Raw genomic sequence first — 112275 nt, forward strand, 5'->3', positions numbered from 1 at the left:
GGCGGACGGGCTATCTAGGCTGTTTGCCTTGCGCCGTCAACTCCCCATTCAATCTTTTTTTGCGACCACCCCACTGGGCAGCCCCTATTCAAATATGGTCGGGGAATCTTCGTCCAAACGGAAAAATTCAGCTTTCACAGAACCGCCGCCTCTCCTTACGGAGACTTGGCCCACCTCGTGGCGGACGAGCTATCTATGCCCTCTTGCCCTCACCGTCAAGCCCGCATGGAATCTTTTTTCCACCAGACCGACGGGCGTGATCGCCAACCCACCGGAAGCTTTGCTTCCCTGACGCGGGTCGACCGCGGGACAAGAAGCCCTTGTGCTTCAACCGTCAGAGCGAACGTGGTTTCTATGCCTTTCGATCATACCCGTCAATCACAGTTTTTCCTTCATTCTCTCGACAATGAGCACGATGGTGCCGTACGGGCGCTAGCAGCAATTTCATCACATCTGCAGAGCAACTGGGCTTTGCAAACACGGCTTCACCACCACGGAGATTATTGTTCACGCGCCTGAAAGCTAACATTTGCTGGTGGACATCTTTACCTTTATTTAATCTTTCGTTTTTAATTTAAGGGCTTACAAGAGAAGCATGTTTTCCTGTACACGATCACTTCTAATTCGAAATATATTGTGATATTATTAAGTTAATTATCAAACCATAAGGTCATATATTTTGTTAAAGGAGCTCGGCTCATGCCCAAAGCATTGAGTTTCAATACTAAGCTACTGTTAAGCACCATCGGCGTTGTCATCGTCTCCATTATCATACTCACCTCGGTCAACCTCTGGCAGTCCAACCAGTCATTGACCAACCTGGGCCTTTCCACAATAGGCGCCGTTGGAGACACTCTTTACCGAGATATTGAAATCCAACATCAATTGACTCAAGAAAAAGTTCATGCCGACCTCGCAACACTCGAACGTGAACTGAGCAATATTGGCCTGCTTTTCCTCAACAAGCGCCAAGCGCAGACCATGACCATCGTCAATCAGGTCACGCAGGCTCAGGAAACAGCCGAGGTCCCGTCCATGTTCGTCGGCGGCAACCGCATCGACGACCACCATCTCGTGGATCGCGTGCAGCAAATGGCGGGGGGCACCGCCACCGTATTCCAGGTCCTACCCGGCAAGCTGTTGCGCATATCCACCAATGTGCGCAAGACCAACGGCGATCGGGCCGTGGGCACCTACATTCCTGAATCGAGCCCTGTCTACCAGGCTGTCATGCGCGGGGAAACCTACCTTGGACGGGCTTTTGTGGTGAACGCCTGGTACGTCACCGCCTACAAACCCATCAAGGACATCCAGGGCGAAATCGCCGCGGTGCTCTACGTGGGCCGCCCCATAATGAATCCCCAGAACCGCAAGCTCATCATCGAGGCCAGCATGGGCGGGAAGGGTCAAGCTTTCGTCTATAACACCCAAGGCGAGATTCTCCTGCACCCCGACGAGAGCATGGTTGGTAAGCGCATTGAGGATCAGTCCTTTGGCGACAGGCTTCTTTCGGTCACCAACGGCTATGTCGATTATGATTCCGAAGGCCAGCACACTCTGGCCTATGCTCGCTATTTCGAGCCCTGGGATTGGAACATAGTAGTAGGCATCACTGATGATGACTTGCTCAGCAAAGCCAGGCAGCGCATTTACATTGTCAGCGCCGTGGCTGCAACGGCCCTGCTCGGCCTGGCCGCGCTGCTGGCCATGGGCGTGGTGCGCACCGTGGCCAAGCCGCTGCACCGTCTGGAAGCCTATACGCGCGAAGTGGCCACAGGCAATTTCAATGCGACCATCGACTATTCCGGCCGGGATGCCATTGGCGAAACCATCGAGGCCGTGCGTACGATGGTGGCCGAAATGAAGCACAAGCTTGGCTACGCCCGCGGCATTCTCGACGGCATGACCACGCCCTGTCTTGTGGTGGATACGAGCGAGCGCATTACGTTTATCAACAAAGAATGTCTCGCCATGCTCCAGCTCGATGGTCCGCCGGAACGTCACCACGGCGAGCTTATGTCTCAAGTCTTTTATAACGATCCCACGCGCCAGACAGTAGTGGGCAAAAGCATGAAAACCGGCGAGATTACACGTAATCTGGACGTTCAGATCAAGGGCCACAAGGGTGGGCTCGTGCATGTGCTGGCCAACATCGCACCTCTGGCGGACCTGGACGGTAAAATCATCGGCGGCTTCTGTATCTACGTGGATCTGACCACCATCAAAGAGCATGAAACGCAAATCCATCAACAGAACGAACGCATCGCCCAGGTGGCTCGCGAAGCCGACCACATCTCCGAAATCGTCTCCTCTGCCGCCGAAGAGCTTTCAGCTCAGGTGGAGCAGGCCAGCCGAGGCTCCGAAATCCAGAGCAGTCGCGCCGGAGAAACCGCCACGGCCATGGAGCAGATGAACGCCTCGGTGCTTGAGGTCGCCAAGAGCGCTTCCAATGCTGCCGAAAGCGCGGACCAGGCCAAGGAGAAAGCCGCGGCAGGCGAGGCCAAGGTGCGTCAGGTCATCGCGGCCATCTCCGAAGTCGACCGGCAGGCCGCCACTCTGCAGCAGTACATGAGCGAACTCGGTCAGCGGGCCGATGGCATCGGCCAGATCATCACGGTCATCGAGGACATTGCTGACCAGACCAACCTGCTGGCGCTCAACGCGGCCATTGAGGCCGCCCGCGCCGGTGACGCGGGAAGAGGCTTCGCGGTCGTGGCTGACGAAGTGCGCAAACTGGCCGAGAAGACCATGAACGCCACGAAAGAGGTGGCCTCGGCCATTGCCTCCATTCAACAGGGAGCTTCGAAATCCATCGAAGCCACGCGCTCGGCGACCGAGGCGGTAGGACGATCCACTCGCCTGGCCGAGGAATCGGGCCAAGCCATGCACGAGATCGTACGCATCGCCGATGCGACGGCCGGGCAGGTGCAATCCATCGCCACGGCCAGCGAGGAGCAATCCGCGGCCAGCGAAGAAATCAACCATGCCGTGGAAGAGATCAACCGCATATCCTCCGAGACAGCCGACGGCATGTCCCAGTCCGCCAAGGCCGTATCCGACTTGGCTAAACAGGCCTTGGAGCTCAAGCGACTAATCGAGGGGTTGAACGAATAAGGCGGGATGGGTAGTGCGGAAATGAACGTATAATTTGTAATAATTAGAGGGCCGGGCGAGGTTGAATCCTCTCCCGGCCCTTATTGCTTAAGATGCCAGCGAACCCGCGTCAGTCAAGAAAACCAGGCTCGGCCACTGCCATGGTCAGCCGCCCCAGGGTCTTGTAAGTCACTGTCTTCGCGGTGTTCAAGAGCTGTTCGCCATACTCCCTGGCCCATGTGGCGATGTGCTCGCCGTGGAAAGCGCGAGCCGTGGCCAGCAGGCTTTCCCGTTCGGCATCCGGCAGTTCGGCGCTACGCAGGAGCACGCTAAGGAAAGCCAGCTCAAAGCCCAGGTGGTCAGGGGCGGACATGAGTTTCCAATGCGCCTCACACTCCAATTCAGCGGGATCGAAGCCCTCGCGTTCAAAGACTTCGCGCACCTGAGCGCTGCATTCGCCCTGCATGCGCCGCTCGCGGAGGAGTGATTCATAAGGAGGAATGTACGCACCCGATTCAGAGCCAATGAACAAATCATGATATTCAAGGCGCACCCTGTCGATCACGTCGCTAGACTCGTCATCCCCGCCCAGGCCAGACATGACCTTGACCGCATCCTCGCTGGGATTCGTGAGGTAAAGGACCGCCATGACATCGAGAAGGCGATCCGCGGGGACCTCGTGGATGAGCGAATTCCAATCTTTTGCCTTCATGGATGATTACCTAACCTGAGTGCAACCATCTGTCGAGCGACGCAGCCAGCTTGGGTCTAGAGCAGATTGCTTTTAAGACGCCCGCTCCGGCGTTGACGGCGCAAGTGAATTGCGCCTGCGCCGAAGCTAGCGGCAAGCCATGCCGACGCATGGCTTGCAGAGCATTTTCAAAAGCAAAATGCTCTAAAGGCGACGAACCTGGCCGGTCGGACAGCTTTTCAAGAAAACGAACTCCACGACTTGGCGCGTTGTGGGTGTATTCGCAAACCCGCCAGAGAAGTAGGCCTGGCCTCAAAAATTCCAGTAGCTGCGGGGTCCGATAGGTGTCCCTAGCGGGAGAAGCTGGAGGAGTGCAGTATCCTTTTCCGGGACTTTGAAGACAGCTCCTACAATGCCGGATCCAGCAGCATGTTGTCGCGGTGCACGACCTCGGGGTACAGGCCGGGGCCGAGCAATTCCTCGATCGAGCCCGTGCGGCGGCCCATGATTTTCTTGAGGTCCTGGGCCGCGTAGTTGGTCACGCCTACGCCGATGGTCTGGCCTTGCCAATCGAGGATGCGCACGTGGGCACCCTTGCCGAAGCGGCCCTCCACGCGACTGATGCCCGCCGGCAGCAAACTCTTGCCTTTCTCGCGCAGGGCGCGGGCCGCGCCCTCGTCCACCCAGATCTCGCCCATGGGCTTGGAGTGATAGGCCAGCCAGAACTTGCGGCTAGGGATGGCCTGCGCCTCGGGCATGATCCAAGTGCCCATGTCCTCGCCGGCCATGGCCTTCTCCAACGCATAGCGCTCCTTGCCTGAAACGATGAGCGTGGGAACGGCCAGTTGCGCCGCGCGCTTGGCGGCCAGCAGCTTGGAGTACATGCCGCCGCTGCCGACCGTGGTCTTGCCATGACACATGGCTTCGACGTCAAGGTGCGCGATCTCCTGGATGCACTCCAGTCGGCAAGCCTTGGGATTCTCGGATGGGTTGGCCTCGAACACGCCGGTGGCCGAGGTCAGGTTGACGAACAGATCCGCATCCACCAGCCCGAGGACCATGCTGGCCAGGGCGTCGTTGTCACCAAAGGCCAACTCGGCCACGGCCACGGAATCGTTCTCGTTGATGATGGGGATGACCCGCCACTCCAGGAGGGTGGTCAAGGTATTGCGAGCGTTGAGGAAACGCTGGCGACTCTGAAAGTCGTCGCGGGTAAGCAGGATCTGGGCAGTGGTCTTGCCGCAGCGAGCGAAGGCCTCATCATATTCGTGCATGAGCCGGCTCTGGCCGATGGAGGCCGCGGCCTGCTTGGCCGGTAGCCCAAAAATGTCCTTGCCGCAGGGGGGACAAGCCAGCAAAGCCTGCCGGCCGGCGGCAACCGCGCCCGAGGTGACCAGGATGACGTCCTGCCCCCGGTCGTGCAGCGAGGCGATCTGGTCCGTCAGGCGGTTGACCACCCGCAGGTTCAGGCCGTGCTCATCCGTGAGCACCGCGCTGCCCACTTTCACAAGCACTCGTTTCGCATTCTCCAACACAGTACGCTTGTGCTCGCGCCAATCCTGCATGTTCCGATTTTCCACCCGTTGAAAGATGTAGTTTGTCCGCCCAGCGTTGCTTCGCACTAACCGCTAACGTCCGTTTGCGCAAGCACGCGGGAAGGTTGTTCCTTCAAGATTCCCTGGATGACTTGAGGTAGGCGCGGCCCTCCTCAAACTACTCCCGCCAGAGGGACCCTACTTGGCCGTTTAGTTCGGGACAGGCTTCCTCGAAGGAAGCCGGAGTGCTTCACACATCGGTTCGGAGTGCAGGCCTAACGCTACGACACGTCCGATCCACGATCTTCCTCCTGGCCCGCACGCTCTTCAGCTTCTTCGCCCTCTTCATCAGACAGGTCGCCGCAGCAGTCCTGGCCATCTTCACCAGGTTCGGCCGGGCACTCCACCCAGGGTAATTCCTCGCGCTCGTCTTCCCCGGTGGATTCCTCGCCGGACGCGGCAGCGCGCCACGCAGGCTGCACCAGGGGAGCCGGACGCTCGGCGGCGCGCGCCCACTCGGCCTGAGCCCTGCGCCAGATTTCGTCCAGCAGTTCCTCCAGCCCGTCACCGCGCAGGGCCGAAACAAGGAAGACCTGCTCGCCTCGGGCCTTGGTTGCCTGCTTAAGGGCTAGCAACTGCTCTTCGGACCACAAGTCGATCTTGTTCAGCACCCGAACCTGCGGCTTGCGACCCAGCTCGGGATCGTATGCCGCCAGTTCCTCGTCCAGCAGTTCGAAGCCCACCAGAGGATTTTCGTCCTCCAGGTGGACTTCCTCCACGCTCAGGATGTGAACCAGGAAGCGCGTACGCTCCACGTGTTTAAGAAATCTGTGGCCCAGGCCCTGCCCCTCGCTAGCGCCCTCGATAAGGCCGGGGATGTCGGCGATGACCAGTTGCCGGCCCTTGTCGTCCTCGATGACGCCCAGGTTGGGCGAGAGCGTGGTGAACGGGTACGGCGCTATTTTGGGCCTGGCCGCCGAGACGGCGGCGATGAACGTGGACTTGCCGGCATTGGGCAAACCAAGCAGACCTACGTCGGCCAGGATCTTCAGCTCCATGCGCAGGGTCCGCTCCTCTCCCTCCTCGCCCGGCTGAGCGAAGCGTGGAGCGCGCATGGTCGAGGACTTGAAGTGCAGGTTGCCCTTGCCGCCACGGCCGCCCTTGGCCACGACATGCTCCTGACCAGGCTCGGACAGATCGGCCAGCAGGCGCTCGCTGCCGTCCTTCTGCAGCTCGAACAGTAGCGTGCCCACGGGCACATCAACATAAAGGTCATCGGCGGCTTTTCCGTAACGCTGCGAGCCCATGCCGTGCTGGCCTCTCTTGGCCTCGTACATCCGCTTGAGACGGAAATCGTAGAGCGTGAGCAATCGAGGCTCGGCGCGAAAGATGACATCACCGCCACTGCCGCCGTCACCGCCGTCCGGCCCGCCCCTCGGCACATACTTCTCGCGCCGGAAGGAGACACATCCCCGTCCGCCGTCGCCTGCCTTAACCGATATTCTTGCTTCATCGATAAAACGCATGATTCTGTTCTACCCTTTGGGGAAAAGCCTGGCCACGATCTGGCGCGCTTCGTCTAGCCAAGTCTCGCGCTGCTCCCGCGTGGACACGCAGACAACGCCGAAAGTACGCCGGTGCACGTCCGTCACACCGCACAGCCTGAACACGCAGTCCTTCCAGATGCGTTCCAGCGGGTCGCCGAAAACAGCCCGCTCGCGCTCCTCGAAGGTATTGGAAGTATTAAAGACCACCGCCCGCCTAGCCTTGAGCAGCCCACGCGGCACACCCTCGCCGCCATCGCCCTCCACGAACTCATAACATACGCCAGGCCGTATGACCCGGTCCACCCAGCCCGTAAGTATGGCCGGCGGCATGCCCCACCAGTTTGGATGCACAACGACGATGCCATCGGCCTCGACAATTTCGCGGCAGTGCTCGTCCACCAGCGTGGGCAGGGCTGCTTCGCGCGGAATCTCACCTGCCGGCAGCAGCGGATCGAAACCCTCGGCGTACAGATCGCGCAGGCGGACCTTATGCCCCATGCCGCGCAACGTCTCGGCTGCCGTCTGAGCGATGCCGTGGTTCAGACTACCCGGATTGGGATGGGCGAGAATGATTGAGACGCGCACGACCTAGCTCCTGTCGGATTATGAAAAGGGCAAATAGAAAAAGGGCGGAAGATCGCTCTTCCACCCTAAAAATCGACTCCGAAAAAAAACTTCTAGGCCTCGGCCGGGACGATGGTGACCCTAGTCTTGACCTTGTTCTTGCGGGTGTACTTCTCGTACTTGACCACGCCGTCCACCATGGCGAACAGGGTATAATCCCTGCCCATGCCGACATTGATGCCGGGATGAATGGTGGTGCCGACCTGACGCACGAGGATATTGCCCGCCAGGACCTGCTGGCCGCCGTAGCGCTTGACGCCGCGGCGTTGGCCCTGCGAGTCGCGGCCGTTGCGTGAACTGCCGCCTGCTTTTTTGTGAGCCATGGCTTGCTCCTTGCCTTAAGCGGAAATAGTTTTGACTTTCAGCTTGGTGAAGTCTTGCCGATGGCCCTGGGTCTTCTTGGAGTCCTTGCGGCGGCGCTTCTTGAAGACGATGATCTTCTCGCCGCGGCCGTGCTCGACCACTTCGACAGTGACCTTGGCGCTCTGCACGTAGGGCTGGCCAAACGTCATATCAGCGCCGCTGCCCACGGCCAGGACCTTGTCCAGGACGACCTCGGAGCCGGCTTCGGCCACGAGCTTCTCCACACTGAAAACAAGGCCTTCTTGGACCTTGTACTGCTTTCCGCCGGTTTCGATAATCGCGTACATGCTATTCCTCCGTAAAGCGGGACGAGTGATATAGCCACCTATCACCCTTCAAGTCAAGAGCCGCTTTGCGTTTTTTTGTCGTTCTCAGCGGCCTGCCCGCTCTGATTTCCCATCCGATGTTGCCCGGCATTGATCCCGAGCCCGCTTTTGGAATAGGCTGTGAGTATCGGATTCCTGTCCGCAACGTCAAGCGAGGGTGCGCCATGCCAAGCTTCGACCTGCCACCAGACCACAGGCCATATACCGACACCTACTTTCTGCGCGCCAAGCGCATTCTGGAAGCCGACGACCTGAACCCGCGCGTGACCTATCAGGTCTTCATCCGCAAGGGACCCGGCCTCGTGAGCGGCATGGACGAGGCAGTGGCCATCCTGGCCAAGTATGCGCACATCCATGGCCACGACCAAGGCACTCACGTTTACGCCCTGCCCGAAGGCAACGAGTTCCAACCCGGCGACAGCCTCATGCACATCGAAGCGCCCATCCAGCAGATCGTTGAGCTGGAAACCATGTACCTGGGCGTCATCTCCGCAGCCACGACCATGAACAACGCCCACGGCTTGGACCTGCAGGCCGTGCGTGATCGCGGCCGGGCCATCCGCGATCTGTGCCCCGACAAGCAGCTCATCTACTTCGGCGCGCGCCATTGGCACTGGTCCATGGACCCGGAGATCAGCCGCATCCTGGTGGAAGAGTGCGGGTGGAATGCCTGTTCCACCGACGCCGGAGCCCACGGCGCAGGCCTGGACAAGGGCGTCGGCACCATCCCGCATGCCCTGGTGCTGACCTATGCCCATAGCCATGGCGTAGCGCGGGCCACGGTCGAGGCTACCCTGGCTTTTGACCGGCACATGGAGCCCGAGGCCAAACGCATTGCCCTGGTGGATACCTTCAACAGGGAGATCGACGATACCCTGGCCACGGCTCGGGCCATGCCCGGCCGACTGCACGGCGTGCGCCTGGACACGGCCGGAGAGCTGGTAGCTCAGGGCAGCCCGGCCCAAGGCGAGCGCTACTGGGCCGGCAAGGGCGTGACAGTGGAAGGCACGGCCGCCGTGCGCAGCGCCCTGGACGAGGCAGGATTCGAAAAGGTGAATATCACCCTGTCCAGCGGCTTCGGCAAATTAGACAAGCTGCGCGCCTTCGTGGAAGGCGAGCGCAAACATGGCCGGCTGTTCGAGGCCCTGGGCATCGGCGGCGTATTCGATTCCTGGCATGCCACCTCGGACATAGTACGTATCGAGGGCCGCGAAATGTCCAAGACCGGACGCGGCTACCTGCCCAACCCGAATATGCGCCGAGTGCTGTAAAACCAGCCGCGCGGCCAATTACGCTGCGGCACAAGCCAAGAGGACACCATGAAGCCAGCCCTGCTCATCATCGACATGCTCGTGGACTTCGTACACGAGGACGGCGCGTTGCATGTCCCAGGCGCACAAGAAGCCATTCCGGTCATTCGCAAGGTACACGACACACTGCGCGAACGCGGAGTGCCTATCCTGTATCTCTGCGACGCGCATTCGCTGGATGATCCGGAAATGGCCGATTGGCCGCCCCACGCCATCCAAGGCACCAAGGGGGCCGAGATCATTTCCAGCCTGGAGCCGGCCCCGGACGACCTCGTCATCCAGAAGACACACATCCGCGGTTTCGACGAGCCCGAGGTGGCCGAGAAAATCGAGGAGTTGGAGGCCGATTATCTCATCATTACCGGTGTGGCCACGGAATACTGCGTCAAGGAAACGGCCTTGCAGGCCCGCGAGCACGGCCTTGCCGTCACCATCGTCACCGACGGCGTAGCCGGAGTGGAGCGCAATACCGGCGACATCGAGCGGGCCGTGGAGGAACTGCGCTTGGCCGGGGCTCAATTCCTGAGCAGCAAGGAACTGCTCGGCGACCTGGAAGGACGGGTGCACGCGGCGTAGAGCATTTGCTTTTGAAAATGCTCTGCAAGCCATGCGCGGCATGGCTTGCCGCCGTGTAGGCGTAGGCGCAATTCACTTGCGCCGTTAACGCCGGAGCGGGTGTCTTAAAAGCAATCTGTCTAGTAGGACACTCACGCCCGCGCCAGCACCAGCACGTCAACCACGCTTGCGCCCGCCGCTTTGAGCACCAGGGCGCACTGCTCGATGGTCGCACCAGTGGTCATGATGTCGTCCACCAGCAGCACGCGGCGGCCCTCGACCTGGGCCTCGTCCGCGCGGAAGGCTCCTAGCAGGTTGATGCGCCTGGTTCTGGCGTCCAGCCGGGCCTGGGGCGGCGTGTGCCGGATGCGCATGAGCGCCGAGTGACACAGGGGCCGGTCAAGCGCATGGGCCAGGTCGCGGGCCAGCTCCAAAGATTGATTGTAGCCGCGCCAGGCCAAGCGGCGTGGATGCAAGGGCACGGGAGCCAGCAGGTCTGGCAGACCCGAGCCGCCGCGAAGGAAGAAGGCCTCGGCAGCCAATGCTTGCAAGAGTCTTGCATGGCCAAGCCCCTGGCGGAACTTGAAGGCCAGCAGGATGTCCTTGAGCAGCCCGGCATACGGGCCATGGAAGAAGAAGGAATCCCAAGGCTTGGGCGTGCGCAGACACTCCGCGCACAGATGCGGCGGATCGTCCGCCTGGGCGTACAGCTCGCCGCAACTGGGGCAGTAGCCGGCCAGGCGCGGGGCCAGTTCGCGGGCGCAGGCAGCACAGAGCACGACATCGCAGACGGGCGAATCGGTCGCGCGCAGATCATAACAGGCAAGGCAGCGCTCTTTGAATAGCGCCACGCCGGCGGCCAGCCTCAGAACCCGCATTGCGGCTCGACCGAAGGCCGCAGGCATGACTTGTCCAGACATGCGCAGCAGGGTCGCAAGCCTGCCAGCCAGGTTCAGGCGCGCCAGACCGAACCACTCTTTTCCCAGCCTGCTCATCGCCGATTCGAGCCGTCCTGGGGCGAGCTCAAGCCGGATGATCCAAGGACCGCCAAGCAGCCGCTCCGCTTTCGCGCAGCAGGGCGCAGGCGGCCTCATCGGCAGCCAAGTCGTCCGGTCCATCCTTGCCGCGCAAGGTCAGCGGCTCGGACAAGGCGTATTTGAAATTGACTAGGAAGTACTTGAGGGTCAGCAGGCTGCCCTCGAACAGACGTTCGCCCGTGGGCCGCCCGGCGACCAGCATCACGTGGGCCGTGCGCCGGGGCAAGCCGGTGATGGACGGGTCCAGGGCCATGCCCTTCTCGTAGTAGGACTGGCTGCGGTCGATGAAGGCCTTGAAGTGCGCGGGCAGATGGTAAAAATAGATGGGCGAGGCGAACAATACGAAGGGCGCTGTGAGCAGGAGGCCGAACAGCTCCTCGGCCTGGTCCCTGTCGGCCAGCACGCAACGCCGGCCTGGTGAACGGCGGCAGGCCCCGCAGCCGAGGCAAGGCTCGATGGCATAGTCGGCAAGGCGCACTTCGCGCGCATCGCCGCCCGCCTGGCGCAATCCCGCCAGGAACATTCGCGCCGCCATGTCGCTGTTGCCGCCCTGGCGCGGGCTGCAGCGGAAGATTACGGGCGGCGCTGTCACGGCAATACCCTCAGGCCGTCCGCGTCAGGCGCACCAGCATGTGGCCTTCGCGCGGCTCGGAAGTCAGGTTCCAGCCCATGTCCGGAGCCAGATGCGCCTGGATCTGGCGCACGGCCTTGTCCTGGACCAAGGCTTCCACCACGTCGACCCGACCGAAACGGAGATACCAACCTATCTCCAGTCCGACCCCTCAACACTTCTCGCGCAGGTCGAGGAATATGCTCCCGGCCATGGCGCTCTCCTTGTGTTCCGATTTTCACAAGGATTCTGACCGACTTCCGTGCGCAGGTCAATCGGCGAAGGCGGACAAAAAAGGGTTGTTCAACTCCTCATCCCCCACGCTCGTCTCCGGGCCGTGGCCCGAATAGACCACGGTCTCCTTGGGCAGGCTGAATATCTTGTCGCGCACCGAGCGCTTGAGGGCCTCCAGGCTTCCGCCCGGAAAGTCCGTGCGGCCGACGGAGCGGTAGAACAGCAGATCGCCCACGAATACGGAACGTCCCTGGGGGAAATGGAAAGACAGGCTGCCGGGCGTGTGGCCGGGAGTGGCCAACACATGGCAGGCCAGGCCGATGAACTCCGCGGGGCCTTCCTCCAGAGGAGTGAACTCGAAGTCTGGAACCTTGGGAAAGCCCATGAACCCGCCGCCGCCCACTGGCGTGTCCAGCAAAAACTCGTCGGCTCGGCTGGCCATGATCGGCGCGCCCGTGGCCTTGGCCAGAACCGAGTTGCCGAAGATGTGATCAAAGTGCAGATGCGTGGCCAGGATGGTTTCCAGGCTCAGCTTCTCGTCGCGCAGGAAGTCGAGGATCTCCCGCGGGTCGCCGCCCGGATCGATAGCCAGGGCGCGGCCTGCGTTGTCCACGACATAGGCGTTGGTTTCCAGCGGTCCGAGAGCGAAGGACGTCACACGCATGCTATAATTCCTCCAAAAGCAGTTCTGCCAATTCCTTTCGCGAGGACACGCCAGGATGCGCCGGCCGTCCCAGGGCGATGACCGCCTGCAACTCCAAAAGCCGCGAATCCAGAGACAGCGCGTCCATGACTTGCGGCGAGTGGTTGATGATCTCTCCGAGCCACACCCCGCCCAAGTCCAGGGCATGCGCGGCCAGCAACATGTTCTGGATGCACGCGCCCGCGCTCTGATGGTCCTTGGCCTCGTGGTACATGGCCTCGCGGTCCAGGAATACACAGATCAAGGCCGAGGCGGAGCGCAGGATGGGCGCATACTTGCTGCATGAGGCCAAAGCTTCCTGGCGGGCGTCGCCGGCCTGGATCACCAGAAAGCGCCAAGGCTGATTATTTAGCCCGCTGGGCGCCCAACGGCCGGCTTCGAGTATGCGCAGAAGCTCCTCGCGCGTCACCGGATCGCCCGTGTACCTGCGCACGCTGCGACGTTCGCGGATGGCGGTAAGGACAGGATTTTGCCGTTCCATGCGCTCCTCCTTCGCTTCGAAATGATTCATATAGGTTAACCTGGAGTCAACGGGCGCGGCAACACCTTTCCGTATCTGGCGATCCCATTCGGGACGCTTGTGTAAACACACCTGACACTGTAAGTGATCTGGCTCATGAGAACCGACATGAATCTGCTCCGGGCGGATAAAGTAAGGCTGACCAAGCGCGATCTCGTGCGCTGGGAGCACTTCATCAAGGACGAACTCTCCGAGTTCGTTGCTTTCACTTCCTATAGCCTATACTTCCCCCACTCGGGATCACAGGCCGAAGCAGCTTGGAAGAGCCGTTCCTTCGATCCAGCGCGGGGCGAGGCCCTGTACCTGCCGGACGAACAACGCCTGTTCCTGCCCCTGTCCTCGGGCGGCGACGTGCTCGGCGTCTTCGTGGCCAAGGGCGTGGCCCTGCCCGCGCCTCAAGTCCTGCCGCACCTGCTGACCCAGATCGGCGAACTGGTGCTGGACAAGCTCCTGCTTTACAGAGCCGGCATCTCCGACCCCCTGACCGGCCTGTTCAACTCCTCGGCCTTCCTGCACGCTCTGGAACGCGAGATCGAGCTCATCCAGAACTGCATGTTGCCCGAAGAGGACGTTGGACCCGATACGGCGCTTACGCCCTTCAGCGGCCGCTGCGGCCTGCTGGTGATGGACGTGGATCATTTCCAGCGCATCAATGACGCCTGCGGCTACACCTTCGGCGAGCAGTGCTTGGCCGAACTGGGCAAGCTGCTCAAGGAGCTGTGCCCGGACCCGAGCATCGCCGGGCGCATCGGCGAGGACCAGTTCGCCCTGCTCTGCCCCGACGCCTCGCCCTCAGCCTGCCAGCGCCTCGCCGAACGCATCCAGCGGGCCGTAGCCGGCAAAATTTTCGAGGATCCCCTCACGGGCGAGCAGCTCGCGCTCACGGTGAGCATCGGCAGCGCCAACTACCCTGCCGACCTGCGCGGCAGCCAGCTGCGCCAAGCCGTGCCCGAGCGCGCGCGCATCCTGCTGCGCAAGGCGCGCAAGGCCTTGGCCACGGCCAAGGCCCACGGCCGCAGCCGCAGCTTTGCCTTCGAGCGCATTCTGGCCGATGGCGGCAACGTGCTGGAGATCCTGCCGCTCAACCGCCTGAGCGTAAGCCTGGGTCGGCGCGTGGACGCGCAGGAGGGCATGCGCTTCCTGGTGGCCAGCCGCGAGTGGGACCGCGAAGCCGAGGTCACCTCCGGCGACGGCGAACGGCTCACGGGCCGCTATCCGGCCATGTACAAGGGCGAGGTCATGCTCGTGGAAGTCCAGGAGGACATGGCCTTCGCCGACGTGCTGCACATGAGCGACGCGGCTTGGCCAATCGCTCCGGGCGACCGGCTGACGCTGGTGCCCAAGGCCGACACGCTGCCCGGCGATGGCGCTACGGCTTCCGGCGCAGCCAGCCCGGACTTGCTCACGGGCCTGCACGCCTATCGGGGATTCATGGAGTCCTTTGCCCAGGCTCGCCTGGACGCGGAGAGCTTCACCTTGGCCCTGGTGCGCATCACGGCCGGCGAGCAACGCAGCCTGCAACCTTCCGCCTTCCTCAAGGAAGTCGACACGCACGTGCGCGAGGTGGCCGAACTGAGCCGGGACCTTTTCGGCGCCGATGTGCTGGCCGGCCGCTACAGCCTGAACAGCATCTGCTATTATCTGCCTGGCCAGCCTCCGAAAGCGCACGTGGAGCGCTTCACCGAGCTGGTCACAGCCGCCCAGGAACGCCTGGGGCTGATCCTCGCCGCGGGCTTGGCCAGCTACCCGTTCCTGGCCTACACCAAGGCCGAGATAGTCGAGAACTGCCGCAAGGCGTTGGACCACGCGCTCATGCTGCCCCAGCCCATGGTGGCCATGTTCGACAGCATATCGCTCAACGTGAGCGCCGACCGTCATTTCGCCCAGGGCGATCTGTACGCGGCCGTGGAGGAGTACAAGCGTTCGCTGCTGGCCGACCAGGAGAACCACCTCGCGGCCAACTCCCTGGGCATTTGCTACGCCCGGCTGGGCCGGCCCGAGCAGGCCCTGACACTGTTCGAAAGCGTTGCTGCCAAGCATCCCGAGGACCTCATGGCCGCATACAACCTGGGCACGACCTCCCTGCGCCTGGGCGAGTTCGAGCGGGCGCGCGCGGCCTTCGAGCGCTGCCTGAAGCTCAAGCCCGGCCATGTTTACAGCCTCATCCGCCTGGGCCAACTGGCCGAGCGCGACAACGATCTGCCCACGGCCGGCGAGTACTACCTGCGGGCATCCGAGACCAAAATCGGCCGCATACTGACCATGCGCCACCTGGCCAGACTCGACCTGGCCGAGGGCCGCTTCGAGGAAGCGCGCGAGAACCTGCACCAGGCGCTCATCCTCAACCCCTATGACGCCATGGCCGTGCACCTCATGGCCAAGCTCTACCTGGAGGCCGGCGAAGACCCGGAAATCGCCGAGACCCTGGCTCGCCAAAGCGTGACCCTCAAGCCGGACAAAGCCCAGTATTGGAGGCTTCTGGCCCAGGCCCTGGAAGCATGCGGAAAGCCCGACGAGGCCCGCAAGGCCATGGAACGCGCCGAGAGCCTGTAATCCGGGCTAATCCAGCATAACGCAATGGGCGCCGCCGTATCGCCGAGGGCTGGCGCATCCTCTGCCAAGGCTCACCAGCCGAGGTCACTGTAATGAGTGAAACAGGAGTGAACGATGCAAGATGACAAGGGGCTTTTCTACTACCCCTTTCCGCAAAATAAGCATGTGCGCATGTACGTGAAGGAAGAGGAAGGGACCTTGTGGTTCCGCATGTGGAACGCCAACGATGCCCAGCTGTGGGAAGACCACGGCTGGGTTCCATACGGGGCGGTGAAGCGGGCCAAGGAACTCTTCAAAAAGAAAGGCCCGTCCCAGGGCGGTCCCCAGGCGTTTGACCCGGACAAGGCCTACGACCCCGAAGTGGCCCGGCTCATCATCAAGGAAGGCAAATAGCTCCGGCTCAGGCCACTTTTTGCACTGCTTCGGCCAGGCCTTGCACCAAGTGCAGCTTGGACACGAAAGCGTTCATTTCCGCGTTCCCACCCACCGGCCGCAGATCGCAAAGGTCCGCGGCCGAAACGCCGATGATGGGCACGCTGCCAAGCCGTTTGCTTCTGCCCCGGATGATGCGGATGATTTCCAGTCCCCGTGGGCGGCCGTGCAGATGCATGTCCACCACGATGAGCGCTGGATCGATACGCGGCAAGAGGCTCATGGCCTCCTTCTCGCTATGCGCCGCGACTGTTTGGTAGTTCATCTTCTCCAAGACCTCCGTGATGATCGCCACATAGATGGGCTCGTCTTCGATGACGAAGCACACTGGCTTGTCTGACACGGCGCTCGTCCTCCCTGTAGGCGGAAGGGAACGGTGCGGCAGAATGCCTATTATACTTGCCACACCTTTGGTCCACCAAACTACGCCGCACAATACGCATTGCGAAGTATCTGTCAATAATAACGAGTAATTTTATCCGTTATTATTCTTGAACAGCTTTCCTCCAATCGTTGTATTCCGACAGAGAATTCTGCATGCGGTTTCGTGTACGGGTTCTAAACTGACCGGTGTTCTCTTGCCCACGAAACAACGTCAGGGGAAGCGGTCCGCCGCCTCCCCTGACGTGATGTATTCTCGTAGCGAGAGTTCTCTGGCAGTAGCTAAGGCTGTACGATCACGAGATACGAGTCATCCATGCGCAGGTACTTGCGGGCAAGGCTGCGGATGTCCTCGGGCGTAAGCTGCTGCGCCTTGCCGATGAGCTCGTGGTTGTAATCGAGATCCAGGCTCTTGACCTTGAGGCCGGCGGCCTCACGGCTGCGGGCCAGCAGGCTCTGGTGGTCGCGGTAGTAATCGCCCCACAGGAGGTTCTTGGCCCGCGCCAGCTCCTCCTGCGGCAAGGGCTGCTTCTGCAGGTTGGCGATAGCCTGGTCGAAGCCGGCCAAGGCCTGCTCTCTCTTGGCTGGATCGGTGCCGATGTAGAAAGCCATGAAGCCCACGTTGGGAGCCTGCCAGGTGAAAGCGGTCACTGTGTAGCCCAGGCCCTGCTTGTCGCGCAGATCGCGGAACAGGATGCCGCTCTGACCGGCCAGCGCCGCGCGCATGAGTTCCAGCCCGGCCGAGTCGGCATGGCCCTCACCGGGGATGGGGAACACGCGCAGGATGTGCAATTGGTTGCGGCCCGGCAGCTTGAGATCCAGGGTGCGATCGCTGTTCCATTGCGGCGCGGCGTAGCTGAAAGCGGTTTCCGGAGCTTTCAGGGATTTCTGCAAGCTCTTGGCGAGATCCACGATGCGCTGGCGATCGAATGTTCCGCACACGGCCAGCACAAAGGGCTGGCGAGCCTGCTCCTGCCAATAGGCGCGAATGTCCTGCCGTTTCAACGCGGCCAGTGTTTCGGGCGTGCCCTGATGAAAGATGCCGTAGCCCTGACCCGTGAACAGGAAGGGGAACATGTGCCGGAAAGCCAACCCCGTGGGCTGGTCCTCGCGCTGTTTGATCTCGGCCAGGATCTCGTCCCTGGCCCGCTCAAGCTCGTCCTGGGACATGGCCGGCGCGGTGAGCACGTCCTTGATGAGCTTAAGCATGTCCGCCTCGAAGCGGCTCGGATACTTGGCCGACAAGGAGAACGTCTCCCGTCCGGCCGCGGCCGCCATGGATGCCGCCCGATCCGACAGGTACTCCTGAATCTCTGGTGCCGAAAGATCCTTGGTTCCGCGGGTGAGCACCTTGGAGGTCAATTCCGTGAGACCGGCCCGCTCGGGCGTGATGAGCCCGTCGCCGCCGGGCCAGGACAGGCTGAAGGCCGTGTAGGGCAGGGTCGCGTCGGGCAGGAGCACCAACGCGTGCGGGCCCACCTGGATGACTTCGGCTTCGGCCGCCAAGGTTTCCATGAGCTTGGCTTTCTGGGTCTCGGCGCGCGGCCAGCTTTCCGCCACGGTCTTTTCCATTGCCTTGGCATCGACCTGCGCGCCAGCGGGCGTGAGCAGCACGGACGCGAGCTTGTCGGGCTGGAAATAGGCGTCCAGCAAGCCCTGGATCTGCGGTTTGTTCACGTTGCGCAGGCTGTAGAGATAGTTCTCCTCGGCCTCCACCACGCTGCCCTCGAAGAACTGGAAGTAGCCCACTTTCGACGCCAGGCCCGAGATGGTCTCCTTGGCCTGGAATAGGCTGTCCTCCAGATTGAGCTGAGCCCTGGCCAGTTCCGTGTCGCTGAAGTCGGCGGCATCCAGTTTCGCGAAGGTATCCACGAGTTCGCGCCAGAAGGTGGCGACCTTGTCCACGTCCAGGGTGGCCGAGACGTACAGCAGTCCTCCGCGCTCGAGCGTCATGGAGAAGGCGGATATCTCGTCCACCAGGCGCTTGTCGTACTTGAAGCGCTTGTACAGGAGAGAAGTCCGGTCGCCGCCCAGCATCTGCGCGAAGACGTCCAAGCCCACGGTTTCATCCGAGTGCAGGCCGGGAATGGGGAACGCGATGGACAGATAGGCCTTGTTCCATTCGCCGGGCATGACCTTGACCTGCGGCCCAGGACCCTTGGCCTGCAACGGGAAAGGCTGGGGCGGGGTCACCGGGCGGTCGTTGGTCAGGCCGCCGTAGACGCGCTTGGCTTCGGCCAACACATCCTTGGCATCCACCTTGCCTACCACCACGAGCAGCATGGATTGCGGCTGGTAGCGGTCGTGTATGTAGTCCTTGATGCCCTGGCGAGTGAGCGAAGACACGCTCTCGCGCGTGCCGATGATGGGCCAGCCGTAGGTGGAGCCGTCCCAGACCATGCCCTGCACGGTCTTGAACAGAAGCTGGCTCGGATTGTCCTCGCCACGCACCAGCTCGGACAGGACCACGTTCTTCTCCTGCTCCAACTCGGTCGGATCGACTTGCGCGCCGAAGGTCATGTCCTGGATCACATCCAGGCCCAGACGCCACTGATCCGAGGGCACGTCCACGTAGTAGACCGTGTAGTCGAAACTGGTGGCCGCGTTCAGGTAGCCGCCCACCCCCTCGATGGTCGCGGCGATCTCGCCGGGCTTGCGCTTGGCCGTGCCCTTGAAGACCATGTGCTCCAGCACGTGGCTGATGCCGGCTTGGGCCGGGTCCTCATAGGCCGAGCCCGTGCGCACGTAGAGCCGCACCGAAGCCAGCGGGAAACGCTCATCCTCCAAAACGAGCACGGTCAGCCCATTTTCGAGCACCGCGATCCGGGGTTCGGCGGCCGCCCCGGTTTCTGGCAGCGGCGTTACCTGTTTGCCTCCTTGGGCCTGGACACTACCCACGGTTGCCATGGTCAGCACCACAAGCAGAGAAACGATTGCTAGTATTTTCATGAGCCACTCTATCCTCCTTAGAATAAGACTAATGCTGTACTACCCACACGAAGGGAGCTGTCAATGATTGCCCGGCCCATGCCGGACCGGTGGACGCTTGGCAAAAAAAAGCGAGGGGGCTGTTCCCCCTCGCTTTGACCGGCTGTTCGCGCGGCTATTGGCAGGACTTGTCGCCTCGCAGGCAGTAGGCTTCCACGAAGCGCGACAGTTGCGTATTTAGATAGACGCACTTGGTGCCGCTCAGGCAATCCTCGGCGTCCTGGGATTCGATGTGCGTTTCCAAGGTGTTGCCGCCCTTGGCAAGCCGGATCATCCAGGCTTTGGTCACGTCGTCCCAGTGGCTGCTCATGTCGATGCCGTATTGGTCGATCTCCGGGTAGAGCTGCTTGATCTTGCCTTCCAGGGCCTTGGGATCCACGCTCATGTGCGCCTCCTTGACTGTGCTGTGCGAAACGGGAAGTCGGCGATTCTCCGCGGGGCTCCTCATGCCGCGCCGACAGACGATCCACCCCGAGGAATGCACGGGTATCCCGTCATAGCAGGCCCGGAAACTTGTGGCAAGGCTGCTCCAGGATAAAGCCGGTTCCCCTGCGTTGTCACTGCCGCGCAGCAGTCGCGCAAGCTTCATTCCGCAGGAGTCCGCATTCCTGGACGTAACCCGCCGAGGATGCGCCCTGACCGGCTCATCAAACATCCGCATGCGCACCCTGGTCGGATTCCCCGAAATGCTGGGCAGTCTTGGTCACGCGCCACTGCGTGGGCGGCAAGCCCGACAGCACCTCGCGCACGGCGAACAAAGGGCTCACGTAGCGTTCGCTCCAGTCGCAGGACAAGCGCGCCCATCCCTCGCCCACGTCAAGCACGCTGACGACCTTGCGCAGGTCCATGGAGCTGTGTCCCCGCTTGGTCTCGCGCACCACGGGGAAGCTCTCGGCCGCTGCAAAGGCCTCCCAGGCCCGGCGGAACTCGTCGGCGCGCTCCCCTGGCCCGGTATAGATGACCTCGTATTCCTCGATCACTGCTTGGGGCTGCTTGCGGCCCATGGACAGCCGCTCCACGCGGGTCAGGCTCAAGCCCTCGGGCAGGGCCGGCCCAAGCAGCCGTTCCAGTTGCTCGGGTTCATAGGGCTTGCTGGTAAACAGGTTGATCCACTCCACCCGGCTCTCCACGCCCACGGGCAAGGCCCTGCCAAAGGAGACGAGCGGCAGCGGGTGGAAGCCCTGGGAAAAGGACGGCTTGATGCCGGCACGGCGCAGGCAGCGCTCGAACACTGCCTGCAGCTCAAGGGTTGACAGCCAAGCCGCCGGGCCGGTCTTGGCGAACCAGATGCGGAAGTGGCCAGCGCGGCGGGTGAGGTCCTCGGCCACAATTGGCGGTTTGGGCCTGACCCAAGGCTTGGAGCCCTGGCCGGAGGCAGCGGGCGTCGATGTCGCATCGGCGTCTACGGCGGCCGGTTCGGAAGCTCCGCAAACTTCAGGGACTTCGTCCGGCATGGGGACATCATGGCCCTCGGGTGCCTGGTCACGCTCCGGGAATACGAGTAGGGGCCGTAGCTCCGCGTCCTTGATCTGGGCCAGGGACGATGTGCGGCCCTGAAAGGCGCAAACGCCGCAATTGCGGCAGGCGTCATAGCGGCAGTCGGGCGTGATCTTGGCTTCCCCTGCCCTCTTACGCTCGGTCAGCAAAAATTTCTTCGTCACGCCGGGATTGAGGTGGTCCCAGGGCAGGGGCTCGTCCTCGCCGCGTTCACGCAGGAAGTCCCCGGCCGTAAGGCCCTCCTCCTCCAGCGTCTCCAGCCATTTGTCCAGATCCAGATGATCTACCCAGCTCGTGAACAACGCGCCCTTGCGGTAGGCGCGCTCCACCACGGGCGCAAGCTCGCGGCCCGCGCGCGAGAACACGCCTTCCAAAAGGCTCATGTCCGGCTCGTGCCAGCGCAGCTTGATGCGCTTGTAGGGCCGCATGATCTCCCTGAGCAAGGCGATCTTGCCCTGGATCTCCTTGAGCGAGGCTTGGCGTTCCCACTGGAAGGGAGTGTGCGGCTTGGGCACGAAGGGCGAAACGGCGGCCGTGACCTGCAGCCGTTTGGTGCCCCTGCCCTGCGCTTCGACCTTGCGGCACAGATCCAGGATGGCCCGAATGTCCTCCTCGGTCTCCGTGGGCAGGCCGATCATGAAGTACAGTTTGACCTGCTGCCAGCCGTTCTCGAACAGCCGGCGCACGTGGTCCATCAAATCCTGTTCGCTCACGCCCTTGTTGATGACGTCGCGCAACCGCTGGCTGCCGGCCTCAGGGGCGAGCGTCACGCCCGTGCGCCGGATGCGCGACATGAGCCCCATGAGCCGCCCCGAGATGGAGCCCACGCGCAACGAGGGCAGCGAGATGGATACCTGCTCGCTCATGCAGCGCTCGAAACTCTGCTCGAAGAGGCCGTCCAGGGCTGAGTAGTCGCCTGTGGACAAGGACAGGAAGGAGATTTCCTCGTAACCCGTGCCGGCCAGACTGGTGCCGATGATTTCGTCCAGCCGGTCCAGGCCGCGCTCGCGCACGGGACGGTAGACCATGCCTGCGTGGCAGAAACGGCAGCCGCGTGTGCAACCGCGCGCGATCTCCACGGTCAGCCGGTCGTGTACGGCCTGGCCCAGGGCCATGATGGGCTGCAACGGGAATTCGGCCTGGTTCAGGTCGGACATAACGGCCTTGTCCACGCGTTCATAGCCGGCTATCAGCGGCTTGAGCGGCTTGCCCGGACCCTGAAATTCGAAAAAGGCGGGCACGTACACGCCCGGCAAGTCCTTGAGCCGCAGGAGCAGCTCGCGCTTGGCCAACCCTTCGCGCTTGGCCGTGGCGATGACTTCCAGTATCTCGCACAACACGGCCTCGCCGTCGCCCAGGACCAGGACATCCATGAACGGAGCCAGGGGCTCGGCGTTGAAGGCACAGCCGCCGCCGGCCATGACCAGCGGGTGGCGTTCGTCTCGCTCCTCGGCCCGCAACGGGATGCCTGCCAGGTCAAGCATGAACAGCACGTTTGTGTAGCAGAGCTCGTGCGTGACGTGGAAGGCCACGGCGTCGAGCTGCGCCAGCGGCGTGTCCGACTCCAGCGTGGCCAGGGGAACCTTATGCTCACGCAGCACGGCCGCGGCCTCGGCGTCCGGGCTGTACACGCGCTCGGCCCAGAACTCGGTCCGATTGTTGACCAGGGAATACAGGATCTTCTGCCCGAGGTAGGACATGCCCACTTCGTACAGGTCCGGGAAAGCCAGGGCCAGGCGGGCGGTGACCTGGGACGGGTCCTTGCGCACCGAGCCCCACTCGGTGCCTATGTAGCGGCTAGGCCGCTGCAGGAGCGGAAGGAGTTCGCGCATTATATATCCGGGTTTGTGTGGTATGAAGCAGGGCGCTGCCCCGCACCTCGCCGGGGGAACTCGTCCCCCCGGACCTCCCGCATGGCGGCCCGGGGCGCTGCACCGGCAGGCCTTTATCACGCCTCGGGGAAGCGGGCGCAGGCGCTCGAAATGTGCGGCCCTTAAGCCTCCATGCCTTGGGGCTCTAAGGCGGACCAAGCCATTGGCTTTGTTTCGTCAAAAGAGGCGGACACGCGGCGCGCATCCCCTCGCGCCGAACCGCGCCTTGAACAAATACTATACCAAATTATCGCCCTTGGCCCAAGGACACTTTGCGAGCGGTCCCCCGCGGCCGGCCGGAGCATGGCTCAAGCCTGCGCGGGCCTCGGCCGAGCCGAATGATGGGTCCAAGGGTCCCATTCGGATAAGTCCCTTGGCGATCAGGGGCTGGGAGGGAGCGAGCCGCTCTGGCAAGCGGCCCTCTCCCAGTTCCCTTAAAACGAAAAAAGGGTGGCGCGCCACCCTGCGACATTTCGTACGGCCGGGCGCGATGCGCGCTCGCCGCCTGATGCTACTTCTTGAGGAACTGCGAGGCGAAGTCGCTCGCGGGTCCGCGGCCGGCCTGGGCCATGCGCTCCAGGTTGCGCAACTCGCCGCCCGAGGCCAGAGTCAGGTTGCTGATCGCCTCAAGGTACTTGGTCTTGAGCTCCTCGGGGAACTTCTTGAACACGTACATGACGTGCTGGCCGTCGATTTCGCCGGTGATCTCGGCCTCGAAGGGGTAGCCGAAGGGCAGGAGCATCATCTGCGCGCCCTGGGCCGTGGGTATGGTCTGAATGACGGCCACGTCCTTGAGCTTCTTGCCCTGCTCGTCCCACTTGCCAAGGACCGTATCGCCGTTGATGAGCTTAACGAGTCTGACATCATGTGCCATGTTATTGGTCTCCTTGGTCGAATTTGCAATCAAGGCAAGCTAGGGCCTTGATATGCGGCTGTCAAGGAGTGCCCGAGTTTTGCATGCACCGATACGCTGTAAAGTCAGCAGGATCAGGAAGCACGCGACTTGCCCCTTGCCCGCGCGCGGCGGCCGAGGTATTCAGGGCCGTCACCAACAAGTCCACTCCACGAAGCAATGTGGCTTGATTGACCAGGATGGATCGGACGTGGGTCCAACGCCCACAACTCCGGATCGACACAAATAGCATTCACACGGAAAGAGGCATGGCACAGCAGCACGAGCCCAAGGAGCCGATCCAGACCGGCAAGGAAGCCGCACCGGCCTGGAACAGTCCCGCCGCCAAGGCTGCGCACGAAATAACCAGCGGCGTATTCCGCTTCGCGGACCTCAGCCATCCGGCCGTGGCGATGCTCTTCACGCTGGGGCAATCCTCCCGGCGCACGCGTCTGGAGAGCCGTCGACGCAGCCCCGTGCTCGAAAAGGAGCGCCGCTTCTTCGCCCAGCTCCCGGCGGACCGCCCTGACGAAAACGACCGGCAACCCGGCGTCGAGCCTGACCTGATGGCCTTGGCCGACCTGGAGCTGCCTTCCCCGCCGCATGTCTATCTCGCCCTGCAGACCGCCCTTGCCGATCGGCACAAGACGACCGGAGACATCGCGGACATCGTCAGCGCCGACCCCAGCCTGGCCACACGGGTGCTCAAGCTGGTCAACAGCCCCTTGTATGCGTCCGGCCGCAAGGTCGACTCCATTCTGCGGGCCGTATCACTGGTGGGCACCGAACAGATCACCCTGCTGGCTGCGGCCATGTCGGTCATGACCCACTTCCGGGATATCCCACAAGAACTCCTGGATATGTCTGCCTTCTGGCAGCATTCCCTGTCCACGGGCGTGCTGGCCCGCCTGCTGGCCGAGCGGGCCGGCGTTCGCGACAAGGAATACCATTTCCTGGGCGGGCTGCTGCACGACATCGGCCGGCTTGTGCTCTTCCAGGCCATGCCCGAGCTATCGCGCAAGGCCCTGCTCAAGGCAAAATCCAAACAGATGTACTTGTACTATGCCGAGCAGGACGAGATCGGCTACGACCACTCCACCATCGGCAGCGTGCTCTTCCGCAAGTGGGAGTTGCCCCCGGCCCTGCGGCTGACCGTGCTCTACCACCACATCCCGGAAATCTCCGAGCAGGTGCGCGAGAACGCGGTCGTGCACCTGGCCGACATCATGAGCCATGCCTTGGGCCTGGGTCTGTCGGGCGAATTTTTCCTGCCGCCCCTTTCGGAGCAGGCCTGGGACAGCCTGGGCCTCAAGCCTTCCGATCTGGTGGCCGTGGCCGACGCGGCCGAGGCTTCCCTGCCGTCGCTGTTCGATTCGCTCTGCTAGCAGCTTGCATTAAATAGAGGGTCCAGGGGAATCATTTCCCTGGTGGGAGGGGTCTGGGGAGGGCAAAGCCCTTCCCAGCTCTTGCACGAAGGGCCCTAGGCGCCCCTAATGTGCGCAAGGATCTTTTGGAATACGCCTTCCACGTCAAGACTGGACGTATCCACGATGACCGCATCGGCGGCAGGCTTGAGAGGCGCCACTGCCCGGTTGCGGTCCTGGTCGTCGCGGGCCTTGATCTGGCCTAGAATCTCATCGAAATCGGCGGGCTGGCCGCTCTGGCGAAGCTGGAGCATGCGGCGGTCGGCGCGCACCTCGGGCGCGGCGTCGAGGAAAAATTTGCAGGGAGCGTCCGGGAAGACCACGGTGCCCATGTCCCGGCCCTCGACCACAAGCGACGTGCCGCGCCCGATGTCCTGTTGCGCCTGCTTGAGGGCTTGGCGCACCACGGGCAGCCGAGCGACGTTTGAAGCCCAGCGGGCCACCGTCTCGCTGCGAATTTCCTCGCCCACGGGCTCGCCGTCCAGGGCGATGCGCGAATCTCCTCCCTGCCCGACAAGGCTGAACCGCATGGCCGACAAGACCTTGCCCAAGCGCTCCTCGGGCCAGTCCCATGCGCCCTCCCCAAGCTTCCAGGCCACGGCCCGGAACATGGCCCCGGTATCCAGGTAAGCCACGCCCAAGGCCTCGGCCAGGCGCTTGGCCAAGGTGGTCTTGCCCACGCCGGCCGGTCCGTCCAGGGTCACGACAAGTCGTTCGCTCATGCTCCCAACACCTCGCGCAAAGCCGATACAAAGGCCTGGTTCTCGTCCATGCGTCCCACACTGACGCGGATCTTGTCGGCCAGGCCGTAGCTGGCCAGCGGCCGCACGATGATCCCGCGCCGCAGCAGGCCCTCGAAAACGGCCTTGGCTTCCTGGTGCGGAGTGAACATGATGAAGTTGGACTGCGACGGCTGCGGCGCGCAGTTCAGGGCCGCCAGCTCCGACATGAGGTAGGTGCGGCCCTCGCGGGTCACGCGCAGAGTCTCCTCATAAAAGATATGGTCCGACAGGGCGGCGATGCCCGCCTCTTCGGCCAGCAGGTTCACGCTGAAGGGAATCTGCACGCGCAGCATGATGTCGGTCAGCTCGGGCGGCAGCACGCCCAGGCCCAGGCGCAGCCCGGCCAGGCCATAGGCCTTGGAGAAGGTGCGCAGCAGCGCCACATTGGGCAGGCTCGCCAGACGCGGCAACAGGCTTGCGCGCTGCTCGTCGTCCACAAAATGAATATAGGCCTCGTCCACGGCCAACAGCGTGCGCTTGGGCAAGGCGCGGGCCAGGGCTTCCAGGTCGTCGGTTTTGGCGGCCACGCCCGTGGGGTTGTCCGGGCTGGTGACGAAGACCAAAGCCGTGCGCTCGTCCGCCATTTCGGCCAGGCGAGTCAGCGGCAGCGAATAATCGGGGTTCAGGTCTACCTGGCGGAACTCCACGCCGCAGATGAGCGCCTGGGAGCCGTAGACCGAGAAGCATGGCCGGGCGGCCAGGACATGGTCCTGGCCGGGGCGGCACAGGACGCGCACGAGCAGGTCGATGATCTCGTCCGAGCCGTTGCCTGCCACGATGCGCGCGACGTCCACGCCCAGGGCCTCGGCCATGGCTTGGCGCAGGCGCGGATAGCCGCACTGCGGGTAGCGGAAGGCCAGGGCCGCCTTGCTCTCCAGGACCTTGCGCACCACGGGCGATACGCCCAGGGGGTTCTCGTTGCTGGCCAACTTGATGACCTGGGCCAGGCCGTAGCGTTGCTTGATCTCGTCGATGGACAGGCCCGGCGAGTAGGGCTTGAAGCCTTGGGCCTCGGGCCGGACGGAAATCGTTGAAATGGGCGTGCTCATGGGGGCTGCCTGGTCGATGGGTGAACGAAAGGGGGTACTTTGGGCCAGGAGGCTGGCCTTGGTCAAGCCCGTAAAACAAGAAGGATTGCTTCTCAATGAGATGATCTGACCGAGGATGCCCTCTACGGCGGCAAGCCGTGGCAAGCTGCCAATGTAATGCAAGTCCAGGGATCCACGGTCCCTACGGACGAGGGTTCGGGAAGAGTTCGGGAGAGGGGCGAGCCGCTCTGGCGGGCGACGCCCTCTCCCGGTCATCATGCAGCGTTATGCGTACGACGCGCCTGGCCGTACCGTGAGCACCGGGCACTGCGCGTTCTTGACCACGCGCTCGGCCACGGAACCGAACAGGATGCGATCGATGCCTCGGCGTCCATGGGTGCCCATGACGATGAGCTCCACCTTCTCCTCAGCCGCGATATTGAGGATCTCCTCGGCGGCGTAGCCCGTGACAACCTCGCCTCGGGCGTTCACGTCCTTGAACTGCTCGCCCAGGAAGGACTCCATGGACTTGTCAGCGCCGGCCACGATCTCCTTGACGAAGCTCTCGATGGAGCTTGGCGGCACATGGAAGCCCACATACTGACTGAGCGACGGGGCCACGTAAAGCACCAGGATCTCGGCGTTCAGGCCCTTGGCCAGGTAAGCCGCGTAGCTGGCGACTTCCTTGCTCGCTTCCGAGAAATCCACCGCGCACAGAATCTTTTTCATTTGCACCATATCATCCTCCGGTCGGTGGACCCGCCCGCGTTCGGCATTCTGGCCCGGCCTTGCCGTCCGGGCGGCCGGTCGCGAGGGGCCGGTAGTAAACACCTTAAAGACTTGTCTTTTCATAGCAAAGCAGGCGATGCATAGACAAGGCCTTTCTGGCCGCGTAGTCTGAAGTCACCTTATGCGCTTCCCACGGCCCCGATGAAGGGAAAAAAATTCCCCAGATAACAACCAAGCCCCCGAAATATCGTGATTTCCGGCGAGAAAACCCTTGGCAGGAATCTTGCTTGATAGCCAATAGCCATGGATCAGCCAGGAGACAGCCATGAAAATCCGCACTGAACATTTAGAACAGCTCCGCGAGGAGCAACAGCTCCGACGCAAGCAGACTGAATCGGCTGCCACCAGCAAATTCGGTGACCTGCTGGCGAAGGAGGTGGATAAGGCCTCGGGCGCGAACGCCCAGGTTCCAGTCGCCAGGCTTGGAGCCGACCTGCGCTACAGCCCGCAGACATCAGACAGCTCCATGGGCGCTGTCCCGACGGAGGGCAGAATCATGGAGAACATGGACGCGCTGCTCGACCAGTGGGAAATGTATGCCCAGCAACTGGAATCGCCCGCTAAGCGAGCGAATCTGCGCGAGGCGTACTCCGTGCTGGAACAGATCTCCCAGACCGTGAGCGAACTGAAACAGGATGTCCCTAAGCTCGTCGCTACCAACCCCAGCCTCGAATCCATGGTCAACGAGCTGGAGGTCCTCACTGTCACGGAGACGTTCAAGTTCAATCGCGGGGACTACAGCTAGGACCCGCCGCGACCGGAGCCGGCCTGCGATGCCTTGATCTGGCAGAGCGCTTCGTAGGCCGGTCCGCCCGGTCCGAGTTTGCTTTGCCATAGCACGAGCCCTTCCACTCGCACAGCCGGCCACTCCTCCCTATCCGCATCACGCGCCAGCGCCGCCCAGTCGTCGCGCCGAGCCTCCTTGACTCTGGCCAGGGTCAGGTGCGGCCGAAAATCCCGTTCCTCGCGCGCGAAGCCCAGCGGCTCCATGGCATCCTCGATCATGGCCGCCCACTGCGCGCACTCCTCGCCGCCGCGCGCCAGACCTACCCAGAATACCCTCGGCTTCCTGGGATTGGGAAAGAATCCGGCCCCGGCGGCCTGCAGCGTGAATGGCGTCAGGCACAGCCCTGCCAAGGCCTGACCCACGTCGCGGGCAAGCTCTTCATCCACCTCGCCCAGGAACTTGAGCGTCATGTGCCAGTTGCCTTGCCTGGTCCAACCCAGCTTGGAGCGCACGCAGGACCCAAGCCTGTCTCGCAAGCGGGCCAAGCCTTGCTGGTATTCCTCGGGTAGCGGGATGCCTATGAACAGACGCATGCCGCCCCCCGGCCTATGCCAGCACCGTAGAGCGCCCGATGCGCTCGGCCAGGCCCTTTACCGCCTGCTCCACCGTGGCCCTGCGCACGGCCTCCCGGTCGCCGGGAAAGAGATAGCGCACGGCCTGCTCGCCTCCGGGCCAGGCCCAGGCGATCCATACCGTGCCCACCGGCTTGTCGGGAGTGCCGCCCGTGGGCCCGGCCACGCCCGACACGGCCACGGCCACCTGGGCGTCCAGGGCATCCAGCGCGCCGCGGGCCATGGCCAGCACCACGGCCTCGCTCACGGCCCCATGGGTTAGGAGCGTCTCCTGAGGCACGCTTAGAAGCTTGATCTTTACGACGTTGGCGTAGGCGACCACTCCGCCCCGAAACCAGTCCGAGCTGCCCGAAACTTCCGTAAGCGCGCCTGCGATGAGCCCGCCGGTGCACGATTCAGCCGTGGCCAGCATCAGCCCGCGCGCCTTGAGCGCCGAGCCCAGGCCCAGAATGGTTTGTTCGATTTCCAGCATGACCGCCTCCTTGTGCGCGTAAGGATACGCCAGGCAGGCCGGCGATGTCGATGCATGCGGCCCGGCTCGTGACCGGGCCGCATGCCCGAGAGGGATCAGTGCAGGAGCAGGTAGCGCGCAGCCGTGATCTGCCTTGGCGTTTCGACATCGTCCCTGGGTGTGAACGTTATCCGCCACGAGCAATGCGTGCCTTCGGGGTCCACGCCGGACCCGGCTATCATAAGTATATCGTTGCGATCCTCGACAGTGAGGTTCGTGGCGATGGACGTGGCGGCATCCAGGGTCCATCCCGCGAGGTCCGTTTCCAGCCCGAACTCATCGGCCACCAGAGCGCGCAGGTCGCGCATGCCGTACACGCTGTCCCAGACAAAAGCCGTCTCACCCTGATCCGTGTTCGATGAGCCCACGACATACGTACCGGTTTCGTCCACGTCCCTGGCCACGCTTGCGTAGGTGCCCCCGGCCAGGTCGCCCAACCCTTGCATGCCGCCCGACTGAGTCCAGCGGAAGGCCTCCTGGCCCCGAGCCGACGTGCCCACGCCCACCACGGCCTGCAATGCCGAGTTTTCGGGCTTGGCCACTGCACGCGCCGAACTGTAGTACGCGCCGCCGCTCAGATCGCCCAGACCGCTCATGTTTCCGCCCGGAGTCCACAAAAAGGCTTGCGTGCCTTGGGCCGACTGGGCCTCGCCCACGATGGCCTCGTTGTCCTGGGCCACGGACCAGGCCTTGCTTTCCACGGTTCCGCCGTCGAGGTCGCCCAAGTCCACAACGCCTCCATTAGCCGTCCAGTAGTAAGCTTCCAGACCGCGGGAAGTCTGCCTCTGCCCTGCAATCATGGGGCCGGACAGCGACATGCCGTTGGCTTCACTACGCACGCCGTCGAGCCCCGGCAGGGACTGAAAGCCCTCATCGTAAACCCACAAGAAGGCTTGGCCGCCCGAGGAGTTGTTCAGGACGCCGACAACCGCCATCTTGTACACGGTCTGGCCGTTCTCCTGGAACCCTCGCCAGCCCGCGGCTCGGCCCGAGCCCGTGGTGCCGGAGGGCAGGCCGTTCAAAGGATAGACGACCCGCTCGCGCCACGCAAAGGGCACTTCGCCGTCCGCTGTCGCGCCGTGTCCGGTCATGACCCAGCCGTCTTCCGAGTCGCCCACGGTAGTTAATGATGTGAAACCACTCTCCAATGGCGGCCGGATGGGAATAAAGCGAGCTATGTGGCGCCTGGGCGTAAGTTGGGCGAACACCTGGTCCGCCATGGCGTGCACGAATAGGCACATCAGCACTCCCCCCAAGGCCAGCGCGAAAACACGCCGGATCATGCGACCCCTCCGTATGCTTACGTTATTATGCCCGCGCCAATAATAATTCCGCTATCTCCGAATCATTCCCTCTTCGCGCGGACATTGGTTATCCAGGGCGGAGATTCGGCAATGGCGATACCATCCGCCTTCGACAGGGTGCGGACAATGATCAAACCTCGCTAAGATTGTAAGGCCATGCCGCTAGCCAGCCCTCGCCACGCAAGCCGGGGGTTTATTGTCGGCCGGACTTGTTGTAGATGCCAAGGCCAGTCAGCACGACGAAGGAGACACGGATGCTCGATCTAAAATTTCTGCGGGGCAACATGGACTTGGTGCGTCAGGCCTTGGCCAACCGCAACTCCAGCCTGTCCCTGGACCATTTCGAGGAGCTGGACCGCAAGCGCCGCGAACTGCTGCTGGAATCCGAGACGCTCAAGAGCGAGCGCAACAAGGCCTCAGTCGAAGTAGCCCGGCTTAAGCGCGAGGGTCAGGACGCCCAACCACTGCTGGGCGAATTGTCGGCCAAAAGCGAGCGCATCAAGATACTGGACGATCTTCTGAAGGGAGTGGACGATGAGGTACAGGGCTTCCTGCTGACCATCCCCAACATCCCCCATGCCAGCGTGCCCGTTGGCAAAAGCGAAGAAGACAACCAGGTCGTGCGCACCTGGGGTGAGCCCAAAACTTTCGACTTCACGCCCAAGGAACACTGGGAATTGGGAACGGCCCTGGGCGGCCTCGACTTCGAGCGCGCCGCCAAGCTGGCCGGCAGCCGTTTCGTCGTGCTGCGCGGCTGGGCCGCCCGCCTGGAGCGAGCCCTGGCCGCTTTCATGCTCGACGTGCAGACCTGTGAGCACGGCTACACCGAGATCGTCCCGCCTTACATGGTCAACCGCCAGACCATGACCGGCACGGGCCAGCTGCCCAAGTTCGAGGAGGATCTATTCAAGCTGGAGGGCTGCGATTACTACCTCATCCCCACGGCCGAGGTGCCCCTGACCAACCTGCACGCCGACGAAACCCTGGACGAGGACAAGCTTCCGCTGACCTTCTGCGCCTTCACGCCCTGCTTCCGTTCCGAGGCCGGCTCCTACGGCAAGGACACCAGGGGCCTCGTCCGCCTGCATCAGTTCCACAAGGTCGAGCTGGTGCGCATCGCCCACCCGGACCACTCCTATGAAGATCTGGAGCTCATGACCTCCCACGCCGAAACCATCCTCCAGAAGCTCGGCCTGCCCTATCGCGTGCTGGCCCTGTGCACCGGCGACATGGGCTTCTCCGCGACCAAGACCTACGATCTGGAAGTCTGGCTGCCTGGGCAAGGCAAGTACCGCGAGATTTCCAGCTGCTCCAACTGCGAGGACTTCCAGGCCAGACGCGCAGGCATTCGCTGCAAGGAAAAGAGCGCCAAGAAAAGCCGCCTGACGCACACGCTCAACGGCTCCGGGCTGGCCGTGGGCCGGACCATGGTCGCCGTGCTGGAGAACTATCAGCAGGCCGACGGCTCAATTCTGGTGCCCGAAGCGCTGAAATCATACATGGGGGGGCTAGACATCATCCGCCCGGAAGTATAATGAACCTCCTGCGCAAACGCGCATGGACGGGTCCGTTGGATCGAATATCCCGGATTCACTTGACAGGCTGATACGAAACCGTTACCAAGACCCTCCTCGCGCGGGCCGTTAACTCAGCGGTAGAGTATCTGCCTTTTAAGCAGAGAGTCGTTGGTTCGAACCCAACACGGCCCACCAAATAGCGCGTCCCCATCGTCTAGTGGCCTAGGACGTCGGCCTCTCACGCCGATAACACCGGTTCAAACCCGGTTGGGGACGCCAAGAAATTCAAGGTGTTAGACCCAAAAGCACCTTAGCCATACTCCCGGGGTCAAAATCCGGGGTCAAAACGCTCCGAGCTATCACCTCGGAGCGTTTTCATTTTGCCTCCGCTACACGGGCCAGGTGGATAACCTTGCCCCCGCCGAAGGTCCGCTCCAGAGCCTCGCGCGTGGCCGCGAGGTCAACGCCCAGGCTCTCCAAATACCGCTCCGTCGTCGTCGGCCGCTCGTGCCGCAGGATACGCTGGATCGTGCTGATCCTCGCGCCCGACTCGTACAAGTCGATGGCCCCACGGTGCCGGATGCTATGGTGGTCAAAAGCCGGTTTGACCCCGGCCCGCTCGCACCAGCGCTCCATGACATGCTGCCTCGACGTGAACGGATTGCCGTAGTGCGCCTCGCAGAACTTGAACGTGTCCAAGACCAGGAACAGGTTCTGCTTGTCCTTGATCGGCCGCTCCCGGTCCCACAGCAGCATCCTCTCGCGCAGAGGCTGGATCATGGGCACCCACTTGCCCTCCATGTCGCCCGTGCGCGTCTTGCGGCTCCACAGCCGCACCATGCCGCCCACCAGATTCACGTCAGCCGGCGACATCCTGTGTACCTCGCCCTTGCGGGCCATCAGCCAGCGGAACACGCCGAACATGACCCAGTCCTGCACCCGCGCCGGATCGCCCGAGGCGCACTCCCGGCGCAGGTATTCGTCCACGGCCTCCACGTGCTCGCGCGGCGGCACATAGCGCGGCATGCGCACCTCCGGCACCCGCTCCACCAGGCGGAACGGATTCTCGACCATCGGCCAGCCCGGCAAGTGCTTGCGCGCCCAATCCCAGCCGGCGGCCAGGTTCTTGCGCGCCTTGTTCGCCGCGTTGGGCGAGCGACTCTTGGCCTGCTCTTGCAGATAGGCCTCAGCCTCGCCCCGAGCCGCCCCAAACACGTCCGCCGGCACCGAGGAGTAGTTCGCCGCGGCTATGCCCTTCGGCACGGCCCCCAGGAACTTGTGCAGCTCGATGCGCTTCTCCACGTAGGTCTTCTCGGCCTTGTACGTGCTCACGTGGTCCATGTACCTTTCGCCCCATTCATACAGGCTTGGGCAGGCCGTGCTTGCTTGGCTGCACTCCCGCTTGAGCTGCGCCTTGGCCTCGGCTTCCCACGTTGCGGCAGCGCGTTGACTGTCCTTGCTGTCGTCCGTGAACCACTTCTTTCTGCACTGGCCGTCCACCATTACGGACGCGCGCCAGCGTCGCTTGCCTCTCTTCAACACCAGACTCGGCATCCAATCGCTCCAATATTCTTTTTTCAAAGAACTTCTGGCGTCCCGGAGTAACGGCGACACCCCCGTAGAGGTGGGGATAGCGGCGAACGGTACGGACATCAACACCGAACACCTCGGCTACTTGCTTAGGGGTCATCTCCTCACCCAATGCCTCGCGCATGCGCTCAACAACGCTCACGCCTAGCCCCTCCTCCAGAACTTGCGGATCTCTCTCCACAGCAACCAGCAGCCCAGGCCGGCCAGCGCGACATAGAAAAGGATCTCGATGGCGACGCTCATGACGCGGCCCCCGACAGCTTGGCCCTTGCCCGCTCGGCCGCTTCACGCATGACCGGCCCGATGAAGATGGTCAGGAACCACAGGCCGCCGGCGACGGGACTGCCCACGATCACGAGCATGGCCGCGAACCAGACGGCTACAGGCAGCGAAATCCAGCGCGGCCAGGGCTTATTCGTGAACTGCTTGGCCGCCAGTTCCGTGTTGAACATAAGGAGCAGCGACAACCCGAGCAGGATCAACACGAACCAGGCATATGCGGTGGAGAACACCACGACCCACTCCAGCTTCAGCCAGTAACCGGCGTTGATCGCGGCCAGCATGATCAACTGTACGATGGGACCTTTCATTACTTCCTCCGAGTCTTTCATGGCTACACCTCCCGCCCGACCAGTCGGGCCAGTTCGTCCAGCTCCGGCCACTCCTCGTATGCCTGTCCGGGCCGCTTGGGCTCCAGATTATCCAACAGCTTTTTGATTCCCCGGCGCATGGCCGACCATTCATTGAACAGCTTCATCGGCTCGGACTCCAGGGCCAACGTCGCCAACTGGACGCACTCCGGCCGACTACAGTCCGCCTTGATCTGCTCCAGCGCGTCGGCCATGGCACCGGAGCGCATCTTCTCAGCGCCGATCTCGGCGAGAGCCTTGCCGTGCGCCTTGGCCTCGGCTACGCCACCTTCGACGAACCCGCGCACCACCTCAGGCAAGTCGGCTAGGTCGGCGTCCATGGCCCCGGTCGCCTCGCGGATCTGCGCGAGCACGACGAACACGAGGCCCTGCTCGTAAGGACATCTGTCGCAGTCAGGCATCTCGCAACCCTGGAACGCCGGGCAGTCAACGCGATTCTTGGCCATCTAACCTTCCTCCTCGATCACGAGGTCAAATACGTCCCGAGTGACACGCTCCAGCATGAGATTGCGGTCCATCCGCTCTATGTGCTCGCGGGTAACGGCCGTACCCGCCCGCCTGCGCACGCACACTTCCAGGTCGCAGACGATGCGGTGCAGGACAACTCCCGCTGCGTGTTCACGGCCCATGCGCACCCAGCGCATGACGTTCCTGGCGCTCGTGTGCGTGTCGTCCACGACCACGTCCCGGCCGCCGATGAGGTGCGAGCGCACCGAGGCCTCGGCGATGGCCAGGACCATGGTCTCGGTCGCCGGGTTGAACACTTGGCCGAGCGCCAGGCGGATGTCGTCCAGGCACACGACCTGGAGGCCTTTGTAATCCCTGGCCACGACGCGACTCTTGCCGCTGCCAGGCAGGCCCTGCATGATCACCAGCCGCATCAAATCCTCTCCTTGGTCTTCATGCCCAACAGGCACGACAGTTCCTTCTCCAGCCTCCTGACCAGCCCCAGCACTACGACCGGCTCGGGCAGCTGCTCACCGTGGGCCCCGAGCTGCTCGCCAAGCTCGGCGAACAGACTTACGGCCTCGTCCCTGGCTTGCTCTTCTTGGTCCCGGATTGCCCGGGCGCGATTGTCACTCACAGCAAACTCCCTTGCTCGAAGCGGATGGCCCTGGAGGGTGAGCCGGCAGGTACGCGCGTGGGCGACTTGGCCGGCCCTGTGCCGGTTGTCGCCGCGCCGGCTCCCCCTCCGGAGACGTCCGAATCGAGTGATGCTGGCCGCCTGACGAAAGCCACGACCGTGCCCCGCACCGAGGTCTCCAGCGCCTGGCGCGCGGCCAGATCCGGATCTCCAGCGTCCTGGCGGTAGACACAGGCCGTAATCCGCTGGCCGATGCAGTCCACGTATTTGCGGTCGACGAGCACGACCTCGCCCAGGAAGCGGCAGTCGCCAAAACCCTCTCGGAATACCGGCCGAAAACCGCAGCCCACGCAGTCCCCGCGCGCTTTGGCCTGAGCCGTGCTCACGATCTTGCCGCCCTCGATGCGGAACGCGGCCGGGAAGCTGCGCACGGGCTCACCTAGCCGGAACAAATGAGCGCCGACGAAACCGCTCATGCGCACATCTCCAGCAGGCTGCCCTGCACCAGCTTCTGGACCACTTGCGCCTCGCCTGGCTTACTGATGCGGAATAACACCCTCACGGCGGTGAAAAGGGGCAGGCCCCGCAGGTGCGCATTGGCCCGCTCGGGAAGGTATCCGGAGCCGCCAACTCCAAAGCGGGGATTGTCGCCGCCGATGTGGTGCTCCCCGATTAGCCCAGGCCCCGAACTGCCCCCTCCGAGCCCCCACTGGTAGCCGAGCCACTCCCGTATCTGGGCATCGGAAGCCCCTGTCCTCTCCCATCCGCGCAGCGTGGCCCGCGCCGTATCCCAGTTGGCTAGGGCATCTAATAACCTCTCGTAGAACGCCCGCTTGCCCACAGGCTCCACTCCGGCCTTACGCACGGGGTCGGGCAGATCGGCCAGGGCCAGGTCGAGACGCGCCCTGGCCTCCTCGGCTGGGTCGCCGTAATGGGCGTACTGCTCGTCCACTATGGCCCTGCACAGCTCCCGACGGTTCTTTCCCTCGCAGTTAATGCCCCGCGCACGGGCAATCACCAGGATGCGCGCGATCGGATACTCGTGCTCCATGAGCAGGCCATGGTAGACCTTGTCCCGCGACACCGGCTGCGCCTCATCGCCAGGCACATACTCGGCCACACGCCCGTACATCATGTAGGGGTACCCGCGCGAATACACCGGACAGAACCCGCGCGACTCGGCAATGGCCGCGAATTCCTCGCCAGACAACCTGCATAGCTCGTCGCGCGACCAGCGGCGCTCCAGGAGGTCGTGTTGTGAGATCGCGCCTATACTCACGCACACACCCCCAGCAGCGAGCACTGCTCTGCCTTGACCTGGGCCGGCCACGGATTAAACCGCTCGGACACGGCCGCCGAGGGCACGTGCGCGCGGCAGTAGTCGAGCACCTGGAGCATTCCGAGCTTGTGCATGCAGAACTCCCACAGTCGCGGGTGCGTCTCGGCCATGCGCTGGAAGCGCGTTGGCGTCTCGTCCATGTGCAGGCCAAAGCCACAGAAGACGCAGCCTGTATTGCGGACGCCGGTCGTGCTGAGCTGGCCGGATTCGTCCTCGACGATATCTCCATACACATTGGCGATCTGGATCTTGTACTTACGGATGCAGGCGAGCACGTCCTGCTCGGTCCAGAAGCCAAGCGGCGTCGAGCGCGGGTTCTTCAGGTCGTAGGCGTTGCAACCGTGCTGCAAGTAGTTCTTCTCTCGTGCGTCGCTATCGCTGGCCACGATGCCCAGGATCGGCATGCGGCCCGTCTCGCGCTGCCACGGCTTGATCGGGGCCTTCTTCATCAGGTTGCAGCATTCGTCCGAGACGGGAAACGGAGCCGTGACCAGGAAGCGCCATCGGTTCGGCACGCGGAAGCGCGCCACCGGCTCGCCAAAACGGTTGATGCCCTCGTCGTAGAGTCGATAAACATTCGCGTTCGCGCTGGTCGGGTTGCGCAGGATGTTGATGCCGCGCGCCACGCGCTTGGAGATAAGCGGCCAGCCGTAATCCTGAATCACCTTGTGGAACGGCATCTTGGGTCGGAGCATGATCGCGCCTGACTCACGAGCGCGGCGCAGGACCTCGGGATACTCCAGGCCGGTGTTCACGCACACGGCAGGCACGTCCTTGAACACCTGACCCACGAGCCAGCGCACCAGCTCGGAGTCCTTGCCGCCGGAGTAGGACACCGCGACCTTGCCGTCCCAGGCCTCGTACCAGCACGAGATAACCTGCAGGCTCCTCTCGATCTTCGCTTCGAGCGGCAGCTCGCGCAGCATGCGCAACTGCTCCTGCGCCTCTGGCGTGACCGGCTTGCCGCCGTAGTGATGTCCTGCTTTCGTCGCCACTACCTCACCCCTCCAATCGCTTCCCGCCACTTGTCCCCAAGCTTCCCGCCCAAATCCATGGACTCCCGCGCCTCCAGGTCCGGATCGAGCGTCGCGGCGAGCCAGGCCAGCGCGGCCTCCAGCTCGCCCCATTCGGCGTGGCCACGGTTGCCAGGCCGGATCAGCCCGCGTTGGCGGGCGGCAAGGGCCAGGAGCGCGTACACGTAGGCCCGCGCGTCCTTGGCCTGCTCTTGATCGAACCACGCATCGATCTCGTCGCGCAGCTTGCCGAGCCGCTCCATGTAGTCGCCGTACTGGCCAGGCCCGAACACTGCCCGCCGGCCAGGGACGAGCACCCGCTTGACCGCCCGGCGCGTGCGCCCCACATCGGCCAGCGCCAGGCGCACGTCATCGGGAATGCCGCCCAGGTCGGCGTGCCCCTCGCGCATCGCCTTGAAAATCGTGCGCACGAGGTCCAGCGCCGCGAGCTGCTGGCGAACGGAAGCGGAGACGCTCATCGGCTAGGCCTTCCACCGGATCAGCCGCCCCTCGAAGGGCAGCTCGTGGTTGCGCTCGAAAAATTCGCGGAACTCCACCGCATCGTGGAAGCCGTCCGCCTTGGCCAGGCCTTCCAGGTCGTCCACGCGGCTGCCGGCCAGGACAACGACCAAGCGGCCGTCCATGTCTTGGTCCATGTAGATGGGCAGGCTGGAGACGCACACAGGATCAGGCGTCACGAGCTTGCGGCAATACCGCGTGCGCATGCCGGTGTAGAGCTGCACGGCCTCGCCCTGGCGGGCGTGCCGACGCTTGCCCAGCGCGCGGATGGTCTGCCGCTTGCGGCCGGACTCCACGGCCTCGGAGAAGCGGGACTTGAAGCTATACGCGACCATTGGCCACCTCCGGCAGCTGCTCGATGATCTCGCCGTTGAGTGCGTTGCCGGCGACCTTGGTGCCGACGCGCTCGGAATAGTAGGAATCATCGAACCAGTGGCCCTTGGGATCGTCCTTCAGGTAATGTTGGCCGTTGGAGTCGCATACGACCTGATTAGATGCGCGCGCCCCGTTCTGGAGCGTAGCGGCCTCATACAGGCTCTCGGCAGGGCACCACTCACCCCACTGCTTGAACCAGAACGGGACTCGATAGCGTCGGCAATGCTCCGAGAGCTTCCGTGCCCAATCAGGATGCATCGGCCGCGCGCCTGGCCCAGACTCACCGCCGCAAACAACCCAGTCCAAGCCGAACGCACAGTCACACTCCCGGCGAGCATGTGCCCTCCCGTAGTGACAAGTGATCGAGCCTTCCGGCAGCGCTCCGCAGATTGCTTCCAAATTCACCGGCCCCAGCGCCGGCTCGTAGCTCACCCAGCGCACGGCCGCGGGAGTGGCAAGCAGGGGCGGGATGTTGCGCTTGGCCGAGGGTTGATCCCAGATGGATGTGCCGAGCCAGACGTTGCGGAGCGGCCAGCCGTTGATCCATTTCAAGCCCAGGGTCCGCTTCCAGCTCTCTTCGTCGGCAAGCGCCGTCAGGTACTCGTGCATCCGTTGCGGGCGCTTGGTGAGCACCAGGAAAGTATGCTGCGGGCACAGGCTCATGTAGGCAAACACCTGGTGCAGCCATGCGCCTGGCACGTCCTCGTGAAACAGGTCGCCCATGAACGTGACGCCGATCCTGGATGGCTTCTGCAGCTGCATCGGCTCGATCAGCCGGTCAGGATGGAACGTAGCGGAAAAAGGTTTGTCCTTCGGATACCCGACCCGTCCGGCCAACCGCTTGGCCATCTTCTCGGCCCAACAGTTGTCGCAGGCCGGTGAGCACTTGGAGCAGCCGGTGATCGGGTTCCAGGTGTAGTCGAGATATGGGATGCCGGTGCGGTTCATGCTTCCACCTCATCCAGTTCATCCTGCACGCGAGCCCACACAGACGAGGCCTTGATCCTGTCCAGCATCTCGCTGTCCTTGTGCAGTTCGGCAAGGTGGTCACCTGCGCAGAAGTAGAACAGCTTCTTGCCGCACAGCGGACAGGGCTGATCAGCCTCCTCCACTATGTCGGCCAGAGAGTAGGCGTGCCCGCCCTCGCAGATCCCCGCCAAGAGAATACGTTCCACGGCCTACTCCTTCACTCCGGCAAACCGCCGGAACTCAGTATTTCCAACCAACAGGCACTTGCCCCGGCCGCCCTGGACCGGGTAGCTCACGGCCGACACACGTAGGCGCCAGCGCCGCAGCCGCGCGGCGACCTGAACGGCCCTGATCGGCTGCCAGCCGTGCTCCTGGGCGCGGGCGTTGTAACGCTCGGTCAGGTGGCCGATCCTGATCCGGCCACCCTCGGCCTCGGGCGCGATCTGCTTGATCGTGTCGGCCAGCAGGTCATTTAGGGAGGCAAATCGCCGCTCGCGCTGCTTGGGCTGCCGAGGCGTGCGTGGCTTGGCCTGCCGCATCTCCCGGGCGATCTTGCGCTGCTCAGCCTTGGCAGCCTTACGTGCCGGGCAATCCGTGTGCTCGGCCAGGAATGCGCGCAGTTTGGCGGCCAGGTCCCTGGCCAAGATCACCGGCCCAAGGGCGAGCGTCTCGTGACAGCACATACAGCCGTACATCGCGCCGTCACAGGCCTGGACGATGTGGGGAGCGTAGGTCAGGTGCACGGCTAGAGCCTCCCCTCGATGACGGACACAATCCCCAGCAACAGCACCAGGGCCAACAGGCACGCCGCAGCCAGAATCCGTTGCCTAATCATTGGGACACCCCCGCTCGATGCGCGTGGCGCAGCTCTCGCGGCGCTCCACGCGCCGCAGCGTCTGCCGGCCGTGCGAGGTCAACGGGTAGTTGTTACCCAGCCGACCCAGGGTCGACTGCAGCGACCGGAGCAGCAGCCGGTCGGAGTTGCTGGCCTGTGGATGCGCACTCAGCTCCATTACCGAGGCGCGCAATTCCGAAATCTTGTGTCTGTACTTGGCCCGCTCCAACTCGCTCCGATCCTGGCCGGCCTGCTCCAGGTGCTCCTGAGCCTGCGACAGCCTGGCCCGTATCAAATCGCTATTGCCGCTCATGATGCCCTCCTCTCGAAAACGGTGATGATCGCACCGCCCAGCGGGTCGATCACGGCCCGAAATCCCAGCAGCTCACAGACCACGCGCAGGCCGTGACTCTCGTGCGACCAGTACATTTCTCCGTGCCGGAGCACGGCCTGCAGCGTCGGCATCCCGATGCCCCTCTCGTCCATGCGTCGATGCGCGTGTCGCGTCACAAACAACTGCTCTGCCATGTCGGACTGCCTCTTTGGGTAGTAGGGTTTCCACCTACAAGCCTAGGCCGCAAAAAAAGCCGAGCAGCTCGCCCTGATGGGCGTGCCCGGCTAACCGATGGTCTGCGCTCGTCCTGCCGGCAGTCCAATCCGTATGGCTGCTGGCGTTTTACCATTGCTGCGGGCGCGGGACACTGCGACCGTGCAGACTATGCGCGCTACATGTCCCTGCACGGCCTAGCCCTCGCCCCCGGCCAGCCGCACGCCGTAGTTGACCTTGTTGATCGGGCTAACGATCGGGTAGCCGCGGGCGCGCATCCAGCGCCCCCAGGCGTGCATGGTCGCGGGCTGCTGGCCCAGCTCGCGGCAGAAGCCGACGAACGCCGCATAGAGGTCCTTGGCCTGCGTGCGTGCGCGGGGATGGACCTCCAGCCGTTGCGTCCAGGCCGTGAACTCTTCGCTCTCTTCCTCGCTGCCGGGCTGGCTGCCGATCAGGCTGCAGTAGCGCAGGAAGACCTTCTCCACCTGGGCCACGTCCACCGGCTCGCCATTCACACGCACAGCCCGCTCGGCCATGCGCAGCAGGGTCAGCTTCTGTTCGGCGCGCATGGCTATTCCCGCCCCTCGGCCACCAGCTCGCCGATAAGCAGGCGGATGCTGCGCTTGATCTCCAGCGAGTGCGTCACGAGATCTCCGGCCTCTTTGTCCAGGCGCACCAACTCGGACTTGGTCAGGTGCTCCCCGCCCGAACTGTCCTCGGCCGTGTACTCATGGAGCTTGCCAGCCAGGTCGCCGTACTCGCGCGCGACCTCGGCCAGGCGATGGTAGAGGCTCAGCACGTTGACCGGCCTGCGCTTGCTCACGCCGCCAGTGGACAGCAGGTACAACCATCGGCCCACGAGCCAGCGCAGCACGGCATCGGTCTTCATGGCCACGGCCAGCTCGGGCAGCTTGTCGGCGCGAATAAAGTACGGCGCGTCGTCAACGTTGAAAGAAAACGAGCGGTCGAGGGTTGACTTGTCCACCTTGATGGCGTCGGCCAGCTCGGCTCTGGTTGCCTTGGATTCGCGGTCGGCCTGCATCATGGCAGTGGCAAAATCGAGCCGGCCGAAGGCCAGCAAGGCACGCACGTCCATGAGGTGCATCAGCTCGGGCAACACGGCGTCGCCGTCTATGCTCTTGTTCCTGTCTGCCATGGGGAATCTCCTGGTATTTGTTCACCTTGCAGGGGCAAGGCTCTGGACGTATGCGGTCCGGGTCGTTCCTATCTATGCCGCGTCGCCGTGACTTTCCGACTTGGCCTTCGGGCCTGGACGCTTCAACTCGCGCGGATCAGGAAGAATGTGAGCAGGAATCTCCAGCACCTCGGTGCACAGCCTGTGGCGATCCTCGGTCATGCGCTCACCACTGATGACCATGTGGAAGAGCTGCTTTGACATGCCAATCTTCCGTGCGGCCTCGGTTTTGGTGATGCGGTTCAGACGGAACCAGGTCTCAAGCTGTTCTTGACGTGGTGGTTCCGTTCCGTTTACCAGTACACAAAACGTATTGCTCATCTTCTTTCCGATGGTTGCGTAAGGTTTACCGTTCTTTCGTCGTCCATTGACGTGTCCACGGTGCCCATGAGTTGATGGGTAAACGAAAACTAGAAGTCTATCAAGCGGAAACTTAAATTTTGTCTAGCAAATCTTCAAAACTAGAAGTGCGACAATCGCTACTCCCATTTAGCCAGCGTCTACAGCTTGTTATCGACAAGCTTGGGCTTGAGAAGAAGGCCTTCGCGCAAGCTGGTGAAGTTGCTCAACCGACTTTGACCGCATACCTGAACGCTCAAAGTCAGCCTTCTCAAGACGTAATCGCGAAGTGGATTCTAGTTTACGGCATTAATGCCAATTGGCTCTTGACTGGCGATGGTCCGATGTTCCTAGGCGGGAAGGACGTGGCGGCCGGGCCGACCTATCAGATCACAACCTTGGGGCATAACGGCCACGTGCGGCGGGCGGAAGTGGTGCGCGGGACTGGTGAGGTGGATCTCGGCTATCTCATCGACGTGCACGCCGAGGCCGGGGCCGGACCGGCGAGCATGCGCTGGGAGCCGGAAGCCATTGCCTCGGTGTGCATTCCGCCGGACTACTACAAGCCCGGCGTCTTCGGCCTGCGCATCAAGGGCAAATCCATGGAGCCGCTCATCAGCCGCGACGCTTTCGTCGGCGTTGATGCGCAGGACCGGGAACTCGTGAGCGGGGATATCTACGCCGTATTCATCCCGCACGAGGGCTTAAGGGTTAAGCAGCTTTTCCTCGACCCATCCGCCGGCGAGTACGTACTGCACTCCGTCAACCCGACACACCCTGACATGCGACTGTCCATCGCAGATGGCGAGCACCTGATCGTGGGCCGGGTCGTGTGGGTGCTGCAGAAGTTTTGATGCGTCCAGGAGTTGAGTAGCTGCTTACAGAACCGCAACGAAACGGAGGCGCATCATGTTCGGGATCGGCGGCTTCGAAGCTCTTCTCAGCCTAGCCTTTCTCTTGATCATCTTTCTCGTCTGTCGCGAGCTCATCTGCTGGTATTGGAAGCTCAACTCCATCGACACGACCCTGAAGCGCATCGCAGACCGCCTGGATCGAATGGACGGCGCCACTCCGACCAAGGCCAGGAGGCAGGACGTTAGCGAAGATCCGGTCAAGGCGATCTAGTCAACACTGTTCGGCATCGAAGCACAGGAGAGAACGCCATGTCAGGATTGATGAGCGACAACTGGCTCTATGACTCTTCGCCCGGAAAGCTCGGTACATCGAAATCTGGCGGCCCATTCCTGCCCGACACCATCGCCCGGGTCTGGCTCAATGCCAACCGTTCGCCCAATCACGACCCTGAGATGTACCGCCTGGATCCGTGCGGCAAGCTCATCCGGCGGGACCTCTATGGCGACTACTCGGAGATGGGCTGGGAGATCGACCATATCAAACCGGTCTTCCACGGCGGCACAGATGATATTTGGAACCTACAGGCCATGCACTGGCACAACAACCGAGTCAAAAGCGACACCTGGCCTTGGTCGCCTAGCGACTGCTCCAAGTACTAGCAAACATAGGAGAGCCTACACCATGGACGGATGGGTGATGGTTGCACTGACTCTGCCGGATACGGGAACCGCAGAGCGTAATGGCTTTTACAAGTTTCTTGAGGAATGTGGCTGGGATAAATCATCCGCAGAGCAGACGCTCTGGAGAAAGCAGTTCCCAGACATGAAGCTCCACGACATTAGAATGCAGATATTCCGGGATATGAAAAATGCCGCCAAGCTTGCTGATATAAAGCTCTTTTACGTCAGCTTCCAAGTCGGTGATACCCAGGCGGAAAGTCGAAGGTATACCATCAAGGAAGATGGATGGCACTATCGGGACATGTGGTGATCAAGCCGCTTGCACATGCCAGATCCACAATGCGACCTTTGCCATTATGAGCCGGAATGCTGGTCCCCATGGTCTGCACCGATCGGGAGCGCGCATGGCAAGGACGGTGCGGCCGTGGGTATCTGGTGCACAAATCTATCTCCCGCCAGGGCGGCCGGCGCTATACTCCTTAGAGCGGGCGGTGGGGAAGCCGAACGCATGCAGGAACTTTGAAACGCTGATGCCGTTCTGATGAAAAAGGCCTGGACCATCTCCTAGACAGGATCCGATCAGTCATTTTCCTCAAACTCATGCTCCTAGAGTACCTCGACATTGAACCCGCTGCTCCTGATAATGACCCGGTACGTTTGATTCTGGCCATGCTCATCTCCGTTTGGCTTCATTGATGCCTTCCATAGCGACGAATACAGCATGTGCTCAAGAGGTAGTTGCCCTTCTCAATCCTGCGCGCTACACCCCGCCCATGCGATACATCCTTCTGCTTTTTCTTCTCCTCTGGCCAGTCCTCGCCTTCGCCTTCCCCGCCAAGGTCATTAAGATCAGCGACGGCGACACCATCATTGTCCTCACCGAGGATAAGCGCCAGGTGCGCGTCCGTCTCTTCGGCGTGGATACGCCGGAGAAGCGCCAAGCCAGGGGCAGACAAGCCGCCGACTACACCAAAAGCATCGCCGCACTGCAGACCGTCGACGTCCAGGAGATGGACGTGGACCGCTATGGCCGACTCGTTGGTCGCGTCACCCTGGCCGATGGCCGTGTGCTGAATGCCGAGCTCGTCGCCAATGGTTGGGCATGGGTCTATCAGGATTACTGCCGGACGACTGAGTGCCGCGCATGGGAGCAGTTGGAGCAGCAGGCCCGGGCAAAGCGCGTGGGCATATGGCAGGACAAGAACCCACAAGCGCCATGGGAGTGGCGCCGGGAACAGAGAGAGGGCGGAAGGCCAGCGGAGCCGAAGAAGGAGGCTGCGGCATCCTACCGAGGAAACACCAGCAGCCATGTATTCCACGCGCCTGGGTGCAAGCACTACGATTGCAAGAACTGCACGGAGAGCTTCGCCAGCAGGGAGGCGGCTATACGTGCTGGTTACACGCCGTGTGGTGTCTGCAAACCATAAGTAAAAGCCACAACCTGGGAAGCAATATGAAATACAGGCCAGAGATTGATGGATTGCGAGCAATAGCCGTCCTAAGCGTCATTTTTTTTCATCTGAAGCTAATGCCCTTGAAAGGCGGCTATCTTGGTGTCGATATTTTTTTTGTGATCTCTGGGTATCTCATTACATCCATTATACTAAAAGAAATTAATTCTACTGGATCTTTTTCTTTTACCAATTTTTACATAAGAAGAGCAAAACGAATACTACCAGCGCTATTCACTATGCTGGCTACTACCTCAATAATTTCATGTTTTGTTTTGCCCCTTAACTTTTTTTACGATTTTATAAAATCCTCCATAGCTGCAATTGCATCTGTTTCAAACATTACTTTTTATTATCAAAGCGGATACTTCGACGTAGACAGCGAACTTAAGCCACTCCTCCATACATGGTCTCTGGGCATAGAAGAGCAATTCTATATCATCTTACCAATGCTTCTGTTTATATTGGCAGCCAAGTGGAAGCTCTCTTGGTTAAAAACCATCTTAGCTTTAACCGCCTTATCCTTTCTATCATGGCTCTTATGCATTAAGACTAATAATACAAACACAAACTTCTCTTTCTACTTTCTACCAGCACGAGCATGGGAACTGCTATCCGGCTCTCTAGTGGCTCTCATTCTCTCCAGATCTGAAATTTCAATAAAGAAGCCATACCTCCACGCAGTGGAAATATTATCAATAGCTGCAATTGCAACATCCTTCTACATGGCTCCTGGTGGCACTGGAAAATGGAATACCGTCGTAGTGGCATTCTCATCAATTTTAATTTTCACGAGAGGCGGCATAGTAACATCTGTCCTTTCAACCAAGCCGTTCACCTTTATTGGTAAAATCTCATATTCTTTATACTTATGGCATTGGCCTTTATTCGTACTGCTCACATTGAATACACTCCTTGAGTTTAAGACTCCTACACTCACCATGTCTGTGCTCATTGCCATTCTTTGCCTAGTTGTATCCTATTTTTCTTGGAGATACATTGAACAACCTTTCCGTCAGGCGCAAATTAATTTGAATCATTTATCCAAGTTAATTGCCCCAGCCTGCCTAATCATCCTATTCTTTAGCGTATATGGAGTAGCCAGCAACAGGCATTACGTATCTAGATTAGAGCCTAGAGATAGTCTGCATACCGCTTCGGCGGAAAGAACCTCAACAGAAATTGATAACAACGACCTTTTGCATATTGGGAGTAAAGATATTGATTTTTTAATTACCGGAGATAGCCACGCTAGCGTCCTTATCCCTGCCCTAGCGAGTTTGGCAGAAGAATTCAGCCTGGGCGGCATGGTAGCAACGTCAAGCGGAACTCTCATTACGCCAGAATACCAGACAACGGCAAATTTTCAGCAACACTCTGCCTTTGCGAGTAGCGTTCAGGACTATATCAGACGACAAAAGATAAAAAATATCCTGTTTATTTGCAGATGGAACTACTACGCACACAGAACTGGATACGATACAAGCTATGTTCCAATGTCTTACAATGGAACACAAGACAATGATGTCCCAGAAAAAGTCTTCAGCGCAGCATTAACGCATACCCTGAGAGAGCTGCTTAACAACGATGCAGTTGTGTATATTCTTGAGCAAGTTCCTGAACATCCTTACAGAAGCATTGATTACGCCTTGTCTAAAAGCATCTACTCATCACCTCTCTCATACAATACTGCGAGATCTCAAACGCTTCGGAATGTTGTTAATGATATAAACCACCCAAACTTACATCTTATTCCGACGCACATATTGTTCCAAAAGAACGATCAAGCCTTTTTTTCAAATAGCGAGGCAGTTCTCTACCATGACGATGATCACGTTAATTACTACGGAACTCAGTACGTGAAAAAGGCTCTGCGGGTTTTCTTTGAACACGTGGCTTCACAAAAAGAAAGTCATGGAATTAACCTTTTATCTTCCTGACTTGGCATAATCATACCCAACGATCATGCGTTTATAGAAAAAGCGCACAGGTTCAACTGAATCAAAGGCCAGACTCACGCCGGGGCTGGAGGCGGCTTCAAGATCAGGCGCAGGAGGAGAGGGTTTTAAGTTGTGGGCAGAAGAGACGCCGACGGAGACTTGGATGTGGAGAAGGCTTCACAAGCAATAGGTCTCGCGCTATCCCTGCCCTATGCCTGCCTTGCAATGCGACATCTGCGCCTACGAGCCTGAGTTCTGGATTCCGCTCTTTTCTATGGAACAAGAGCGGATATGGTCCGGGGAGTGTCGCAAGAGGCACCGCGTTACCAAGAGCCAGTGGTCTGGCAAGCCGCCGACATACAGCATAACTCGCGAGTGGATCGGCACGGTGGAGTGCAAGGATTTCAAAAGTCTTGTGCCGTTCTGAACCGAACAGGCCCCGACTCACGCCGGGGCCTGTTCGGTTTTCTCTTCCCAGCACGCCCACCCGCACAGCCTCACACCAGCCCACATGATCCAGGCCATCAATGGATGGCCCCGGTCGCGGATGCACTCGCGCATGCGCCGGTCGGCTGCGGATCTGGATATGCTGCCACTACGCCCGTAGTGGTGATCGTGCTCGGCTCATCATTCCCACCAGTCGCCGTCCCACCAGCAAGTGCAGTAGTCGCGGGCGGCCACGCTACACCTCGGGGATGATGTAGCTCTCGGGGGTGTCCGGGATGGCCTCCAGCCCGGCCAGCGTGAGCGCTGCCTTGGCCAGCGTCTCCCTGGCCTGCTGTTGGCCCATGATTGCCGCCGAGATAGTCCTCGCCCGCTCCACGTTGGCCAAGACCTTGTCGCGCAGCTCGGTCTCGGAGATGCCGCGAGCCAGGGCCATGGCGCGAATGAGCGGCGCAGGCGCATCCGGATCGGCTAGGAGCGCCAGGGCGTCGGCGCGCTGCTCGGGCCATGAATCCTGCTCCAGGCGGCTGTAGCCCTCATAGATGACTTGGCCGACAGCGTCGGCGCTGGACAGGATGGCCACCAGCTTGGTCTTGCGCACGTCCTCCAGACTCGGCGGCGGCAGTTCGGCTACAAGCCCCTCGGGCACAGGGCCAAGCTCGGAGATCTTTACGGCCTCGCGCGTGTCGGGCTGATACCAGGTCTCGCCCCTGTGATCCTCGACAACCTCCCAGCCCGTGGACGTCGCGCGGGCCGCATACCTCTCCGGGGCCGCTGGCGGGGCATCCTCGCGGCAGTTGGCCGGCAGGGCGTAGCGGTCGGGCTGCTTGGGGTCGGCATAGGCGCGGGCCGGGCCGAGGTACTCGCGAGTGATTTGGTCGAAGCCGTAGACGGTAATGTATGCGCTCACGACTGGCTCCTAGTATTTGATGAGTGGCAGCTTGGAGGTGTTCTTGCCACGGGTTTCTGCGCCACCAACGCTGGAGGTCTTGTGGCCAACCGTTATGTTACTTGCGGAGAGAGAGGTCTCCTCATCATATCGTGCTGCTGGGGCTCCGGTATCCTCGTGCCCATACCGGCTAAGCCCAGAGCCAGACGAGGCCAACCCGTCCACGTGGTAGTGGGTCTTAGTCGCATCATCCTGCTCCGAACCGACCACATCTCCCACCACAATCCGCAACTCAACACCCGCTGCGCTAGCCGTGGCAGCCGCCGAGATGGTCAATTGCGTGGCCGAGTCGATGTTCACGATGGTCGCGCCGGCAGGGATGCCGGGGCCAGAGACAGCCTGGCCGACGGCGAACGGCACCGTGCCGTTGATGGCCGTGATGACCGCGCTGCCGCTGGCCGTTGTGCAGGTGCGGCGCATGAAGCGGCTGGCCGCATCCGGGTCCATGCCGCGCCCGAGGTCAGTGTAACGGGTCACCTTGCCGCGATCATCGGGCACACAGAAATTGTCGCCCACGCGGCCGTAGCGGTAACCGATTGCCGCGAAGAGATTCGCATAATCCAGCGGTGCGTAGTTGGCCCCGTTGCGCACGAAAAAACCCGTGGGTGGCGTGTCGAGCGACCAATCCACGCACGTTCCTGCCGGCAGCAGATTGTCCTGGACGATCTTCTGGATCGCGGCCAGGAGCTGGCCGTTGTCGGCCTTGTTCAAGGCCGCGCCTCCGCCGTCAACAACGACCTTGACGATCTCCTCCTGGACGGAGTTGAGCCAGTCGTCGGTGACTACCGTTGCCGGCAATGCGGTCTGCGGGTCGCCCTCGGTGAACAGGCCGCCCTGGGCCGTTGCGTGGTCTATGCGATGCATGCTTATCCTCCGTAGGTGTAGATGACGACTGCTTGAGCCGGCTTGGCCCGGTTGATGGCGCACTCCAGCCGCTCGTTACCCCAGATGGCCAGAGGCTCGCTTGCGGCCGACTTCCCGGCGCGAAAATGTGTGATCGTTGCTTCGACCGCGCGCACGGTGAACGTGTGCGCCCAACCTGCGTTGGTCAGGCTGCCGCCGGCCGTGCCTTGGCCCGCCCTAAATGGCCGGTGCTCGATGATCTCGATCTGATAGCCGAACTCCAAGGCCAGCTCCTGCAGGTAGGACAGCGACTGCCCGCCTGTCTCCGTGAGCCTGGCCAGAACGGCGGCCCGGCGCTCCTGGAGCACCTCATACGCGCGCGAGCAAGCGTCCGGCAGGCCACAGGCGCGTTCCCACTCAGGAAGCAGGCGCACGGTTGTCTGCGGGTCGGCCTCGTCGAGCAGGCCCCAGGCCGATGCCTCGACCCTGACCAGCTCCTCACCGAGCGCCGTGCACAGTTTGGACAGGATCGTGCCCGGCTCGCGCGGCCAGGCGCGACCCAGGGGCAGAAGCGCCAGGAGCATGCGGCCGTAATCGCTTGCGCTGCACATGGCTTACAGGTCTCCGAAGGTCAGGACGCCCAGGACAGGGATCTGGCCGGCCCCGGCCACGACGTTGCCAGATGGGCTCACCACGGCGTGATCCACCTCGCCGGCCGCGATGCTCACGGCCTCGCGGATGTGGGAGAGCAGGATCGTCCCGCCCACCTCGGCCGTACGCGCAAAGAGCGCCTGCAGCTCTGCCGTGACCGAGGCGCGCACGCTTACGCTGTTGGGGCTCAGGTTGATGGTCATGTCCACGGCCAGCAGCACCGGCGCAAGCACGTACACCTCGGCCGTTACGGGCCTGCGCTCCTCGATGTAGGCGGACACGGCATCGAGCATAGCCTGCGGCGGAGTGATCGGGCTCGCGTTGTCGTTGACGACATAGACGCTCACCGTGCCAGGCCCGAGCAGGCCGCCGAACACCCAGGCGCGCGTGACGCCGCTTACCTCCAGCGCCCATGCCTCGTAGTCGTGCGCGGCCCCACCGGCCGGAGGCTGGCGCAGCCGGGCCAGGAGCCTGGCGCGCAGCTCCGCGTCGGTCTCCTCGTCCGCGCCGCCCGCGATGCCGCCCGTGGCCACGGTGGCCGAGGACTGCACGCCGGAGACAGGTGACGAGAAGGACAGCGCCACGCCGGCAACAGCATCCCCGGACGCTCCGGGCTCCACAGCTTCGACCTGGGCCGTGGCCGTGCCTGCCGCGATTATCGCGTCGGCCTGGGTCTCGTAGAGTACTCCGTCGGAACGCTGCAGCTCGGTCCCGGCCGGGACCGTCGAGCCGTCAATGCCGGTCATGGTCACGCTCCCGGCCGCGAATGCGCCGGCCTTGCGCGTAAGCCCCCAGATGCGCGCCCAGCGCTCCAGGTGCTCGGCCTCGGCAGTGTCGGGCAGAACCTGGCGCGAAAGCCAGTCCTGGAACCCGTGCAGCGAGTGCGCGGCACCGGCCACGGCACGCGCGAGCACGGCCAGGGCCGAGCGGCGCAAGAGCGCCTGCCCGCCCAGCAGACGGCTGGACAGGTCCGACTCGATGCGGCCGGAGATTTCGGGAAGCGTGGGCCTGGTCCAGGGCATTGCTACACCTCGAAGTCGAAAGTTAACGAGTCGTCGGAGACATGGACCTCCACGGCCAGGCCGAGCACTCCACGCTCAAGCCACGAAGCCGAGACGCTCACCGCTTCGGCGTGGCCATCCTCGACCAGCCAGGCCAGGGCCTCGCGCGTATACTCCTCGGCCTTCTGGCGCACGGCCTCGGTCTGCTTTTCACGGGCGATGAGCCACAGCTTGGAGCCAATGGGACCATCGCTCTCCTCGGCCAAGCCGTCGCCCCACCAGCCGCGCGGATCGCTCTCGCCCTCGGGCAGTTCGTTTGCGTCGGCGCGGCGGTCGGTGAACAGGCTTACGGTCACCGCCGTGCGCAAGCCGTCTTCCGTGGCCAAGTCGCAGCAGGACAGGGCCAGGTCACCGGAAGTCGAAAAACTCAGCAGAAAATCGCGCATGCCGGGCTCCTACATCTGCGACGTGGGCGCGCTGGTCGTCGTGCTGCCCGCCGTGTGTTGGTGCGCATTGAACACTTGGCGCATAGCGTCCATGGTGCCTGTGCCGTCGGCAACAGCACCGCTGGCCGCGAGCGAAGCGCACTGCACATCGCCGGTGAAAACAGCCGTGGGCGAATCCACGGTGACCGATGTGGACGCGACTATCTCGACCTCGGGAGCCGTGACCGTGACCTTGGCCCCGGCCTGGATCTCGACCACGCGGCCGCGGCGAAGTGTGATCCTGTCGCCCTCGTCAGTGTAGAGGCACGTCTCACCGGCCTGCAGGTCGTTCGGCCTGTAGCGCCGGTCGGCCGTGGCCACGACGATGCCGTGCCCACGATGGCCGCCCACGAACATGACCGCCGCCTCGCAGCCTGGAAGCAAAGCACTGGCGAATCCGTACTCCTCGAAGCGCTCCACCTTGTCGCGAGTCTCGCCGGCCAGCAGATCAAGCTGCAGGTATTGGCACTTGCCTTCCTTGGCCAGGCGCACGACGCCGCGCGCGAGCATGAGTTCGATGCGGCGCCACAGCGGCGCGAGCACGCGCGACAGGCCGCTATCCACGGATGTTCTCCTCGGCGATGCCTTCCAGCGGGTCCTTCTCTTTTTTCTTCTCCGGGCCGGGCTGGTAGGCATCTGGCCTGCGCAGGTCCAGCTCCGAAAGCGTTCCGCCGTCCGAAAGCGTGTGCCGCACGCCCGCGATGAGCAGCTCCGTGTCCAGGCGCAAGTAGGGGCTCGTGACGTGAGCGAGCAGCCCAGGCCGCCAAAGCGATCCGTCGCCCTGGGTCCAGCCCTGCACCGTGACCTGCACCGAGCTGCCGCGCGCCGCGCGAATGGTCGCCTCCCACTGGGCGCGCTCGCGTCCCGTAGCCGTGTCCAGGCTCTGCTCGCCCACGATGATCAGCGGCCGGTAGCGCGTGATGCTGGCGTCCTTGCTCTCGGCGCTCGGCTGGGCCACCTCCGGGCCGCTGTCGAAGTCCGTGCCAGGGCGCTGCCCGAGCACGCGGTAGACGGAAAATCGGTCCTTGGTGGTGAAGCGGCCGCGCGCGGACAGGATGTTTTGGCCCTCGACCAGGGCCGTAGCCGCCCGCTCGCTGCCCGTGCGGGTCAGCACGATTCCACCGGCAGCATCCGAGATGCACAGCACCGCGCGCTGCCGGCAGGCCCGCTCCAGGGTCTCCCAGGCGGACTCGCCAGGCTCCACGGCGATCTTGTCAAAGGCCTTGCCCACGTCCGTCTGGACGCTCACGGCCACGCCGAACGGCGCGGCCAGGATGCGCGCCAGGCGGTCGAGGCTGATGTTGGTCCACTCACCCGGCTCGTGCGGGGCCGAGCAGTCCACCAGGTCGCAGGCCCGGTCCCGGCCGGCCACGGTCAGCTCGTGCGAGTTCGCGTCGAAGCTCGGCTCGCAGTCGTCCACGTAGCCGGTCACGACCGTCTGCCCGCCCAGGCGCACCTCGCAGGCCGCGCCAGGAGGCACGGGCAGGGCCTCGGACAGCCCGGCCCAGCGGTCGGTCAAGCGCAAGGAAAACGAGCCGCACAACGTCTCCAGGTGCCGCGACACCGAGACCTCTTCCCAGCCCTCGAAAATTGTTCCGCCCACGAGCAGCTCGCACCTATCAGCCACCGAGCACCTCCAGGGCCGCGCCGGCAGGCAGGAAGCCGGGATGCGCTATGCCGTTGCGGGCGATGATGTCCGCCTCGGCCTCAAGGCTTTCCTGCTCGCGCCAGGCCAGCACGAGCGCGGGCACGGACTGCTGCAGCGTCACGCTTCGCAGGCGCGGGGCCAGCCTGCCGCGCGCGGACAGGTCACGCGCCACGGCCGCGCGCAGATCCGAGAGCGCGGCGAAAAGATCGTCGTCTTCCGTGGTGTCCAAAACCTGATCGATTACGGCGAGCACCAGCTCGCGCAGACGCGCGGCGTCGGCGTCGCTCTCGGGCGTCACGTCCGCCGAGGAGCGGGCGGCCTCGGCAGCGGCCAGGGCTCGCAAAAGGTCGTTTTGGGCGTTCACGTTGCGGGCGCTCTGTTTGGCAGCTGGCGCGGCAGGCTCGGAGCCGTTCTCCGGCGAGTCCTCCACAAGGCCGAGCATCTCCTCCAGCCTGCGGCGGGCTAGATCCGAGTCGCGCAGCCGCACGTCACCCAAGTCGGAGACGAGACCCTCGACCTCCTGGGCCAAATCCAAGGCCGCGAACTCCGCGCCGCTTGCGTCCAGCAGCTGCGACACGCGGCGCGTGAATCTGGCCGCATTAGCCACGACCTTGCGTGTGCCGCTCACCAAGCCGATGATCTTATTCTTTTGCGTCTCTGCGGCTTCCAGCGCCCAGGAGGCCAATTTAGCCAGGGAATAGACTTTGTCGAAGGCCTCGCGCGCAGCGTCCACGGCGCTCCTGGACTTCTCCACGACCTTCTCTGGCGTGGCCTGGGAGGGCATGGGGAATTGCGCCTCGCCTGCCTGCACAAAGGTCAGGTCTACAGCGACGAAGCGCCACTCCTTGAGGGAAACGCCTTCGCTGAATTCGGTGCACACGGCCATGAGCGAGGTGCGCCAGGGCAGCTCCAGCCGCGCCGGGCCTTTCTCCTCACAGGCGGCCAGAAAGGCTTCGGACTGCTCCTTGGCATCCGCGCCCACGAAGTAGGCCCGCACGCTGAAAGTCCTGGCCTTGCGGCCCAGGTCCTCCACGTAGGACTCGTCGCGCTGCGGGTACTCGTGCACTACCGCACGCCGACCGCCCTTGCGCTCGGAGCTGTCGACCAGGAAGCGGACGTTCCGGAAGGATGCTGGTTGGAGATCCTTGGCTTCCATGCGCTATCTCCCGTACATGGTCACGCCGTTGTGCACGGCGAGATCCATGCCCTTGGTGCCCTCGACCCGCGTGCGAGTGCCGGGCTGGCCGCGCACGTCGACGATGACCTTGGCTTCCTGGCGCTGTACGGAGAGGGAGCGGGTCTCCTGGATGGAGCGCTGCTGGCGGTCATACTCCCGCGCCGACTCTATGTTGCCTGCAGCCGTCTGGCCGAGGATCTTGCGCTGGGTATAGAACGCGTTCTTGTCCGATTGAGATTCGTCAACGGACCCGGAAATGTGACCAGAAAGGCCAAGCTTGTCTTTCAGCCAGTCGGGCATCCAACCCGTGAGTGCGACAATGCCTTCCTTGATTCCATTCATGAGGTCGTCCCAGTTCTTCCACAAAGCAACAGCGGCCGCGCCGACGAGCGCCAGCCCGCCGATGATCCAGCCAATGGGCGTGGTCATAATAGCCGCACCCAATGCGTAGACCGCAGGGATGAGCAACGCGATGGAGGCCAGGAGCGGCCCGAAGATCACGGCCGCGATGGTCCCGAGGATGACGTTCATGGGGCCGAGGGCATCAACGATAGGCCCGATGAAGCTCCAGAACTTTTGCAGGGAGGCCCAGGCGGATTTTACGCCTTGCTCCATAGCCTCGAAGGCCGCGACAATCCGCTTGCCAATATCCTCGGCCAACTCCTTGAGGTTGCCGCTCTCGGTCATGGCCTGGATCTGGTCGAGGAGGCCCCGAAGCTTGTTCTGCAGCCAGTCGAACACGCCGGCGTCCATGATCATGTTGCGAAAGTTCGTCCACGAATCCATGAGGTTGGAGACCATGCCGGACCAGCCCTTGGAGCGATCGTCCATGGCCCCGGCAAACTTTTCGTTCCAGATGGATTCGATGGTCCCTTGGATCGCATCCCGGTTGCTGGCGCGAGCCGCTTTCTGGACCTGCTTCCCAACCTTGTTCGTGTAGTTGTAGATGATCCATTCGCCTTGCTTGCTGGCCGTAATGCCGAGTTCCTTGAGGCGCTCGTTTTCCCCCATGACCGCATCGGACATTGCCTCGACGACCTGGTCGATTGGCTTGTTCATGGCCGAGGCCGTATCGCCGAGCGTCTTGAGCATTCCGCTCTTCGGGTCCAGGCCGAAGCTGCGCAGCTTCACAAAGGCGTCCGTCACCTCCGCAAGCTGGTAGGGCGTCTTGGCCGTGAACTCCTGAATCCACTCCATGGACTTGCGGGCCTTGCCCTGATCGCCCTCCAGCGTGGTCAGCACGGCCCGGAAGTTCTGGAACTCGCTGGCCACGTCCACGAGTTGCGTCTTGAACAAGTAGCCAGCGCCGCCAAGGAGCACGCCGAGCTTGGCCCCGGTCGCGGCGACCTGGCCCACGACGTTGCCCATGCGGTTGCCGACTTCGCCCAGCGAGGCCGTAAGCTTGCCAAGGCCTGACTGTACGCCGAGCTGGCCAAGCTCGGCCCGGAGCCTGCGCACCGGACCGAGCGCCGAATCCATGCGCTGGTTGAAGGCCTCGAAAGTCCGGCTGAACTGGTCGAGAGCCGCGATCTTGAACTCGAACTTGGATTCCTTGGCCATGCTTACTTACCCTTCCATGCTTCCTGTCGTTCCAGCGCCCGCTCGGACCAGAACCGGATGTCGTCGGCTTCCATCTCCCACAGCTCGGAAGGCGGGAAGCCGAAGACCTCGGCTAGGATGCCGAACCACTGCTTCCAGCCGGCAGGCCACCGGGCAAAAAACCCTTCACGACCTCCATGCAGGACATGAGGTCCTCGGTGTCCAGCTCGTCGATGACGCTGGGCGGCTGGGCAGAAAGCCGGCCGATGAGCAAGAACATCTCGTCAAAGCCAAGGCTCGTGGGCAGGCCCTTGAAGTCCTTGGCCTTGAGCCGGCGCTCGAACGTCAGCTCCGTGATCGTCTGCGATCCCTGCTGAATGGGATGCTTGAGCGTGATGACCTTGCCCATGCTACTTGACCTCCTCGCCGCTCATGCCTTCAAAGCGCACGGCGATGGCCGCCTCTTCGGTCGTCACGGAGCCGTCGCCAGCGAACCAGGCCTCGCGCAGCACGAACACCTTGCCGTTGAGCATCTCCAGCGTAACGGTCGCGCCGTCGATGGTCACAAACTTCTCCAGATCGAGGCTGGCGCGGTCCGTGATCTCGCCCTCGATAAACGGGGCTTGCTGAGTTTCTTTGAATCCGTGCACGCCGTCCGCGCCGACAATCGCCTCGCGTTTCGGCTGACCGGTATTGTAGGTGAACGAGCCTTTGGCATCATAGAGAGTGCCGTCGACCTTGAAGAACAGTTTGCCCGCGCGTCCGTTGTTAGCCATTGCCATGCCCTCCTACAGCAGGAACTGGATCTGCGCGGCGAAGACGCGGAGCTGGTTGACCAGATCCGGGCTCAGCTTCACATCCAGCCGGTTGGGGTCGGTTACGTTGCGTTCGATGATCAGATCTTCCTTGAACTGGCTCACGCCTTCGACCAAGCCCAGACTCTCCATGGTCCGGAACCAGGCGATTGTCTCGGCCTTGGCCAGCTTCGGCGTCATGACCGCTTGGCCAGCACCGTAGCGCGTGCCGTCATTGGCCAGCTTGTGGCGCGGGTACTTGCGCAGCCACAGGTTGCGGTAGTCGAAACGCAGATAGCTGAGCGTGAGCAGTGTCTCCAGGTCGAGGTAGGCCGTGTCGGTCGCGCCTGCCGCAGACGTGCGATAGGTCGTGATGGCCCGCTCCACGCGCACGACGCCGCTTGCGTCCACGGTCTGCGTGGCGATGCCCGAGTAGAGCAACAGGTCGCGCTCCTCGCGGGTAAAGCGGTCGGACTCGGCCGGGGCCAGGATGCCCGTGAGCGGCAAAGTCTGCAGCGGCCGGGCCGGGTCGATTTGGGCGTAGTAGGCGGCCACGCCGGCCAGGCAGGCGGCGACCTCCCAGGGGGCGGAGGGGTACTTGTTGGCCTCGGCGATGCTCAGGTGCGGATCGTTGGGCGTCTCGCCCAGCGTCGTCAGGTCCGCGAATGCGGCGTTCTTGGCCGCGAAGATGTGGCCGTCCAGAGACACGAGCGGCCCCCAGCGCCTTGCCATTTCGGTTTTGAACAGGGCGCGGTTGGCCGCATCGAGCCAAGGCGCTGCCGCGATGTTGAAGGACCTGTCGGCCATGGCAGCGATCAGCGTGGTCACGTCCGGGTTGCCCGTGCCGCCCGACATGGCCACGACCGTGGCCGTCAGGCCGGCGGGCAGGCGTTCGTCGCTGTAGTAGTTGACCCGCACGTCCAGCTCATTGGCCGCCTCGCCCTTGTTCTTGGCCGTGACGTTGACCTTGGCCGTGTCCGTGCCGTCCACTGCAGCCGTGACGGCCAGGGACGTATCCGCGCCGATGGCTGCAGCCAGGGCCGTGGCGATAGCCGCGGGAGTCTGGGCGCTGGCCACGGAGACACGCACACGCTTGCCGCCGATCCACACGGCGAGCGTTCCGGCAGCAGTGGGCGAACCGCCCAGAGTGATCGAGCCGGTCGCGGCAACGCCGGCCGCATCGTCGGCCATGGCCACGGCCACCATGCGCGTGGTCTTGTTGGCCTGGCGGAAGGCAAGGCACATCTGGGCCAGGACGCTGCCCGCGCCGAAGTAGGTCACGGGGTCCTGGTCATTGGTGATGGACAGGAACTCCAGCGCGCCGGCCGTGCCGGCGGCCGTTTTCTGGCCCATGATCAGGGCCGTGTAATCCTGGACGGACGGACCCTGCTGCGCCCGGTCGGAGTTGAACTCCACATAGGCGCCGGGCGTGCGTAGGATCGGGATGGCATCGAAGCTGATGGCCATTACTTATTCCCCCTGACGGCCTTGGCCTGGACGGCCGAGGGCTGAGCAGTTGCGGTCTCGGGCCTGGGCGCGGTGACCACGTCGCCGCCGGTAAGACGGCGAGTCCAGAACGAATTGCGCGGGACCTCGCGGCCCTCGGGCGACAAGGGCTCCTTGGTGACCGGATCGCGCACGACGAGGCCTGGGCGCGAAGGTTTTACGAACATTGTGTCGGGCATGGCATCCTCCTAATCTTGCGGTAGCGAAATATCGGCGACGGCCTCGGGCGTGCCGTCGGGCAGATCCGCGCTCTCGGGCCCAAGGTCGACCAGGTCGAATTCGGTGTGCACCGTACGCAGATCCGACAGCTCGGACGGGTACGGCTCGGGTAGCTCGGTCTCGTAGGTGATGGTCCAGGACAGCCGGGCCGATCCGCAAAGCTGCTCACCCGCGTCCGAGAATCCCAACTCGGTGTTGGTCAGCTCGATGTCGTGCATGAGGTCCGAGACGCCTTCCGCATCGAGCAGCTCCTCGCGCAGCAGACAGTCCTCGACCTGTGCGGCCAGGGCGTCGAGCGCATCATCCAGATCCTCGTCGAGCCTGGCCAGGCACTCCACGCGCAGGGCAAGCTCGCGCGTGTAGCGCCTGGGCGCGGTTTCCTTATGGCTGGCCGGCTCGTCGTCGGTATAGATGAGCACGCACGGCAGCCGGCCCGGAGGCAGCGGGCTCACGCGACTGCGGAAAACCTTGTTGCCCACCAGGGCGGCCAGGCCTGCATGCGCCAGGAGCAGGGCCTGGACCTGGCGACGGATGAGTGCGCGCGGATGCATCTAGCTGGCCTCCCTGAGCCGAAGCACGACCATGCCCTGGTTGTCCGGCTTGGGCTCCACGACTGTGTAGGCCTGGCCGTTCTTGGCCCGCACCGCGCGCCAGTCGTAGGGCAGCTCGGGCAGGGCCGACTCGGCCACATGCAGCGCCGGGCCGTAGCCCATGACCGAGGCCGAAGACTCCGGATCACTGGGCTGGTAAGCCGCGTCGAAGATGCCGTTGACCATAATCGGCTCGCCCTCGGGCGGGGTCAGTGTCCAGGGCTCGGCAAACTCGTTTACGTTGAGGAACACGGCCGCGAGATCGGCATCGAGCTGCTCTTTGAAATCCATGCTAGTATCCGTCCCTGAGCCGCTGCAGGCCGTGGCGCAGGTTGTTCTCCAGGATGCGCTGAGCCTCCTGCTTGATTAACGCCTGCTTGTCCGTGGACTTGAGAATGCCGAAAATGCCAGGCCCGAACTTCTGATGGATGGGATAGCGCTGCGCACCAGGAGCACGCTGGGCTACCATGAGTCGGCCGGTCTTGCTGCTGCGGGCAACAAAGTGGCTGGTCAGAGCCTTGCGGCCCGTGGCCTTGGTCACCAGCACGGACACGCCCTTCTTGGGCCGGTTCTTGTAGCTGGGCCGAGGATCGCTCGGCCGAGGGCTGAACGCGTAGAGCGGAATCGACGCTTTGCCCCAACCCCAGACCGAGGAATACCAGCTGTTCGGGGCGGCCTTCTTGACCCGCAGGACACGCAGGACCTCGCCATAGGCCACGTTGTGCGTCTCGCGCACGCTGCGCGCGATGTTCGTGCGCACGTTCTGCGCCGTGCGGGTCAAGGCCTGCACGATGTACTTGTTCGCCCGCTTCTTGCTGTAGAGCTGCATCAAGCTCACAAGCTCGGAGGCCGTGGGCGACACGATGCGGATGTTCAGGCCGGACTTGTGGGGACCGCTCACTTAGACCTCGCGACAGTCGGCACCGCGCCGGCCAGCATGACGTCCTTTTCCTTGGAGCCGCGGGAGCTGCCAAACTCAAACCCGTAGACGTCCTTGACGATGGTCACCAGGCCGCCGGCCAGGATGAGCAGCACGTCACGGGCCGGGCCGTCTTCCAACTGCACGAACAACAGCGTGAGGATGAGCGCCACGAGCCCGCCGATAGCCACGAAGGCCAGTACGTCGCCGCGCACGTTGCGGCCTTTGGACATGTCGCGCTTGCGGGCCGAATCACGGTCCTCGATCTCCAGCTCGGCCATCTTCTGCTCGTGCTCGAGCTGCTTGCCGCGCCAGGCCAGGAGCATCTCCTGGTTGCGCAGCTCCAGCTCCTTGAGCTTGAGCAGGGCCTCGGGGTTGGCGGACAGGTGCTTTTCGATTGCCTCGGGCGTGGAATCCACGCCGAAGAAAGAAGCGATCAGCTCGCCGGCCGCGCCGGCTACTGCGCCGATAGGCCCGCCCAGCACGCCGCCCAGCACGGGCGCGGCCTTGGCCACGACCTTGCCGACATCCTTCCAGCTCATGCGATTGTCCTCCGCACGTAGTCGTCGATAGCAAGCACACGATTTAGCCAGCCGCGCATGAAAGCACGCAGGTCCGGCTTGGTCTCGCAGATGGTCAGGTAGTAGCGGCAGCGCTCCACGATGTAGCGGTCGCACAGGCGCGACTCGTCGGACATTTGCAGGCGCAGGCTGTTCATGGCGCGGGCCGTGGCCGGGCCGTACACACCGTCCTCTGCAAGCCCCGCGTCGAAGGCCATGTTGAGCGAGCGCTGCAGGATCTTGACGGCACGGCCGATTCCGGCATTGACCGCCATGTCGAACACGAGGGCCGCCAGCCGGTTGGGCAGAACGTCCCCGCCGATCTTGGCCCAGTAGTCCCGGTGGTAGATCTCGGAGGCCTGCTCGCGAGTAAGCGCCTTGATGTCCATGTCGGGATAGGCCCGCTTGCTGATGCCGAAGTTGGTCTCGCCGCCTGGGTCGCGCGGGTCGTGCACGTAGCCGCCCTCGTGGGCGAGCACGAAGTCGAGCGCGAGAGCGAATGCTTGGGTTCCGGTCATTTCTCACCCCGCTCGTTGAGGATCTGCGCCTTGATGTCATTGGGCATATCGCTATGAGCGACCAGGGCGCGCAGCATGCGGAACATGATGCGGTTGTCTTCCTTGATGGCCCGCATGTCGTCGTCGCGCTCCTCGCGCACTTCCTGGATCTCCACGTTCAAAGAGGCGATGTCCTTGCACGCCGCCGCGTACTTCAGCTGACAATCGCTCATGGGGACGAACTTCTTGAGCTGCTCACTGAATTCCTTGCGCAGCTGCTTGCTCGTCCATTCCCGGCCCAGGATGAACGAGACCAGCGTCAGTACGAGCCCGGCCAGTGAAATCTCGATCGCTGTCATCGCTGCCTTCCATTTTGCTTGCTTGCCGCGAAAGCCTGGGAGGTTCCCAGGCTTTCGCGGGGCCTCGGGGCGGAGCAACCCCGAGGCCTGCGAGTGGGGTGAGGCAGCGAAACTTAGGCGAAGGGCCGGATCACGATGTAGTTGACCTTGTGGTCAGCGGCCGGGTCGCCGGAGAAGATGACGTCGATTTTGCCAGCGCCGGAGTTGACGCTGGAGACGGTGCGCGCCACGGCGCCGGCCGTGTGCAGCTGCACCACGGCCACGTCCGTGGCCACGACGCCGGCCAGGGTGATGGACTCGGTTGCAGCGCCGCCGGCCGTGGTGTGGAGGCCGGCCGCGATGATGAGGCCGGCTCCGAGCATGGGCCCGGCCAACTTGACCTCGGCTTCCGTGCCGGTTTCGGCTTTGGCTTTGGTGCACATGCCGGCGTAGACCGGGCCGGGCACATCGGTGAGCTTGCCGGTTGCGACGTCCCAGTACAGGTCTGCACCCAAGACAAAAGCTGCCGTGTTGATGGCCGGGAGCGTCCAGACCTCGCCGAGAGCAACGGACCCGGACAGGCCATTGGCGATGGCCGCCAGGGCGATGCCGATGATCCGGCCCAACACGACCACGGCGCCGGACGCGATCGCCGCGCCAGTGCCGTTGACCCAGTTGATGACCTTGCCTTCCTGAACATGATTCGTAGCCATGACTTCGTTCTCCTTAGTGAGTTGCTGCGCTTGCGCCTGGGCCTACTGGCCGGGGTTCTTGTAGAAGCCCACGTGGTCCATGACGCCCGCGCCGATGTCGTGGCGAACCTTCATGCCGATGGCGTCGGTCGAGAACTCCTCGTGCTCGGCCATGTAGGGCTGCTCGTTGCCGTCCAGGTAGGCAACCTCGATGGTGTCCACCTGGTTCGGATCGCCGGTCAGATACCAGGCCTTGGTCGAATTGGCGTCCAGACGCGGCTCTGCGATGGGGATCAGGTCCTGCCACGGGTTCATGGTTCCGGCCGGCTGGTTGGCCACGGGCAGGGTCACGGAGCGGATGAGGATTTCGGTCTTGGTCTGCTGGGCCACGGGAACGAGCACATAGCGCGGGTTCACGTCGATGAGCGAGCCGTTGATGCCCTTCTGCTTGCGCATGGCCGCGCGGGCCAGGGACAGCTTGTCCGAGTCGATTTCGCCCTTGCTCGCGGCCTCCAGGTTGCCGTGGTCGGCATGGAAAAGAGCCACGCTGTCGCTCATGGTCGGGTTGGCCAGGAGCAGGTTGTAGACGATGTCGGCTTCCTTGCGCCGGGCGGCCGCGCCGAAGAGCTGCGGGATGCGCGTGAAGGCGCGCAGGTCGTCGTTGACGATCATCTGCCGAGTCAGGCGGACGATCTTGCCGTAGGTGGCCACGGAGTAGGTTTCCTGCCTGTCCTTGAAGTTGCCGGTGCGGTATTCGCCGTTTTCGCCGATGAGCTCCAGGCTCGGGGCCTCGGACAGGGAAACGCCGTAGATGGTCTTGAAGTCGGGAGCCGGGATCACGTTGACCCAGGGGCGCCAGGTGGCCGGGGCTTCCATGTAGGCGGCCTGCAGCTTCTTGCCGGCCACGTCCCGGAAGATGCTGGCGAAGTCTGAGACGGACGTGCCGCCGATGCCGGACAGGGAGAAGACCTTGTCGGCGATCTGGCTCTTGCTCATGGTGAACACGTTGACGCCCTGGCGCGAGAGGATGAAGGCGGCCAGGCCCGAGAGGGTCATGCCGCGGAACTCCTCGTGGCCATCGACCGGCTTGGCGATCTTGACGCCGGACTGCAAGCACAGGCCGTCCACGATGGCCTTGCGCAGCTTGGCCGTGTCGGTCGTGCCCATGCTCACGATGCCGCCAAGCGGGCGGGAGCCGCTTGCCAGGTGCGCCATGATGCGCTCGCGGGCGGTCTCGACGGAGACGCCCTCGGAGAGCAGGGCTGTCTTGAGATCGCCGCACTTGTACGTGTCGCATAGCTGGGTGATGGTCTTGCGCGCTTCGGCATCCTCGGCCCTTAGTTCGGCCAGGGCGACCTTGATTGCCTTGGCCATGGCGTCGCCGGCCTGCTGCGCGGCAGGAGCCTGACCGGGCTGGGAAGTCTCAGCCTTCTCGGCCAGTTTCACTTCCAGGGCGGCTTCGACCTGCTCATCGGTCGCGCCGGCGGCCAAGCCGAGGTGCTTGAGCACATCGGCATCGGAGGTTCCGGCGGCGAGGTTGAGGAGCCGCCGGGCCAACTTGAGGATCTTCATGATGCTTTCCTCGTCTTGAAGGTTGTTAGAGCCCGGCATCGCACTCATGGCGACGGCCGCAGTATCTGGATCGGCTCCGAAAGCCACGAAGCTGACCTCGCCCATTTCGGACTCGGTCCAGATCTCCAGTGGTCCCTCGACGGTCCGACCGTTCACGGTGTAGGTCTCGCCAGCGGCGAGTTCGCGGATTACCTTGGCGCTGATCTGGATGCTCGCCTGCCAGGGGAAGCCCTCGCGGGCGAGGCCAAGGACCTGGGAGGCGTAGTCGGTGACCGAGCTGAACGCGCCCTTGACGTACAGGCCGTTATCGTCGGCGCTGTACTCGTCGGCCGTGCCGACGATCTGATCAACGCGATGCTGCAAAAGCGCAGGAAACTTCGAGTTGGCGCGCACGCCCGAGAGCTGGATCACGAAGCGATACCAGCCGAAGTCGATGATCTTCCCGGTGTTGGCCAGGATCTCGAAGCGGGACGGCTTGTCCTCTCCGCCCTCGGCCAGGGTGATCGTGGCAGGACCAGCCAGGGCGACGACGCCCTTTTCGTTGGCGGCCAGGCCGTAAGTCTTGTTCCAGACGGCCGAGGCCTCGGACATGGTCATGCCGCCAGCCAGGGCGCGCGATAACCAATCCTGCAGGCACTCGCCGAACTTGGGCTTAAGCATCGTCTTCCTCCTTCACTGGCTCGACCGGAGCGGACTTGGCCGGCTCCAGGAGATGCCCCAGGCCCTTGGCGCGCAGCGTCTGCTCTTCCTCGGCCAGCTCATCCACCAGTTCGTCGATGTCATCGCCCTGCTGGGCTGCAATGCGGCGGCGAGTGGTCACGCCCATGGCCAGCCGCTTTTCGTCGGCCGTGGCGTCCTTGGCCGGATCTACCCAGGTCCAGCCCGGCTTTTGCCACTGCACGGCCTCGGCGTATGCTTCCGGGTCGGCCAGGTAGCCGGGCATGGCGATCTCGCCGGCCAGTGCTTCGGCCTCCAGGAACCACTCCCACACGCGGGCCAGAAACTTCTCTTCCAGGAAACCCTGCATGCCCTTGTAGGTCAGGCGCTCTTCCAGCGCGGCCGAGCGGCCGCCGGAGTAGTTCGTCTCGGCATAGTCCTGGGACAGGGAGTGGTAGGCCACGCCGACGCCGGCGGCGATGCCCTTGAGGCTCGACTTGACGTAGGGCTCGAAGGTCGCGCCAGAGCGCGGGTTGGCCACGGCCTCGATCTTGGTTCCAGTGGGCAGCCTGGTGATCTGGCCAGGGTTCACGAACTCCGGCACTTCATCGTAGGTGGTTTTGTTTTCGACCACACCCAGGCCGTTTCCGGACAGGACCTCTGGATACGGGCTGGTCAGGAACAGGCCGAAGGCCGAGGCGAGCCGGTTGGCGATGCGCTCGAAGGCCTGGTACTCGGACAGGTCGCGGGTCTCCATGATGATGGACGCGAACCAGGACACGGCACGGGTCTGGGACACGCGCTCCTTGTCGTAGACGTGGATGATGTCCTCGGCAGATACGCGCACGGATTTGGGCAGCCCGGCCATGAATCCGCCGGGGTGTTCTTCCAGGATGTGGTAGGCCACGGGCCGGTTGTCCGGGCCGAACTCGATGCCGCGCACGGCCTTGTTGCCGTTGGCCAGCTTGCCGTCCACGAGGCTGTCGAGCTGGTCGCACTCGATCAGCTCCAGCCTGAATGGAGCCACGCGCTTGGTATTGACCCACACGCGGCGCACGAGGATCTCGCCGTCCACCCAGACCGCGCGCAGCACGTGGCGCTGCATGGCCCAAAACGAGTCGTGGCCTTCGACGCTGGCGTGCTTGCGCCTGGCCCAGCGCGTGAAGCGCTTTTCCAGGGACTTGCTCAGGGATTCGTCCGGCTTGCCGTCGCCGCGCCTGAGCTGCGACTGCGGCTTGATGCCGGCGCGCACGCAGTTGTCGCAGATCTTGCGGATGGCCCCGCGAATGTAGGAATTGTTCGTGGCCAGGTCGCGGGCGCGAGCAGTGACCAGAGAGGCGTCCCGGCGCAGATCGGCGTCGCCGCTGCGCCTGCTGCCGCGCCAAGCGCGGTTGGGACCGTCGCGCTGAGCGGCCTGGTAGGCGAGGAAAGCCTGGCGCTGGCTCAGGTAGTTGGCCGCAGCCGCCGGGGAGCGGACCGCGAGCACCTGCGCAACGGCGCGGCTGACGAGGTCGTAAACCCTACTGCCCACGCCAGCCCCCGAAGGTTACCGTGCTGGTGCTAATGCCGCCAGACTGGGCGATGGCGATGCGCTGTTCAAGCCCCGCGATAGCCTCGTTGATGTCCCGGAGGTTGGCGCGCGTCAGCTTGCGGCCAGTGACCTCATAGGACTGCCCGAGCAAGGCAGCGTCACGGGCGGCCTTGTATTTGGCTAGATCGGCTTGAAGCTCGGCTAGGGATGCCATCGACGCTCCAGGGTGTGTTTTCCTTCAAATGTTCACCCTGGAGATACGACAGGCGATAAGATGTGCGGAAGGGTGTCGTTGCTAGCGCTAGCAAATTGCTAGAGCTAGCAACGTATGAATTAACGTGCCACCAGCTACGGAACCCGCGTGGATGCTTGCAAAACAACCAAAGAGGACACTGGCACTGGTTCATCTTGACCCATGACAAAAACATACCATTCGCCGTCGAGGCCTTGGAACGAGCGTGTCATGGTGCGCACGGCATATGTCAGGTTGCGCATGGGGTCTGGAGCCTCAACCAAAGCATGTTTTGCCATCGGCTGTGCTGGCATATCAGCAACTGAACAAGTGCTTTCCATTTGCCTTAGCGTGCAAGACTGCACAGTACGTTCAAAAAATTCCTGCACACCTTTCCATGTATAGAACGAATACTTGCCAAGGCTCATCTCCCAGGCCCGACCGACCTTGAGTCTGTACTTTCCTGGCTCCGCCCCTGGCCTGTCATTCCATTGTTCGGCTGGGTAAAGTTCAATTTTTACGGTCTTTGCGTCGCTTTTGACACAAAGCGTCGTAATTTTGCGAGGCCGGATTGGGTCGTTTTCAACGCGGTTTTGGGTCATGCGCTTACAGCCTCCGAATCCCGCTGCGTGCTCTTGATCGTCAGCCCCAGGACGCACACGAGGCACTCCGGGTTGTCGCACTTGTGATCGCGGACACGCACGCCTTTCCGCCAAGGCCAGGTGTGGTAGACTCGCATCTTGGTCCGGCCGCATTCCGGGCACACGGCTCCGAATCGCGACGAATAGTCCACTCCCTGCTCGGCCTTGCGCTTGGCCAGGGCCACGGTCACCAGGACTTCCTTTCTCATCGTCCACCTCCGAATACGCTGATCCCGTTGGTGTAGGGATTGGCTGCCGTCTTCTTCTCGATCTTGGGCGCCGGGTTGCGCGCGGACAGGATGTGCGCGGCGAGCGCGCGCAGGCTCGGAGCCCACTGGAAATGCACCATGGCCAAGTGCAGCACGGCGCAGTCTAGCCAGTGGTTGGCGCGGAAGCGCTTCCATTCCTGCCGGCCGTTCTTGCCCTGGACGAGGCGCTCGGCCGTGATCTCGCGCAGGTAGGCCGCGTCGGTGTCGGCGTGGAACTCGACCGTTTCCTCGAACGGCTGCTTCAGTTGGCCGTCGAGCTGGAGCACGCTCTGCTCCAGGCGGTTGAACCAGATAGCCTTGAACGCATCGACATCGATGTGGTGCAGGCGCAGGCCGTGCTTGAGCTTCTTGCCGCTGGCCGTGGCCTCGATGAGCGACGGCTTGACGTACACGCCGGGCGTCTTGCGGCTCATGCCCTTGGTGCCGGTGATCACGTCATGGCGCTGGTCGAGCAGCCAGTTGTAGGCCTGCATGGTGCGGCTCTCGTCGTCGCCCTCGTGGGTCGTGCCGCCCGTGTCCACGGCCGCGCGCCAGATGTGCAGATCCGTGTCCGTGCCCTGCAGGCGGTAGCTCGATTCGAAGACGAGCCGGCGCAGGGCTTCGAAGTCCGGGGCCGTGCCATAGTCGATGATGGCCAGGCGATCCGGATTCACCCCATGAGCTGCGACCGAGTAGCGCAGATCGCGCATCTGCATGTCCGTCGACAGGGTCAGGGCCACGGTCCAGGCCGGGGCCGTGAGCTGCTCTACGGCTGGCGAGACGAGGCGCGCGATGCGCTGCTCGTTCGTTTCCTGCACCACGACCTTGTAGGGCTTGCTGGCGTGGGCGTTGTCCCAGAGCTGCATCTTGTGGGGGGAGCCGAGCGCGCCGAACCAGTCGGCCATGACTTTGGACAGGCTCACAAGCGGCAGCTCCCAGGAGCGCAGACGGAAGCCGACAACGGCCGGTCGGTCCACTTGCTTGTCCGGTGCCCAGCCGCCCATGGCCAGGGCGCGGTCGCGGATGTGGTCGGTCCAGTGGTAGCCGCAATGCGGGCACTCGTACCAGGCCAGGCGCTCGCCGTAGATCCGGCCCGGATCGCGCTCGCCGTCCGGAACCTTGATGTGCTCGAACTCCATGCGCTGGCGCGTGCGGCAGGACGGGCACTCGGCCTCGTAGTGGTGAATGACCTGGGCTTGGCGGTGCATGTCGCGCCAGATGGTGCCCTCGGCCTTGTCCGCGTCGTCCGATTCCGCGCCGCGCACCTTGCTGAAGCGGAAGATCTTGTGCGTGTGCGGGTAGTCGCCGCAGCGCTCCTCCATGGTGCCCACGGCGATCTTGTCCGCGTAGGCGTCCTCCTCATCGATGAGCAGGTACTCCATGGGCACGGAGGACATGCGCGATTCGCTTCCGGCCCACATGCCGTAGATGGTCGAGCCGTCCTGCCAGCGGACCTCGGTCTTCTGCAGGGCGTAGCGACCGGCGGCGATCTTTTTTCTTAGCCGCGGCGAGGCCTGGATGTGCGGGATGATGGCCGTCTCGAACTTGCGCTCCACGGCGTCCTGGTCGGGCATGCCCACGCCCGCCGGGGCCGGACGGCGATCCATGGCCGCCAGCAGGCAGGAGTAGGCCACGGTGGTCTTGCCCGAGCGGCTGGGCGCGATGAAGAAGATCTTGCGTACCCATGGCGCGTCCCAGGCATCCATTATGCCGCGCGCGTAGGGCAGCACGTCCGGCTGCCAGCGCTGGCCACGGTAGCGTCCGGCGAGAATGTGCATGTGCCGGCTGGCCCATTCGGCGCTGCCCGCGCGCGGGCGACGGCGGAAGACCTCGATCTCCCCGGTATAGAATCCGAATGGCGCGCTACTCGCCACTGTCTGAGCCTGCATCCACTCCTCCGTCGTCTGTCTTCGGTGCGGTCTCCATGACCCTGGCCAGCTCGTCGTCCCACCAGGAGCCCTCGGCATACGGCTCCAGGAACCGCTCCACCTGATCCACCCACATGGCCACCAGCTCCGGCTCGCGCTGCTGCACGCGGCGCACGATCTCGCCGGCCTTGGACTCGTCGCCGCCCACCAGACGCACGATCTCGCGCGCCGTGCGCTCCTCGCCGCCGAACATGGCCGCGATCTCGCCCAGGGCGTCGTGGATGAAGTTTTCCAGGCCGTAGCGGAAAGCCTGGGCGCGCAGGGCCAGGTCGCGCTCGACGATCTCGCGCGGCACGGTCTGGCCGCGCTCGGCATGGAGCTTGAGGCGTTGGCGCTCGGTCGTTACACGCTTGAGTTCGGTTTCGGCCCGCTGGCGCTCCTCGGCCACGGTCGCCTCGTCGAGGTTGCCCTGGACGGACTTGGCCGGCTTGGCCGGGGCGTCCGCCTTGCGCGGCCACTGGGCGCTCGCGTAGTTCTCCACGGCGCGCACGAGCCAGCCTCCGCCTGGAGCCGTCGGCTTGAGCAGGCCCTCGTCGCAATATTTGTAGACCGTACCGCGCGCGACGCCGTAGCCCTGGGTTCGTAGATGATTGAACACCGCAAAGCGGTTTTTGAGCACCTTGATCTCATCGCTCATCCGCGCAGTCTCCCTTCAGGCTGGGCCGCCACGTAGTCGAGGACGGCGTCGTCGTTCATGAGGATCTGAGAGCCGGTCGCGAGGATGTCGCACGTCCCGCGCCTGGGGCAGTCGTCGCAGCCTTCCACGCCGATGTGCTCGTCCGTGGCCACTGCAGCGGCGCGGCGGCACTTGCGCAGGGCGTCAAGGAGAGCACGGACACCTTCGGGCAGTTCCGCCGGCTTGGCCTGCTCGGCCTGGCTAGGCTGGTTGCCTTCGACAGGCGCGGAGGCCGGGACCTGCACCGGGGCCGATGTGCCGGCGTTGCGCAGGGCCTGCTTGCGCACGTGGAAAGGCAGGGCTTCGAGCATGAACTCCTCCACGAGGGCCGCGCTTCCGCCCTTTTCCAGGTCGCCAAGGTCGCCCAGGTCCTTGCCCAGGCGGGCCGGGACAGGCGTGCGCACGGTCTGCGGGTAGTTGGTGTGCCAGAAGTGGCGATTTGTTGCGCCGGCCTTGTCCGTGTCCAGGGCGCAGGCGATGCAGTCGGCGCGGGTCAGGACCCCGTGCGTGCGCGTGTCCGGCCTGGCCGTGGCCGAGCCGGTGGCCACCACGCCGATGCGGTACTTGCGGCCGATCTGCCAGCCGAGCACGCCGTCGCGCTCGGTTTCGACCACGAACCAGATGCGCCAGGCCGGGTTGCCATAGAGGTAGAGCACGGGCATGCCGCCCTCCAGGCCCATGTAGCGCAGGCCAGGCTTTCCGCCTGGGCGCTGCTCCGGATTCGGTCTGCGGATCTTCACGGCCACGACCTTGCCGTCGAGCACGTAAGGCAGCACCAGCCCCTGCGGAATCCAGAAGCGCTTGGGCTTGCCGTCCTTGCGCAGCTCCGTGGGCAGGCCCCAGGACTCCCGCGGCGAGTACTTGTCCGTGGGTAGCCAACCCAGGCGGCACAGTCGCGCCGTGTCCACTTCGATGGACCAGCGAGCGAGCATGGTGCGCAGATCCGGGGACTGCATGAGCCTATCGGAGCAGGTGGACACGAGCTTTTCGGCGCGCTCCAGCCAGGAATCCACGGCAGGCCGGACCATGCGGGGCGTCCACTCCGGACGCGGCGCGGGAACGCGCGGAGCCGCCTGCCGCTGGCCGAGTTCCGCGCTGGGCGCGAAACGGTCGCGGAACTCGCGGAAGCCGTCATCGTCGTCGCCGTCGCGGCCGGCCAAGCGGTTGAAGATGTGGATCAGGTCGCCATGCTCGCCGCAGGAGAAGCAGCTGCCGGAGTCCTTGGCGTAGTCGTAGTGGAACGCGCCGCCGGGAGTGCTCTCGACATGGAACGGGCAGTGCGAGGCGATCAGCGATCCCTTGCACCCGCGCGTGTCCACGCCCTGGAGCATTTGCAGCGCCACCGCGCGGCAGCCATCAGGGCCAAGCCATTCGAGCGCCTTAGCCATGCTCGCCCCTCCTTAAGCCGGAGGCAAAGCCTCGCAGGGTCGAAAGGCGAGGGGACATGGCCGGGCTTAGACCATTGGAATTAGCTGGAACTAATTGTAATGCCTGCATAAAAGTGACCACGGCTAGACCATCTTAGACCGTTGAATTCCAGGCCTTAGACCTTGGAGCCCAACAGTGGCGCGGGTTCTTAGACCAAATCGACCTTGGGTGTCGCCGGGGCAACTCTTTCTATAAGCGTTTATTATTATCTTCATTCTTCTTTTCCTTCTTCTTCTTGTAGAAAGGTCTAAAAGGTCTAAATGGTCTAAGGTGAAGAAGTAAGTTGCCGCCGTTGCTTAGGATTTTTTCGCGCCCTCCCTTAGACCAGCCTTAGAGGGTTGGTCTGGTGGGCTAAGCTAGAACGGGCGTTCGCCCGAAAGCTGTCTCTGCCCCTCGCCCTGAAGCCAGCGCGCGTCCACGGTCACCGCGTAATTGACCACGTTCTTGGGCGGGACCTGCCGCAGGCGGGCCTTGATGTCCGTGCCGAAGGTGCGCTGTTTCGGCACGTGCTCCTCGTCCACGCCCTCCTCCTCCATGCACCAAGCCTTGAACGCAGCGTGCAGGTCCTTCATCTGGGTCTTGCCCTCGCCCACCACGCAAGCCTGCTCCAGGAACGAACCGATCAGGTCCTGCGAAGCCTGGTAGTCCTTGGTCTCCTGGGACACTCGATCCGGGATGGGGAATGGCAGGCCCTGGGCGTGCAGCTCGAAGACACGCCTGGCGCAGCGCGCCACATAGGCCAGGATGCCCGAGCGCTCGGCCCAGAGCAGGTTTTCCATGACCTTGTGCGGCTTGGCCTCGAAGACGAACTCCGGGTTGGCTCCATCGGGCGGCTTGACTCCCTTGAGCACGAAGCAGCCGTCGAAGGGGATCACGCGCAAGCGGGCGTAGAAGGCTGGGTCGTTGCCGCGCGACTTGGGCATTTCGTTGGCGTGCACGACGAGCTTGGCCGTGGCCGGGAACTCAAGCTGGTCCTGGCCGTACATGCCGCGACCGACGATCTTGTCCGAGCCGCCCGAGTACTGCTTGATGGCGCCGATGACGAACTTGGTGCCTTTCTCCGGCTCGGGGAAAACGGCCATGCGCGTGTAACGCATGCGCATGAGGTCCGGCGTGGGGCCGGCTGAGTTGCGCATGCGCCCGTTGTCGAGGAGCATCTCCACCGGCAGCTGCACCGCGTACTCGCCGAGTATCTTGGCCAGGGTGCTGAAGATGACCGACTTGGCGTTGTTGCCCACCTTGCCGTACGCGCAGTAGAAATCCTTGTAGCTGGACAGGCCCGTGGCCATGTAGCCCACGATCAGGTCGAAGTACTCGCGCCAGTCCTTGTCGTAGCAGCTGGCCTTGTCGAGGGTGTCCTCCCACACCGGGGCCACGATGTGCAGGCCGTGGAACTCCACCGGGCTGGCCTTGGTCAGGTACAGATCCGGCCGGCCCTTGAAGGTCTTGCCCGTCTCAAGGTCGATAACGCAGTTCGCGGCCACGAACAGATTCGGATGCTGCTCCCACTCGTCGCCCTTGATGGCGATGGTCGCATCCTGGCCAGGCTCGCCCGAGGCCGCGAAGTCGAAAACCTTGTCGATGTAGCCCGAGTCGCAGAGCTTGGTGGCTTGCTTCTCGTAAAGCTTTTTGCGCGCGAGCATCTTCTTGGCGTCGTTCTTCGCGCCAAGATCCAGGAGATCTTGATACTCCTTGTGCAGGCTGGCCGCCCTTCGGCGGTAGACCTCGGCCAGCTCCGGCACGCGACGGCGATAGCTGAGCGTGCCGTCCTCGATCCAGCGCTGGCAGTTGTAGCGGTAGGGCTTCTTGGTCGTGCGGTCGTAGAGGAGCTTATCTTGGAAGAGCTTGGCCACCAGGCGGGCGTTGCCGAGCTGCTCCAGGCCATTCTCCACGACCTCGTCCACGTCGGCGAAGGTGATCTCCGGCGCGGCCGGCTCCGGCTCGACCTCGGCCTTGGGCGGGTACTGCTCGGCCTCGGCCGCTGCCTGCGCGGCAATCTCGGCGTCGAGCGCTTCCATCTCGTCGATGTAAGGCACGAGTTCATCGTCACCGGGCGGCGGCGGTAGGCGGTCGTTAGACATGCGCGCCCCCACAATGAGCCGGCCGAAGGATGTTCACCATGGGCGTACAAACGGCTATAGAGCCAGGGCTGGCGAGGAGATTTCCAGATTTCCAAATTATTATTTTGATTCCGCGCGCCAAAATCTTGCGGTCGATAGCTCCCGTATGGAGACCCCCCCGCCGGGAGGACCCACGACCGCAGGAGCAGACAGCGAACGCAGCCTGGCCCTTTAGACCTTTGCGTGGGTTCCCCTTAAGAGGGGAAGGGGGAGGAGGAGGCGTGGGGGTAATTGAGTGGTACGCGACCGAAGACGGTCGCGACTGAAGATCATAGATGCCGACGAAGGGGGAAGAAGCGCAAACTCCCACAGCTGACTCCCGCATGATATGGGGTCAAACGTGGGGTCAAAACACGGTGAATTTTGAGGGCTAGCGGTGCTTATCGGTGCAGGCGCAACCGAGTAAACAAAGGGGTATCGCCGTCCTCGTTGCAGTCCCCTACGGCCTCTCACGCCGATAACACCGGTTCAAACCCGGTTGGGGACGCCAAGAAATTCAAGGTGTTAGACACACAGACACCTTAGACATACTTCCAGGGTCAAATCCTGGGGTCAAAACGCTCCGAGCTTCCACCTCGGAGCGTTTTCTTTTTACGCGGGCTCGCTCACAGGCAAACGGGTCACCCTGCCCTCACCAAAAGCCCGCTTCATTGCCTCTCTCGTATTCGCCAGATCACCCTCCCAGCGATTCCATGTAACGCTCAGTCGTTGTCGGCCACTCCATGTTTTTACTTTTTCCAATTCCATGTCAGACGTCGAAAAACCTATTTCTAATATTTCTGAGCTCGCCGGAAGCAATCCGCGCCAAGGCGCTCCCGGAGATGCTTGTCCTGGACCGGCACTACTTCTCCGGCAACGGTTGCGGGATATCGCCCCACTCCAGGTCGATCCGTAGCGTCTTGGCGCCTCCTTGAGATGGGACTTCACTCCGCGTGGCTTATAAAGATAGCATTTCAAGCCAGGAGCATTATAACGATATTGAATTCCTATTGCTGCCCATTAAGAGGCGCATGCCCCCGGAAGATGGGGCAAGGGAGGTCGTTATGAAGCGAAGGAACATGTTGGCGGGGCTTGCGGCTTTCACGGCCGGGCTGGTGGTTGCTCCAGGCGCGCTGCTCGCCAGGGGAATGCGTGGAATGGGCATGGGTGGCGGCATGATGGGCCACGGCCCCATGGGCCATGGCGGAACCGTTAGTATTCCCGAGAAGTTGCCTGCGCCCACGGACGAAAGCTGGGTGGAAGGGCTGCGCGAACTCCTGGTCTGGGAGCGGCATTCTCGGGTTCAGTATGAGGCTGACGTAGGCAAGTTCGGCGCGCACATGCCCTACAGCATGATCATCCAGCAGGAGTACAACCACATCGCTTGGCTAACTTCCCTCTTCGCGGCCTATGGGCTCCATCCCGGCGACACGGTCCAGCCCACCGTCGAAACGCGGTCCCTGGCTGAGGCCTACGCGGTCGGGCTTCAGCTCGAAACCAGCCTCGCAGGCAAGTACGAAACGCTCTTGGTCGGATCAGCGGAGCCGACCACGACCCAAGTCTTGAACTTGGCTCTGACCCAGACCCGTATGCACGAGCATATGTTCGGCAGGGCCGGGTGGATGGGCGGCATGGGCATGGGCGGCATGCTCGACCCAGATTCGGGCTGGTAGAAGCGAGTCGCCCACCCGTCCACCCGAGGTGCGACCAGGGCCGATCCATGCCGTCTGCCGTACTGCTGGGGCCGGGGGATGATCACTCCCGGCCGCCGGAGGCTTTCTTGACTCTAACCCACTTAGGCGTGGAGGCTTGCCATTTTACTGCACACCTTTGTCGCGCAGAAATTCGCCAAGCTCCACATCCGTGCCGCGGATGTGCTTGAGCAGCCAGTCCTCCAGATAGTCGAGCACCACGGGAGCCAAGTTCTGTTCCTGGTTGGAGGAGGTATAGGCGAGAAGAAAGTCGATACTTCTGTCGATGAACTCGCGGTGCTCGAGACGGTGCTCCGCCCTGGCGGGATAAGCGTGCTCGTCCATGAGCCGCTCTTCGGTAGAGAAATGGTATGCAGTGTAGTCGCTCAGGCCCGTGATGATGTCGGAGAGAACATCTTTTTCTCGGCCTAGCATGTAGGCGCGAAACAATTCGTTGACCATGGACACGAGGCGTTCATGCTGGGCGTCGATTTCGGCCACGCCCACACAGAAGTCGCTGCACCAGGTGATTTTGCCCATATATCCATCCTCCATGACGGCCTCGCGTATGGGCAAACCTAGCAGCATCGCGGCCGAGCCGCAATGCGCTCACCTGCCGCCGTTGCGGTAGCCGTGGGCGAATTGCGGATCGTACAATTTGGACCTGGCCTCGCCCGCCGATTCGCCCGGTAACACCAGGAACACGGCCTGACGGCCGATGTTCGCGGCCCGGACAGCCTCGGCCATATCCGCCAGGGTGGTGCGCAGCGTTTCGCCTCCAGGCCAGCCGACCTTGTGGCCGACGACGACGGTAGTTTCAGGCGCATAGCCACCCGCCAGCAGCTCATCGCGCAAGCGCGGCGCGTCGGCGGCCGAGAGATACACGGCCATGGCGGCGCCGTGGGTCGCCAAACCGGCCAGAGCTTCGCTCTCCGGCACGGGCGTGCGGCCGGCCAAGCGGGTGATGACCAGTGTCTGCGTAACTTCGGGCACGGTAAAGGAAACCCTGGCCTCGGCCGCTGCGGCAAAGGCGGCGCTGACGCCGGGCACGACTTCCCAGGCAATGCCGTCGCGGTCCAGCAGCAGCGCCTGCTCGCGCACAGCGCCATACAGGGCGGGATCGCCCGTGTGCACGCGCGCGGCGCTCTTCCCGGCGTTCACGGCCTCGACCAGCAATGCGTGGGTCTGCTCCAGTGTCAGACCCGAAGAATCGATCACCTTGGCCTCGGGGCGTGCGTGGGCCACGACTCCGGTCGGCACCAGGGAGCCGGCGTAGAGCACCAGACCGGCCTCGGCGATTATGCGGGCAGCCTTGATGGTGAGCAGTTCCGGGTCGCCGGGACCCGCGCCGATGAAATAGACTATGCCCATGGTCAATTCCTGTCTGTGCAAGCGGCCTTAAAAGCCGAGGGCATAGTGCGTGGTTACACCGGCCATGGCCAGCCACAGGTTGGTGATGTTGGAGACCGTGATGTTGAGGATCGCGGCAAGCGGCCTTCTGCGGCGTAGCAGGCTCAGGGTGGACTTGAATTCGGGCCAGCTGGTCAGCGTGGCCAGCACGAAAAAGCCGATGAGGCCCTTGGGCGCTTGGGAGTGCTGGGCCGTGAAGGTCACAATGGGGTCCAGGAAGTAGCCGGCGGCTATAACCACCAGACCCGCGGGGACGAGCCAGACCTTGGGCAGGGCTTCCTCGCCATGATGCTCCACGCCGGGCTCGGGCGGACGAAGGAAAAAGAAGCCGAAGCTTACGGCCGCAGCCACCAGCAACCACAGCCACATGGACAAACCAGCCAGGAAGAAGCTGACTGCGGTCAAGGCGGTGCACAGGATGCAGAGCAAGGTGTAGCGCGGCCGCGTGCGGGAAACGGCGGCCATGGTGCCCGTGAGCAAGCCGGCGGCCAGCAGCATGAGTGGGTTGACCACGTTGGAGCCCAGCGGCGTGCTGGCGGCGAAGAGCACGTCCCCGGCCAGCAGTCCCACCAGCAGGCACAGAGCCTCGGGGCCGTTGGTGATGAAACCGACCATGGTGCCCAGGCCACGAATATCCTTGATGCTCTCTATGAGCACCTCGATGGAAGCGCCCACGAGGAACATGACCAGCACGATGCCGGCCGCGCCCATGAAGGCCATGGTCATGTTGCCGCCCGTGATCAAAGCCGAGACGATGAAGAAAGTGGGCACGAGCAGCCAGGCGGCCGCGTCCAGGGGCTCGAACATGTTGATGCCCGACAGGTGCGTGAAGCTGAGCGGCGAGACCTTGCGCGGCTTGCGGCCCGTGTTGCGCGGGGTGCTGTCGGTTCCTGTCACTGGTGCTCCCTGGTGGTGCGGAATTCGATCTCGGGCCACAGTTCCATGGTCCGGCCAAGACGCCAGGCATTAGGGGCAAGGTAGGTCAGGTTGTCTTCGGCGTCCAAGGCCAGGTTGGCGCGCACGTCCTTGGTGAAGGCGTCCAGGCGCTGGCGGTCCGGGCAGTCGATCCAGCGCGCGGCCTCGATGGGCGCGCTCTCGTAGAGCGCATCCGCGCTGTACTCGTCGCGCAGCCGGGCCACGATCACATCGAACTGCAGGAGTCCCACGGCGCCGAGAATGTAGTCGTTGTTGTCCATGGGCCGGAAGACCTGCACCGCGCCCTCCTCGGCCAACTGCAGCAGGCCCTTCTCCAACTGCTTGGACTTGAGCGGGTTGGCCAGGCGCACGCGCCGAAAGTGTTCGGGCGCGAAGTTGGGGATGCCCGTGAACTTGAGCGGCTCCTTGTCCGTGAAGGTGTCGCCGATCTTGATGGTCCCGTGGTTGTGGATGCCGATTATGTCGCCCGGCCAGGCTTCTTCAACGCCCGCACGGTCCTGGGCCATGAAGATGATGGCGTTGGCTATCTGCACTTCCTTGCCGATGCGGTGGTGGCGCACCCGCATGCCGCGCTGAAAACGGCCTGAGCAGATGCGCATGAAGGCAATGCGGTCGCGGTGAGCCGGGTCCATGTTCGCCTGGATCTTGAAGATCACGCCCGAGAACTGCTCCTCCGTGGGCGCGACTTCGCGGGTCGTGGTAGGCCGGGGCTTGGGCGCCGGGGCCAACTGCGCGAAGGTGTCCAGCAGCTCCTGCACGCCGAAGTTGTTGATGGCGCTGCCGAAGAAGACCGGCGTCTGCTCACCGCTCAGATAACGCTTCACGTCAAACGGGTAGCCTGCGCCAGCCAGCAGCTCCACGTCCCGACGCAGGTCGCTGGCCGGGCCGCTGCCGATAAGTTCATCCAGCTTCGGGTCGTCCAAGCCCTTGACCAGCACCGAGTCCTTGGGCCGCACGCCCTTGGCTCCCTGGGCCGAAAAGAAGCGCAGCTCATTGCGGCGCAGGTCGTATACGCCTTGGAAACCCTTGCCCGAGCCGATGGGCCAAGTTAACGGAGCGGCCTCGATGCCCAGGCTCTTCTCTATGTCGTCCAGCAGGTCGAAGGGCTCGCGGCCGTCGCGGTCCAGCTTGTTGATGAAGGTCATGATGGGCGTGTCGCGCAGGCGGCAGACGTCCATGAGCTTCTTGGTCTGGTTCTCCACGCCCTTGACGCTGTCGATGACCATGAGCGCCGAGTCCACGGCCGTGAGCACGCGGTAGGTGTCCTCGGAGAAGTCCTGGTGACCGGGAGTGTCCAGCAGGTTGATCTCGTGGCCCGCGTGCTCGAACTTCATGACCGAGGAGGTCACGGAGATGCCGCGCTCGCGCTCCACGGCCATCCAGTCGGAGGTGGCGTGGCGCGCGGCCTTGCGGGCCTTGACCTCGCCGGCCATCTGGATGGCTCCGCCGAAGAGCAGGAGCTTCTCGGTGAGGGTCGTCTTGCCCGCGTCCGGGTGGCTGATGATGGCGAACGTCCGGCGGCGGGCCACTTCGCGGCGCAGGGCGCGGGACAGTTCAGTCTCGGGAAGGGTGGTCATATATGGCTCCGTATGCCTGGTCGTGATTTTGAATTCGGCGCACCGAAGGGTTGCAGGTCCCGCCTGAGCGTTTCCCGCAAGGGCGGCGGGCGGGGCGACGGGGAATATTTTGGCAGGCGCCGGTTTTGCCGCGCGCCTTTGGGATCCATCGCAGAAGGCAGTTAATAATCACTGGTTGGCTGGTCGTCAACGCGAAGACAAATCAGGACAGGCAAATCGATTCGAGTGGACCAGGTCGAGACGGCCAAGTCGGACAAGGCGGGCAGGTCAGACTACGGCTTGACGCCCCGCAGGATGAACACCGGGTTCAGGCCCTCCAGCCGCATGTCGCCCGCCAGCGGCTTGGACCGGCAGCACGAGAGTTGGGTCACGTCCGTCTTCCAGCCGAGCGAATCCAGGTAAGCCTTGGCGCGGGACAGACCGTCCAGCAGCACGAGGTTGGCCACCAGGATGCCGCCTGACGCAAGGCGCGCGCAGGCCAGCTCCAGGGGCCGCGTGTCGCGCGACAAGCCGCCGCCGAAGAATACTCGGTCCGGGTCCGGCAGGCTGGCCATGGCCTCGGTCAAGTCCCCTTGCACCGGTTCCACGCTGAAGGCGTGCGTGCGCCGGATGTTCTCGCGGATGCGTTCCATGCGCCCGGCGTCGCGCTCCACAGCCAGGATACGGCCGCGCTCCATGAGCGCCGCGGCCTCGATGGACACCGCACCGCTGCCCGCGCCAAGGTCCCACAACGTGCCGTCCGCCGGCAGCGACAGGGCCGCCAGACTGGCCGCGCGCACCGGGGCCTTGGTGATCAGCCCGCCTGGGGACAGGGATTCATCCGGCAGTCCCAGGCGCAGGGGCAATTCTGGAGCGCGCTCGCATTCCAGGATGACGAGGTTGAGCGGCGCGAAATCCAGGCCGGCTGCCTCGGTCAGGGTATAACGGCCCACGCGTTCGTCGGGCTCATGCAGGTTTTCCAGCACGTGCATGCCGAAAGCCTCGGCCCCGCGCTCCAGCAGTCGGCGGGCGATGGCCGCCGGCGTATTCGTCGCGTCCGTGTACACGGCGACCCTTGGTCGGCGGGACAAGGCGGCGAAGAGCGGGATCCAGTCGGAGCGGCCGTGCAGGGACACGGCCGGGATGTCCTCCCAGGCGATCTTGAGCCGGGCGGCCGCGGCCTGCAGAGCAGTGATGCCCGGATGAATGCGCACCTTGTCCGCTCCCAGAGCTTCCACCAGGCGGCGGCCGATGCCAAAGAAAAGCGGATCGCCGTCGGCCAGCACGACCACGTGCAAGCTCAGACTCTGGTTACGCTCGATGGCCTCGATCACAGCCGACAAAGGCGAGACGATCTCGATCTTTTGGGCCGGATGGCCAAGGTAGCGAGCGAGCATGCGCCTGCCTCCCACAAGTACGTTGGCCTTGCGCACCACGTCATACACGTGGCGGCACATGTGGCCTTCGGTGAGACCCGCGCCGATGATCTCCACCGGAGGTTGAGGCGAGGGGGTCGCGTGCGCTTCTTGCATGGGGCTAGTGTACGCTCGATGACCTAGCTCAGGCAATCCTTCAGGCTCGTCGCGCTTGGACTACTGGTCATGTGAAAAAAAGAATTATACTGTCATGACAGCATGTCGCGCTCGCCAAGCCGGAACGGCGATCGCGGGCATCGCGGAGGACATATATTCATGTTTGAGCGTCTATTCTTCGACCGTCGCGACCGCGACCTGTTGCGCGTGGTCAACGACGTGCTGGAGCTTCGGGATACGTTCGGGGCCAAGGGTCTTCTGGAACCCCACCTGCATCCGCACGGCATCAAGGACATGGCCTGGGACAAGGGTCTGCGCATCGCCTATGCCGTGGCGAAGCTGCTGGGCAGCCTGGAGACCGGCGAGGCCGCGGACCGCCTGACGGCGCTGCGCGCCCTGCGCGAGGAAGTGCTGACCACGGCTCAAGGCGTGCTGCGCAAGAATACGGCCCGCGTACTCCTGTCCATCATGAAGGATCTCGTGCGCGCCAGGGGCGACGAAATCCGGCAGCTCATGCTGGCCCGCGACTTTCGCGCCGCGGCCACGAGCAAGCCGCGTGTGGTGCGCGCCTTCCTGCGCCACTACCATCTGCTGGAGATGCCCGAGGAGTGGAACCAGCTGGCTTTCGACGACCACGTGCACGACGCCAACACCAAGGGCCGCAAATCGGCCACGCACCTGATCATGGACGCCTGGATCAAGGGCATCCGGCGGCTCATGGTCATCTACTACAACCACGTGCGGCCCGAGGTGGCGGCCGAGCTGCTGGAATCCGCCGCCATCATGGGCGTCAGCGTGCAGATAGGCCTCGAATACTCGGCGGTGCACCGGGGCCGTTACGCCAAGATAATCTGGGTGCCCAGCGGGCTGGACGAGCCCGGAGACTTCCAGGATTTCCTTACCAAGCCGGCCATGGCCGAACTCATGGCCCTGGGCCGCGAGGCTTCGGCCTGGCGGCGGCGATACGTGGACATGGTCTTCACGGAATTCAACGAGCAGCACCGCCCGGCCCTCAACGAAGCATACGACATGGAAATGCAGCCCCTGTTGCGCGAGGAATTCACGCGCTTCGTGGGCTCGGGACAGGCCTCGCTGCTGCACCTGGGCAAATTCATCCACGGCAAGCTCCTGCCGCACCTGCAGGCCCGCCTGGAACGGCTGCGTGCCGCCCACGCGATCTCGCCGCAGGCCGAGCGGGCGCGCATAGAAAACCTGATCTGCGATATGAATTCCTTGGATGCCGAGGGCATCATCGACCATTTCCTGCGGCCCGAGGTCAATCCCGACCTGCCCGATCCCGAGATTCCAGCCTCCGGCGAGGAACGGCCGCTTCTGCTGACCCTCTCTCCTGCCGAGCTGATGGCCAAGCTGCGCGCCGTGCGTTCCGGCTATCAGGCCACCCTGACCCTGAGCGGCCTCAGCGTGGAAGACGTGCTGGAGATCCTCTACGACTGCCGAGGGGCCATCACCCACCTGGAAGTCTATAATCTCAAGGATCAGGCCGAAAACAGATCCGCCGACATCCGCGACATTCTGGCCCTGCAGGAGGCCTTCAACTCACGCAACGCCATCAAGCTCAAGCGCTTCATCGGCCACGTGCTGCAGAAGGTGCTCGAAGCAGGAGGGCCGGATGCCGAGTCTTGCGCCGGCAAACTTACGGCCATGCTCTGCGATATCGCATCCCTGCGCGAGCTGTACAACCGCAAGCCCTTGGAAACGCGCATCGGTTCGGACTCCACGGGCCGCTCCTGCCGCAAACACGGCATGGGCCTGGTGGTCGGCCGGACCTTGCCGCCCAGAGCCAGGCGCGAGCTGACCCGCACGGGCCGCTGTATCCCCTTGCGCGCCGTGCATTTCTCCCGCGTGGCCCGCATGCCCTCCGACGAGGGCGAGGGTAACGGCGGACCGTTGTCCCGCCTAGCGCGTCTGGCCCGGCGCGAGCCTCTGGCCACGCTCCTGGCTCGCCGCGAGCGGGAGCACGTGGTCCAGGGCTATCGTCCGGCCAACGGCGCATGCGGCGACATCTACACGCTGGGCGGCACGGCGGATGTCTGCGGCAACGGCTTTTGCCTGCGCAGCGGGCTGAGCCGTCCGCCCAAGCCCAGGCTCGGCCTGCGCTATCTGAACAGCGACTTCAAGAACGCGCTCAAGGTCCTGCTCGGGCTCATCCCGGCTTTCCTGACCTTCGCCTTGACCAAGGACTGGTGGCTGCTGGCTTATCTGGGCGCGTTCATCTGGTTCGGCATCACCGGCGTGCGCAATGTCATCCAGTCCGTACTGGGCGGGGGCGGCATCGGCCGTTCAAGCCTGTTGCGCTGGAAGGATTACGTAAGCTGGGACCGGCTGTGCGACTCGCTCCTGTACACGGGCTTCTCGGTGCCGCTGCTGGATTGGCTGGTCAAAACGGTTCTGTTGGACCACGGCTTCGGGGTCACGGTGAGCAGCGCGCCCCTGACGCTCTATGCGGTCATGGCCCTGGCCAATGGCCTGTACATATCGAGCCATAACCTCTTGCGAGGGCTGCCCAAGGAGGCGGTCGTCGGCAACCTGTTCCGCTCGATCCTGTCCATCCCCCTGGCCGTGGCGTTCAACGCCCTAGCGGCGGGGCTGCTGGGCGCCTTCGGTGTCGCGGCCGTGGCGGATGTATTGCAGAAGTGGGCCGCGGTCATATCCAAGCTGGCCTCGGATTGCGTTGCCGGCGTCATCGAAGGCCTGGCCGACCGGGCGCACAACATCCGCATGCGCGATTGGGATTATCGCGGCAAGCTGGAGCAGGTCTTCGGGGCCTGGGAGCAACTGGAGATGCTTTATCCGCAGCAGGACGCGGGCCAGATCCTGCAGTCCCCGTGCACCTGCATGCGCGAACTGGAGCGCGACGCCAGCGGGTTGGCCAGGGTCTATATCGTCAACGCCTTGGACCTGCTCTACTTCTGGATGTACCAGCCGCGCGCTCGCAGTGCGCTGGTGCGCTTCATGCGTCGCATGACTCGCGAGGAGCGCAAGGCCTTCCTGCTTTCCCAGTACGTGCTGTCCTGCAAACGCGAGATATGCCAGCTCTTTCTGGACGGCATCGTGGGCCAGAACTTCGCCAAGCCCATGGCCTTCTACTTGGGGCACGGCGAAACCTATCTCGATGCCGTGCAGCGCCTGGCCGTGCGCCTGGGTGCGGCCGGCAACGGCCACGCCTTGGTAGACCCCCGCTGCCCCTTGCCGCAGCAGGCCAAGGCCATGCAGGAGATCATGCCGAACTAACTAGAGCAGATTGCTTTTAAGACGCCCGCTCCGGCGTTGACGGCGCAAGTGAATTGCGCCTACGCCTGCGCGGCGGCAAGCCATGCCGACGCATGGCTTGCAGAGCATTTTCAAAAGCAAAATGCTCTAAAGAAGGTCGCTGTCCTTCTCTGGCTCAAGCTGCCACGCCTTGTGTGCCGGGATCTGGTGAAGGAGTCATAGCTCCTGTCTTTTTGATCTACTGCTCTGTGGACGTGCGCAGTTACGAAAAGGCCTTGGCAGCCATGGAACCCTCCGATAGTCATTCGCAATGCTGTGTTTGAATTATACCGGCGCTTGCAGTTGACTACCTTAGCGCAAGAGGGGTTTCCTCCTCCGAGCCTCCCCCCTTCCCAGAAGCATTTTGGTTTCAGGAAGAGAAATCCAAGCCATTGCGATCAGGAGCATTTTGCCATGAGTTCGTCCGGCGTCACGCTGTGCACGTACACGTATAACGACGCGGCCTTCGTGCGCGAGTTGCTGGCGGGTGTAGGAGCCTGGAACGTGCGGCCGGACGCCGTCGTGGTGGTCGACGACGGATCGGCCAGCCCCTTCGAGCCGGGCGAAAGCCCTATTCCCTTGCGCGTGATCCGCCTCGATCCCAACTGCGGCATAACCGAGGCCAAACGCACGGGCCTGAGCGCGCCGGAAACCGAATACATCTTCTCCATGGACGCTGACGTGCGCGTCAGCCCGAACTACCTGGAAACCTGCCTGCGCAACATCCACCGGCCCGGCGTGGGGCTCACGGCCGGCGCGGTACGCCATGCTGCGGGCAACGATCTCGTTTCGCGCTACCTGCAAACTTTCGGCGACAACCACAACCTTACGGCTAACGGCCCTATGGACTTCATCCCCGGCAACGCCTTCCTGCTCGCCAGCGCCACCTGGAAGGCAGTGGGCGGTTTCGGCGATTATCAGGAATCCGTCTGTGAGGACCATCAGCTGTGCAAGCGCATCCGTGCCCATGGACAGACGCTGTGGTCCGACTGCACGATCAGCGCATGGCAGACGCGGCGCATCAGCCGCCACGCCCACTGCATGCGCGTCTGGAAATGGCTGCACCGGTCGCATAAGGCCCAGCTGGCGACCTTTCCGGGTGATAGAGGCGCGGTCGTCTACCTACATGAAATACTGCTTAAGCCGCTTGTGGAACGCGTCGAGGAGGCCTTGCGGCTCAACGAATCCCTGTTCATCTACCTTGAACTGCTCTACCTCTCCTTTACCGTGCTGGACATGCTCGACTTCGCCAGAATCAAGGGCCTTGTCACGCCGGAACTCGCCGCCGGGTTCCCCTTCGAGCTGCGCAGAAGGCTTGTTGCCTACCGTCGACTGGGCCTGCTGTGGGAGGAGGATCTGCGCCGCGCGGGCAAATCCCTACACGGCTGCGAGGCCGTGGAGCCGGAGACGGAGCAATGGAGCGAATTCTTCGCCCTGCACGATTCCCTGGAGCAGAGCGGATTCTTGGCCTGGCTCAATGGCCAAGGCGTGCTGAACATCCTCGCCGACGAGAGCAAGACCGAATACGCCTTCTCATCCTACTCCCAGGCATCCTTCACGTAGCAGCCTGCCAGGGATTGCCGCCTTGGCAGCAAGCGTCCCTCATGAAAAAACGCCGGTGCGGCTATGCCGCTCCGGCGCCAGAAAGCGTGCGTGACGTTGTCTACCACTTCCGCTCGTACTTGTTGCGCATATAGATGGCCAGGGCGTTCATGGACAGCAGCACCGCCAGCAGGACCACGATGGCCGCGGCCGTGCGCTCGGTGAAGGCGCGCTGGGAGTCCGTGGACCAGGTATATATCTGGGCCGGCAGGGCCGTGGCCGCTTCCGTGACACCGTGCGGCGCGTCCGGGATGTAGGCCATCATGCCGATGATGAGCAGGGGCGCGCTCTCGCCGATGGCGCGGGCCAGACCGATGATGGTGCCCGTCAAAACACCGGGCAACGCCAGGGGCAGCGTGTGGTGCCAAACCACCTGCCAGGGCGTGGCGCCGATGCCGTAGGCCGCCTCGCGGATGGAACCGGGCACCGAGCGCAGGGCGGCGCGGGTGGAAATGATGATGACCGGCATGGTCATGAGCGCCAGAGTCAGGCCGCCCACTAATGCCGACGAACGCGGCACGTGGAAGAAATTGATGAAGATGGCCAGGCCAAGCAGGCCGTACAGGATGGAGGGGATGGCCGCCAGGTTGTTGATGTTGACTTCGACGATCTGGGTCAGCCGGTTGTCCGGGGCGAACTCCTCCAGGTACACAGCCGTGAGCACGCCCACGGGGAAGCTGAAGGCGAGGGTCAGCAGGAGCACGTAGGCCGAGCCGACCAGTGCGGCCCAGACGCCGGCCATTTCCGGGAGCTTGGAGTCGCCGTTGACGAAGAAGCCGGTGTTGAAGGCCATCTTTACGCGGCCTTCGTCCTGGAGGCGCTGCACGGTTTCGCGCTCATCCTCGCGCAGCCGGTTGGGCTTGCCTTTGAGGTACTGGTCCACCTCGGCGACGGCCAACACCCACTCATCGCGCGTCACCCCCAGGAGCGCGGGATCAGCCTGCATGCGCATGGGAATAATGCGTAGGAATCCACGGCTGACCAGGCGCTCCATCTCTTCGTCCACGGCCAGTTGGCCAATCTCCATGCTCTCCTCGCTGTAGGAGACCTCCACGAGAAGCTCGGCCTGCGTAAAGGCGGGATAACCCGTGCGAATCATGTCGTACAGGAAGAAGATCAGGAAGCTGATGGCGACCAGGATCGCCAAGCGTGAATAGAGCTTGAAGCGCTTTTCCGCCCGGCGGCGTGAACCAAGGCGTTTTTTGGCTGTCTCGGTGATGATGCTCATGGCTTCTCCGGTTACTCGTACTTCTGCCGGAACCTGCGGATGATGTAGGCCGAGATCACGTTCAGGATGAGCGTGAACACGAGCAGCACCAAGCCCAGGCCGAAGGCGGACAGGGTTTCGAGGCTGTCGAAGGCCTGATCGCCCACCAACGCGTCGACGATGCGCACGGTGACGGTGGTCACGCCCTCCAGGGGATTCCAGGTCAGGTTCGGCCGCAGGCCAGCGGCCATGACCACGATCATTGTCTCGCCTACGGCGCGCGAGAAGGCCAGCAGGACGGCCGCCACGATGCCGGGCAAGGCTGCGGGCAGCAGCACGCGGCGGATGGTCTCGGACGTGGTGGCGCCCAGGGCGTAGGAGCCTTCGCGCATGGACATGGGCACGGCGTTGAGGACGTCGTCCGACAGCGAGGAGACGAAGGGGATGATCATGACGCCCATGACCAGACCGGGCGACAGGGCGTTGGTGTAGTCGGCGCGCACACCGAGCGCCTGCGCCGTGTTGACCACCCAGGGGCTCACGGTAATGGCCGCGAAGAAGCCGTAGACCACCGAGGGAATGCCGGCCAGGATCTCCAGGGCCGGCTTGAAGATGCGGCGCATGGGCAGGGAGGCGTACTCCGAGAGGAATATGGCCGCGAACAAGCCGATGGGCACGGCCACCAGAAGCGAGATGGCCGTGATGAGGAACGTACCGGCGAACAGCGGCACCGAGCCGAACAGGGGCTTGGCCACGCCCTCGGTTTCGCGCCCGGCCGCGCCCAGAAACGCCGTGCCCGGACTCCACGCCGTGCCGGTGAGGAACTCCCACAGACTGACCTGACTGAAGAATTGCAGGGCCTCGAAGAGCACCGAAGAGACAATGCCCACGGTGATGAGAATGGACAGGACCGAAGACATGCGCAGCGTCCAGTGGATAACCCCTTCCACGGAATTGCGCGCGCGCAGCTCGGGATTTACGGAACGATGCGCGTACACCAGGCCGGCCAGCCCCAGGCCCATGGCCAGGGCCATGAGCACCCAGTCCGGCGCCGGACGCAGGCCGGCCAGGCGCAGGATCCATGAAGCCACAGCGAGCAGCAGCGGCGGCAGGAAAGCCCACAGGAAGCCGTACCAGCCGTAATACCAGCTCGGAGAATGGAACTTGGCCCCGCCGAAGCGCTCGGGCCTGGCCTTGGCCCGGCAAAGCGCGTAGCTGCCCGCTCCGAGCGGAGCCATGCCCAGCACCAGGAGTTGCGCGATTTGGCTGAAATTCAAGCAGTCACCTCTTTTGTCCGCCTCATTGCCTGCACGGGATGGATAAATGCCCGGTAAAAAAAGGGCCGCCTGGACGGGTAATACCACCCTATGCAGACATCGCCGGCCATCCGCGAGCAATTAACAAGCCTTGTACCATCATTGCGAAGTTGGAAAAGCCCGCCGCGGGCTTTTCCAACAATCTGTCATAAGGCCGGTCCCAGGCGGGACCGGCCCTCGTCTATGCTTAGTCTCTTTACTACTTCAGGTCGCCCTGCTTCAGCGGAACCAGTCCGACAACCTGCTTCTGGGCCTTCTTGCGCATGTCGTCGGGAAGCGGGATCAGGCCGATGCGCTTGAGCAGCCCCTTGGGTCCGATCATCTTCTCGCTCATGAACAGGTCGGCGTACTCCTTGATGCCAGGCACCTTACCGATATGGGCCTTCTTGATGTAGAAGTACAGGCTGCGGGAGATGGGATACTTGCCGGATGAAATGGCCTCGGGCTTGGGCTCGACACCGTTGATCGAGGCGCCCTGGATGCGGTCCTGGTTCTCCTCCAGGAAGCTGTAGCCAAAGATGCCGAAGGCGTTCTTGTCCTGGGCCAGGCGCTGCACGATGAGGTTGTCGTTCTCGCCGGCATCGATGTACACGCCGTCCTGGCGGATCTTGGTGTACTTGCCGCCGTAACCATCCTTGAGGCCGCCCTTGGTGGAGGTATGCTCCATGACGAGCTCCTCGAAGGCGTCACGCGTGCCGGAGCTGGTCGGGGGACCATAAACAACGATGGGGCGTGCGGGCAGCTTGGAATTGATCTGGTTCCAGTTCTTGTAGGGGTTGGGAACCAGCTTGCCGTTCTGGGGCACCTCGGCGGCAACGGCCAGGGTGAGCTCCTCGAGAGTCAGGTTCATGGCCTGGTTGGACTTGTTCTGGGCAAAGGCGATGCCGTCGAAGCCGATGATAGCCTCCACGATGTCGCCCACGCCGTTCTGCTGGGCGCGCTCGAACTCGCTGCCCTTCATGCGGCGGGAGGCGTTGGTGATGTCCGGGGTGTTGTCGCCCATGCCCTCGGTGAACAGCTTGAAGCCGCCGCCGGAGCCAGTGGACTCGATGACCGGAGTCTTGAACTTGGTGGTGGAGCCGAATTCCTCGGTCACGTAGCTGGCGAAGGGATAGACCGTGCTCGAACCTACGATCCGGATCTGGTCGCGGGCCTGGGCCACGCCGGCGCCCATGGCCAGCATGCTCAGCGCGACAAGGCCGGTGGCAAGAAGCTTACGCATTGGTTCCTCCTCACAAATTGTGTGTGCGATTTATCGTCGAGGCAGGATACCTGTAGGACGCTCGTGTTACAGTCATTCGCGTCACAGGTTACATTTCCGTGACGCTCGGTCGATCTTGCAATGATTAATGCGATACCGGGCCTCGTAACCTGGCGGCAACTCCCGGGCTAGGCTTCTTGGTTCCTTGCGTTCTCACCCGCGCTGATAGTCCTTCCCGGCTTGCTCAACTCGTCCATGACCTGACCCCGCGACCTGGCTCGCTCCCCATATGGCTGCGTCGATGTCAACGCCGGAAGCATCGGCAACCTGGCTACCCTCCTGACCGTCACGCATGTCGCGCATGACGGCCTCCAGGTCGTGCACAAGGCCGCCCAATTCGTTCACGGATCTAGCCGATTGCTCCATGGCGCGGGCGGTCTCGCCGGCGATGCGGTCCACGGCTTCGGTGGACTGGGCCACCTGGGTGCTGGCCAAGGATTGCTGCTCCGCGGCCGAGGCGATGACACGCACTTGGTCGGCGGTCTCCTGGGCCATGCGCAAGATGTCGGACAAGGCTTGGCCCGTGCGCCGCACAAGCTCGTTGCCCTGGGACAGAGAAGCGTTGGCGGCCTCGGTGCCGGTCATGTTCTTGCGCGCGCTGGCCTGGATCGAGGTGATATAGCCGCCGACCTCCCTGGTGGCGGTCATGGTCTTCTCGGCCAGCTTGCGCACCTCGTCGGCCACCACGGCGAAGCCCCGGCCCGCCTCGCCGGCGCGGGCCGCCTCGATGGCCGCGTTGAGCGCCAGGAGATTGGTCTGGTCCGCGATGTCCGAAATGACGCCCAGCACCTTGCCGATATCCTGGGCCTGACGGCCCAGATCGGCCATGTCCTTGGCCAGCCTCGAGGCCTGGCCAGCCACCTCGTCCATGACGCGCTCGGACTGCTCGACCACGGCGACGCCCTCCTCCGCCAGCAGGCGCGTGCGCTCGGACAGGCCGGACGCCCCTGTCGCGCTGCGAGCCACCTCGCTCACCGAGGCGCTCATCTCCTCCATGGCGGTCGCGGCCTGGGAGGCCCTGCTCTCCTGCTCCCTGGCTCCGTCGCGAGAGCGGCCTATGGCCTGGCCGAGCTGCTCGACGCGCCTGGCCACCTGGTCGGAAATTTCCCGGGCCCGGCTCGCGGCGTCGGCTATGCGTCGGTTCTGCTCCTGCACCAGGCCGTGCTGCAGCCGCTCCTCGGTCAGGTCCACCCAGATGGACATGGCCCCAATGAGCTGTTTGCCCAGGTCATATATGGGCGTGGACACCACGCGCAGGTGCACGGGCATGCCGCGCTCCTCCACGGGGATTTCGATCTCCCACTGGAGTTGCCTGCGCTTGTCCATGGCGTCCTGACTCAGCGTGCGCCGATTGCCGTCACGGAAGGCGAACTCGGCCAGGCTCATGCCCAGGTATTTGGAGGCTTCGCCCTCGTGACCCAGAATATCCACGGCGGACTGATTCACGTGGGTCAGGCGGTTGTCCAGGTCCACCACGGCGCAGGGCACCACCACGCTCTCCAGCACGCCGCGGCTGAAGCCAAGCTCGTGCTTGAGTTCGCGGACCATGCTCTTGACCGCGCCCACGGTCTCGCCGATGGCGTCGGACGCTGCATACTCGAAGCTGTAGTCGAAGTTGCCGGCGGCCACTTCGCGAGCCAGCTCCGCCAAACGAGTCATGGGAGCCATGGTCTGGCGGCTGGTGAACCACATGACCAGGCCCGCTACCGCCAGCGACAGGGCCGCGCTGACCAGCAAGGCCACGAGCACCTGACGGTTTACGCCCTCCATGAGTTCGCCGTTTGTCGCCGTGGTCACCAGGCGCACGCCCCAGGGCTCGAAACTGGAGACATAGGCCTCGCATACCACGCCGGCGTCCTCGTAGGTGAACAATCCGTCCGGCGCAGCGAGCAAAGCCGCCCCGAACGCCTTGGAGTGCAGGTTCGCGCCCAGCACGGCCCGATCTGGGTGGATGAGCGTACGGCCGTCATCGGACACGACATACGTGTAGCCTCGGCCATTGACGTTGACCTTGGTCAGGGAGGCGGACAACTCCGGTGTGACTATTCTGCGGCAGACCTCCAGGGCGCCGATGACTTCATCTCGCGTGTCTAGGAAAGGCATGTAAGCCGCCTGGTAGAGTTCGCCCTGGATGCGCACCACGCCCTGGAATGTCTTGCCGGACACGACGGCCTCGAAAACCTCGTGGCCGGCCGGGATGTAAAGCCCCTGGGCCGACTCGCCCCGCATGCCGACAATGTTCGTCGAGACTCGCACGAGCCGCTGGCCGTCGTGCTGGAGCACCGAGGCCGACACGCCCGACAGGTCGCGCACCTTGTCCACGAACTCGGTGCTCTCGTGCATGAACCCGCTGCCGAGCTGCAGGCCGCGCAATGCGCCTGCCTCCCTTGCGCCAGTGACTTGGTCTGTCAGGGTCAGCTCGGCCTGCACCAGGCCATTGAAGGAGGGAAAGCCCGAAGACCTGAAGGTCATGTCCATGACTTTCAGATCCGAGGCGATCTTGTCCAGATTCAACGCGTGCTGCAGCGAAACCGTCTCCAGCAGGGTGCCGGCCACGCTGCGCAAGGTCTCATGACCTTTGCGCGTATATCCTGCGCGGGTTTGCACGAAAGTCACGGCCGCCATGCACAGCACCGTGGCCAGGACAATAGTCAACGAGCCGAGTGTGAGCTTTTGCCGGAAACCGAGAGTATTCGCCATGCTCACATCCCACAGGGCGCGGAGGGCTGTCCCGGCGCCAGGTTGAAGTCGTGCCACTAGATAGACGCGGCTCTGGCCGCAAACTACCGTACCCCTATGCCTATAGGAACCGGGAAGCTGGTCCTGTCCATACCTTTTGGAAAGGAACTCCATAAGGCGTTTATGTTACTATTCTGTGACATCACGAAACAACTGCCTATGGGTTCTAGGATCCCTGCCGCTGAAACGATTTCGTCATCTTTGGGGCGGGCAGCACGGCAAAGGCCTGTATGTACGCCTGTACATCAAACTTAGAACGCGCCCCTCTGAAACTCATGCTGCGCACGGTGCCGAACACAGAGCGTTCGGGCCAGGGCCGGTCATGCACCCCACCAATGGCCCAAGCCAAGCCCGCGTAGCCGTTGGGATCGCGGCCATCCAACTCCCAGCGGTCATTAAGACGCACTGCGACGGCCATGGCTTCTTCCGGACTCTTGCTCCATTCCAGAATCTTTTTAGCCCAGTACATGCGCAAGTAGCCATGCATGTACCCCGTGGCGAGCATCTCCCTCTGGGCGGCATTCCACAGTGGGTCGTGCGTGCAAGCCTGTTCCAGCTCGTCACGAGAATAGAGATACGGCCTCGGATCGCCTTGGTGCGCGTCCAGGGTGCGCCGGGCCCAATCGGGAAAACTCTCGGCTGAATCATAGGCGGGCTCATGCAGACAAAAGTTCTCGGCCAGTTCCCGGCGTACAACGAGCTGTTCCAGGAAGGCATCCTTGTCCTCTTGGGGCGCGTCCGCCTGGATCACGACAAGAGCCACGCGCTGGGCCGAAAGCATGCCGAAGTGCAAATGAGCCGACAGACGCGAGGTCGTCCCGCCATTGGGATCGTTGCGGCCCACGGCATAGCCCGACAAACGTTCGGTCGTGAATTCTGCCAACAGAGCCCCCGCAGCCAGTTCGCCGGAACGCGGCCCCGACAATCGTCCCACATCGCTATTCACCTTTAGGGAGTCCATGGCTTGTGACCAGTCGTTGGCAGGCCAATCCAAATTCCATGGGACCGTCTGAGGTTTCAGGGTCGGAATCGCTGTCAGAAACTCCGGTAGTAGGCGATGAATCTTGGGCCGGAAGGTTCGCGCGGCCCACTCCTTCTTTTCCGATACCGCACGGCAGGGCACGATATTGCGGGAGTCGACCTCCTCGACTGCGGTCTGTACTTCGGCGGCGATGCGCTTTAGCCACCCTCGCTTGATGCGTAGCGGATCGAAATCCGTGATAATCGCACCGACTGCCAAGTATCGCGCTAAGTCAGGAATCACTTCGGCGGGGTCGCCCAGCAGCAGGAAAAACGGAATGCCAATGGCTTCCAGCCCGTGTTCCACCTCGCGCAATCCTGCCAAAAGAAAGGCATACTGCCGCAGACCGGCCTCGAGATAATCGGGAGCGAGACCGTAGGCCACGGCTAAGGGCACGCCTCGATCAACCGCCAATTCCCTTGCACGCAGCAGCCCCCAATTATCATTCACCCTATGTTCGCGATGCATCCAGTACAGCACAGGTCCAGGCCCATACGGCCTCTCGTTCAAGGCCATTAAGCGCCTTTCATCGACGATGTTCATGCTGGTCCCCTCTCTATGCGCTTACTGGTTTCCAATCGGCACGCACATTGCTCCAATCAGGATCAGCAGATAGCGGGTAAGCCGAGGCAGAGAGCTTTCTGCATGCGCGTCCATGGCCGGTCGACAGAACGGACAGGGATTCCAGTCTGACTGGAATTTGACGTCGTGGCATTGCCATCCCTCCAGGCCGATGCTAACAATTGAGTGAGAAACCCTAAAGGATCTGGATAGCATAATAAGAGCCGCCATTGCCGGAGCGAGCATGGATTTTTGCACAACATCGGATAAAAGGCGCTTTCCGCGGGTAAACGTGGAGGGGCTCTTTGCAAGCCTAGCGGACTCGGACTGCAAGCTCCAGGTCGTGGATATCAATCTCGACGGCTTGGCGGTGGCCGGCGAAGCCTTGGCGGACCTGCTCCCCAATCAGCAGATCTCCGTTAGCCTATGGCGCGGCGAACAGTTGCTCCTGCGCATCGGCAAAGCCCGAGTGGCTCATTGCGACGCGTTCAAGGCGGGTATCCATTTCCTCGAACTGGATGTGGAGAGTAAGAATACGCTCTTCTCCGTCGTTATCAGCGCGCTTGCACGATCCATGGACTAACAGGGCTGGCGGCACATGCCGCAAGGCCCACCAGCTACCGTCCAGGACTGATCCTGGAAAAGCTCTTTTAAATATCCCTGTTGACCAGACACGCCATCCATTATTATATTTCTACGCGCACTTAAAATTTCATGCCCCATAACATCTTCGAATACGCTTCGAGGCGCTTCCATCGTCATGGCAGCCCGTTGAAGAATTGACCACGTGAGCCCAGAGACCCGTAAGATGCACAGGAAGCAGTGTATTCGTAACAGTTGGTGAGCTTTGCTCGGCCATTGCGTGGTTTGGACTGTCCACAACTGACTTTCTCAAATCACCCGTTTCCCTAAACAGTCGGCCGCTTTTTCAACGGCTGGATTGACCCGGCATCTCCATTACCTCGGACAGACACGAGCGACATATGCGTTTCCTTTCGACCAGGACCGTCAGCAGCCAGTTGCGCCTCTATTCGCTTTTGCTGGTCCTCAGCCCCTTGCTGCTGGGCCTGGCCTACTATCTGGCCATCCTGCGGCCGTCGCTATACGCCAGCCAACATGCGCGCATTGAGAGCGCCCTGCGCTACCAGGCCTTGCAGATCGAGACGTGGATTAGAGATTTGTCGCGCGACCTGCGTTTCCTTGCCGCCACGGAGGAGATGCGCAGTACCGATCCCGCGCGCGTGAGCAAACTGTTCGAGCTGTTCATCTCCGGACGCAATGATCTCTATTCCCTTGTGTTCATCGACAAGAGCGGCATCACCAGGATCGACTTCGACGCGCCGGCCGGGATCGATGTCTCGGACCGGCAATATTTCCGGGAATCCCTGCAGGGCCGAGATTTCATCTCCGAGGCTCTCATCGGCCGCCAGTCCGGCACCCCTCTGGTCATCTTATCCACACCCGTGCGGGACGCGGCTGGAACCGTTCAAGGCGTGCTCATGTGCCCGGTGATGCTGGACACATTGTCCTCCATGCTCTTCTCCATGCGCATCGCTGGGTCCAGCTCGACCTTCCTGCTCGATCACGCTGGGCGCATTTTGACCGGGCCATACGCCCGCCTAGCGCCCGCGGAAGCCGAAACAGCCCGGTTTTCCGTGCTGGGAGCCGGAGTCGAGCCCTTTGCCAGCCTATCCAAGGGCTTGCCGCCGCCGCCCAGCTATACCAACTACAACAACGAGAAGGTCATCGGCGCCGCCCTGGCCATCGGAAATGGCGATTGGATGCTCGTGGGCGAGGTGCCCGAGGCCGAGATTACAAGCCAGGTCGTGCGCTACCTTCAGTATCTGGCCGTGGTCAGCCTGGCCTCGCTGCTTGCCGGCGCCCTGCTCCTGCGGCGCACCGCCAGATCCATTCAGACGCCCTTGCGCCTGCTGACTTCCTACTCCGAAGCCATCCGCCAAGGACGCTACAGCCTGCCCAAGCACGACGAGACCATGTCCCGCGCGACCATCGAAATGCATGCGCTGTACGAATCCTTCCTGCTCATGGCCAGCGAGATGGAATCCTCCCTGCTCCGGCTCAAGAAACTCTCCGGAACCGACCAGCTCACGGGCCTGGCCAACAGACGCACGCTCGAAACCACGGGCCGCACGCTCGTGGAGGCCTGTCAACGCGGCAATCGCCCCTGTGCCTGTCTCATGGTCGACATCGACCACTTCAAGGCCGTCAACGATGGCTTCGGGCACAATGCCGGGGACAAGGTACTCGCAGAAGTGGCCCGGCGCATGGCTGCGGCTTGCCGTGGTTCGGACCTCTGCGCCCGCTTCGGCGGAGAGGAATTCGCGATCCTCGCGCCCAATGCGAACGAGGATTCGGCCGATAAGCTGGGCGAGCGCATACGCATGGCCGTGGCCTCGGAGGCGTTCGACCTCGGAGCCAACCTGCGCGTACAGTGCACCGTGAGCGTGGGCGTTTCTCAGCTCTCCCGCGAGCCCGAGGTCGGCAAAGCCCATCTGGAGGACATGCTGGCCCGCGCGGACCGCGCTCTTTACTATTCCAAACAGCAAGGGCGTGACCAGGTTTCGCTCTATCGGCTTTGCTGCCGCGATCCCCAGGCGACCTGAGGCAGCGCGGGCTTCAGCGCCCTCACAGCGACATGTGTAAAGCCCGCGGCGGGTAGTCTAATAACGCGATCGGCGCTCGCAACGGCGGATCGTAAGCGCAAGAAACTCCTTCCTAGGCGGTACACGCCCGTGCATCCAATTCTAATCCGCATTCGTCCCGCTAATGACTGCTAAAAAACATCTTCGTTGGAACATGGCCATGCTTAAGGATAGGTTGCCCAGCGAGCTCTTCCCTGACCGGGAACGATAGGACTACGGGCTGCGCGACAGCATCCCCAGCGCACCCCATCCCGGATCTGACACGACAAGGATTCTGACAAGGCAAGGATCAGGACATGAACGCAACCACAGCCCTGCTGCTCATAGACATCCAGCGCGATTACTTCCCCGGAGGCCGCATGGAGCTTGTCGCTACAGAAGCCGCGGCAACCAAGGCTTCCCGTCTGCTGGCCGCCTTTCGCCAAGCGAAACGACCGGTGTTCCACGTGCGCCATATCAGCACGCGGCCCGGCGCTGCATTCTTCCTGCCCGACACCGATGGTGTGGCTTTCCACCCGGCAGTAGAGCCTTTGCCGGATGAGGCCGTGATCACGAAACACTTCCCCAACAGCTTTCGGGAAACGCTTTTGCTTGAGTTCTTACGCCACAGCGACGTGTCCTCATTACTCATCTCAGGCATGATGACGCACATGTGCGTGCATGCCGCCGCACGCGCGGCCGCGGACCTTGGTTTTGCTTGCAGTGTGGCCTCCGACGCCTGCGCCACGCGCGACATGGCCTTTGGCGGAATCACTGTACCGGCGGCGCATGTGCATACGGCCTTCCTCGGCGCATTGCATGGAACATATGCACACGTTGCGGATTGTGATACGCTGCTTGCCATGTTCTGAACCGCCTCCCACGTTAGCCGTGGCGGTCCCCATATTCGCATGTTGGGAAGTCGTTACAGTGTCGTTAAGGAGCCGAATGACTTGGGGTAAGCCTGAACGGATTCCTCCGCAGCATGCTTGAAGGCCATGCAGCTTCAATTCAACAATGTAGAATATCAATTTGATAGATAGTTTAGAACTAAAACTAGCAAGAATTTCAGCCGCCATTCTTATAAATGATTCAGAATGCAAGATTCGACTTTAATATAGCAAGACACGACCACAGCTCTTCGTCCTTCCGGTCTTAACTCTTCCCTTACCGCACCTTTTCATTTAAGTTCCCCCCGGGTTGAAGGCGGTACGCCTGCATGCACTTCCACTAAGCACATCCCTTTCGCAGGCGAGGCCGGGGTATCCAAACGGGTCGCCCATATCCCTGACGCCCCTGACCCGGGATCATACGCGGTTTTCTCTGGGGTGCAGCTTGGTTCGTGCAAACAGTATTTGCCCAGTAAAACCGAATCCGCCGATTTGCCGGCTCCTCTAGAGAGGTCGATGCGCTTATGCGCAAGTGCTTACCTTATCTCATGTCTTTCATGCTTATGGCTGCCGACATAGCGGCCGTAATTGCTGCGATCTTGATCGCTCTCAGCATGCGCCAGCTCTTCGATGGATATATCGTCGCCAATCTGTATTGGAGACTTACGCCAAGCCTGATTCTTTTCCCTGTTGTCTTCGCAACCTTGCGCCTCTATCCCGGCGTGCTCTTGTCACCGCCCGAAGAACTCAAAAAGCTCAGTCTGGGCGTTTCCCTGGTTTACCTCGCCCTGGGCGCAGTGACCTTCTTCTCCCGTGACGCGGCCCTCTACTCGCGTGGAGCGTTCATTCTGGCTTGGCTGGCTAGCCTGATGCTGGCGCCCCTGGCACGCACCTTGGTTCGCGACATGTTCGCGCGCAAGCCGTGGTGGGGCTATCCAGTGGTAGTATTCGGGACGGACGATACAGCGCGTGTGCTGTTGCGCACCTTGCAGCTCAGGCCGCGGCTCGGTTTGCGGCCCGTGGCCGTGTATTCTTGTCACGACGAAGCGCTCGCCGAGGATTTCGTGGAAGGAGTGCCGGTGGTGAGCAATCCGGAGGACATCGCGAGCCTAGGCAGGACGACAAACTCCTTTGCCGCTGTTTCCGGCGCCTGCCTCATGACAGAGGAACGGCATGCCATGCTGGACACCCTTGCGCGAACCTTCAAACACGTGATCATACTGCCGCAAGCCATGGGCCGCACGAGCCTGTGGGCCACGGCCCTGGATGTGGGCGGACTGCTCGGACTGCTGGTGCGCCATAACCTGCTCGACGGCAGACGCCTGGCCATGAAGCGCTTCATGGATCTGACGCTGACCATCTTGGGTGGCCTCGTGGCTTTGCCCCTGTGTCTTGTCATCGCCTTGATCATACGCCTGGAAAGCCGCGGCCCCGCGCTATTCAAGCAGCGGCGCATCGGCCTCAACGGCAAGCCTTTTCACGTATGGAAATTCCGCACCATGGTCCCCCATGCGGAACAGCTCCTGGCGGAACACCTCGCCCGTAATCCCACCCTCCAGCAGGAATGGAACTCCTGCCAAAAGCTGCGCCGCGACCCGCGAGTCACCCGGATCGGTCGTTTCCTGCGCTGCACGAGCCTGGACGAGCTGCCTCAGCTCGTCAATGTCCTGCGCGGCGATCTCTCACTGGTCGGCCCAAGGCCTATTGTCGAAGCTGAAATCGATCGCTACCGCGACTGCTACCACCATTACACCCGAGTCAAACCGGGCATTACCGGCTTGTGGCAGATTTCGGGACGCAACTTGGTATCCTACGACAAACGCATCGACCTCGATACATATTACATCAATAATTGGTCCGTCTGGTTCGACATATACATTCTAGCCAGAACCATCCCCGTTGTGATCACCCGCCAAGGAGCCTGTTGACAGCCGAGCGTCGCTCCTGCATTCACCAAGACGAAAGTTCGGTACAGACCATGTGGTTCCATGAGACTACACTGATGGGATGCCATGGAGCCAGAATTAGGGCCCAGGCCACATCAACGGCCATGCAAAACCGTTCATGTCGTAATAACATGGTTCCGCGTTGCTTCGACCGATAAAAAATGCACAGACCATGACAACGGCTTTGTTGCTTAAGATAGATACACGGATCACGCGACATTATCCAAGCATTCCCCCATTTAGATTAAGCGAGGCATTCATCCATGAATTTGACCGTCGTGCGGTTCATTGGCCTTTTTTTGACCGCGCTGGCCACTGGCGCGGTGTTCACCCACGTGTTGCAGATCGGGCCCAAGACCGAATTGCCCGGAGGCGAATTCCTGCTGGTGCATCAGCTGCTCCTGAGCAACTACGGCCCCGTGCTCAGCCTCGTGGAGGTCTCGGCCCTCTTGTCCACGGCCTACACAACCTGGGTCCTGCGCGACAGACGCGAGGCGAGGGTTACGCTGTTCACCGCCACGACCTGCCTTTTCCTTATGCTGCTAGTCTGGGGCCTGTTCATCAGCCCCATCAACATGCGTATCGAAACCTGGAATCCAGGCAGCCTGCCATCGGACTGGGATATATACCGCGACAAATGGGCCAACTGGCATGTGGTGCGCGCACTGTTTGCCGGAATCGCCCTGGCCGCACTCATCCGCTCGGCCCTTTACCATCGCCTGCCCTGGAGCAGGCCCGCCGCCCGCAGCAAGCCTACGCAGAAGTGACGGCTAGGCAGCCTGCCGTCGCTCCAACCAGGCTTCGCAGCAGGTCGAAGACGGTAGCCAGGTTGAATATGCAGGGCAGAGGCAGCTATTCCGGCTCGCTGATGTCCAGGCAGAGGATGCGCTGGCGGCCGGAGGCGTCCTGGTATGCGGCGCAGATGGTTCGGCGTGGCAGGCCCGTGGTCTGGGAGATGCCGGGATCGGTGATGTAGCGGGGCAAGCCCGCCTTAATGGATAAGTAGTATTCCTTGAGGGAGTGGTCCGTGCCCTTGCGGATGGGCTGATGCAGGAGTCGCCGCACGCCGCGCTTCAGGAGCGGATTGCTGACGGTATCGGAGATCTGCAGGCCCGACTCGTTGAGCACGTAGGCGCACTGCAGGCCGGGGTGCATGTCGAGGATACCCGCCAGTGCCGCGTCCAGCTCGGGCAGAGCCGTACGCGCCAGAGCCTCTTGCACCTGGTCGATGACAAATGCGTAAATCTTGTGCTGCTCCTTGCTCGCGTTGATCTTACGCAGCACATGGCCCTTGAAGTGCGCGGCAACGGCCTCGATGGCCGTGCTCACGTCGGGCCGCTTGGAGCCGCTCGGGTAGGGTCGAGCGAAATAGAAGCCCTGAAAAACTTCCACGCCTAGCTCCAAGAGCAGGATGACCTCCTCCTCAGTCTCCACGCCCACGGCCACGGGCAAGGCCCCGATGCGGTCGGCCGTGGCTATGAGCCCGCGCACCACGTCCTGCTTGTGCGTTGCGGAATGCACGCCGGACACCAGCCTGCGATCAATCTTGATGATATCCGGCCGCAACTCGGCAATGCGCTCAAGTCCCGAGTGCGGACCGCCGGTGCCGTCCAGCCCCAGGAGGAAACCAGCCGCGCGGCAGGAATTAGCAAAACGGGTCAGGGTCGAGGGATCGGCGATGCGGGATTCGTCCAGCTCCAGAACCACGTTGGCGGGATCGACTCCCAGGCGCTGGGCCACGTCCGACAGGGTTCCTGAGCCCACAAGTCCCCAGTCCAGGGTGGTCGGCTCGACGTTCAGGCACAGGAAGAGCTCCCTGCTCAGGGCGTGCATCGGCGCGAATGCTTCCAAGGCCTTGCGCCTGCAAAGACGGTCGAGATTGGCCAGATCGGCCTTGTCTTCGGCGAGTTGAAAGAGCAGCGCGGGAGGAATGGCTTCGCCGGAGTCGCCGATGAGGCCGCGGCTCAGTGCCTCCACGCCGAACAAGGATTTGCGGCGCAGGGACACTAGGGGCTGAAAGAAAGTGAGGACGGCCTCGCTCTTGAGGATGGAAGCCACGCTTACGTCGGCGATCCTCGGGATTTTGTCCTCGTGCGCCATGGCCCCATTCCTCATGCGCTTTGCTTGCTGCCGTGGTTTGAAGAAGACCGGGAGCCAGAGGCTCCCGGTCTAGATTGGCCAGGGTTCTTAAAGGCTGCTCTCGCCCGTGCGGATGCGTACGGACTTGGCGATGTCCAGGGCGAAGATCATGCCGTCGCCCTCTTTTCCGGTACGGGCGCTCTCGACGATCGTATCCATGGCAATGTCGGCCTTGTCGGCGGGAACGCCGACTTCAAGGCGCAGTTTCTTGAGCAGGTTCACTTCGATGACCACGCCGCGGTAGGTCTCGGTGAAGCCCTTCTGGCGGCCGCTGCCCAGGATGTTCGTCACGCTCATGGAATAGATGCCCTTGGCGTAGAGGGCCTGCTTGACAGCGGTGAGCTGTTCCGGCCGGATGTAGGCTATGATGAGCTTCATGGTGTTTCCTCGCGTTCTCGTCTGTGGCTACTCGGTGGTGAAGACCTGGAAGCCGTTGTAAGCCTCGGAGCCGTGCTCGCCGATGTCGAGGCCCCTGATCTCCTCTTCCTTGGACACGCGGATGCCCACGATTGCCTTCACGACGCTGAAGAGGACGAAGCCACTGCCGAAGGCCCACACGAAGGCGGTGCCCACGCCCAGAAGCTGGACAAGGGTCTGATTGATGCCGCCGCCCATGAACAGGCCCACATCCGTGGAGAACAGGCCGGCGGCGATGGTGCCCCAGGCGCCGCACACGCCGTGCACGGAGATAGCGCCCACGGGGTCGTCGATCTTGAGCACCTTGTCCAGGAGTTCGACGGACAGGACGACGATGAAGCCGCCGACGAGGCCTATGACGATGGCGCTCACGGGGGAGACGTTGTAGCAGGGCGCGGTGATGGCTACCAAGCCGGCCAGAACGCCGTTAAGACTCATGGAGATGTCGGGCTTGCCGAAGCGCATCCAGGAGGTGATCATGGCCGCGACGAGGCCGGCGCAGGCTGCCAGCGAGGTGTTCACGGCGATGAGGCCGATGGTGTCGTCGGCGATGGTGGTGGAGCCGGGGTTGAAGCCGAACCAGCCGAACCAGAGAATGAACACGCCCAGGGTGGCCAAGGGAATGTTGTGGCCCTGGATGGCCCGAGCCTTGCCGTCGGCGGTGTATTTGCCCACGCGCGGGCCGAGGACCAGGGCTCCGGCCAGACCGACCCAGCCGCCGATGGAGTGCACCACGGTGGAGCCGGCGAAGTCGATGAATCCGAAGCCGCTCAGCCAGCCGGCCGAGGCTTCGCCAGCCAGGCTACCCCAGGCCCAGTGGCCGAAGACCGGGTAGATGACGGCCGTGACAACGATGCTGATGACGACATAGGTGCCGAACTTGATACGCTCGGCCACGGCGCCGGAGACGATGGTGGCGGCGGTGGCGGCGAATACGGACTGGAAGAACCAGAAGGTATAGGACCAGCCGTCGAAGCCGTCCTGACCGACAACGGAGCCGAGTCCCAGAGCAAAGTTGTCGGTGCCGATCAAGCCGCCGAGGTCGGTGCCGAACATGAGGCCGAAGCCGAACAGGAAGAACAGTATCTGCCCGACGCCAAAGTCCAGGGCGTTTTTCATGCAGATGTTGCCCGCGTTCTTGGCGCGGGTGAAGCCGGTCTCCACGCAGGCGAAGCCGGCCTGCATGAACATGACGAGCATGCTGGCGATGAGCGTCCACAGGATGTTGGCGTTGGCCTGGGTCAGGAACTCAACTGCCTCCTCCTGCGCCTGGGCAAGCCCCGGCACCAGAAGCAGCGCCATGAGCGCTGCGGCCGCAACGGCGGTGCGGCCAATGCCTCTGCCGTTCTCGAACATGGAACCCATATGCGACCTCCTTACAGGGAATGGGTGTCGAAAGAACGTTCCCCCCGACGACCTGTCCTGAGCAAAGGCCGGACCAAGCAAGTTAACGTGTTTGAATCAATGACATATTTTAGGCTGTATTGTATTCTTACTAGTATCAGCTTCACCCGAATATACATATTTGTATTTTAATGGCATGAATAGCCGTAAAAAGAGCATTACTATCCCTTAATTGTTAATTATGAAGTAAGACAAGCAAACCCTAAGTCACAGGTTGACACAAACGTAAATCAGACCTCTTCCAGCATGCGTGCATATGGCTCAATAGAGTATTACAGCCACACAGGCCTAAACAGCTCATCCGTCGGGTTGCGCTCAGCAGATTTCTTCTTAGCGGGCCGACGCAGAAAATGCGCCGCAATCATATATAATTAGTATGCGGATGTCGGTTCACCGCACTTTTGACCAAGAAAACCGTTGACATGCCGCTAGGCGTGGGAGCATATTGCCGCGCATGAAGTCCACGCAGCCCCAGGCGTTCGCCACCCTATCTTTTAGCTTTTGGTATTATTATTGGTTTAGGGAGCAGCCTGTGGTCTGTAATGGGAGCGGTTTGGTACTCAAGTAGAAGAAGACGAACACCGAACACCCCAGGGGCCGCAGGCGCAAGCCGGCGGCCCCTGTTTTTTTTTCAGGGGTGCGCGGGTGATGGCCGGGCCGGGGCAAGGAGCCGCACATGTTAGCCAGCAGCAACAACATCGGGAAAGCCATCCGCCTCGAACGCATTTTCAACCGCAACACCGAGCGCACCATTATCGTGCCCTTGGACCACGGCGTGTCAGTAGGCCCCATCTCCGGACTGGTGGACCTGCGCGAAACCGTTAACCACATCGTCGAGGGCGGGGCCAACGCAGTGCTCATGCATAAAGGCCTGATCCGCTGCGGCCATCGCGGATCAGGTAAGGACATCGGCCTCATCCTGCACCTCTCCGCCTCCACCAGCCTCTCTCCCTATCCCAACGCAAAGACCCTCGTGGGCACAGTGGAAGACGCCATCCGCCTGGGCGCGGACTGCGTGTCCGTGCATGTGAACCTGGGCGACGAAACCGAGGCGCGTATGCTGTGTGATTTCGGCCAGGTGACATCCATTGCCGCTCAATGGGGCATCCCGGTGCTGGCCATGGTCTACGCCCGCGGCCCCAAGATCCGGAACCAATATGACAAGGATGTCGTAAAGCACTGCGCCCGTGTAGGCGTCGAGTTGGGTGCCGACGTGGTCAAGGTCTGCTACACCGGCAACCCGGACTCCTTCGCCGAAGTCACCGAAGCCTGCTGCGTGCCCGTGGTCATCGCCGGCGGCGAGAAGATGGATAACACCCGCGACATAGTCCAGATGGTCCACGACTCCGTGCTGGCCGGAGGCCACGGCCTGTCCATCGGGCGCAATATTTTCCAGGCCGAGGACCCGCGCCGATTGGTTGCCACGCTCAAGGGCGTTGTGCATGAGGACTGGGAAGTGGACGAGGCCATGGATTTCCTGAATAACACCCAAAAGGCGAGCTGATCTCCATGCAAAAGATCTATTTCCTGGCGGTGCCTTTCGACAAGAACCTGGTCACCCTGGCTCTGGAGTCGGGGGTGGACGGCTTGATCGTGGAGGACGAGCGCGTGGAGTCCGTGCGTCAGCTCGGGCGCACCGAAGTCCTGCCGGTCAGCTTGCTTACGACCGTGTGCCTGGAGTCCAAGGCCGACGAGGAGCACGCGGTGTCCTGCCTGCGCTCCGGCGGCAAGGTCGTGCTGCGCGCCGGCTGGGAGATCATCCCCGTGGAGAACATCCTGGCCCAGGCCGACAAGCTGGGCGTGGAGGTGGCTTCCCTGGATCAGGCCCGCCTGGCCGCCGGCATCCTGGAGCACGGCGTGGACTGGCTGCTGGTGCTGCCCCAGGCCGCGGCAGAGCTGAAGAGCATCGTGGCCGAGATCAAGCTGTCCCAAGGCGTGTACGAGCTGTCGCGAGCCGTGGTCACGGAGGTCCGCCCCGTGGGCCTGGGCCACCGCGTGTGCGTGGACACGCTGTCCATGTTGCGCAAGGGCCAGGGCATGCTCGTGGGCAACGGCAGCGCCTTCACCTTCCTGGTGCACGCCGAGACCGAGAACAACCCCTACGTGGCCGCGCGACCCTTCCGGGTCAATGCCGGAGCCGTGCACGCCTACGCGATCATGCCCGGCGACCGCACCAACTACCTGCAGGAGCTGTCCTCCGGCGACGAAGTGCTCGTGGTCGGCCACGACGGCAGGACTTCCCTGGCCACCATCGGCCGGGTCAAGGTCGAGGTGCGGCCCATGCTGCTGGTGCGGGCCAGGGTGGAAACGCCCGAGGGCGCGCGCGAGGGCGCAGTGTTCCTGCAAAACGCCGAGACCATCCGTCTGACGCGGCCCGGCGGCGAGCCCGTGAGCGTGGTCAGTCTGCGCGAAGGCGACGAGATCCTCGTGCGCCTGGATACCGCCGGCCGCCACTTCGGCATGCGCATCAGCGAAGATATCAAGGAAGCTTAAGGGAAGCCCAAGGAAAGGCCAGCCATGGAAATGCCCGATATGCCCGATATGCCGGAGACGCCCGGCAAGGCCGACAAGGCCGGAAAGCCCGCTAAATCCGCAACGAGCGACCAGGCGGAGAAACCTGTCCAGCCCGTGCAGGACCAAGCGCCAGCGCAGGTTGAGACAGCCGTTCGGACCGAGCAGCCCCAGGGCCAAGGTCAGGGCCAGGGCCAAAGCGCAGACCAGAAGTTCCTGGCCGCCGTGCGCCGCGAGATCGACTGGGTGGACGAGGAGATCCTGTCTCTGCTCAACAAGCGGGCCAGGATCAGCAAGCGCGTGGGTCGGCTCAAGGCCGGATCGGGCGACCCGGTCTTCAAGCCGACGCGTGAGAAGAAACTGCTGGACCGGCTCACGGCCATGAACCCAGGCCCCTTGCCCAACGAGCACCTGCGGGCCATCTACCGCGAGATCATGTCCTCTTCGCGGTCCCTGCAGCGGCCGCAGAAGATCGTCTACCTCGGCCCCGAGGGCACCTTCTCGCACTTGGCCGCCATGGAATATCTTGGCCACAGCGTGGAGTACCTGCCCAAGGCCAACTTCGAGGCCGTCTTCGCCGCCGTGTCGCGCGGCGAGGCCGAACTGGGCGTCATCCCCCTGGAAAACTCCCTGGAAGGCTCCGTGGGCCAGAGCCTGGACCTGTTCCACCGCCACGACGTGTTCATCCAGGCCGAGCTGTTCTGCCGCATCCGCCACGCGCTGCTGTCCAAAGCCATGCGCATGGAGGACGTGAGCGTGGTCTACTCGCACCCGCAGCCTCTGGCCCAGTGCGCTCAATGGCTGCACGCCAACCTGCCCAACGCCGCGCTCATCCCCCTGGAGAGCACGGCCGCCGCGGCGCGCACAGTGGTGGACAAACCGGGCGCAGCCGCCGTGGGCCAGAGCCGCCTGGCCGAGATGCACGGCCTGTCCGTGCTCGCCTCGGGCATCGAGGACGCACCGGACAACTGGACGCGCTTCTGCATCATCGCCGCCTCGCGCCTGGCCGACGGCCAGCCGGACAAGACCTCCATCCTGTTCACCACGCCGGACAAGCCCGGCGCATTGGCCGCCGTGCTGGCCACCCTGGCCGAGGCGGGCATCAACATGAGCAAGCTGGAGTCCCGGCCGCTCAAGAGCGAGAAGTGGAAGTACGTGTTCTTCGCCGATCTGGAGTGCGACCTGTACGCCGAGGAGCACAAGAAGGCTCTGGCCCTGCTGCGCGAGAAGTGCCACACCCTGCGCCTGCTCGGCAGCTACCCCTCCGGCCCCAAGCTCGACCTGAACAGGGAGTAGCCATGCAGCCCGTGACCATTTCCGCCCCTGCCTCCAAATCCGTATCCCACCGCGCGCTCATCGCGGCGGCCCTGGCTCCCGGCGAGTCTGAGCTTTCCGGCGTGCTGGTCAGCAATGACACCACCGGCGCGACCTTGCCCTGCTTGCAGGCCATGGGCGCGACTTTTTCGCGCGACGGCGGCGACGTGCGTGTGCGCGGCATGGCCGACGGGCCGCGCGGCGCAACAGCGGACAGCGGCAAACCCGCAATGCTGGACGTGGGCGAGTCCGGCACCACCTGCCGCCTGCTCACGGCCATCGCCGCCGCCGGACGGGGGGCCTTCGAGGTGCGCGGCGCGGGCCGCATGCACCAGCGGCCCATGGCCGAACTGACCACGGAGCTGCACTCCCAGGGCGTGGACTTCCAGTGGCTGGAGAAGGTCGGCTACCTGCCCTTCGTCATGCGCACCGAAGGCCTGCGCGGCGGCCCGGCCGCCGTGTCCCTGGAGGAGTCCAGCCAGTACCTCTCGGGCCTGTTGCTTGCCGCGCCCCTGGCCGCCAAGCCCATGCAGCTGTCCATCTCCGGGGCCAAGGTTGTGTCCTGGCCCTACGTGGCCCTGAGCCTGCAGGTCATGGAGGACTTCGGCATCCCCTTCACGGTCGAGACGCGTCAGGGCGACGCCTGGCAGCCCACGCCGTGGCGCGAGGTGCGCGCGGCCGAGCCGGGCAAGGTGCGCTTCATCGTGCAGCCCTCGCGCTATGCGCCGCGCTCCTATGCCGTGGAAGGCGACTGGTCCAACGCCTCCTACTTCCTTGGCGCGGGCGCGGTGTCCCGCGCCGTGGCCATGACCGGCCTGCGGGCCGACTCGGTGCAGGGCGATCGGGCCATTTTACGGATTTTGCAAAATTTTGGAGCTTCGGTTATATGGGATTCCGCCGGGACGGTCAGCGTTTCACCCGGCGAACTCCAGGGCATCAACGTCGATATGGGCCAGTGCCCGGATCTGGTGCCCACGGTGGCCATGGTCGCCCTGTTCGCCAAAGGCGAGACGACCATCCGCAACGTTGCCCACCTGCGCATCAAGGAATCCGACCGCCTGGAAGCCGTGGCCGGGGCAATCCGCGCCGTTGGCTCGCAGGTGGAGGTACTGCCGGACGGCCTGCGCATCGCGCCGCGCGCGCTGCCGACGGGCAAGAGCGTGGACTTCGCCACCCACTCCGATCACCGCATGGCCATGAGCTTCACGCTGCTGCGCCTGGGTGGAGTGGATGTGCGTCTGGATGATCCGCGTTGCGTGGCCAAGTCCTTTCCGGGCTTCTTTGACGAATGGGCCAAAGTGGAGCAAGGAACCTGAGCATGACCGGCGAGCGCGCCATAAAGAACGTGGCCATCATCGGCTCCCAGGGGCAGATGGGCAGACTGTTCATGAACCTGTGCATTGAACACGGTCTGTCCGTGCGCGGGCTGGACAAACCCATGGACAATATGGCCCTGGCGATGGCCATTCAGTCGAGCGAACTCGTTTTGCTGGCTGTGCCCATCCATGCCCTGGCCGACGTGCTGCTTCAGGTGAAGCCGCACCTCTCGCACCGGAATATCCTGGCCGACTTGTGCTCGGTCAAGGTCGGGCCCGTGGAGCACATGCTCGCGGCCTGGGATGGCCCGGTGGTGGGCACTCACCCGCTGTTCGGACCACGGCCGCTCGAAGGCGAGCGAGTGGTGGCGATCACGCCCGGCAGGGATGACGCGGCCCTGGACGCGGTGGAGGATTGGCTGAAGCGTATCGAGCTCAGCACGTTTCGCACGACAGCCCACGAACATGACCGGGCCATGGCCTTCATCCAAGGACTGAATTTCGTGACCAACACAGCCTACCTCTCGGCCACCGCGGGCCAACCCGACATCGAGCGGTTCGTCACGCCGTCGTTCCGGCGGCGGCTGGAGTCGGCGCGCAAGATGCTGACCGAGGATGCCGGGCTGTTCGAGGCCCTGTTCGAGGCCAACCCCTACGCCCAGGAGGCCGTGCGCCTGTTCCGCTCCCACCTGAACGTCGCCGCTGGCGGCGATGTCTCCCTATTGGCCGAAAGGGCCCAGTGGTGGTGGCGCGACGACAAACAACGGGGAGGGGCGTAAAGCTTCCGTGGTGACTGGTGTATCCAAAGGCCGCGTTCCTCCCCGAGGAACGCGGCCTTTTTTATTAATAAATTCAATAATAGGAAGGAAAGGCACATGCAGACCATCACGCTGAGGCAGACGGGCCGCTGGATGCCCGCCGACGTGCAGACGCCCATCAGCCTCTATCTGGGGCTGGTCGGCGACTCGCCCGGAATTCTTCTCGAAAGCGCCGAGGTGGACGGCCGCCTTGGGCGCTACAGTCTGATTCTATGGGATTTCCGCCTTATACTCGCCTGTCGTGGAGGCAAGCTGGCCGTATCGGCTCCCGACAAGCGGCTGGCTGCGCTGACCAAGCTGGACGGCCAGGACTGGGTTCAGGGCGTCAAGGCCGTGGCCAACGCGCTGCGCATCACGCCGCCCGAAGGCTTTGCCGATCTGCCGCCGGCCACGCGCGGGCTGTACGGCTATTTCGGATATGGTCTGGCCGGGCTTTTCGAGCCCAAGCTCGCACCAGCGGTGCGGCCGGCGGATGCCGAAGCCTGTCTGGCCCTGCCTGGCCAAGTGGTGCTCTACGACCATCTGCACCACCGCTGCTGCTACCTGAGCCTGGATGCCGAGGCAAAGCCGGAGATGAACACCGCGCGCATCCTGCGCAAGCCGGCCATGCCCATTGTGGGCGAGGTCACTTCGCGGTCCGGCAAGGAAGGCTACATGCGCTCGGTGGAGGCGGCCAAGGAGCTCATCCGCCAGGGCGAATGCATCCAGGTCGTGCTCTCTTCGCGCTTCGAGGCCGACTTCAGCGGCGACCCCTTCGTGCTCTACCGCCGGCTGCGCCAGGTCAATCCGTCGCCATACATGTTCTACCTGAAGCTGCCCGGCGTAATCCTGGCCGGCTCCTCGCCCGAACTGCTGGTGCGCTGTGACGATGGCGGCCTGGAGACGCGGCCCATCGCCGGCACCCGGCCGCGCGGAGTGAGCGAGTCCGAGGACGCGGCCTATGCCGTGGACCTGTTGGCCGACCCCAAGGAGCGCGCCGAACACGTCATGCTCGTGGACCTGGGCCGCAACGACCTGGGCCGCATCGCCACGCCGGGCAGCGTGAGCGTGCAGAAATTCATGCAGGTCGAGCGTTTCTCCCATGTCATGCACCTGACCTCCTACGTCGGGGCCAGGCTCAAGCCGGGGCTGGACGCCATGGACGTGCTGGCCTCGGCCTTCCCGGCCGGGACCCTGTCCGGGGCGCCCAAGGTGCGGGCCATGGAGATCATCGCCGACCTGGAGGAGTTGCCGCGCGGCCCTTATGGCGGGGCCGTGGGCTGGGTCGGCCTGACCGACGGCCGGGTGGATCTGGACACGGGCATCACCATCCGCAGCCTGTGGGTCAGGGACGGCAAGGTCTGCTACCAGGCCGGCGCTGGCATTGTGTACGATTCCGTACCGGAGAAGGAATGGGAGGAAGTCGGCAACAAGTCGCGGGCCATGTCCAAGGTCCTGCGCGGAGAGGAGGCCACGGATGTTTTTGCTGATTGACAATTTCGACTCCTTCACCTTCAACCTGGTGCAGGAGTTCCAGAAGCAGGGCCGCGACCCCGTGGTGCTGCGCAACGACGAGGAGCGCATCCTCGATCTGGCCGGGTCCGGTGAACTGTCCATGGTCTGCATATCGCCCGGCCCAAGCCGCCCCGAGAACGCCGGCTTGTGCCTGGAGTTCCTGGCCAGGCTGCCCAAGAGCGTGCCCGTGCTGGGCGTGTGCCTGGGCCACCAGATTCTTGGGCACTTCGCGGGAGCGCCGGTGGAGATCGCGGGCAGGATCATGCACGGCAAAACCTCCATGGTGGAGCATGACGGCCGGGGCTTGTTCACAGGCCTGCCCAATCCCTTCGAGGTCTGCCGCTACCACTCGCTGCTGGTAATGGCCACGCCCGCACACGAGAACATCGAAGTCACGGCCCGCACCGACCAGGGCGAAGTCATGGGTCTGCGCTACCGCGACCGGCCCTGGGTCGGGGTGCAATTCCACCCCGAATCGATCCTGACGCCGGAAGGGCCTAAACTGCTGGCCAACTTCCCGCAGGCAATCCTCAGCGAAGCTTAGGGGGATATTGATATGCCCGAGTTCATGAAAATCGTGCTGGAGAACCTGGCCCAGGGCCGGGACCTGACCAGCGAGCAGGCCGAGGGAGCATTCGGCCGGCTCATGGCCGGCGAGTTGTCCGAAGGCCAGGCCGGGGCCATGCTCATGGGCCTGCGCGCGAAAGGCGAGACGCCCCAGGAGTTGGCCGCCGCCGTGGGCGCATGCCTGGCCCACGCCCGCCTCGTGCCGGGCCTGTCCGGGCCGCGCATCGACACCTGCGGCACGGGCGGCGACAACAAGCACAGCTTCAATTGCTCCACGGCCGTGGCCATCATCCTGGCCTCGCTGGGGCACAAGGTGGTCAAGCACGGCAACCGCTCCGTGTCGAGCAAGTCCGGCTCGGCCGACGTGCTGGAGGCCATGGGCGTGGCCCTGGACACCGGCCCCGAGGCCGTGGGCGCGGCCCTGGACAAATCCGGCTTTGTGTTCCTATTCGCGCCCGGCTTCCACCCAGCGTTCCGGCACGTCATGCCCCTGCGCAAGGCCCTGGGCATCCGCACCCTGTTCAACCTGCTGGGACCGCTGCTCAATCCAGCCCGGCCCACGCATCAGATCCTGGGAGTGCCCAACGAGGGTTTGCTCATGCTCATCGCCGAGGCCCTGCGCCTGACGGGCGTTGAGAGCGCGGCCGTGGTGCACGGCGCGGGCGGCTACGACGAACTGACGCCCTTCGGCCCCAGCGAGGTGGCCTACGTGCGCGACGGCAAGGTCGAGCGGGCGCGGGTGGACCCGGCCGGTTTGGGCCTGGCCGACGACCGGCCCGAGGCCGTGACCGTCGCCGGGCCGCAAGAGGCCCTGAATATGCTCAAGGCCATTCTGTCCGGCAGCGGGCCCGAGTCCGCGCAAAAGATGGTGGCCATCAACCTGGCCATGGCCCTGCATCTGCTGGAGGGCATCCCACTCCAGTCGGCCGCGGCCAAGGCCCTGGAGGCCGTGCGCTCGGGACGCGCGGCCGGGCACCTCGCAACCATGGGAGTC

113 protein-coding genes, 2 tRNA genes and 1 pseudogene (1 of these 116 only partly in view) are annotated in these 112275 nt (G+C 63.1%); 33 read left to right on the forward strand and 83 right to left on the reverse strand.

The genetic code is table 11. The features are described from left to right. The first annotated feature begins 699 nt into the window (after window positions 1–699). Window positions 700–3114: a methyl-accepting chemotaxis protein gene (locus tag H585_RS0107385; RefSeq protein WP_027367356.1), complete on the forward strand. Its 2415-nt coding sequence runs from the start codon at window positions 700–702 to the stop codon at window positions 3112–3114. A gap of 109 nt (window positions 3115–3223) precedes the next feature. On the opposite strand, the gene H585_RS0107390 is transcribed toward H585_RS0107385, so the two are convergent. The 6 genes from H585_RS0107390 to rplU all read right to left on the reverse strand — a co-directional run bounded on the left by H585_RS0107390 (window position 3224) and on the right by rplU (window position 8140). Beyond that, window positions 3224–3805, reverse strand: a complete 582-nt coding sequence (locus tag H585_RS0107390; protein ID WP_027367357.1) for a TorD/DmsD family molecular chaperone — start codon at window positions 3803–3805, stop codon at window positions 3224–3226. Window positions 3806–4191: 386 nt separating this feature from the next. Further along, on the reverse strand, window positions 4192–5349 hold the full coding sequence (proB, locus tag H585_RS0107395; protein WP_027367358.1) for a glutamate 5-kinase: 1158 nt from the start codon (window positions 5347–5349) through the stop codon (window positions 4192–4194). 251 nt (window positions 5350–5600) lie between these two features. Next, a complete protein-coding gene (gene obgE, locus H585_RS0107400) occupies window positions 5601–6845 on the reverse strand; it encodes a GTPase ObgE (protein WP_027367359.1) in 1245 nt (414 codons plus the stop codon). Between the two features lie 9 nt (window positions 6846–6854). Next, window positions 6855–7451: an NAD(P)H-dependent oxidoreductase gene (locus tag H585_RS0107405; RefSeq protein ID WP_027367360.1), complete on the reverse strand. Its 597-nt coding sequence runs from the start codon at window positions 7449–7451 to the stop codon at window positions 6855–6857. 92 nt (window positions 7452–7543) lie between these two features. Beyond that, a complete protein-coding gene (rpmA, locus tag H585_RS0107410) occupies window positions 7544–7813 on the reverse strand; it encodes a 50S ribosomal protein L27 (RefSeq protein ID WP_005987478.1) in 270 nt (89 codons plus the stop codon). Window positions 7814–7828: 15 nt separating this feature from the next. Then, a complete protein-coding gene (rplU, locus tag H585_RS0107415; RefSeq protein WP_005987475.1) occupies window positions 7829–8140 on the reverse strand; it encodes a 50S ribosomal protein L21 in 312 nt (103 codons plus the stop codon). 203 nt (window positions 8141–8343) lie between these two features. Between rplU and H585_RS0107420 the strand changes: the two genes are divergently transcribed. Together H585_RS0107420 and H585_RS0107425 are read left to right on the forward strand one after the other, a co-directional pair. Continuing rightward, complete coding sequence (locus H585_RS0107420) at window positions 8344–9450, forward strand: beta/alpha barrel domain-containing protein (RefSeq protein WP_027367361.1); 1107 nt, start codon at window positions 8344–8346, stop codon at window positions 9448–9450. A gap of 48 nt (window positions 9451–9498) precedes the next feature. Next, window positions 9499–10065, forward strand: coding sequence for a cysteine hydrolase family protein (locus H585_RS0107425; protein ID WP_027367362.1), 567 nt, complete (start codon window positions 9499–9501; stop codon window positions 10063–10065). A gap of 131 nt (window positions 10066–10196) precedes the next feature. Here H585_RS0107425 and H585_RS0107430 read toward each other — a convergent pair whose 3' ends face one another. From H585_RS0107430 to H585_RS0107450, 5 genes are all read right to left on the reverse strand, one after another. Continuing rightward, a complete protein-coding gene (locus H585_RS0107430) occupies window positions 10197–11039 on the reverse strand; it encodes a ComF family protein (RefSeq protein ID WP_027367363.1) in 843 nt (280 codons plus the stop codon). Between the two features lie 28 nt (window positions 11040–11067). Then, the gene (locus H585_RS0107435) at window positions 11068–11673 is read right to left on the reverse strand and encodes a flavodoxin family protein (protein WP_027367364.1); all 606 of its coding nucleotides are present in this window, start codon (window positions 11671–11673) and stop codon (window positions 11068–11070) included. A gap of 10 nt (window positions 11674–11683) precedes the next feature. After that, the gene (locus H585_RS23815; protein ID WP_272941422.1) at window positions 11684–11815 is read right to left on the reverse strand and encodes a hypothetical protein; all 132 of its coding nucleotides are present in this window, start codon (window positions 11813–11815) and stop codon (window positions 11684–11686) included. A 147-nt stretch (window positions 11816–11962) separates the two neighbouring features. Then, window positions 11963–12589, reverse strand: coding sequence for an MBL fold metallo-hydrolase (locus H585_RS0107445; RefSeq protein WP_027367365.1), 627 nt, complete (start codon window positions 12587–12589; stop codon window positions 11963–11965). A gap of 1 nt (window position 12590) precedes the next feature. Beyond that, window positions 12591–13109, reverse strand: coding sequence for a nitroreductase family protein (locus H585_RS0107450; protein ID WP_005987462.1), 519 nt, complete (start codon window positions 13107–13109; stop codon window positions 12591–12593). Window positions 13110–13256: 147 nt separating this feature from the next. Here H585_RS0107450 and H585_RS0107455 point away from each other — a divergent pair, with 147 nt between their 5' ends. Together H585_RS0107455 and H585_RS0107460 are read left to right on the forward strand one after the other, a co-directional pair. Further along, window positions 13257–15701 (forward strand): GGDEF domain-containing protein, encoded by a 2445-nt coding sequence (locus H585_RS0107455; protein ID WP_027367366.1) that lies wholly within the window; start codon window positions 13257–13259, stop codon window positions 15699–15701. A 114-nt stretch (window positions 15702–15815) separates the two neighbouring features. Next, window positions 15816–16094, forward strand: a complete 279-nt coding sequence (locus H585_RS0107460) for a hypothetical protein (RefSeq protein ID WP_027367367.1) — start codon at window positions 15816–15818, stop codon at window positions 16092–16094. 7 nt (window positions 16095–16101) lie between these two features. On the opposite strand, the gene H585_RS0107465 is transcribed toward H585_RS0107460, so the two are convergent. From H585_RS0107465 to H585_RS0107485, 5 genes are all read right to left on the reverse strand, one after another. Beyond that, window positions 16102–16476 (reverse strand): response regulator, encoded by a 375-nt coding sequence (locus tag H585_RS0107465; protein ID WP_027367368.1) that lies wholly within the window; start codon window positions 16474–16476, stop codon window positions 16102–16104. A 320-nt stretch (window positions 16477–16796) separates the two neighbouring features. After that, window positions 16797–19463 (reverse strand): M16 family metallopeptidase, encoded by a 2667-nt coding sequence (locus H585_RS0107470; RefSeq protein WP_027367369.1) that lies wholly within the window; start codon window positions 19461–19463, stop codon window positions 16797–16799. A gap of 154 nt (window positions 19464–19617) precedes the next feature. After that, window positions 19618–19887: a hypothetical protein gene (locus tag H585_RS0107475; protein WP_014260049.1), complete on the reverse strand. Its 270-nt coding sequence runs from the start codon at window positions 19885–19887 to the stop codon at window positions 19618–19620. Between the two features lie 262 nt (window positions 19888–20149). Beyond that, window positions 20150–22831: a TIGR03960 family B12-binding radical SAM protein gene (locus H585_RS0107480; protein ID WP_027367370.1), complete on the reverse strand. Its 2682-nt coding sequence runs from the start codon at window positions 22829–22831 to the stop codon at window positions 20150–20152. Between the two features lie 550 nt (window positions 22832–23381). Continuing rightward, window positions 23382–23744, reverse strand: coding sequence for a hypothetical protein (locus H585_RS0107485; RefSeq protein WP_027367371.1), 363 nt, complete (start codon window positions 23742–23744; stop codon window positions 23382–23384). A gap of 287 nt (window positions 23745–24031) precedes the next feature. Here H585_RS0107485 and H585_RS0107490 point away from each other — a divergent pair, with 287 nt between their 5' ends. Further along, the gene (locus H585_RS0107490; RefSeq protein WP_027367372.1) at window positions 24032–25147 is read left to right on the forward strand and encodes an HDOD domain-containing protein; all 1116 of its coding nucleotides are present in this window, start codon (window positions 24032–24034) and stop codon (window positions 25145–25147) included. A gap of 95 nt (window positions 25148–25242) precedes the next feature. Here H585_RS0107490 and cmk read toward each other — a convergent pair whose 3' ends face one another. The 3 genes from cmk to H585_RS0107505 form a co-directional block, all read right to left on the reverse strand. Beyond that, entirely contained in the window at window positions 25243–25908 is a 666-nt protein-coding gene (cmk, locus tag H585_RS0107495) for a (d)CMP kinase (RefSeq protein ID WP_027367373.1), read from the reverse strand. Continuing rightward, window positions 25905–27017 carry a histidinol-phosphate transaminase gene (gene hisC / locus H585_RS0107500; RefSeq protein ID WP_027367374.1) on the reverse strand — a complete coding sequence of 371 codons (1113 nt, stop codon included), beginning with the start codon at window positions 27015–27017 and terminating at the stop codon, window positions 25905–25907. The genes cmk and hisC overlap by 4 nt, the downstream gene beginning before the upstream one ends. A 264-nt stretch (window positions 27018–27281) precedes the next feature. Further along, window positions 27282–27734 carry a universal stress protein gene (locus tag H585_RS0107505; protein ID WP_014260043.1) on the reverse strand — a complete coding sequence of 151 codons (453 nt, stop codon included), beginning with the start codon at window positions 27732–27734 and terminating at the stop codon, window positions 27282–27284. A gap of 316 nt (window positions 27735–28050) precedes the next feature. Here H585_RS0107505 and H585_RS0107510 point away from each other — a divergent pair, with 316 nt between their 5' ends. Then, entirely contained in the window at window positions 28051–28530 is a 480-nt protein-coding gene (locus H585_RS0107510) for a hypothetical protein (protein WP_027367375.1), read from the forward strand. On the opposite strand, the gene thpR is transcribed toward H585_RS0107510, so the two are convergent. The 3 genes from thpR to H585_RS0107525 form a co-directional block, all read right to left on the reverse strand. Beyond that, window positions 28527–29105, reverse strand: coding sequence for an RNA 2',3'-cyclic phosphodiesterase (gene thpR / locus H585_RS0107515; RefSeq protein ID WP_027367376.1), 579 nt, complete (start codon window positions 29103–29105; stop codon window positions 28527–28529). The genes H585_RS0107510 and thpR overlap by 4 nt on opposite strands. 13 nt (window positions 29106–29118) lie before the next feature. Next, a complete protein-coding gene (locus H585_RS0107520; RefSeq protein ID WP_027367377.1) occupies window positions 29119–29616 on the reverse strand; it encodes a CinA family protein in 498 nt (165 codons plus the stop codon). A 95-nt stretch (window positions 29617–29711) separates the two neighbouring features. Beyond that, on the reverse strand, window positions 29712–30938 hold the full coding sequence (locus tag H585_RS0107525; protein WP_014260040.1) for a repeat-containing protein, HAF family: 1227 nt from the start codon (window positions 30936–30938) through the stop codon (window positions 29712–29714). A gap of 275 nt (window positions 30939–31213) precedes the next feature. Here H585_RS0107525 and serS point away from each other — a divergent pair, with 275 nt between their 5' ends. From serS to H585_RS0107540, 3 genes are all read left to right on the forward strand, one after another. After that, the gene (gene serS, locus H585_RS0107530; RefSeq protein WP_027367378.1) at window positions 31214–32494 is read left to right on the forward strand and encodes a serine--tRNA ligase; all 1281 of its coding nucleotides are present in this window, start codon (window positions 31214–31216) and stop codon (window positions 32492–32494) included. A gap of 102 nt (window positions 32495–32596) precedes the next feature. After that, window positions 32597–32671 (forward strand) — tRNA-Lys (locus H585_RS0107535). A gap of 8 nt (window positions 32672–32679) precedes the next feature. After that, window positions 32680–32755 (forward strand) — tRNA-Glu (locus H585_RS0107540). 96 nt (window positions 32756–32851) lie between these two features. Here H585_RS0107540 and H585_RS22060 read toward each other — a convergent pair. The 18 genes from H585_RS22060 to H585_RS23235 form a co-directional block, all read right to left on the reverse strand. Beyond that, window positions 32852–34030 (reverse strand): tyrosine-type recombinase/integrase, encoded by a 1179-nt coding sequence (locus H585_RS22060; RefSeq protein WP_051183005.1) that lies wholly within the window; start codon window positions 34028–34030, stop codon window positions 32852–32854. A gap of 275 nt (window positions 34031–34305) precedes the next feature. Beyond that, window positions 34306–34656, reverse strand: a complete 351-nt coding sequence (locus H585_RS0107555) for a hypothetical protein (protein ID WP_027367379.1) — start codon at window positions 34654–34656, stop codon at window positions 34306–34308. A 23-nt stretch (window positions 34657–34679) separates the two neighbouring features. Beyond that, complete coding sequence (locus H585_RS0107560; protein WP_027367380.1) at window positions 34680–35162, reverse strand: hypothetical protein; 483 nt, start codon at window positions 35160–35162, stop codon at window positions 34680–34682. Next, window positions 35163–35597 carry an AAA family ATPase gene (locus H585_RS0107565; RefSeq protein ID WP_027367381.1) on the reverse strand — a complete coding sequence of 145 codons (435 nt, stop codon included), beginning with the start codon at window positions 35595–35597 and terminating at the stop codon, window positions 35163–35165. Next, window positions 35597–35800: a hypothetical protein gene (locus tag H585_RS0107570; RefSeq protein WP_027367382.1), complete on the reverse strand. Its 204-nt coding sequence runs from the start codon at window positions 35798–35800 to the stop codon at window positions 35597–35599. Before H585_RS0107570 ends, H585_RS0107565 begins: the two co-directional genes overlap by 1 nt. Continuing rightward, window positions 35797–36276, reverse strand: coding sequence for a hypothetical protein (locus tag H585_RS0107575; RefSeq protein ID WP_027367383.1), 480 nt, complete (start codon window positions 36274–36276; stop codon window positions 35797–35799). The genes H585_RS0107570 and H585_RS0107575 overlap by 4 nt, the downstream gene beginning before the upstream one ends. Next, entirely contained in the window at window positions 36273–37079 is an 807-nt protein-coding gene (locus tag H585_RS0107580) for a hypothetical protein (RefSeq protein WP_138708172.1), read from the reverse strand. Before H585_RS0107580 ends, H585_RS0107575 begins: the two co-directional genes overlap by 4 nt. Next, on the reverse strand, window positions 37076–38134 hold the full coding sequence (locus H585_RS0107585) for a phosphoadenosine phosphosulfate reductase (protein ID WP_244432495.1): 1059 nt from the start codon (window positions 38132–38134) through the stop codon (window positions 37076–37078). The genes H585_RS0107580 and H585_RS0107585 overlap by 4 nt, the downstream gene beginning before the upstream one ends. Further along, the gene (locus H585_RS0107590) at window positions 38134–38631 is read right to left on the reverse strand and encodes a hypothetical protein (RefSeq protein WP_027367386.1); all 498 of its coding nucleotides are present in this window, start codon (window positions 38629–38631) and stop codon (window positions 38134–38136) included. The genes H585_RS0107585 and H585_RS0107590 overlap by 1 nt, the downstream gene beginning before the upstream one ends. A 3-nt stretch (window positions 38632–38634) precedes the next feature. Beyond that, window positions 38635–39006 (reverse strand): ASCH domain-containing protein, encoded by a 372-nt coding sequence (locus H585_RS0107595; RefSeq protein ID WP_027367387.1) that lies wholly within the window; start codon window positions 39004–39006, stop codon window positions 38635–38637. After that, on the reverse strand, window positions 38993–39994 hold the full coding sequence (locus H585_RS0107600) for a phage Gp37/Gp68 family protein (RefSeq protein WP_027367388.1): 1002 nt from the start codon (window positions 39992–39994) through the stop codon (window positions 38993–38995). The genes H585_RS0107595 and H585_RS0107600 overlap by 14 nt, the downstream gene beginning before the upstream one ends. Continuing rightward, a complete protein-coding gene (locus H585_RS0107605) occupies window positions 39991–40221 on the reverse strand; it encodes a hypothetical protein (protein WP_027367389.1) in 231 nt (76 codons plus the stop codon). The genes H585_RS0107600 and H585_RS0107605 overlap by 4 nt, the downstream gene beginning before the upstream one ends. A 3-nt stretch (window positions 40222–40224) precedes the next feature. Next, complete coding sequence (locus tag H585_RS0107610) at window positions 40225–40758, reverse strand: hypothetical protein (protein ID WP_027367390.1); 534 nt, start codon at window positions 40756–40758, stop codon at window positions 40225–40227. Between the two features lie 84 nt (window positions 40759–40842). Next, entirely contained in the window at window positions 40843–41163 is a 321-nt protein-coding gene (locus H585_RS0107620; RefSeq protein WP_027367391.1) for a hypothetical protein, read from the reverse strand. After that, window positions 41160–41360, reverse strand: a complete 201-nt coding sequence (locus H585_RS0107625; RefSeq protein WP_161628423.1) for a DUF4258 domain-containing protein — start codon at window positions 41358–41360, stop codon at window positions 41160–41162. The genes H585_RS0107620 and H585_RS0107625 overlap by 4 nt, the downstream gene beginning before the upstream one ends. A gap of 234 nt (window positions 41361–41594) precedes the next feature. Further along, entirely contained in the window at window positions 41595–41966 is a 372-nt protein-coding gene (locus H585_RS0107630) for a hypothetical protein (RefSeq protein WP_027367393.1), read from the reverse strand. 2 nt (window positions 41967–41968) lie between these two features. After that, window positions 41969–42553: a hypothetical protein gene (locus H585_RS0107635; protein WP_027367394.1), complete on the reverse strand. Its 585-nt coding sequence runs from the start codon at window positions 42551–42553 to the stop codon at window positions 41969–41971. Between the two features lie 72 nt (window positions 42554–42625). Continuing rightward, entirely contained in the window at window positions 42626–42796 is a 171-nt protein-coding gene (locus tag H585_RS23235) for a hypothetical protein (RefSeq protein WP_154658847.1), read from the reverse strand. Window positions 42797–43059: 263 nt separating this feature from the next. On the opposite strand from H585_RS23235, the pseudogene H585_RS23905 reads away from it, so the two are divergent. The 7 genes and pseudogenes from H585_RS23905 to H585_RS22435 all read left to right on the forward strand — a co-directional run. Continuing rightward, window positions 43060–43245: pseudogene (locus tag H585_RS23905) on the forward strand (helix-turn-helix domain-containing protein); the annotation flags it as partial. Window positions 43246–43275: 30 nt separating this feature from the next. Continuing rightward, the gene (locus H585_RS21010; RefSeq protein WP_051183008.1) at window positions 43276–43785 is read left to right on the forward strand and encodes a S24 family peptidase; all 510 of its coding nucleotides are present in this window, start codon (window positions 43276–43278) and stop codon (window positions 43783–43785) included. Window positions 43786–43840: 55 nt separating this feature from the next. Continuing rightward, window positions 43841–44056, forward strand: a complete 216-nt coding sequence (locus tag H585_RS21015; RefSeq protein WP_034627441.1) for a hypothetical protein — start codon at window positions 43841–43843, stop codon at window positions 44054–44056. Window positions 44057–44094: 38 nt separating this feature from the next. After that, entirely contained in the window at window positions 44095–44445 is a 351-nt protein-coding gene (locus H585_RS23030) for an HNH endonuclease (protein WP_051183009.1), read from the forward strand. A 22-nt stretch (window positions 44446–44467) separates the two neighbouring features. Continuing rightward, entirely contained in the window at window positions 44468–44776 is a 309-nt protein-coding gene (locus tag H585_RS0107660; RefSeq protein ID WP_027367395.1) for a hypothetical protein, read from the forward strand. 463 nt (window positions 44777–45239) lie between these two features. After that, a complete protein-coding gene (locus H585_RS0107670; protein ID WP_027367396.1) occupies window positions 45240–45893 on the forward strand; it encodes a thermonuclease family protein in 654 nt (217 codons plus the stop codon). Between the two features lie 26 nt (window positions 45894–45919). Continuing rightward, the gene (locus H585_RS22435; protein WP_081678614.1) at window positions 45920–47857 is read left to right on the forward strand and encodes an acyltransferase family protein; all 1938 of its coding nucleotides are present in this window, start codon (window positions 45920–45922) and stop codon (window positions 47855–47857) included. Window positions 47858–48539: 682 nt separating this feature from the next. Here the strand turns inward: H585_RS22435 and H585_RS22065 are convergent. The 30 genes from H585_RS22065 to H585_RS21075 all read right to left on the reverse strand — a co-directional run bounded on the left by H585_RS22065 (window position 48540) and on the right by H585_RS21075 (window position 73703). Further along, window positions 48540–49211: a hypothetical protein gene (locus H585_RS22065; RefSeq protein WP_051183011.1), complete on the reverse strand. Its 672-nt coding sequence runs from the start codon at window positions 49209–49211 to the stop codon at window positions 48540–48542. A 9-nt stretch (window positions 49212–49220) separates the two neighbouring features. Beyond that, on the reverse strand, window positions 49221–50114 hold the full coding sequence (locus H585_RS0107690) for a tail fiber protein (protein ID WP_027367398.1): 894 nt from the start codon (window positions 50112–50114) through the stop codon (window positions 49221–49223). A 2-nt stretch (window positions 50115–50116) separates the two neighbouring features. Further along, window positions 50117–50704 carry a YmfQ family protein gene (locus H585_RS0107695; protein WP_027367399.1) on the reverse strand — a complete coding sequence of 196 codons (588 nt, stop codon included), beginning with the start codon at window positions 50702–50704 and terminating at the stop codon, window positions 50117–50119. A 3-nt stretch (window positions 50705–50707) separates the two neighbouring features. Then, window positions 50708–51766, reverse strand: coding sequence for a baseplate J/gp47 family protein (locus H585_RS0107700; protein WP_027367400.1), 1059 nt, complete (start codon window positions 51764–51766; stop codon window positions 50708–50710). Between the two features lie 2 nt (window positions 51767–51768). After that, window positions 51769–52191 carry a phage GP46 family protein gene (locus H585_RS0107705; protein WP_027367401.1) on the reverse strand — a complete coding sequence of 141 codons (423 nt, stop codon included), beginning with the start codon at window positions 52189–52191 and terminating at the stop codon, window positions 51769–51771. A 9-nt stretch (window positions 52192–52200) separates the two neighbouring features. Then, on the reverse strand, window positions 52201–52794 hold the full coding sequence (locus tag H585_RS21035) for a phage baseplate assembly protein V (RefSeq protein WP_051183013.1): 594 nt from the start codon (window positions 52792–52794) through the stop codon (window positions 52201–52203). Continuing rightward, window positions 52787–53857, reverse strand: a complete 1071-nt coding sequence (locus tag H585_RS21040; RefSeq protein ID WP_034627445.1) for a phage baseplate assembly protein — start codon at window positions 53855–53857, stop codon at window positions 52787–52789. Before H585_RS21040 ends, H585_RS21035 begins: the two co-directional genes overlap by 8 nt. Beyond that, on the reverse strand, window positions 53850–55034 hold the full coding sequence (locus tag H585_RS22070; RefSeq protein WP_051183015.1) for a DNA circularization protein: 1185 nt from the start codon (window positions 55032–55034) through the stop codon (window positions 53850–53852). The genes H585_RS21040 and H585_RS22070 overlap by 8 nt, the downstream gene beginning before the upstream one ends. A gap of 3 nt (window positions 55035–55037) precedes the next feature. Next, complete coding sequence (locus H585_RS21050) at window positions 55038–56615, reverse strand: tape measure protein (RefSeq protein ID WP_051183018.1); 1578 nt, start codon at window positions 56613–56615, stop codon at window positions 55038–55040. A 2-nt stretch (window positions 56616–56617) separates the two neighbouring features. Then, on the reverse strand, window positions 56618–56689 hold the full coding sequence (locus H585_RS23910) for a hypothetical protein (RefSeq protein WP_081678622.1): 72 nt from the start codon (window positions 56687–56689) through the stop codon (window positions 56618–56620). 38 nt (window positions 56690–56727) lie between these two features. Beyond that, window positions 56728–57003 (reverse strand): phage tail assembly protein, encoded by a 276-nt coding sequence (locus H585_RS0107730; protein WP_027367402.1) that lies wholly within the window; start codon window positions 57001–57003, stop codon window positions 56728–56730. Between the two features lies 1 nt (window position 57004). Then, the gene (locus H585_RS0107735) at window positions 57005–57370 is read right to left on the reverse strand and encodes a phage tail tube protein (protein ID WP_027367403.1); all 366 of its coding nucleotides are present in this window, start codon (window positions 57368–57370) and stop codon (window positions 57005–57007) included. A gap of 12 nt (window positions 57371–57382) precedes the next feature. After that, window positions 57383–58855 (reverse strand): phage tail sheath subtilisin-like domain-containing protein, encoded by a 1473-nt coding sequence (locus H585_RS0107740; protein ID WP_027367404.1) that lies wholly within the window; start codon window positions 58853–58855, stop codon window positions 57383–57385. Next, window positions 58855–59073: a DUF2635 domain-containing protein gene (locus H585_RS0107745; protein ID WP_034627447.1), complete on the reverse strand. Its 219-nt coding sequence runs from the start codon at window positions 59071–59073 to the stop codon at window positions 58855–58857. Before H585_RS0107745 ends, H585_RS0107740 begins: the two co-directional genes overlap by 1 nt. 9 nt (window positions 59074–59082) lie before the next feature. Next, the gene (locus H585_RS0107750) at window positions 59083–59664 is read right to left on the reverse strand and encodes a hypothetical protein (protein ID WP_027367406.1); all 582 of its coding nucleotides are present in this window, start codon (window positions 59662–59664) and stop codon (window positions 59083–59085) included. Then, window positions 59665–59994 (reverse strand): head-tail joining protein, encoded by a 330-nt coding sequence (locus H585_RS0107755; protein WP_027367407.1) that lies wholly within the window; start codon window positions 59992–59994, stop codon window positions 59665–59667. A gap of 1 nt (window position 59995) precedes the next feature. Further along, a complete protein-coding gene (locus H585_RS0107760) occupies window positions 59996–60604 on the reverse strand; it encodes a phage tail protein (RefSeq protein ID WP_027367408.1) in 609 nt (202 codons plus the stop codon). Then, window positions 60601–61164, reverse strand: a complete 564-nt coding sequence (locus H585_RS0107765) for a hypothetical protein (RefSeq protein ID WP_027367409.1) — start codon at window positions 61162–61164, stop codon at window positions 60601–60603. The genes H585_RS0107760 and H585_RS0107765 overlap by 4 nt, the downstream gene beginning before the upstream one ends. Then, on the reverse strand, window positions 61161–61700 hold the full coding sequence (locus H585_RS0107770; RefSeq protein WP_027367410.1) for a glycoside hydrolase family 108 protein: 540 nt from the start codon (window positions 61698–61700) through the stop codon (window positions 61161–61163). Before H585_RS0107770 ends, H585_RS0107765 begins: the two co-directional genes overlap by 4 nt. Further along, window positions 61697–62038 carry a hypothetical protein gene (locus H585_RS0107775; RefSeq protein WP_027367411.1) on the reverse strand — a complete coding sequence of 114 codons (342 nt, stop codon included), beginning with the start codon at window positions 62036–62038 and terminating at the stop codon, window positions 61697–61699. The genes H585_RS0107770 and H585_RS0107775 overlap by 4 nt, the downstream gene beginning before the upstream one ends. A gap of 113 nt (window positions 62039–62151) precedes the next feature. Next, complete coding sequence (locus H585_RS22075) at window positions 62152–62730, reverse strand: DUF2190 family protein (RefSeq protein ID WP_051183019.1); 579 nt, start codon at window positions 62728–62730, stop codon at window positions 62152–62154. Window positions 62731–62772: 42 nt separating this feature from the next. Then, complete coding sequence (locus H585_RS22080) at window positions 62773–64941, reverse strand: phage major capsid protein (protein ID WP_051183022.1); 2169 nt, start codon at window positions 64939–64941, stop codon at window positions 62773–62775. Beyond that, a complete protein-coding gene (locus H585_RS0107790; RefSeq protein WP_027367412.1) occupies window positions 64934–66469 on the reverse strand; it encodes a phage portal protein in 1536 nt (511 codons plus the stop codon). Before H585_RS0107790 ends, H585_RS22080 begins: the two co-directional genes overlap by 8 nt. Beyond that, window positions 66459–66683 (reverse strand): hypothetical protein, encoded by a 225-nt coding sequence (locus H585_RS21065; protein ID WP_034627450.1) that lies wholly within the window; start codon window positions 66681–66683, stop codon window positions 66459–66461. Before H585_RS21065 ends, H585_RS0107790 begins: the two co-directional genes overlap by 11 nt. 134 nt (window positions 66684–66817) lie before the next feature. After that, window positions 66818–67303, reverse strand: coding sequence for a hypothetical protein (locus H585_RS0107800; RefSeq protein ID WP_027367413.1), 486 nt, complete (start codon window positions 67301–67303; stop codon window positions 66818–66820). Then, window positions 67300–67551 (reverse strand): hypothetical protein, encoded by a 252-nt coding sequence (locus H585_RS0107805; RefSeq protein WP_027367414.1) that lies wholly within the window; start codon window positions 67549–67551, stop codon window positions 67300–67302. The genes H585_RS0107800 and H585_RS0107805 overlap by 4 nt, the downstream gene beginning before the upstream one ends. Beyond that, the gene (locus tag H585_RS0107810) at window positions 67548–69479 is read right to left on the reverse strand and encodes a terminase gpA endonuclease subunit (RefSeq protein ID WP_027367415.1); all 1932 of its coding nucleotides are present in this window, start codon (window positions 69477–69479) and stop codon (window positions 67548–67550) included. The genes H585_RS0107805 and H585_RS0107810 overlap by 4 nt, the downstream gene beginning before the upstream one ends. Then, window positions 69454–70155 carry a hypothetical protein gene (locus H585_RS23365; RefSeq protein WP_027367416.1) on the reverse strand — a complete coding sequence of 234 codons (702 nt, stop codon included), beginning with the start codon at window positions 70153–70155 and terminating at the stop codon, window positions 69454–69456. Before H585_RS23365 ends, H585_RS0107810 begins: the two co-directional genes overlap by 26 nt. Then, window positions 70152–71582: a CHC2 zinc finger domain-containing protein gene (locus tag H585_RS22085; protein WP_051183024.1), complete on the reverse strand. Its 1431-nt coding sequence runs from the start codon at window positions 71580–71582 to the stop codon at window positions 70152–70154. Before H585_RS22085 ends, H585_RS23365 begins: the two co-directional genes overlap by 4 nt. Window positions 71583–71978: 396 nt before the next feature. Continuing rightward, on the reverse strand, window positions 71979–73703 hold the full coding sequence (locus H585_RS21075; RefSeq protein WP_034627454.1) for a DNA primase family protein: 1725 nt from the start codon (window positions 73701–73703) through the stop codon (window positions 71979–71981). A 1082-nt stretch (window positions 73704–74785) separates the two neighbouring features. Here H585_RS21075 and H585_RS0107830 point away from each other — a divergent pair. Continuing rightward, window positions 74786–75394, forward strand: coding sequence for a ferritin family protein (locus H585_RS0107830; protein ID WP_027367417.1), 609 nt, complete (start codon window positions 74786–74788; stop codon window positions 75392–75394). 144 nt (window positions 75395–75538) lie between these two features. Here H585_RS0107830 and H585_RS0107835 read toward each other — a convergent pair whose 3' ends face one another. The 5 genes from H585_RS0107835 to H585_RS0107855 form a co-directional block, all read right to left on the reverse strand. After that, entirely contained in the window at window positions 75539–75952 is a 414-nt protein-coding gene (locus H585_RS0107835) for a bacteriohemerythrin (RefSeq protein ID WP_027367418.1), read from the reverse strand. A gap of 69 nt (window positions 75953–76021) precedes the next feature. Continuing rightward, complete coding sequence (gene cobM, locus H585_RS0107840; protein ID WP_027367419.1) at window positions 76022–76783, reverse strand: precorrin-4 C(11)-methyltransferase; 762 nt, start codon at window positions 76781–76783, stop codon at window positions 76022–76024. A 27-nt stretch (window positions 76784–76810) separates the two neighbouring features. Beyond that, on the reverse strand, window positions 76811–77719 hold the full coding sequence (locus H585_RS0107845; RefSeq protein ID WP_027367420.1) for a hypothetical protein: 909 nt from the start codon (window positions 77717–77719) through the stop codon (window positions 76811–76813). Beyond that, entirely contained in the window at window positions 77716–79311 is a 1596-nt protein-coding gene (locus H585_RS0107850; protein ID WP_027367421.1) for a peptide chain release factor 3, read from the reverse strand. Before H585_RS0107850 ends, H585_RS0107845 begins: the two co-directional genes overlap by 4 nt. A gap of 296 nt (window positions 79312–79607) precedes the next feature. Next, entirely contained in the window at window positions 79608–80846 is a 1239-nt protein-coding gene (locus H585_RS0107855) for a bifunctional cobalt-precorrin-7 (C(5))-methyltransferase/cobalt-precorrin-6B (C(15))-methyltransferase (RefSeq protein ID WP_027367422.1), read from the reverse strand. Between the two features lie 159 nt (window positions 80847–81005). Here H585_RS0107855 and H585_RS21080 point away from each other — a divergent pair, with 159 nt between their 5' ends. Together H585_RS21080 and H585_RS22090 are read left to right on the forward strand one after the other, a co-directional pair. Continuing rightward, the gene (locus H585_RS21080) at window positions 81006–84098 is read left to right on the forward strand and encodes a hypothetical protein (RefSeq protein WP_211221616.1); all 3093 of its coding nucleotides are present in this window, start codon (window positions 81006–81008) and stop codon (window positions 84096–84098) included. A 432-nt stretch (window positions 84099–84530) separates the two neighbouring features. Beyond that, entirely contained in the window at window positions 84531–85679 is a 1149-nt protein-coding gene (locus tag H585_RS22090; RefSeq protein WP_051183025.1) for a glycosyltransferase family 2 protein, read from the forward strand. A 100-nt stretch (window positions 85680–85779) separates the two neighbouring features. Here the strand turns inward: H585_RS22090 and pstA are convergent, their stop codons facing one another. From pstA to H585_RS0107890, 5 genes are all read right to left on the reverse strand, one after another. Then, window positions 85780–86946, reverse strand: a complete 1167-nt coding sequence (gene pstA, locus H585_RS0107870; RefSeq protein WP_027367423.1) for a phosphate ABC transporter permease PstA — start codon at window positions 86944–86946, stop codon at window positions 85780–85782. 11 nt (window positions 86947–86957) lie between these two features. After that, a complete protein-coding gene (gene pstC / locus H585_RS0107875; protein ID WP_027367424.1) occupies window positions 86958–88202 on the reverse strand; it encodes a phosphate ABC transporter permease subunit PstC in 1245 nt (414 codons plus the stop codon). A gap of 238 nt (window positions 88203–88440) precedes the next feature. After that, on the reverse strand, window positions 88441–89463 hold the full coding sequence (locus H585_RS0107880) for a PstS family phosphate ABC transporter substrate-binding protein (RefSeq protein ID WP_014259975.1): 1023 nt from the start codon (window positions 89461–89463) through the stop codon (window positions 88441–88443). A 192-nt stretch (window positions 89464–89655) separates the two neighbouring features. Further along, window positions 89656–92202, reverse strand: a complete 2547-nt coding sequence (locus H585_RS0107885; protein WP_027367425.1) for a methyl-accepting chemotaxis protein — start codon at window positions 92200–92202, stop codon at window positions 89656–89658. A gap of 205 nt (window positions 92203–92407) precedes the next feature. Further along, window positions 92408–93805, reverse strand: a complete 1398-nt coding sequence (locus tag H585_RS0107890) for a deoxyribodipyrimidine photo-lyase (protein ID WP_027367426.1) — start codon at window positions 93803–93805, stop codon at window positions 92408–92410. A gap of 262 nt (window positions 93806–94067) precedes the next feature. On the opposite strand from H585_RS0107890, the gene H585_RS0107895 reads away from it, so the two are divergent. The 5 genes from H585_RS0107895 to H585_RS0107915 all read left to right on the forward strand — a co-directional run bounded on the left by H585_RS0107895 (window position 94068) and on the right by H585_RS0107915 (window position 100068). After that, the gene (locus H585_RS0107895; RefSeq protein ID WP_027367427.1) at window positions 94068–94406 is read left to right on the forward strand and encodes a PilZ domain-containing protein; all 339 of its coding nucleotides are present in this window, start codon (window positions 94068–94070) and stop codon (window positions 94404–94406) included. Between the two features lie 400 nt (window positions 94407–94806). Further along, a complete protein-coding gene (locus H585_RS0107900; protein ID WP_027367428.1) occupies window positions 94807–96447 on the forward strand; it encodes a sensor domain-containing diguanylate cyclase in 1641 nt (546 codons plus the stop codon). A gap of 335 nt (window positions 96448–96782) precedes the next feature. Further along, window positions 96783–97337, forward strand: coding sequence for a cysteine hydrolase family protein (locus tag H585_RS0107905; protein WP_027367429.1), 555 nt, complete (start codon window positions 96783–96785; stop codon window positions 97335–97337). 581 nt (window positions 97338–97918) lie between these two features. Next, a complete protein-coding gene (wbaP, locus tag H585_RS0107910; RefSeq protein WP_081678623.1) occupies window positions 97919–99283 on the forward strand; it encodes an undecaprenyl-phosphate galactose phosphotransferase WbaP in 1365 nt (454 codons plus the stop codon). Window positions 99284–99564: 281 nt separating this feature from the next. Next, complete coding sequence (locus H585_RS0107915) at window positions 99565–100068, forward strand: anthrone oxygenase family protein (RefSeq protein ID WP_014259970.1); 504 nt, start codon at window positions 99565–99567, stop codon at window positions 100066–100068. Between the two features lie 85 nt (window positions 100069–100153). Here H585_RS0107915 and H585_RS0107920 read toward each other — a convergent pair whose 3' ends face one another. The 3 genes from H585_RS0107920 to H585_RS0107930 all read right to left on the reverse strand — a co-directional run bounded on the left by H585_RS0107920 (window position 100154) and on the right by H585_RS0107930 (window position 103222). After that, window positions 100154–101401, reverse strand: a complete 1248-nt coding sequence (locus H585_RS0107920) for an EAL domain-containing protein (RefSeq protein ID WP_027367431.1) — start codon at window positions 101399–101401, stop codon at window positions 100154–100156. Between the two features lie 87 nt (window positions 101402–101488). Further along, entirely contained in the window at window positions 101489–101818 is a 330-nt protein-coding gene (locus H585_RS0107925) for a P-II family nitrogen regulator (protein ID WP_005985599.1), read from the reverse strand. Between the two features lie 27 nt (window positions 101819–101845). Next, window positions 101846–103222 (reverse strand): ammonium transporter, encoded by a 1377-nt coding sequence (locus tag H585_RS0107930; protein ID WP_051183027.1) that lies wholly within the window; start codon window positions 103220–103222, stop codon window positions 101846–101848. 715 nt (window positions 103223–103937) lie between these two features. Between H585_RS0107930 and H585_RS0107935 the strand changes: the two genes are divergently transcribed. The 8 genes from H585_RS0107935 to trpD all read left to right on the forward strand — a co-directional run. Then, a complete protein-coding gene (locus tag H585_RS0107935) occupies window positions 103938–104765 on the forward strand; it encodes a 2-amino-3,7-dideoxy-D-threo-hept-6-ulosonate synthase (RefSeq protein ID WP_005985596.1) in 828 nt (275 codons plus the stop codon). A 5-nt stretch (window positions 104766–104770) separates the two neighbouring features. Beyond that, window positions 104771–105754, forward strand: a complete 984-nt coding sequence (locus tag H585_RS0107940; protein ID WP_027367433.1) for a 3-dehydroquinate synthase II family protein — start codon at window positions 104771–104773, stop codon at window positions 105752–105754. Between the two features lie 24 nt (window positions 105755–105778). Continuing rightward, entirely contained in the window at window positions 105779–107068 is a 1290-nt protein-coding gene (gene pheA, locus H585_RS0107945; protein WP_027367434.1) for a prephenate dehydratase, read from the forward strand. A gap of 2 nt (window positions 107069–107070) precedes the next feature. After that, window positions 107071–108402 (forward strand): 3-phosphoshikimate 1-carboxyvinyltransferase, encoded by a 1332-nt coding sequence (gene aroA, locus H585_RS0107950; RefSeq protein WP_027367435.1) that lies wholly within the window; start codon window positions 107071–107073, stop codon window positions 108400–108402. Between the two features lie 2 nt (window positions 108403–108404). Continuing rightward, window positions 108405–109181, forward strand: a complete 777-nt coding sequence (locus H585_RS0107955; protein WP_027367436.1) for a prephenate dehydrogenase/arogenate dehydrogenase family protein — start codon at window positions 108405–108407, stop codon at window positions 109179–109181. Window positions 109182–109277: 96 nt separating this feature from the next. After that, the gene (locus tag H585_RS0107960; protein ID WP_027367437.1) at window positions 109278–110693 is read left to right on the forward strand and encodes an anthranilate synthase component I family protein; all 1416 of its coding nucleotides are present in this window, start codon (window positions 109278–109280) and stop codon (window positions 110691–110693) included. Beyond that, window positions 110677–111258 carry an anthranilate synthase component II gene (locus tag H585_RS0107965; protein WP_005985584.1) on the forward strand — a complete coding sequence of 194 codons (582 nt, stop codon included), beginning with the start codon at window positions 110677–110679 and terminating at the stop codon, window positions 111256–111258. Before H585_RS0107960 ends, H585_RS0107965 begins: the two co-directional genes overlap by 17 nt. A 12-nt stretch (window positions 111259–111270) precedes the next feature. Then, a protein-coding gene (gene trpD, locus H585_RS0107970) for an anthranilate phosphoribosyltransferase (protein WP_027367438.1) crosses the window boundary here: on the forward strand, window positions 111271–112275 show its 5' portion. Its footprint extends 6 nt past the window's final position; 1005 of the gene's 1011 nt are visible here — the first part of the coding sequence; it begins with the start codon at window positions 111271–111273; its stop codon lies off the right edge, out of view.

The organism is Desulfocurvibacter africanus subsp. africanus DSM 2603 (genome assembly GCF_000422545.1).
GTDB lineage: Bacteria > Desulfobacterota > Desulfovibrionia > Desulfovibrionales > Desulfovibrionaceae > Desulfocurvibacter > Desulfocurvibacter africanus.

What these genes read in the sequence shown, in the direction of transcription:
- obgE (WP_027367359.1), bottom strand. Translation starts at nt 6,845, where the DNA reads ATGCGTTTTATCGATGAAGCAAGAATATCGGTTAAGGCAGGCGACGGC.
- H585_RS0107525 (WP_014260040.1), bottom strand. Translation starts at nt 30,938, where the DNA reads ATGATCCGGCGTGTTTTCGCGCTGGCCTTGGGGGGAGTGCTGATGTGC.
- H585_RS0107755 (WP_027367407.1), bottom strand. Translation starts at nt 59,994, where the DNA reads ATGGATTTCAAAGAGCAGCTCGATGCCGATCTCGCGGCCGTGTTCCTC.
- H585_RS0107730 (WP_027367402.1), bottom strand. Translation starts at nt 57,003, where the DNA reads ATGGGCAAGGTCATCACGCTCAAGCATCCCATTCAGCAGGGATCGCAG.
- H585_RS21065 (WP_034627450.1), bottom strand. Translation starts at nt 66,683, where the DNA reads ATGGCATCCCTAGCCGAGCTTCAAGCCGATCTAGCCAAATACAAGGCC.
- thpR (WP_027367376.1), bottom strand. Translation starts at nt 29,105, where the DNA reads ATGCGTCTGTTCATAGGCATCCCGCTACCCGAGGAATACCAGCAAGGC.
- H585_RS0107805 (WP_027367414.1), bottom strand. Translation starts at nt 67,551, where the DNA reads ATGAGAAAGGAAGTCCTGGTGACCGTGGCCCTGGCCAAGCGCAAGGCC.
- H585_RS0107575 (WP_027367383.1), bottom strand. Translation starts at nt 36,276, where the DNA reads ATGAGCGGTTTCGTCGGCGCTCATTTGTTCCGGCTAGGTGAGCCCGTG.
- H585_RS0107920 (WP_027367431.1), bottom strand. Translation starts at nt 101,401, where the DNA reads ATGGCGCACGAGGACAAAATCCCGAGGATCGCCGACGTAAGCGTGGCT.
- H585_RS0107930 (WP_051183027.1), bottom strand. Translation starts at nt 103,222, where the DNA reads ATGGGTTCCATGTTCGAGAACGGCAGAGGCATTGGCCGCACCGCCGTT.
- H585_RS0107430 (WP_027367363.1), bottom strand. Translation starts at nt 11,039, where the DNA reads ATGAGCAGGCTGGGAAAAGAGTGGTTCGGTCTGGCGCGCCTGAACCTG.
- proB (WP_027367358.1), bottom strand. Translation starts at nt 5,349, where the DNA reads ATGCAGGATTGGCGCGAGCACAAGCGTACTGTGTTGGAGAATGCGAAA.
- H585_RS0107450 (WP_005987462.1), bottom strand. Translation starts at nt 13,109, where the DNA reads ATGGAACGGCAAAATCCTGTCCTTACCGCCATCCGCGAACGTCGCAGC.
- serS (WP_027367378.1), top strand. Translation starts at nt 31,214, where the DNA reads ATGCTCGATCTAAAATTTCTGCGGGGCAACATGGACTTGGTGCGTCAG.
- H585_RS21080 (WP_211221616.1), top strand. Translation starts at nt 81,006, where the DNA reads ATGTTTGAGCGTCTATTCTTCGACCGTCGCGACCGCGACCTGTTGCGC.
- H585_RS0107765 (WP_027367409.1), bottom strand. Translation starts at nt 61,164, where the DNA reads ATGAGCTGGAAGGATGTCGGCAAGGTCGTGGCCAAGGCCGCGCCCGTG.
- H585_RS0107660 (WP_027367395.1), top strand. Translation starts at nt 44,468, where the DNA reads ATGGACGGATGGGTGATGGTTGCACTGACTCTGCCGGATACGGGAACC.
- H585_RS22090 (WP_051183025.1), top strand. Translation starts at nt 84,531, where the DNA reads ATGAGTTCGTCCGGCGTCACGCTGTGCACGTACACGTATAACGACGCG.
- H585_RS22070 (WP_051183015.1), bottom strand. Translation starts at nt 55,034, where the DNA reads ATGGAAGCCAAGGATCTCCAACCAGCATCCTTCCGGAACGTCCGCTTC.
- pheA (WP_027367434.1), top strand. Translation starts at nt 105,779, where the DNA reads ATGGAAATGCCCGATATGCCCGATATGCCGGAGACGCCCGGCAAGGCC.
- H585_RS22075 (WP_051183019.1), bottom strand. Translation starts at nt 62,730, where the DNA reads ATGGCTACGAATCATGTTCAGGAAGGCAAGGTCATCAACTGGGTCAAC.
- H585_RS0107885 (WP_027367425.1), bottom strand. Translation starts at nt 92,202, where the DNA reads ATGGCGAATACTCTCGGTTTCCGGCAAAAGCTCACACTCGGCTCGTTG.
- H585_RS0107635 (WP_027367394.1), bottom strand. Translation starts at nt 42,553, where the DNA reads ATGGCAGACAGGAACAAGAGCATAGACGGCGACGCCGTGTTGCCCGAG.
- H585_RS0107770 (WP_027367410.1), bottom strand. Translation starts at nt 61,700, where the DNA reads ATGACCGGAACCCAAGCATTCGCTCTCGCGCTCGACTTCGTGCTCGCC.
- H585_RS23235 (WP_154658847.1), bottom strand. Translation starts at nt 42,796, where the DNA reads ATGTCAAAGCAGCTCTTCCACATGGTCATCAGTGGTGAGCGCATGACC.
- rplU (WP_005987475.1), bottom strand. Translation starts at nt 8,140, where the DNA reads ATGTACGCGATTATCGAAACCGGCGGAAAGCAGTACAAGGTCCAAGAA.
- H585_RS0107510 (WP_027367375.1), top strand. Translation starts at nt 28,051, where the DNA reads ATGAAAATCCGCACTGAACATTTAGAACAGCTCCGCGAGGAGCAACAG.
- H585_RS0107590 (WP_027367386.1), bottom strand. Translation starts at nt 38,631, where the DNA reads ATGAGCGTCTCCGCTTCCGTTCGCCAGCAGCTCGCGGCGCTGGACCTC.
- H585_RS0107745 (WP_034627447.1), bottom strand. Translation starts at nt 59,073, where the DNA reads ATGCCCGACACAATGTTCGTAAAACCTTCGCGCCCAGGCCTCGTCGTG.
- H585_RS0107565 (WP_027367381.1), bottom strand. Translation starts at nt 35,597, where the DNA reads ATGCGGCTGGTGATCATGCAGGGCCTGCCTGGCAGCGGCAAGAGTCGC.
- H585_RS0107960 (WP_027367437.1), top strand. Translation starts at nt 109,278, where the DNA reads ATGCAGACCATCACGCTGAGGCAGACGGGCCGCTGGATGCCCGCCGAC.
- pstA (WP_027367423.1), bottom strand. Translation starts at nt 86,946, where the DNA reads ATGAGCATCATCACCGAGACAGCCAAAAAACGCCTTGGTTCACGCCGC.
- H585_RS0107630 (WP_027367393.1), bottom strand. Translation starts at nt 41,966, where the DNA reads ATGCGCGCCGAACAGAAGCTGACCCTGCTGCGCATGGCCGAGCGGGCT.
- cmk (WP_027367373.1), bottom strand. Translation starts at nt 25,908, where the DNA reads ATGAGCGAACGACTTGTCGTGACCCTGGACGGACCGGCCGGCGTGGGC.
- H585_RS0107965 (WP_005985584.1), top strand. Translation starts at nt 110,677, where the DNA reads ATGTTTTTGCTGATTGACAATTTCGACTCCTTCACCTTCAACCTGGTG.
- H585_RS0107705 (WP_027367401.1), bottom strand. Translation starts at nt 52,191, where the DNA reads ATGCGCGATTTTCTGCTGAGTTTTTCGACTTCCGGTGACCTGGCCCTG.
- H585_RS22060 (WP_051183005.1), bottom strand. Translation starts at nt 34,030, where the DNA reads ATGCCGAGTCTGGTGTTGAAGAGAGGCAAGCGACGCTGGCGCGCGTCC.
- H585_RS0107735 (WP_027367403.1), bottom strand. Translation starts at nt 57,370, where the DNA reads ATGGCTAACAACGGACGCGCGGGCAAACTGTTCTTCAAGGTCGACGGC.
- H585_RS0107485 (WP_027367371.1), bottom strand. Translation starts at nt 23,744, where the DNA reads ATGGCACATGATGTCAGACTCGTTAAGCTCATCAACGGCGATACGGTC.
- H585_RS23365 (WP_027367416.1), bottom strand. Translation starts at nt 70,155, where the DNA reads ATGAGCGATGAGATCAAGGTGCTCAAAAACCGCTTTGCGGTGTTCAAT.
- H585_RS0107695 (WP_027367399.1), bottom strand. Translation starts at nt 50,704, where the DNA reads ATGTGCAGCGCAAGCGATTACGGCCGCATGCTCCTGGCGCTTCTGCCC.
- H585_RS0107445 (WP_027367365.1), bottom strand. Translation starts at nt 12,589, where the DNA reads ATGCGTGTGACGTCCTTCGCTCTCGGACCGCTGGAAACCAACGCCTAT.
- H585_RS0107800 (WP_027367413.1), bottom strand. Translation starts at nt 67,303, where the DNA reads ATGACCCAAAACCGCGTTGAAAACGACCCAATCCGGCCTCGCAAAATT.
- H585_RS21075 (WP_034627454.1), bottom strand. Translation starts at nt 73,703, where the DNA reads ATGTCTAACGACCGCCTACCGCCGCCGCCCGGTGACGATGAACTCGTG.
- wbaP (WP_081678623.1), top strand. Translation starts at nt 97,919, where the DNA reads ATGGCTGCCGACATAGCGGCCGTAATTGCTGCGATCTTGATCGCTCTC.
- H585_RS0107940 (WP_027367433.1), top strand. Translation starts at nt 104,771, where the DNA reads ATGCAAAAGATCTATTTCCTGGCGGTGCCTTTCGACAAGAACCTGGTC.
- H585_RS0107895 (WP_027367427.1), top strand. Translation starts at nt 94,068, where the DNA reads ATGGATTTTTGCACAACATCGGATAAAAGGCGCTTTCCGCGGGTAAAC.
- H585_RS0107830 (WP_027367417.1), top strand. Translation starts at nt 74,786, where the DNA reads ATGAAGCGAAGGAACATGTTGGCGGGGCTTGCGGCTTTCACGGCCGGG.
- H585_RS21050 (WP_051183018.1), bottom strand. Translation starts at nt 56,615, where the DNA reads ATGGCCAAGGAATCCAAGTTCGAGTTCAAGATCGCGGCTCTCGACCAG.
- H585_RS0107520 (WP_027367377.1), bottom strand. Translation starts at nt 29,616, where the DNA reads ATGCTGGAAATCGAACAAACCATTCTGGGCCTGGGCTCGGCGCTCAAG.
- H585_RS0107595 (WP_027367387.1), bottom strand. Translation starts at nt 39,006, where the DNA reads ATGGTCGCGTATAGCTTCAAGTCCCGCTTCTCCGAGGCCGTGGAGTCC.
- H585_RS0107390 (WP_027367357.1), bottom strand. Translation starts at nt 3,805, where the DNA reads ATGAAGGCAAAAGATTGGAATTCGCTCATCCACGAGGTCCCCGCGGAT.
- H585_RS22435 (WP_081678614.1), top strand. Translation starts at nt 45,920, where the DNA reads ATGAAATACAGGCCAGAGATTGATGGATTGCGAGCAATAGCCGTCCTA.
- H585_RS0107425 (WP_027367362.1), top strand. Translation starts at nt 9,499, where the DNA reads ATGAAGCCAGCCCTGCTCATCATCGACATGCTCGTGGACTTCGTACAC.
- H585_RS0107455 (WP_027367366.1), top strand. Translation starts at nt 13,257, where the DNA reads ATGAATCTGCTCCGGGCGGATAAAGTAAGGCTGACCAAGCGCGATCTC.
- H585_RS0107600 (WP_027367388.1), bottom strand. Translation starts at nt 39,994, where the DNA reads ATGAACCGCACCGGCATCCCATATCTCGACTACACCTGGAACCCGATC.
- H585_RS0107955 (WP_027367436.1), top strand. Translation starts at nt 108,405, where the DNA reads ATGACCGGCGAGCGCGCCATAAAGAACGTGGCCATCATCGGCTCCCAG.
- H585_RS0107935 (WP_005985596.1), top strand. Translation starts at nt 103,938, where the DNA reads ATGTTAGCCAGCAGCAACAACATCGGGAAAGCCATCCGCCTCGAACGC.
- H585_RS0107690 (WP_027367398.1), bottom strand. Translation starts at nt 50,114, where the DNA reads ATGCATCGCATAGACCACGCAACGGCCCAGGGCGGCCTGTTCACCGAG.
- cobM (WP_027367419.1), bottom strand. Translation starts at nt 76,783, where the DNA reads ATGGGCATAGTCTATTTCATCGGCGCGGGTCCCGGCGACCCGGAACTG.
- H585_RS0107775 (WP_027367411.1), bottom strand. Translation starts at nt 62,038, where the DNA reads ATGACAGCGATCGAGATTTCACTGGCCGGGCTCGTACTGACGCTGGTC.
- hisC (WP_027367374.1), bottom strand. Translation starts at nt 27,017, where the DNA reads ATGAGCACGCCCATTTCAACGATTTCCGTCCGGCCCGAGGCCCAAGGC.
- H585_RS0107670 (WP_027367396.1), top strand. Translation starts at nt 45,240, where the DNA reads ATGCGATACATCCTTCTGCTTTTTCTTCTCCTCTGGCCAGTCCTCGCC.
- H585_RS0107555 (WP_027367379.1), bottom strand. Translation starts at nt 34,656, where the DNA reads ATGAAAGGTCCCATCGTACAGTTGATCATGCTGGCCGCGATCAACGCC.
- H585_RS0107855 (WP_027367422.1), bottom strand. Translation starts at nt 80,846, where the DNA reads ATGCAAGAAGCGCACGCGACCCCCTCGCCTCAACCTCCGGTGGAGATC.
- H585_RS0107750 (WP_027367406.1), bottom strand. Translation starts at nt 59,664, where the DNA reads ATGCATCCGCGCGCACTCATCCGTCGCCAGGTCCAGGCCCTGCTCCTG.
- H585_RS0107505 (WP_014260043.1), bottom strand. Translation starts at nt 27,734, where the DNA reads ATGGTGCAAATGAAAAAGATTCTGTGCGCGGTGGATTTCTCGGAAGCG.
- H585_RS0107900 (WP_027367428.1), top strand. Translation starts at nt 94,807, where the DNA reads ATGCGTTTCCTTTCGACCAGGACCGTCAGCAGCCAGTTGCGCCTCTAT.
- H585_RS21015 (WP_034627441.1), top strand. Translation starts at nt 43,841, where the DNA reads ATGTTCGGGATCGGCGGCTTCGAAGCTCTTCTCAGCCTAGCCTTTCTC.
- H585_RS23030 (WP_051183009.1), top strand. Translation starts at nt 44,095, where the DNA reads ATGTCAGGATTGATGAGCGACAACTGGCTCTATGACTCTTCGCCCGGA.
- H585_RS0107810 (WP_027367415.1), bottom strand. Translation starts at nt 69,479, where the DNA reads ATGCAGGCTCAGACAGTGGCGAGTAGCGCGCCATTCGGATTCTATACC.
- H585_RS0107905 (WP_027367429.1), top strand. Translation starts at nt 96,783, where the DNA reads ATGAACGCAACCACAGCCCTGCTGCTCATAGACATCCAGCGCGATTAC.
- H585_RS0107890 (WP_027367426.1), bottom strand. Translation starts at nt 93,805, where the DNA reads ATGAACATCGTCGATGAAAGGCGCTTAATGGCCTTGAACGAGAGGCCG.
- H585_RS0107470 (WP_027367369.1), bottom strand. Translation starts at nt 19,463, where the DNA reads ATGAAAATACTAGCAATCGTTTCTCTGCTTGTGGTGCTGACCATGGCA.
- H585_RS0107490 (WP_027367372.1), top strand. Translation starts at nt 24,032, where the DNA reads ATGGCACAGCAGCACGAGCCCAAGGAGCCGATCCAGACCGGCAAGGAA.
- H585_RS0107480 (WP_027367370.1), bottom strand. Translation starts at nt 22,831, where the DNA reads ATGCGCGAACTCCTTCCGCTCCTGCAGCGGCCTAGCCGCTACATAGGC.
- H585_RS0107925 (WP_005985599.1), bottom strand. Translation starts at nt 101,818, where the DNA reads ATGAAGCTCATCATAGCCTACATCCGGCCGGAACAGCTCACCGCTGTC.
- H585_RS21010 (WP_051183008.1), top strand. Translation starts at nt 43,276, where the DNA reads ATGTTCCTAGGCGGGAAGGACGTGGCGGCCGGGCCGACCTATCAGATC.
- H585_RS0107560 (WP_027367380.1), bottom strand. Translation starts at nt 35,162, where the DNA reads ATGGCCAAGAATCGCGTTGACTGCCCGGCGTTCCAGGGTTGCGAGATG.
- H585_RS0107700 (WP_027367400.1), bottom strand. Translation starts at nt 51,766, where the DNA reads ATGCCCTGGACCAGGCCCACGCTTCCCGAAATCTCCGGCCGCATCGAG.
- rpmA (WP_005987478.1), bottom strand. Translation starts at nt 7,813, where the DNA reads ATGGCTCACAAAAAAGCAGGCGGCAGTTCACGCAACGGCCGCGACTCG.
- H585_RS0107915 (WP_014259970.1), top strand. Translation starts at nt 99,565, where the DNA reads ATGAATTTGACCGTCGTGCGGTTCATTGGCCTTTTTTTGACCGCGCTG.
- H585_RS0107620 (WP_027367391.1), bottom strand. Translation starts at nt 41,163, where the DNA reads ATGAGCGGCAATAGCGATTTGATACGGGCCAGGCTGTCGCAGGCTCAG.
- H585_RS22085 (WP_051183024.1), bottom strand. Translation starts at nt 71,582, where the DNA reads ATGGCTAAGGCGCTCGAATGGCTTGGCCCTGATGGCTGCCGCGCGGTG.
- aroA (WP_027367435.1), top strand. Translation starts at nt 107,071, where the DNA reads ATGCAGCCCGTGACCATTTCCGCCCCTGCCTCCAAATCCGTATCCCAC.
- H585_RS0107460 (WP_027367367.1), top strand. Translation starts at nt 15,816, where the DNA reads ATGCAAGATGACAAGGGGCTTTTCTACTACCCCTTTCCGCAAAATAAG.
- H585_RS0107880 (WP_014259975.1), bottom strand. Translation starts at nt 89,463, where the DNA reads ATGCGTAAGCTTCTTGCCACCGGCCTTGTCGCGCTGAGCATGCTGGCC.
- H585_RS22080 (WP_051183022.1), bottom strand. Translation starts at nt 64,941, where the DNA reads ATGCTTAAGCCCAAGTTCGGCGAGTGCCTGCAGGATTGGTTATCGCGC.
- H585_RS0107420 (WP_027367361.1), top strand. Translation starts at nt 8,344, where the DNA reads ATGCCAAGCTTCGACCTGCCACCAGACCACAGGCCATATACCGACACC.
- H585_RS0107475 (WP_014260049.1), bottom strand. Translation starts at nt 19,887, where the DNA reads ATGAGCGTGGATCCCAAGGCCCTGGAAGGCAAGATCAAGCAGCTCTAC.
- H585_RS0107835 (WP_027367418.1), bottom strand. Translation starts at nt 75,952, where the DNA reads ATGGGCAAAATCACCTGGTGCAGCGACTTCTGTGTGGGCGTGGCCGAA.
- H585_RS0107740 (WP_027367404.1), bottom strand. Translation starts at nt 58,855, where the DNA reads ATGGCCATCAGCTTCGATGCCATCCCGATCCTACGCACGCCCGGCGCC.
- H585_RS0107385 (WP_027367356.1), top strand. Translation starts at nt 700, where the DNA reads ATGCCCAAAGCATTGAGTTTCAATACTAAGCTACTGTTAAGCACCATC.